This window comes from Pantoea sp. XY16, from assembly GCF_025153065.1.
In the GTDB taxonomy this organism is placed as follows: domain Bacteria; phylum Pseudomonadota; class Gammaproteobacteria; order Enterobacterales; family Enterobacteriaceae; genus Pantoea; species Pantoea alfalfae.
In genome coordinates this window covers 230,686-346,028 of record NZ_JANZNP010000006.1, presented here as the reverse complement: position 1 = coordinate 346,028, position 115,343 = coordinate 230,686, and the positions used below count along the sequence as shown (strand labels likewise).

The following is a 115,343-nucleotide window of genomic DNA, read 5'->3' as shown; positions in this document are numbered from 1 at the left end:
TCAAGACACTTAACGTAGGCGCAGAGTGCATCCGCCTGTTTCACAACGGCCTGCTCCTCTTCACTGTGCAGATGCTCATCAATCAGCGGGCGATAGATTGCCTGAAACTCTTCCGGCAGCATCTCAATCAGCTTCTGCTGGGCAATCTTCTCGATTTTCTTATATTCGTGGGCAATCTGTGCGTTGTAATACTTAACCGGAGTGGGTAAATCGCCGGTGAGCACTTCGCTGGCGTCATGATAAAGCGCCAGCATGGCGATGCGGTCGGCATTAAGCGAGCCGCCAAATTTAAGATTTTTGATGACGGCCAGCGCGTGCGCCACCATGGCGACCTGCAGACTGTGTTCAGAAACATTCTCGGTACGCACATTGCGCATCAGTGGCCAGCGGTTGATCAGCTTAAGACGGGAGAGGTGAGCAAAGAAGTGGCTTTGTGTCATGAGCGTTCCTGTTAGCAGGCAGGGGAGAGACAGGCTCTCCCCAAATAGCATCAGTATACGCGGGCGTGATTACTGGCGATAGCCTTGCAGGAAGCGACCAAATTTATTAATCGCCATCTCCAGATCATCCACACGAGGCAGCGTAACAATGCGCAGGTGATCGGGCCATGGCCAGTTGAACGCGCTACCCTGTACCAGCAGCACCTTCTCCTGAAGGAGAAAATCCAGCACCATTTTTTGATCGTCAAAGATATTAAATTTTTTGGCGTCAATTTTTGGGAACATGTAGAGCGCGCCCTGCGGCTTCACACAGCTGACGCCGGGAATATCGTTGATCAATTCCCAGGCACGCTGGCGCTGCTCATAAAGACGACCGCCAGGCATGATAAATTCGCTGATGCTCTGGTAGCCGCCGAGCGCTGTCTGGATGGCATGCTGGGCCGGTACGTTGGCACACAGGCGCATAGACGCCAGCATCTCCAGCCCTTCAATGTAGCCTTTCGCATGTTTCTTCGGCCCGTTGAGTACCATCCAGCCCTGACGGAAGCCGGCTACACGATAGGTTTTAGACAGGCCATTGAAGGTCACGGTCAGCAGATCCGGGGCCAGGGCAGCGATGCAGTGGTGCTGTGCCTCGTCGTAAAGGATCTTGTCGTAGATCTCATCAGCAAAGATGATCAGGTTATGCTGACGCGCAATTTCAACCACCTCTAACAGCAGTTCTTTGCTGTAGACCGCGCCGGTCGGGTTATTCGGGTTGATAATTACAATACCGCGGGTACGGGGTGTTATCTTGCTGCGGATATCATCCAGGTCAGGGAACCAGCCTGCTGACTCATCACACAGATAGTGCACCGCTTTTCCGCTGGAGAGGGAAACCGCAGCCGTCCACAACGGATAGTCAGGTGCTGGCACCAGCATTTCGTCGCCGCTGTTCAGTAACGCCTGCATCGCCTGGACAATGAGTTCTGAAACGCCGTTGCCAATGTAGATATCTTCTACCGTGACATCACGCATGTCGCGCGCCTGATAGTGCTGCATGATCGCTTTACGGGCGGAATAGAGCCCCTTGGAGTCGCAATAGCCCTGAGCGCTGGGAAGATTACGAATTACATCGACCAGAATCTCGTCCGGTGCTTCGAAACCGAACGGCGCCGGATTGCCGATGTTCAGTTTAAGAACTTTATTGCCTTCTTCTTCGAGGCGCTTCGCCTCTTTCAGGACCGGGCCACGGATGTCATAGCAGACGTTATCGAGTTTTCCGGATTTATCTATTTGAAAAGTCATTGTTACCGCCTTAACGGGCAGAATCCTTTTTGGCTGCCACTGAAATCGAACCAGCACAATGTACTCTCCTGCCGGTCACAAATGAAGGGTGCCGCCCCGTTTTGGCGGGTTCGACAACTTTTTAGACGGTGAGTAGCGTAAAAAAGATTTAACAAGGCGTGAGATGGTTGATAAAACCAAAAATGATGTATATGGAAATATTTTAAACTATCTAAAGGGGTGCTGAGACAACATAAGGCTCTGGTATTGTGAAATGAAATATGAACGTTATGTAAAGGACGCTTTTCTTTGCACCTGAAATATACACCCAGGTAAATAGTTAAAGGATATTTTATAAATGTTCACTTTGTGGACAATTTTATGACGCGTGCAACGTCTACGCCTTAACACTGCTTAAGAGTTGCCTGTTTAAGGCCTTGTGATCGCCGGAAAATTACCAAATGACGAGGCGTTTCTGGCACGCATTTATCAGGATTGTGAGCAGTACTTAACACTTCTTCACTAAATTTCGGAACGCTGAAGGCTTAAAAAGTGATCAATAATGTGGCATAAGGGTCCGGAAATGCCTTTAGCACAAAATTTACAGCGCTTTTCACAAAATCATTTCCATTTTGAAGTCAAAAATGATTAAGTATAATTTATTATTTAATGCACATGGCCGCTTCGTCTTACTGGCCTGAAAAGTGCGATTTTTATCCCGCCCGATTATTTCTGGTGGGAATAAGACAACTACGCAGCTTCCTGCATTTGCGCACCCCAGCGCCATCGGTTCAGAAGTTGTATCTGTCTTGAAAAGTACTATGGATTGAAAAGCGCTATGGCCCTTTCAGGGGAGTCAACAGTGCAGGATCCACATAAATTTTTTTTGTGTCAGTCTTCACACAGGACTGTCATTAAGCACCATTACTGCTTATCACTTTGATAAGCTTGTAATAACACCAGGGTAGTAGTTCGTAAAAATCTTATAAGTGAAGAAAAAACATGACTAATGCAAATCGTCCGATACTTAATCTCGACCTCGATCTGCTGAGAACTTTCGTTGCCGTTGCGGATTTGAATACCTTTGCAGCGGCCGCTGCAGCGGTCTGCAGAACGCAGTCAGCAGTCAGTCAGCAAATGCAGCGTCTGGAACAACTGGTAGGTAAAGAGCTGTTTGCCAGACATGGACGTAACAAGCTGTTAACAGAGCACGGTATCCAGCTTTTAGGCTATGCGAGAAAAATTCTTCGTTTTAACGACGAAGCCTGCACATCTCTGATGTACAGTAACATTCAGGGCGTCCTGACCATTGGTGCCTCTGATGATACCTCTGACACTATTCTGCCTTTCCTGTTAAACCGGGTAACCTCGGTTTATCCGAAACTGGCAATCGATGTGCGGGTTAAACGTAATCCATTTATGATGGAAATGCTCAATCAGGGTGAAGTGGACCTGGTCGTGACCACCTCCAGCCCGGGCAACTTTACCTATCAGGTCCTGCGTACCTCACCTACGTTGTGGTACTGCGCAGCGGATTATATTTTCCAGCGCGGCGAAGCCATTCCATTGGTGCTGCTGGATGAGCCAAGTCCTTATCGCGATATGGCAATTGATCATCTCAATGAAGCGGGTATCCCGTGGCGTATCTCTTATGTCGCTTCCACACTGGCTGCAGTTCGTGCCGCGGTGAAAGCGGGGCTGGGCGTAACTGCGCGTCCGGTAGAGATGATGAGCCCGGAACTGCGCGTGATGGGTGCGGCGGAAGGGCTGCCGGTTCTGCCAGATACGCAATATCTGCTGTGCCGCAATCCTGACAGCGATAATGAGCTGGCGCTGGCAATCTTCAACGCCATGCAGTCCACCAATGATCCTTATAACCTGAGCAACAATCCAGATGGTACATTGCTGCTGGATGACGAAGAGTAATTTCGCTAACGTGTTGTACTCAACACTGGCGTGATTGCCTTAACAAACGCTTATACATAGGCCTCTCTTTTCCTGAACAGAATGAGAGGCTTTTTTATTTCTGACACTCTTCAGACTTTTCCCACCTGCCACTCTGCCTGATGTAAAACCCTCACTACATTTCACTCACTAACGAACTGAAACTTGCCAACCGACTAAATGAACCATTTGTTCCGGATTGCAGCTTGAGGTGAAGAAATTTAACGCAAAAAGGGCAGAACTGTGTTCTGGATCAAGAAAATACCCCTGATAAGGGGAAGGAAAACAGAGTCATACCTGTCAAAATATGTTTGTTAAATGCACGATCCATGCATGTGAATACCCGCTACACTAAAATTAACCCTACAGACTGAAGCGATTTAGCTGGAAAGCGGGGCATCATTTGTTAATAATATGATGCAGGTGTGAAATAATGTTTGGATACTTTTGTCAAAGTTGACAAAAGGTTATAGAAAGGAGTAAAAACCCCATAAAATGGCTGCTTATTACCTGATAACAGCAACATTTAAAAGGTTTTTACCCTTCCCTTGAATCGATGTGGTCAGTTTGCTGCGGGAAACGCGTGCAGGATGCCAGCGCCACTTTTGATGAGTAAGCAATGAGTATGTCAACTACCACCGAAATCATCGCTCAGCACTGGGCGTTTATCGTATTTATCGTTATTGCCTTTGGCCTGTGTGCTTTCATGCTGACCGGAGGATGGCTGCTTGGCGGCAGAGCGCGCGCCCGCTACAAAGACACGCCATTCGAATCGGGCATCGAATCCGTTGGTGATACCCATATCCGCCTCTCGGCGAAATTTTATCTGGTTGCGATGTTTTTCGTCATTTTCGACGTCGAAGCCCTCTTTTTATACGCATGGGCGACTTCAATCCGTGAAAGCGGTTGGATCGGCTTTGTGGAAGCCGCAATTTTCATTTTGGTGCTCCTGGCGGGTCTGGTCTATCTGGTACGCATTGGCGCACTGGACTGGGCGCCAGCTCGCCGTCGCGTGGTGGTGAAAACCACTACGGTCAGCCACACCAATCCTCATAAGCAGTAAAAGAGAGGCAATAAGATGGACTATACGCTCACCCGCATAGACCCGAACGGTGGTGAGAACGACCGTTATCCTCTGCAAAAGCAGGAAATCGTCAGCGATCCGCTGGAGCAGCACGTTCATCGCAGCGTTTATATGGGCAAACTCGAAAATGCCCTGCATGACATGGTGAACTGGGGACGTAAAAACTCCCTCTGGCCTTATAACTTTGGCCTGTCATGTTGTTACGTAGAGATGACAACATCGTTTACCGCGGTCCACGACGTGGCGCGTTTTGGTGCTGAAGTTATGCGTGCCTCGCCACGTCAGGCGGATTTCATGGTTATTGCCGGTACGCCATTTACTAAAATGGCTCCGGTTATTCAGCGTTTATACGATCAGATGCTGGAACCAAAATGGGTGATCTCCATGGGTGCCTGCGCCAACTCGGGCGGTATGTATGACATCTATTCGGTGGTGCAGGGCGTCGATAAATTCCTGCCGGTCGATGTTTACATTCCTGGCTGCCCGCCACGTCCTGAAGCCTACATGCAGGCACTGCTGCTGCTGCAGGAATCGATCGGCAAAGAGCGCCGTCCGCTTTCATGGGTTGTCGGCGATCAGGGCGTTTACCGCGCCAATATGCCTTCAGAGCGTGAAAGAAAACGCGGCGAGCGCATCGCAGTCACAAATCTGCGCAGCCCGGACGAAGTTTAAAACCGTATGGATGGAAAACAGCGCCTGCAGCAGAACATCACAATTTAATGCATGGCCCCATCCTGACGCCTTCATTTGAGTGCCTGAGACCAGGCCGGAATGGTGAGTAACGTATGACAGATTTGACCACGCAAGATCTCGCTCAGCCTCTATGGCAAACCCGTGATCACCTTGATGACCCGGTGATCGGCGAGTTGCGTAACCGTTTTGGGCCGGATGCCTTCACTGTTCAGCCAACCCGTACCGGTATCCCGGTGGTGTGGGTGAAGCGTGAACAGATACTGGAAATTATCGAGTTCCTGCGTAAATTACCCAAGCCTTACGTCATGCTGTATGACCTGCATGGCGTGGATGAGCGTTTACGTACCCACCGTGCAGGCCTGCCTGCGGCGGATTTCTCCGTTTTCTACCACCTGCTGTCGATTGAACGCAACCGCGACATCATGCTCAAGGTGGCACTCTCAGAAAACGACATGCATCTGCCGACCATTACCCGTCTTTTCCCGAATGCCAACTGGTATGAGCGTGAAACCTGGGAAATGTTTGGTATCACCTTTGATGGCCACCCGCATCTGACGCGCATCATGATGCCGTCGACCTGGGAAGGTCATCCGCTGCGTAAAGATTACCCGGCGCGTGCCACTGAATTCGATCCTTTCACGCTGACCAGGCAGAAAGAAGATTTAGAGATGGAGGCGCTGACCTTTAAGCCTGAAGACTGGGGTATGAAACGTAGTACCACTAACGAAGACTTCATGTTCCTGAACCTCGGGCCTAACCACCCGTCGGCGCACGGTGCGTTCCGCATCATTCTGCAGCTGGATGGTGAAGAGATTGTCGACTGCGTGCCTGACATCGGTTATCACCACCGTGGTGCTGAAAAGATGGGCGAGCGTCAGTCGTGGCACAGCTACATTCCTTACACTGACCGCATCGAGTACCTCGGCGGCTGCGTAAACGAGATGCCGTACGTACTGGCGGTGGAAAAACTGGCCGGTATCGTGGTGCCCGATCGCGTTAACGTGATCCGCGTGATGCTCTCTGAGCTGTTCCGCATCAACAGCCACCTGCTTTATATCTCCACCTTTATTCAGGACGTCGGGGCCATGACGCCGGTGTTCTTTGCCTTTACCGACCGTCAGAAAATCTATGACGTGGTTGAGGCGATTACCGGTTTCCGTATGCACCCGGCGTGGTTCCGTATCGGTGGCGTCGCGCATGACCTGCCGCGAGGCTGGGAACGTCTGCTGCGTGACTTCCTCGACTGGATGCCAAAACGTCTTAAAGAGTATGACAAAGCGGCACTGCGCAACAGCGTACTTATTGGCCGCTCCAAAGGCGTTGCCGCTTACAACATGGAAGAGGCGCTGGCGTGGGGCACTACTGGTGCTGGTCTGCGTGCGACAGGTCTCGACTTTGACGTACGTAAATGGCGTCCATACTCCGGCTACGAAAACTTCGATTTTGAAATCCCGGTTGGCGACGGCGTCAGCGATGCTTACAGCCGCGTCATGCTGAAAATGGAAGAGATGTGGCAATCGCTGCGCATTCTTGAGCAGTGTCTCAACAACATGCCAGAGGGGCCGTTTAAAGCGGATCATCCGCTGACCACGCCGCCACCTAAAGAGCGCACGCTGCAGCACATTGAAACGCTGATCACACACTTCCTGCAGGTGTCGTGGGGGCCGGTTATGCCTGCCAATGAATCGTTCCAGATGATTGAAGCGACGAAAGGGATCAACAGCTACTACCTGACCAGCGATGGCAGCACCATGAGCTACCGCACCCGCGTGCGTACGCCGAGCTTCCCGCATCTGCAGCAGATTCCTTCCGTAATCCGTGGCAGCCTGGTATCCGACCTGATCGTATATCTGGGTAGTATCGATTTTGTTATGTCAGACGTGGACCGCTAATTATGCACGATCAACACATTGCCATTAAAACGATCGACCCTAACGAGGTCTTCGTGCTGAGCGCGGAAGAGCATCACGCTATTGAGCACGAAAAACACCATTACGAAGACGCGCGTGCAGCCTCAATTGAAGCGCTGAAGATCGTGCAGAAACAGCGTGGCTGGGTGCCGGACGGTGCAATCAACGCGATTGCCGAAGTCCTGGGTATCCCGGCAAGTGATGTTGAAGGTGTGGCGACATTTTACAGCCAGATTTTCCGTCAGCCGGTGGGTCGTCATGTGATCCGTTACTGTGACAGCGTGGTGTGTCATATCACCGGTTATCAGGGCATCCAGTCAGCACTGGAACAGCAACTGAATATCAAACCGGGTCAGACCACGGCTGATGGCCGCTTTACGCTGCTGCCAACCTGCTGTCTGGGCAACTGCGACAAGGGCCCAACGATGATGGTAGATGAAGACACGCATGTGCATCTGACGCCGGAAGGCATCCCTGGTTTACTGGAGCAGTATCAATGACAATTAAACAGATCATTCGTACTGCTGAAACCCATCCGCTGACCTGGCGGATGCGTGACGACAAGCAACCTGTCTGGCTTGATGAATACCGCAGCAAAAACGGCTATGCCGGTGCGGAAAAAGCGCTGAAAAGCATGTCGCAGGATGAAATCGTCGCAGCAGTGAAAGATTCCGGCCTGAAAGGGCGCGGCGGTGCAGGCTTCTCTACCGGTCTGAAGTGGAGCCTGATGCCGAAAGATGAGTCGATGAACATCCGCTACCTGCTGTGTAACGCTGATGAGATGGAGCCGGGCACCTATAAAGACCGCCTGCTGATGGAGCAGATGCCTCACCAGCTGGTGGAAGGAATGCTGATCAGCGCCTTTGCGCTGAAGGCTTACCGTGGCTATATCTTCTTACGTGGCGAATACATTGAAGCCGCGGTGCATCTGCGTCGTGCGATTGCTGAAGCGACGGAAGCGGGCTATATCGGTAAAAATATTCTGGGTACCGGCTTCGACTTTGAGCTGATTGTTCACACCGGCGCAGGTCGTTATATCTGCGGCGAAGAGACGGCACTGATTAACTCACTGGAAGGCCGTCGTGCTAACCCGCGTTCCAAGCCGCCATTTCCGGCGAGTGCGGGCGCGTGGGGCAAACCGACCTGCGTGAACAACGTGGAAACCCTCTCCAACGTCCCGGCGATTCTGGCCAATGGCGTCGAGTGGTACAAAAACATCTCTAAAAGCGAAGATGCCGGTACCAAAATGATGGGCTTCTCCGGACGGGTGAAAAATCCTGGCGTCTGGGAGCTGCCATTCGGTATCACCGCGCGTGAAATTCTTGAAGATTATGCGGGCGGCATGCGTGACGGGCTGAAGTTCAAAGCCTGGCAGCCTGGCGGCGCAGGAACCGACTTCCTGACCGACCAGCACCTGGATCTGCCGATGGAATTTGCCAGCATTGGTAAAGCGGGCAGCCGTCTGGGCACCGCACTGGCGATGGCGGTCGATCACGAAATCAATATGGTTTCGCTGGTGCGTAACCTGGAAGAGTTCTTTGCCCGTGAGTCGTGTGGCTGGTGTACGCCGTGTCGCGATGGCCTGCCGTGGAGCGTGAAAATTTTGCGTGCGCTGGAGCAGAAACAGGGTCAGCCAGGGGATATCGAAACCTTACTGCAACTCTGCCGTCAGCTTGGCCCGGGTAAAACCTTCTGCGCGCATGCGCCGGGTGCGGTTGAGCCGCTACAGAGTGCCATTAAATATTTCCGTGAAGAGTTTGAAGCTGGCATGGCACCGCAGGTGTTTGGCAATACCCGCGCTATTGGTGGGATCCAGCCAAACCTGCTGAAAGCGCGCTGGTAATTCACCGCATCACACGGAACAGGCCTGGTGCCGCCGCCCCGACAATGTCGTGCGTCGGGGCAAGAATATGATTAACGCTCGTCTCTGACGAGCCTTACGGAAGCATGTCACTATGGCTACAATTCATGTAGACGGTAAAGAGTATGATGTGAACGGAGCGGACAACCTGCTACAGGCGTGTCTCTCTCTGGGCCTTGATATTCCTTACTTTTGCTGGCATCCGGCGCTGGGAAGCGTTGGGGCCTGCCGCCAGTGTGCGGTAAAGCAATTCCAGAATGCCGAAGATACCCGCGGCCGTCTTGTCATGTCCTGCATGACGCCGGCCTCTGACGGCACATTCATCTCCATCGATGATGGCGAAGCGAAAGAGTTCCGCGAAAGCGTGGTGGAGTGGCTGATGACCAACCACCCGCACGACTGCCCGGTGTGTGAAGAGGGCGGTAACTGTCACCTGCAGGATATGACAGTGATGACCGGCCACAGCTTCCGTCGCTATCGCTTCACTAAGCGTACTCACCGTAATCAGGATCTCGGCCCGTTCATCTCTCATGAGATGAACCGCTGTATCGCCTGTTACCGCTGCGTGCGCTACTACAAAGATTATGCCGATGGCAAAGATCTGGGTGTCTACGGCGCGCACGACAACGTCTACTTCGGTCGCCCGGAAGATGGCACGCTGGAGAGCGAATTCTCCGGCAACCTGGTTGAAATTTGCCCGACCGGCGTCTTCACCGATAAAACGCACTCCGAACGCTATAACCGTAAATGGGATATGCAGTTTGCACCGAGCATCTGTCAGCAGTGCAGCGTCGGCTGTAACACCAGCCCGGGTGAGCGTTATGGTGAGTTACGCCGTATTGAAAACCGCTATAACGGTACCGTAAACCACTACTTCCTGTGTGACCGTGGCCGCTTTGGCTATGGCTACGTGAACCGCAAAGATCGCCCACGTCAGCCGATGCTGCTGCGCGGCAACGACTGGGTCACGCTGAACGCAGAGCAGGCGGTCAACGCCGGAGCAGATTTGCTGCGTCAGGCGAAGAAAGTGATCGGTATTGGCTCGCCGCGCGCCAGCATTGAAAGTAACTTCGCCCTTCGTGAACTGGTGGGTGCAGAGAACTTCTCAACCGGCATGCCAGCGGATGAGCAGGCCCGTCTTGAACTCATGCTGAAAGTCCTGCGCGAGGGCGGAATCTATACGCCATCGCTGCGTGAAATTGAAAGCTACGATGCGGTGCTGGTACTGGGTGAAGACCTGACACAGGTGGGTGCTCGTGTGGCACTCTCTGTGCGCCAGGCAGTAAAAGGCAAAGCGCGTGATATGGCCGCTGCGCAGAAAGTCGCAGACTGGCAGATCGCCGCCATCATGAACATCGGTCAGAACGCGAAACATCCGCTGTTTGTTACGCACGTTGATGAAACCCGTCTGGATGATATCGCGGCATGGAGCTATCGTGCACCGGTTGAAGATCAGGCGCGCCTCGGCTTCGCTATCGCCAGTGCGCTGGATGAATCTGCGCCTGCAGTCACCGATTTCGACAGCAAACTCAGCGGGAAAATGGATGTTGTCGTTCAGGCGCTGGCCGGCGCGAAAAAGCCATTAATTATCTCCGGAACTCACTCAGGCAGCAGCGCAGTCATTGAAGCCGCTGCTAACGTGGCGAAAGCCCTCAAGGCACGTGGTGCAGATGTCGGCATTACCCTGCTGGCGGGTCACGCGAACAGCATCGGGCTGGGCATGATTGGCGGCAATCCGCTGGAGCAGGCGCTGGAGCAGCTGAGCAACGGTGAAGCTGATGCCCTGGTAGTGCTGGAAAATGACCTTTATCGCCATGCGCCGAAAGCGCTGGTGGATGCGGCGCTGGCTCAGACCACTAACGTGATTGTGGTGGATCATCAGCGTACCCCAACGCTGGAGAAAGCGGGTCTGGTGCTCTCAACCGCCAGCTTCGCCGAAAGCGACGGTACCTCAATTAACCATGAAGGCCGCGCTCAGCGTTTCTTCCAGGTTTATGATCCTGCTTATTACGACAACAACATTGTGATGCTGGAGAGCTGGCGCTGGCTGCATTCACTGCACAGCACGCTGGAAAGCCGTCATGTGGACTGGACGCAGCTCGATCACGTGATCGATGCGGTAGTCACCCGTCTGCCACAGCTCGCGGGTATTAAAGAAGCCGCACCTGACGCCAGCTTCCGCATTCGCGGACAGAAACTGTCGCGTTCACCGCACCGTGCCAGTGGCCGTACCGCGGCGCGCGCGAATATCAGCGTGCACGAACCGCGTCAGCCGCAGGATCAGGACACGATGTTCGCCTTCTCAATGGAAGGGAACAATCAGCCAGGCGCACCGCGTTCACAGATTCCGTTTGCCTGGGCACCAGGCTGGAACTCACCACAGGCGTGGAACAAATTCCAGGCGGAAGTGGGCGGCAAACTGCGTCATGGCGATCCGGGCGTGCGCCTGTTTGAAGCCAGCTCGAGTGAGTTGCCGTGGTTTACGACCGTACCAAAAGCCTTTGTCAGTGATGCACAGTGGCGCGTGGCGCCTCTTCACCGGTTGTTCGGCAGCGAAGAGATGTCACAGCGTTCACCGGTCTTCCAGCAGCGTATGGCTGAGCCTGCGCTGGTGATAAACCCGGAGGATGCGGCGAAGCTGGGCGTCAACAATGGTGCGGCGGTGGAGTTCAGCTGTGCCGGAGAGACAGTGCGTCTGCCGGTCCGTTTCTCGGCGTCACTGCAGGCGGGACAGATTGGTCTGCCGCTGGGAATGCCGGGCGTTCCACCATTCCTGGCGAACGGTAAAATCGACACTCTGCAGGAGGCAGCGCAATGAGCTGGTTAACACCGGACGTGATCGACATTCTGCTGGCCATTGTTAAAGCCATCGTGATTCTGCTGGTGGTGGTGGCCTGCGGCGCGTTCATGAGCTTCGCTGAGCGTCGTCTGCTCGGCCTGTTCCAGAACCGTTATGGGCCAAACCGCGTAGGCTGGGGCGGTTCGCTCCAGCTGGTGGCGGACATGATCAAAATGTTCTTCAAAGAGGACTGGGTTCCGCCGTTTACCGACCGCTTTATCTTTACCCTTGCGCCGGTTATCGCCTTTGTTTCACTGCTACTGGCCTTTGCTATCGTGCCGGTTTCGCCAACCTGGATGGTAACAGACCTGAATATCGGTCTGCTGTTCTTCCTGATGATGGCGGGCCTTGCGGTCTACGCAGTGCTGTTTGCCGGCTGGTCGAGTAATAACAAATACTCGCTGCTGGGTGCGATGCGCGCCTCGGCACAGACCCTGAGCTATGAAGTGTTCCTGGGGCTGTCGCTGATGGGTGTGGTAGCGCAGGCGGGCTCGTTCAATATGAACGATATCGTCAACAGCCAGACGCATCTGTGGAACATCATTCCGCAGTTCTTCGGCTTCGTGACCTTCTGTATTGCGGGCGTGGCGGTGTGTCACCGTCATCCGTTTGACCAGCCAGAAGCGGAGCAGGAACTGGCGGACGGCTACCACATTGAATATGCCGGTATGAAGTTCGGTCTGTTCTTTGTTGGCGAATATGTGGCGATTACCACCGTTTCAGCGCTGATCGTAACGCTGTTCTTTGGTGGCTGGCACGGCCCATTCCTGCCGCCGTTCATCTGGTTCGCCCTGAAAACGGCGTTCTTTATGATGATGTTCATCCTGATTCGTGCTGCGCTTCCGCGTCCGCGCTACGACCAGGTGCTGTCATTCGGCTGGAAAGTGTGTCTGCCGTTGACGCTGTTGAACCTGCTGGCGACTGCCGCAGTGATTCTCTACACAGCGCCGTAAGGGGTTAACAAATGACTTTGAAAGATATTGTCGTAGGCTTTGGCACGACAGTTCGCAGTATCTGGCTGATCGGGCTGCACGCCTTCGCCAAACGTGAAACTCAGATGTATCCGGAAGAGCCGGTTTATCTGCCACCACGCTATCGTGGCCGTATCGTGTTAACCCGCGATCCGGATGGTCAGGAGCGTTGCGTCGCCTGTAACCTGTGTGCGGTTGCCTGTCCGGTTGGCTGTATCTCGCTGCAGAAAGCAGAAACCAAAGATGGCCGCTGGTACCCGGAGTTCTTCCGAATCAACTTCTCACGCTGCATCTTCTGCGGCATGTGTGAAGAAGCCTGTCCGACCACGGCGATTCAGCTGACTCCCGATTTCGAACTGGGTGAGTTTAAGCGTCAGGATCTGGTGTATGAGAAGGACGATCTGCTGATTTCGGGGCCGGGTAAATATCCGGAGTACAACTTCTACCGCATGGCAGGTATGGCGATTGACGGTAAAGATAAGGGCGAAGCAGAAAACGAAGCGAAGCCTATCGACGTCAAAGGCTTATTACCTTAAGGAGCAAGGCATGGAATTTGCGTTTTATCTTTGCGGACTGGTGGCGGTGCTGACGACGTTGCGCGTCATTACCCACACTAATCCGGTACATGCATTGCTGTACCTGATCGTTTCGCTGTTATCGATCGCGGGCGTCTTCTTCTCAATGGGAGCCTATTTTGCCGGTGCGCTGGAGATCATCGTTTACGCCGGGGCCATCATGGTGCTGTTCGTCTTCGTGGTCATGATGCTGAACCTGGGCAAACAGACTGAGAAGCAGGAGCGTGAGTGGCTCAGTCCGTCGCTGTGGATTGGTCCGGGCATCGTTTCGTTACTACTGCTGGTGGTAATGATCTACGCCATTCTGACGGCGAATGACCAGGGCATTGATGGCACCATCATCGACGCTAAAGCGGTCGGCATCAGCCTGTTTGGTCCTTACGTACTGGCGGTCGAACTGGCCTCTATGCTGCTGCTGGCGGGTCTGGTCGTGGCGTTCCATATCGGTCGTGAAGAGCGTCAGGGCGAAGTCCTGAGTAACCGCAATGCTGATGCCGCTCAGGTGAAAAAGGAGAACGCATGATCCCGTTACAACATGGATTGATTCTTGCTGCCGTGCTGTTTGTCCTTGGACTGACGTCGCTGGTGATACGCCGCAATCTGCTGTTTATGCTGATCGGCCTTGAAATCATGATCAACGCCGCCGCTTTAGCTCTGGTGGTTGCCGGGAGCTACTGGGGTCAGGCCGATGGACAGGTGATGTATATCCTGGCGATCAGCCTGGCGGCAGCGGAAGCCAGTATTGGTCTGGCACTGCTGCTTCAGCTCTATCGTCGTCGTCAGACGCTGAACATTGATACTGTGAGCGAGATGCGCGGATGAATCTTCTCTATTTAACTGTCTTGTTTCCGCTGATCGGCTTTCTGCTGTTAGCGTTTTCCCGCGGTCGCTGGTCTGAGAACCTGTCGGCCACGGTAGGTATGGGATCGGTGGGTCTGGCCGCACTGACGACGGCGTTGATCGGTTTCGAGTTCTTCGCCAGTGGTCAGCAAGCTTATACTCAGTCACTCTGGACCTGGATGCATGTCGGCAACTTCGACATGAAGGTGAACCTGACGCTGGATGGCCTGTCGCTGACCATGCTGTCGGTGGTGACCGGCGTCGGCTTCTTCATTCATATGTTTGCCTCCTGGTACATGCGTGGAGAAGAGGGCTACTCCCGCTTCTTCGCCTATACCAACCTGTTTATCGCCAGCATGGTTATTCTGGTGCTGGCCGATAACCTGATGCTGATGTATCTGGGCTGGGAAGGGGTAGGGCTCTGCTCTTATCTGCTGATCGGTTTCTACTACAGCAATCCGGAAAACGGCAAAGCGGCGATGAAAGCGTTCATCATCACCCGCGTGGGCGACGTCTTCCTGGCATTTGGCTTGTTCATTCTCTACAACGAGCTGGGCACGCTGAACTTCCGCGAGATGATGGAGCTGGCTCCTGCGCACTTTGCCGCAGATAACCATATGCTGCAGTGGGCAACGCTGATGCTGCTGGGTGGCGCGGTCGGTAAATCGGCACAGCTGCCGTTACAGACCTGGCTGGCAGATGCGATGGCCGGTCCGACACCGGTTTCAGCACTTATCCACGCCGCGACCATGGTGACGGCAGGTGTTTACCTGATTGCCCGCAGCCACGGTCTCTTCCTGCTGACGCCGGAAGTGCTGCATCTGGTCGGCATCATCGGGGCAATTACCCTGGTGCTGGCAGGCTTTGCCGCGCTGGTGCAGACCGACATCAAACGCGTTCTCGCTTACTCCACCATGAGCCAGATTGGCTATATGTTCCTGGCGCTGGGTGTTCAGGCGTGGGATGCGGCGATTTTCCATCTGATGACGCACGCCTTCTTTAAAGCGTTACTGTTCCTCTCTTCGGGTTCAGTGATTCTGGCCTGCCATCACGAACAGAACATCTTTAAAATGGGTGGCCTGCGTAAGAGCATTCCGCTGGTCTACACCTGCTTCCTGGTAGGCGGCGCGGCACTGGCGGCACTGCCGCTGATTACGGCGGGCTTCTACAGTAAAGATGAGATTCTGTTTGGCGCACTGGCTAACGGTCACATCAATCTGATGGTCGCGGGTCTGGTGGGGGCGTTCCTGACCTCTATCTATACCTTCCGCATGATCTTCATTGTGTTCCATGGCGAAGAGAAAATTCATGCGCACGCAGGTAAAGGCATTACCCATCATCTGCCGCTGATTGTGCTGCTGCTGCTCTCCACCTTTATTGGTGCGCTGATCACGCCACCGCTGGCAGGTGTACTGCCAGCCAGCGAGTTCGGTGAAGCGGGCAAAGTGGGACTGGAAATCACCTCGGGCGTGGTCGCGATCGTTGGCATTCTGATCGCTGCCGCGCTGTGGCTGGGCAAACGTGAGCTGGTTACCCGCATTGCAAACAGTGCGCCAGGCCGTTTCTTCGGCACCTGGTGGTTTGCGGCCTGGGGCTTTGACTGGCTCTACGATAAAGTGTTCGTCAAACCTTACCTGGGTATTGCGTGGCTGCTGAAGCGCGATCCACTGAATGGTCTGATGAACCTGCCTGCGCTGCTGTCACGCATTGCCAACAAAGGCCTGGTGGTCAGTGAGAATGGCTACCTGCGCTGGTACGTTGCGTCAATGAGCGTGGGTGCCGTGCTGGTGCTGGCTCTGCTGCTGGTGATTTAAAGATTGATGAGCGGGGCAGGTTAGCTAATCTGCCCATTGAGAATGTCAAAAATTGTCCTGAGCAAGGGCGTTATCGTCGCGGCCAGTTTGGCTACCGCCAGCGCACAGCAACCGGAGCATACCGAGGTATGTGAGGATTGCGAGCACTATCGGGAAGCAAAATGGCAAGTAAGATAGCCCGAACTAAGACAAAGAAAAGGGAAGTGTGCCGTGTTATTACCTTGGCTAATTATCATACCCTTCGTCGGTGGTCTGATCTGCTGGCTCACTGAGCGCCTTGGCGCGAAGGTGCCACGCTGGATCGCGCTGATCACCATGGGGCTGACGTTGGCGCTTTCACTGCAACTCTGGTTGCAGGGAGGCTATTCACTGACGCAGGCAGCGGGTATTCCGCAGTGGCAGTCAAGTTTCTCCGTTCCGTGGATCCCACGCTTCGGCATCAGCTTCCATTTAGCCATTGATGGCCTGTCACTGCTGATGGTAGTGCTGACCGGTCTGCTCGGTCTGATGGCGGTGCTCTGTTCCTGGAATGAGATCTCAAAGTATCAGGGCTTCTTCCATCTGAACCTGATGTGGATTCTGGGCGGCGTAATCGGTGTGTTCCTTTCCATCGACCTGTTCCTGTTCTTCTTCTTCTGGGAAATGATGCTGGTGCCGATGTACTTCCTCATCGCGCTCTGGGGTCATAAAGCATCGGACGGCAAAACCCGTATCTCCGCTGCGACCAAATTCTTCATCTATACCCAGGCTTCAGGTCTGGTGATGCTGATTGCGATTCTGGGCCTGGTATTTGTTCACTACAACGCGACCGGCGTCTGGACATTCAACTACGAACAACTGCTACAGACACCAATGTCGAGCGGTGTTGAATATCTGCTGATGCTGGGCTTCTTTATCGCCTTTGCGGTCAAGATGCCGGTGGTGCCTTTGCACGGCTGGCTGCCGGATGCACACAGTCAGGCGCCAACAGCCGGTTCTGTCGACCTGGCGGGTATCCTGCTGAAAACCGCGGCTTACGGCTTACTGCGTTTCAGCCTGCCGCTGTTCCCGAACGCGTCAGCCGAGTTTGCGCCCATCGCCATGTGGTTAGGCATCATCGGTATCTTCTACGGTGCCTGGATGGCCTTCTCGCAGACCGATATCAAACGTCTGATTGCGTACACCTCGATTTCGCACATGGGCTTTGTGCTAATTGCCATCTACACCGGCAGCCAGCTGGCGCTGCAGGGTGCGGTGATTCAGATGATTGCGCACGGTCTCTCCGCTGCTGCACTCTTCATTCTGTGTGGTCAGTTGTATGAGCGTCTGCATACCCGTGATATGCGTCAGATGGGTGGCCTGTGGTCGCGCATCAAATGGATTCCGGGTCTGTCGCTGTTCTTTGCTGTCGCCAACCTCGGTATGCCGGGCACCGGTAACTTCGTCGGTGAATTTATGATTCTGACCGGCAGCTTCCAGGTGGTGCCGATGATTATTATTATCGCGACCTTTGGTCTGGTGTTCGCCTCCGTATACTCGCTGGTGATGATGCAGCGCGCTTACTACGGCGAAGCGAAATCGAAAGATCCGCTGCCAGGCATGTCACCGCGTGAGTTTATGACCATCGGTGTTCTGGTGGTGCTGCTGGTGCTGCTGGGCGTCTATCCACAGCCGATTCTGGATACTTCGCACGCTGCCATGAGCAATATTCAGCAGTGGTTTACCGCTTCAATTTCAACTACAAGGCCGTAATTCGCCATGACAATAACTCCTCACCAATTGATTGCGTTGCTACCGCTGTTAATCGTCGGATTGACGGTGGTGGTTGTGATGCTGTCCATTGCCTGGCGACGCAACCACTTCGTTAACGCCACGCTAACGGTAGTTGGCCTGAACCTGGCGCTGCTCTCGCTTTACTTTGTCGGTCAGGTCGGGGCGATGGATGTCACGCCGCTGCTGCGCGTCGATGGCTATTCGATGTTCTACACCGCGCTGGTAATGCTGGCGAGTCTGGCAACCTGCACCTTTGCCTATCCGTGGCTGGCAGGCTATCCCGACAACAAAGATGAGTTCTATCTGCTGGTGCTGATTGCGGCGCTCGGTGGCATCGTACTGGCCAGCGCTAACCATCTGGCCTCGCTGTTCATCGGCATTGAACTGCTGTCACTGCCGTTGTTTGGTCTGATTGGCTACGCTTTCCGCCAGAAACGTTCGCTGGAAGCGGCGCTGAAATATACGATTCTTTCTGCGGCGGCCTCATCGTTCCTGCTGTTTGGTATTGCACTGATCTACGCTGATTCCGGTAACCTGAGCTTTGTGGCGCTGGGTCAGAGCCTGACAGACAGTATGATCCACGAGCCACTGCTGCTGGTGGGTCTGGGCATGATGATCATCGGTCTGGGCTTTAAGCTCTCACTGGTGCCGTTCCACCTCTGGACGCCCGATGTCTATCAGGGTGCGCCTGCGCCGGTTTCAACCTTCCTGGCCACTGCCAGCAAGATTGCCATCTTCGGTGTCATCATGCGTCTGTTCATGTATGCGCCGGTGACCGACAGCGAAGCGGTGCGCACGGTGCTGGCCATGATCGCCTTCGTGTCGATTCTGTTCGGTAACCTGATGGCGATTTCGCAGAGCAACATCAAGCGTCTGCTGGGCTACTCCTCTATCGCCCATCTCGGTTATCTGCTGGTCGCGCTGATTGCGGTGAAAGATCATCAGCTGTCGCTGGAAACCTCGGGTGTATACCTGGCGGGTTATCTGTTCAGCAGCCTGGGTGCCTTTGGTGTGGTGAGCCTGATGTCCAGCCCGTATCGTGGCCCGGATGCCGACTCGCTCTACTCCTATCGTGGTCTGTTCTGGCATCGTCCTATCCTGTCAGCCGTGATGACGGTGATGATGTTGTCGCTGGCGGGTATCCCGATGACGCTGGGCTTTATCGGTAAATTCTACGTTATCGCATCAGGTGTGAGTGCGCACCTGTGGTGGCTGACCGGAGCTGTGGTTGCGGGTAGTGCGATTGGCCTCTACTACTATCTGCGCGTGACGGTGAGTCTCTATCTCAGTCCGCCGGAACTGCATACCCGTGATACCCCGGCTAACTGGGCATTTACGGCTGGTGGTGTGGTCGTGCTGATCTCCGCCATTCTGGTGCTGCTGTTAGGGGTTTATCCGCAGCCGCTGATCAGACTGGTGCAGATGGCACAGCCACTGATGTAAGCAGCTGACTGCAAGTGATGAATCAGGCCTTCGGGCCTGATTTTTTTTGCCTGTCAGACGCCGTGACCAGCAGGTGCTGGCGACACCACACTGATGTAGAGTGTGTGGTTTAAAGGAGAGACGATGAACCTTGACTGGCAGGATAAACATCATAGTGAACTCACCGCCCCGGAACTCTATGCGCTGCTGGCGTTGCGCAGCGCCGTGTTCGTAGTCGAACAGCAGTGTGCTTACCTTGATGTGGATGGCAAAGATTTGGAGGCGGAAAACCGGCATCTGCTGGGCATGGCGGATGACCAGCTGGTGGCCTATGCGCGCCTTCTCTCTCCGATTGATGAAAACAGCCCGGTAAAAATTGGACGGGTAATTGTATCAGATCGGGTTCGCGGTGCGCGGCTGGGCAATCGTCTGATGGAGCAGGCGATCAGCAGCTGTCAGCAGCACTGGCCGGGTCGTGACATGTTTCTCTCCGCTCAGGCGCATCTGGAAAACTTCTATGAGCAGCATGGATTTGTGGCGAAAGGGGAGAGTTATCTGGAAGATGGTATCCCACACGTCGATATGCTGAAGAAGGCGCCGTAAAAACGCGAGGCCGGAGCCTCGTCTCATACAGCTGACAAACTCAAATCAGGGTGCAACTGGCAGCGATGGATTAGTTCAATACGCAGGGAATATGGTCAGAAGAGGAAAGCGTCCCGCGCCATGGACGGCGCAGGCCCAGCGAGGCAGGGATTGGCGTAAGCGACTTTCCGATCTGACCATGTTTCCTGCACTGGCTTGGTCTCACAGCTAACCGGGCCACACTTTGTCATTAATCTCAGGCGAGGCCTGAGCCTCGCCTGTTTACATCAACCCACCGTCATCTGGCGGTCATCAACATATTTGCGCTGATCCGGCGCAGGCGGGAAATACTGATAAAGCCAGGTTTCACTCAGCGTCTCATCCTTGCTGCGCAGGAACAGACGCATCTCAACCGGCTGGGTGGAATCGCTGTTCGGATACCAGTCAAACAGGATGCGGTAACCCTTGAGCGGATCGACATACAGAATTTCAACCTGCTTCACACTGCCCGATGAGACAGTAATCACCGGCTCAATGCCTTTCGGCGCAGCGGCCTGCAGATCACCACCAATAAAATCGATGGCGAAGCGACGGCACCAGGTTTCAGGGAAGTGCTCGCCAGGCGCCCAGCCTTCCGGGAAGCCACCGATACCGGTACGGGTAGCATCCACGCGCGCCAGACCGCTTCGTACTGGCGGCAGACCACTCCAGTAAAGCTTGTAGGAGAAGTTCAGCTCGCTGCCCGCTTTGACTGGTTCAGCCGGTTGCCAGAAGCAGACCACGTTATCCAGCGTTTCACCGGTTGTCGGGATCTCCATCAGGTTGATCGCGCCTTTGCCCCACTTGCCGACCGGCTCAACCCACAGGCTCGGACGTTTGTCATACCAGCCGATCACATCCTGATAATCTTTGAAGTCGTGATTCAGCTGCAGCAGGCCAAAGCCACGCGGATTCTCATCTTCATAGGCGTTGAACTGCAGACGCTGCGGATTATTCAGCGGGCGGGCAATCCATTCGCCTTTACCGGTCCACATCGCCAGACGGTCAGAGTCATGGATCTGCGGATGGTAGGTATTGCACATGCGACGCTCGTTGGTACCACAGCTGAACATGCTGGTCATCGGTGAGATGCCGATCTGACGGATCTCTTTACGGGCAAACAGGTGGTTTTCTACTTCCATCACCACACGTTTCTCTTCGCAGTGGATGATGAACTTATAGGCACCGGTAAGGCTGGCACCATCCAGCAGGGCGTAACAGGTGAAGGTGGTATCTTCCGCCTTTGGCGTTTCAAACCAGAAGGCAGTGAAGTCCGGAAACTCTTCCTGACCGTTGCTGAAAGTGTTAATCGCCACACCACGCGCCGAGAGACCGTACTGGAAGGTATCGTCCACGGCACGGAAGTAGCTTGCGCCGAGGAAAGAGACGATGTCGCGACGGGTCAGCTCCGGCTTTTTAAAGGCGCGGAAACCGGCGAAGCCGAGGTCAGTTTTGCCCTCCAGCTGCTTTGTATCAACGTGCGCATTGTTGTAGTTGAACAGCTCGGGGCGGAAATGAATCTCGCGTGCCTCGCGGCTTGCGCCATCAACAGAGAACATACGGATGCGACGCTTAAAGCCCATACCGACATGGAAGAACTGCACATCCAGATGACGGTCGGGCAGGTTATTCCACAGCGAGTGATTAGCGTCATACTGAATTTCGTTGTACGCCTGCGGGGTCAGTGTAGCCAGCGTCTCCGGCAACGCGCCTGGCGCACCGCCCCAGGGTTTTTTCGCCAGCGCGGCCGCATTTTTCTTCAGTACGTCAAAATCGAAGCGTACGGCGGTGCCGTCAGCAATGCCATCTTCTGCCCATGCTGATTGCGCAAACAGCGTTGACAGGCCGGTCATGCCGCTGACGGCGGAGAAGGCCATTGACGCTTTCATAAACATTCTTCGATTCATGCCAGAGATCATTCCTTAGCTGTTCGAGGGTGTCGTGACTGTCGTGCAAAATGCACTTTCATGGCCCGATAATCACAGGCAACAGAGGGGTACGACAGTAGGGTTACTGGAAAATTCAGTCCCGACAAAATTTATCAGATTAATCAAAGAAGCGAAGCGAAATTCGGTGGTTGCCGTGGCGTCTTACATTTCTTTGCGCAGCGAAACGGCGCACCGCCTGAACTGAGCAACTTTAGCAGATGAAAAATCAGGTGATTCCTGGAGCAGGAAAACAGCAGAGCGCCAGATTATGACTATAGTTAATGAACTGCTTTGCAATTCACACGGAGGAAATGATGGTAAATCAGACAAATCAATTCGAATCGGGCCTCGATGACGATATTGCGTTACTGACCGAAACCCTTGAAGAAGTGCTTAAGGCATCAGGCGATCCGGCCGATCAGAAGTATATTGAGCTAAAAAGCAAAGCTGAACAGGCGCTGAACGATGTGAAATCCCGTGTCAGCCAGGCGTCAGATAGTTACTACTATCGCGCTAAACAGGCGGCTTACCGCGCTGACGATTACGTGCATGAAAAACCGTGGCAGGGCGTCGGTATTGGTGCAACTGCCGGTCTGGTGCTTGGTCTGCTGCTGGCGCGTCGCTAATCGCGACCTGCTCACACAGTTGTAGCAGACAAACGTAGTAAAAAACGGCGGGGAAATCCCGCCGTTTTTGTGGGTCTCTCACTATCCTGAATACTCTCATCTGAGTCATACAATCCTGCTCCACCCTCTGACTTTCAGGCGCTACGTGCTGCCTCCGCCGCAACAATCATAATCGCGGGTAATGCCGATTGTGTTTCCCGGGTGGACTTCATACAGTAAAGCAAACGTGAAAAGGAGGATCCGATGTGATTAGAATAGAGATGCTGTCAACCGGGGATGAGGTGCTGCATGGCCAAATCGTCGACACCAATGCAGCCTGGCTGGCGGATACGTTGTTCCAGCAGGGTTTACCCATGACCAGTCGCACCACGGTAGGCGATTCACTCGAGTCGCTGATCGCCACGCTGCAGGCGCGCAGTCATGAGGCCGATGTGCTGATAGTCAATGGCGGCCTGGGGCCAACCAGTGACGATCTCAGCGCGCTGGCTGCCGCGCATGCCTGTGGCGTAGAACTGGCAATGCAGCAGGACTGGCTGGAACAGATGGAAGCCTGGTTCGCCAGTCGCGGACGGATAATGGCGGCCAGCAATCGCAAACAGGCTGAAATTCCGGCCAATGCGGAGCTGATTGATAATCCCGTCGGAACCGCCTGTGGTTTTGCCCTGCAACTTAATCGCTGCTGGATGTTCTTCACGCCTGGCGTGCCGTCTGAATTTAAAGTGATGGTGGAGCAGCAGATCATTCCCCGCCTGAAAGCCAAATTCTCGCCCCCCGAGCCGCCGGTTTGCCTGCGACTGACGACCTTTGGTCGCGGTGAAAGCGATATTGCCGCTGAACTGGAGCCGCTGGCGTTGCCGGAAGGCGTGGTGATGGGGTATCGCTCATCGATGCCGATTATTGAGATCAAACTTACCGGCCCGGCCAGTCAGCGGGTAGCGATGGAGCAGGTGTGGCAGCAGGTGCGTCTGCTGCTGGCGGAGTGCACCATTTTTGAAGGCACCGAAGGCCTGCCGGCCCTGCTGGCCCGCGAGCTGGAGCAGCGCGGTGAACAACTGGCGGTCAGCGAGCAATACACCGCCGGTCTGCTTTACTGGCAGCTGGCTACCGCCAGCGTGCCATTGCGTGGTGCTGACATTCTGCCACCACAGCAGGAGACGCTGGAGCAACAGGTGAACCGCACTCGTGATTTTGCCGCGCAGCAGCAGGCAGCGCTGGCACTCTCTGTTGGCAGCCTGGAGCAGGAGGAGATTTCGGTGGCGTTGCATACGCCGGATGGCAGCTTTGGTCAGCGCGTGAAGTTCAGTACCGGTCGCCATAATCTGGAGACGCGGCAGAAGGTGGTGGCAATGATGGCGATGAATATGCTGCGCCGCTGGTTGCACGGCAGTGAAGTCAGCACCGGTCACGGCTGGATTGATGTGGTTGAAACTGTCAGACAGTAATATCAGTGAAAATAAAACGGGCGCCTGAGGCGCCCGTCTTGTATGTGACTGCGGATTAACCCCATACAGCGTCATTCTCGCAGCAATAAATTAGCTCAAAGCGCAGGGAACACGGGCAGAGGAGGAAAGCGTCCCGCGCCTGGGACTAAAACGCCGGGAGCGTTTTTGAACAACGCAACGCGTTGGCCCGGCTACGGGCGCACCTCAGGGATGAGGTGCGTACTAAAAACGCCGGGAGCGTTTTTGAACAACGCAACGCGTTGGCCCGGCTACGGGCGCACCTCAGGGATGAGGTGCGTAATCGCGCGGGACGAGCTGTCAGGGATGACGCTTTTTGCGTCTTTCCGATCTGACCGTGTTCCCTAAGCTGACTCGATCTCACAGCAAATCAAGCCAGACTTATTCCACCTCAGTTATAACTCCAGCTCAATCTCGCCTTTGGCTTTGCAGCAGCAGGGCAGGATCTCATCCTGCTGCACAAAGGCCAGCGGCCGCTGTGGATAATGCACTTCGCCTTTCAGCAGCCGCATCCGGCAGGAGCCGCAGTAACCTTCGCGGCACTGAAACTCCACGCAGAGATTGTTGGCTTCCAGCAGCGTCAGCAGATTGGTATGCTCGTCTGTGCATTCCAGCCGGGTGCCGGAACTGCGCAGAATAACAACGTCACGGCTCATGATTAAAGCTGGAAGTCGTCGAAGTCGTTAGCGCCCACTTCAGAGTCGATCTGACCAACCAGGTAAGAGCTCACTTCCACTTCCTGCGGCGCGACCTGAACGTTATCAGACACCAGCCACGAGTTGATCCAGGGAATCGGGTTAGAGCGCGTCTGGAAGGGCAGGTCAAGACCCACCGCCTGCATACGGATATTGGTGATGTACTCAATATACTGGCAGAGAATGTCTTTGTTCAGGCCGATCATAGAGCCGCCGCTGAACAGATATTCTGCCCACTCTTTCTCCTGCAGCGCCGCCTTCTTAAACAGCTCGAAGCACTCTTCACGGCACTCTGCTGCAATCTCTTTCATCTCTGGATCGTCTTCACCGCTGCGCAGCAGGTTCAGCATATGCTGAGTGCCGGTCAGGTGCAGCGCTTCATCGCGAGCAATCAGTTTGATGATTTTGGCGTTACCTTCCATCAGCTCACGCTCAGCAAAAGCGAATGAACAGGCGAAGCTGACATAGAAACGGATTGCTTCCAGCGCATTGACGCTCATCAGGCAAATATAGAGCTGCTTCTTCAGGGCGCGCAGGCTGACCACAACCTGCTTGCCGTTGACCTGATGCGTGCCTTCGCCCAGCTGATGCCAGTAGTTAGTCATCTCAATCAGGTCGTCGTAATAACGTGAGATATCCTGGGCACGCGCCAGAATCTGTTCATTGGTAACGATATCGTCAAACACTACCGCCGGATCGTTAACGATGTTACGGATGATATGGGTGTATGAACGAGAGTGAATCGTCTCAGAGAACGCCCAGGTTTCAATCCAGGTTTCCAGCTCAGGAATTGAGATCAGCGGCAGCAGGGCAACGTTCGGGCTGCGACCCTGAATCGAATCCAGCAGCGTCTGATACTTCAGGTTGCTGATGAAGATATGCTTTTCGTGATCCGGCAGTGCCTGGTAGTCGATACGGTCGCGTGAGACATCCACCTCTTCCGGACGCCAGAAGAAGGAGAGCTGCTTTTCGATCAGCTTTTCAAAGATGTCATATTTCTGCTGATCGAAGCGCGCCACGTTGACGGACTGACCGAAAAACATCGGCTCTTTCAGCTGATCATTTTTGTTCTGTGAGAAAGTAGAGTAAGCCATAAAAGTTGTCCAAAAGTAGACGAAGCCAGGCCTCGTGAAATGAATGAGGCGGGAGAGTCTCCCGCCTGACCATTAGATCTTACAGGCGCCGCTCTCGCAGCCATCATCCTGGATAGAAGGTGCCAGGTCATCCTGCGCATCTTCCGCACCGTCACGGGTGTTCTGATAGTAGAGCGTTTTCACGCCGAACTTGTACGCCGTCAGCAGATCTTTCAGCAGCTGTTTCATCGGCACTTTACCGTTGGCAAAGCGTGACGGATCGTAGTTAGTGTTGGACGAAATGGCCTGGTCGATGAATTTCTGCATCAGACCCACCAGTTGCAGGTAGCCATCGTTGTTAGGCATTTCCCACAGCAGCTCGTACTGATCTTTCAGACGCTCGTACTCCGGCACCACCTGACGCAGGATGCCATCTTTTGATGCTTTGATGCTGATGTGGCCACGTGGCGGCTCAATGCCATTGGTGGCATTGGAGATCTGCGACGAGGTTTCAGACGGCATCAGCGCGGACAGGGTCGAGTTGCGCAGGCCGTGCGTCTTGATCTCTTCACGCAGGCTCTCCCAGTCGAGATGCAGCGGTTCGTTGCTGATCGCGTCCAGGTCTTTCTTATAGGTATCGATCGGCAGAATGCCCTGTGCATAGGTGGTTTCATTGAACCACGGGCAGGCACCTTGCTCTTTCGCCAGCTCGTTTGACGCTTTCAGCAGGTAGTACTGAATCGCTTCAAACGTTTTGTGGGTCAGGCCATTAGCGCTGCCATCGGAGTAGCGCACACCGTGCTTCGCCAGATAGTAAGCGTAGTTGATGACGCCAATGCCCAGGGTACGACGACCCATGGCACCACGCTGTGCAGCCGGAATCGGGTAATCCTGATAATCGAGCAGGGCATCAAGGGCACGCACCGCCAGGGTAGCCAGCTCTTCCAAATCGTCGAGGCTTTCAATGGCGCCAAGGTTGAACGCAGAGAGCGTACACAGGGCGATCTCACCGTTTTCGTCGTTAACATCTTCCAGCGGTTTGGTCGGCAGGGCGATTTCCAGGCAGAGGTTAGACTGGCGAACCGGCGCGATGCGCGGATCAAACGGGCTGTGAGTGTTGCAGTGATCGACGTTCTGAATGTAGATACGGCCAGTTGAAGCACGTTCCTGCATCATCAGCGAGAAGAGATCGACCGCTTTAACACGCTGCTGACGGATGCTCTTATCCTGCTCATATTTGGTGTAAAGGCGCTCAAACTCATCCTGATCGGCGAAGAACGCGTCATACAGGCCAGGCACGTCAGACGGGCTGAACAGGGTGATGTCTTCGCCTTTCAGCAGGCGCTGATACATCAGCTTGTTGAGCTGAACGCCATAGTCCATGTGACGCACGCGGTTACCTTCAACACCACGGTTGTTTTTCAGCACCAGCAGACTTTCGATTTCGAGATGCCACATCGGGTAGAACAGCGTCGCTGCGCCGCCACGTACGCCGCCCTGAGAACAGGACTTCACTGCGGTCTGGAAATGCTTATAGAACGGAATACAGCCGGTGTGGAACGCTTCACCGCCGCGAATCGGGCTGCCCAGCGCACGGATACGACCGGCGTTGATGCCGATACCGGCACGCTGAGAGACATATTTCACAATTGCACTGGAGGTGGCGTTGATGGAGTCCAGGCTGTCGCCGCACTCGATCAGCACACAGGAACTGAACTGACGCGTCGGGGTACGCACGCCCGACATGATTGGCGTCGGCAGTGAGATTTTAAACGTGGAGATCGCATCATAGAAACGCTTGATGTAATCCATACGCGTGTCGCGCGGATAGCCAGAGAAGAGGCAGGCAGCGACCAGAATGTAGAGGAACTGCGCGCTCTCGTAAATTTCACCCGAGACGCGGTTCTGGACCAGATATTTGCCTTCCAGCTGCTTTACCGCTGCGTAGGAGAAGTTCATGTCACGCCAGTGGTCGAGAAACTCGTCCATCTGCGCGAACTCTTCCTGGCTGTAATCTTCCAGCAGGTGGCGATCATATTTGCCCATGTCGACCATCTTAACGACCTGGTCATAAAGCTTCGGCGGCTCAAACTGACCATACGCTTTTTTACGCAGGTGGAAGATTGCCAGGCGGGCAGCCAGGTACTGATAGTCAGGGGCATCGCGAGAGATGAGGTCTGCTGCGGCCTTGATGATGGTCTCATGAATGTCAGAGGTTCTGATGCCATCATAGAACTGAATATGGGAGCGCAGCTCCACCTGTGACACTGAGACGTTGTTCAGCCCTTCAGCTGCCCAGTCCAGCACACGGTGAATTTTGTCGAGATCAATGCGCTCCTGGCGGCCATCGCGTTTAGTAACGAGCAGACTCTGGTTCATGTCGCGTTTTTACCTTTGCGTGAGTATCCAAAAATTAAAAGAAATCCCGGTTTATACACAGCCTATTCATTGTGAATAATGTGTGGATAAACACTACATCTAGGGGGTGATGAGAAAAGTCATAACTACATGGGGGCATATTTTAGTATTTTACGGCCGCTTAACAAGAGCAAAAAATGATGGCTGGAGGGGTTGTAATTCTTGCGAAATTTCTTAGCCCACGCCTTGTAAGGCCTGGCAACATGTCAACCAGATCACACTTTTTTTTCTAACTTTGATCGGACGCGTATTTCTTATTCAATCCTCCCTTTTCGGCCCTGCAGGGGAGGAAAAAAAGCGAAATGAGACTACGTGCATGGGCCGTTGCAAGATGACGCGGACTGAAATCTGAGGCAGAAGAGAGTGGGTGAGACGTAACCCACTGGCAGATAACACTATGCCTCTGTTGCGGTTGGTTCCGGGGGCAGCAGGCGATGAAAAGCAGCAAGGGAAGAACAAGCCCGCCCTGATTCAGGCGGGCCGATCACTTATACGGCGCGGTGCGTGTGCACCATATAATTCACGTCAGTGCCGGGGGCCAGTTTGAAGCGATTGGTCAGCGGATTGTAGTGCAGGCCGATAATGTTACGTTCACGCAGCGTCGTTTCATCCACCCAGCCCAGCAGTTCGGAAGGACGGATAAACTTCTTCACGTCATGGGTGCCGCGGGGCAGCATGCGGAGCACATATTCCGCGCCAAAGATCGCCAGTAGCCAGGCTTTGGGATTGCGGTTCAGCGTAGAGAAAAAGACTTCGCCGCCGGGTTTGACCAGTTTCGCACAGGCGTGAATCACCGAGCGGGGATCCGGCACGTGCTCCAGCATCTCCATGCAGGTCACCACATCATATTTCCCTGCGTTCTGCTCCGCATGCTCTTCAACGGTCTGCTGAACGTAGTCCAGCGTGACGCCGCTCTCCAGAGCATGCAGACGCGCCACGGCCAGTGGTTCGGCACCCATATCCAGACCGGTCACAACTGCGCCTTCACGCGCCATGCTTTCGGATAAAATGCCGCCGCCGCATCCAACGTCGAGCACGGTTTTACCGAACAGGCCATTGCTGTGCTGCGCGATGTAGCCCAGGCGCAGGGGGTTGATACGGTGCAACGGTTTAAATTCACCCTCCAGATCCCACCAGCGTGAGGCAACGGCCTCAAACTTGGCAATTTCCTGCGCATCGACGTTATGCTGATGATTCTGCGGTTGTGCATTCATTGAATCGTAACTCCTGACAAAATGTGCCCACAGTATAAACGCTTAACCGCAGTTGGCACACCTTTCAGGGGCAATGAAAAGCAGGGGAAATCGGTGGTTAACGTTCACCAGAGCATTGCAGTGTGATATACTTTCGCACCTTTAAAATCCGGGATTAAGTAGAGGGATAGCGGCTCCATGAGCGACCTTGCGAGAGAAATTACACCGGTCAATATCGAAGAAGAATTAAAGAATTCTTACCTCGGTTACGCCATGTCGGTCATCGTTGGCCGAGCTTTACCCGATGTGCGTGATGGCCTGAAGCCGGTTCACCGTCGCGTACTCTATGCGATGAGCGTACTGGGTAACGACTGGAACAAACCCTATAAAAAATCTGCCCGCGTCGTCGGTGACGTTATCGGTAAATATCACCCGCATGGTGATTCCGCCGTTTACGACACCATTGTACGTATGGCCCAGCCTTTCTCCCTGCGTTACATGCTGGTGGACGGACAAGGCAACTTCGGTTCCATCGACGGCGACTCCGCTGCAGCGATGCGTTATACCGAAATTCGCATGTCGAAAATCGCCCACGACCTGTTAGCTGACCTGGAAAAAGAGACCGTCGATTTCGTACCGAACTATGACGGCACTGAGCAGATCCCTGAAGTTCTGCCGACCAAAATCCCTAACCTGCTGGTGAACGGTTCTTCCGGTATCGCCGTGGGTATGGCAACCAACATTCCACCGCACAACCTGCGTGAAGTGATTAACGGCTGCCTGGCGTACATTGAAGATGAGAACATCAGCATTGAAGCGCTGATGGAGCACATTCCGGGGCCTGATTTCCCGACCGCCGCCATCATCAATGGTCGCCGTGGCATCGAAGAAGCGTACCGCACCGGACGCGGCAAGATTTACATTCGCGCACGTGGCGAAGTGGAAGCCGATGCGAAAACGGGCCGCGAGACCATCATCATTCACGAGCTGCCGTATCAGGTGAACAAAGCACGCCTGATTGAGAAGATTGCGGAGCTGGTGAAAGAGAAGCGTGTCGAAGGCATCAGCGCACTGCGCGATGAGTCTGATAAAGACGGCATGCGCATCGTGATTGAAATCAAGCGTGATGCGGTCGGCGAAGTGGTGCTGAATAATCTCTATTCACTGACCCAGTTGCAGACATCGTTTGGCATCAATATGGTGGCGCTGCATCAGGGCCAGCCGAAGATTATGGCGCTGAAGGAAATTCTGGATGCCTTTGTTCGCCATCGTCGTGAAGTCGTAACGCGTCGTACCATCTTTGAACTGCGTAAAGCCCGTGACCGCGCGCATATCCTGGAAGGTCTGGCGATTGCGCTGGCGAATATCGATCCAATTATCGAGCTGATTCGTCGTGCACCAAACCCGGCAGAAGCGAAAGCGGGTCTGATTGCACAGGCGTGGGATCTGGGTAACGTGTCAGCGATGCTGGAGCGTGCCGGTGATGACGCCGCGCGTCCCGAGTGGCTGGATCCGCAGTACGGCATCCGTGATGGTCAGTACTATCTGACCGAGCAGCAGGCTCAGGCGATTCTGGATCTGCGTCTGCAGAAACTGACCGGCCTTGAGCACGAGAAGCTGCTGGATGAGTATAAGGCACTGCTGGAGCAGATCGCTGAGTTGCTGCACATTCTGTCGAGCGCTGAGCGTCTGATGGAAGTGATCCGCGAAGAGCTGGAGCTGATGCGCGATCAGTTTGGCGACGATCGTCGTACAGAGATCACCGCAAATACCGCCGATATTAACATCGAAGACCTGATCAATCAGGAAGATGTTGTGGTGACATTGTCGCATCAGGGCTATGTGAAGTATCAGCCGCTGACCGACTATGAAGCGCAGCGTCGTGGTGGTAAAGGCAAGTCAGCCGCACGTATCAAAGAAGAGGACTTCATTGATCGTCTGCTGGTGGCGAATACCCATGACACGATTCTTTGCTTCTCAAGCCGTGGCCGTCTCTACTGGATGAAGGTTTATCAGCTGCCGGAAGCCAGTCGCGGCGCACGTGGACGTCCAATCGTCAATCTGCTGCCGCTGGAAGCCAACGAGCGCATTACGGCGATTCTGCCGGTACGTGAGTATACCGAAGGCTTCAATATCTTTATGGCGACCGCGCTGGGTACCGTGAAGAAGACTGCGCTGAAAGAGTTCAGTCGTCCGCGTAGCGCCGGCATTATTGCCGTGAATCTGCGTGATGACGATGAGCTGATCGGTGTGGCGCTGACCAACGGTAATGACGAAGCGATGCTGTTCTCAGCGGCCGGTAAAGTGGTGCGCTTCGCAGAAACCGCAGTTCGTGCCATGGGTCGTACCGCTTCTGGCGTGCGCGGCATCAGGCTGGCTGAAGGCGATCGTGTCGTGTCGTTGATTGTGCCGCGTGAAGAGGGTGCCATTATGACCGTAACGCAGAATGGTTACGGTAAGCGGACTGCCAACAGCGAATACCCGACCAAGTCGCGTGCGACGCAGGGTGTTATTTCAATCAAAGTGACTGAACGTAATGGTCCGGTAATTGGCGCGGTTCAGGTTGTCGATGGCGATCAGATTATGATGATCACCGATGCCGGTACGCTGGTGCGTACTCGCGTTTCAGAAGTGAGCGTCGTGGGTCGTAATACCCAGGGTGTGATCCTGATTCGTACCGCAGAGGATGAGAACGTAGTCGCTCTGCAGCGTGTTGCCGAGCCGGTTGAAGAAGAAGAGCTGGATTCAATCGACGGTAGCGTGGCGGAAGGCGAAGATGATATTGCGCCGGAAGCTGAGATTGACGATGAAGAGATTGCACCGGAAGCGGATGCAGAAGACGAAGACGACGCAGCTGAAGACGAAGAGTAATTTGTCTGACGTGAGCTGAGGTTCGTTGCAGAAACGGCAGGTCAGGGGAAACCCGGCCTGCCGTTTTTTTGTGTGTGATGGACAGATTGCAGGGGCAGAGAGTTTATGGCGGGTGGCTGGGAGCTGATGGCTGTGAGTCGGGAGCCGTCGCAATGCCTGCTGTGCCCGATCGCAAAGGATTCCCGCATCCCTGCGGATCGGCCACGCCATCCCTGCCGTGGACACGTTGCTCTTCGGGCACAGCAGGCCTTTTTTGTGGGGATTTGGGTGTCGCTTTGAGGGAATGGGCGTGGTGTTTGAGGGGTGAGATGTGGGGCGGGCACATGGCTGGTGGCTATGAGTCGGGAGCGGTCGCAATGCCCGATCGCAAAGGATTCCCGCCTCCCTGCGGATCGTCCACATCATCCGTGGCGTGGACGCTTTGCTCTTCGGGCACAGCAAGCCTTTCTTATTGGGGTTGTGGTGTTGCTTTGAGGAGATGCAGATGGTGCTTTGGCTGTCTTAAAAGATTCCCAAACCTTCCGCTAAGCCTGCGGCTGGCTGGCTTTTTTCGCCCGATAAAGCTAGTGTATGGGCATTAAAAATCGATGATGCGACTAACCTTGCCAACTGCGAGTTACCTTTGAAATATCCTGTCTCTTTCCGCACTACGCTTCGCATCTCGCGCTATCTTTTTCGCGCGCTGGCGCTGCTAATCTGGACGCTGGGTGCCGTTCTGACAGCGTTTTACATCATCAGCGTACTGCACAATAAAGAGACGCAGGTCCGGCAGGAGTTCGCCAGCAACTACGGCACGATACAGTGGTATGTGCGCCATTCGGCGGACATGATGCGTGAGCTGAAGTACATCACTGAAAACCGCTTAACCAACGCCAGCAGTGGTCTCGATGTGCTGACCGGCATGATGCCAGGTAAAGCCACCCAGCCGCAGTATACGCCGCTGTTCTCGGATGGCGACTGCACCTCAATGAGCAATACCTGGCGCAATTCGCTCGATTCACTCAGCTACTACATCAATTACTGGAAAAGTAACTTCGCCTCATCGTATGAACTGAATCGGGTGTTCTTTATCGGTGGCGAGAGCCAGTGTCTGGCCGACTTTACCATTGGCAGCAGTAATGCCGATCGGGAACGCAGCCTGAAATCGCTGCGTGAGAATGTGCTCCGCTATCGCAATAGCAGTGAGGAGGATCGCCGCAATCCGATGTACTGGATCAACAGCAGTGCTCAGCCCGGTGTCGGCACCTTCTATATGGTGGTGCCGGTTTACGTCGCCAACAAGTTACAGGCGCTGCTGGGTGTTGAGCAGAATATCCGCCTGGATGAGTTTATTCAGCCGGGTAGCCTGCCGGTCATTGCGTCCATTACCGATGAAAATTATCGTCCACTGCTTAACTCGCGGCGCGGCGGGCTGGGCTTCTCGCTCGATAATCTGCCGGATGATAAAACCTGGTTCGGTTATCTGAATGGGTATCGTCAGCTGGTGCTGAAGAAACCGCTGCCGCCGTCCGACCTTAATGTGGTCTGGTCGATACCCACCGATGTGATGGTGGATCAGCTCAAGCTGATGATCATTAATGCGCTGCTGCTCAATATTTTCAGTGCGGTGATCCTGTTTACGCTTGCCTGGGTATTTGAGCGGCGGATGTTCCTGCCGGCGGAGGAGAATGCGCACCGGCTGGAAGAGCATGAGCAGTTTAACCGTAAGATTGTTGCTTCTGCGCCGGTTGGGATCTGTATTTTACGCACCAGCGACGGCACCAATATTCTGAGTAACGAACTGGCGCATAACTATCTGACGTTGCTGACGCAGGAAGATCGTCTGAAGCTGAATGAGATAATCGGCGGACAGCAGGTCAATTTTGTCGATGTGCTGACCGGCAGTAATACCAACCTGCAAATCAGCTTTGTGCATTCGCGTTATCGTAATGAGAACGTGGCGATTTGCGTGCTGGTCGATGTCTCAGCGCGTGTGCGGATGGAGCAGTCTCTGCAGGAGATGGCTCACGCGGCAGAGCAGGCGAGCCAGTCAAAATCGATGTTCCTTGCTACCGTCAGTCACGAACTGCGCACGCCGCTGTATGGCATTATCGGTAACCTCGACCTGTTACAGACCAAAGAGCTGCCCAGCGGCATCGACTCGCTGGTGACGGCGATGAACAACTCCTCCAGCCTGCTGCTGAAGATCATCAGCGATATTCTCGACTTCTCGAAAATTGAGTCCGAGCAGTTGAAAATCGAGCCGCGTCCGTTTGCCCCACGTGAAATCGTGACCCACATCGTCGGCAACTATCTGTCGCTGGTGGTGAAGAAGCGGCTGACGCTCTACTGCTTCATCGAACATGACGTGCCACAGGTGCTGGACGGCGATCCGCTGCGTCTGCAGCAGGTGATCTCGAACCTGCTGAATAACGCGATTAAGTTTACGCACACCGGTTGTATTATCCTGCATGCCTGGGTTGCGGAGGGCTATCTGGCCTTCCGCGTCCGGGATACCGGGGTCGGCATCCCGGCGAAGGAGCTGCCGCGCCTGTTTGATCCCTTCTTCCAGGTGGGAAATGGCGTGCAGCGTAATTTCCAGGGCACGGGGCTGGGACTGGCGATCTGTGAAAAGCTGATCAACATGATGGATGGTGACATCGAGGTCGACTCAGAGCCGGGCATGGGCAGCCAGTTCATTGTCCGTATTCCGATCTACAAAGGACAGAAGCCGTCGCTGATGCTGCTGGAGGGTTTGCAGGATAAGAAAATCTGGCTGGCGATGCGCAATGACTATCTGGCGCAATTTGTTACCCGCCAGATTCAGCAGCAGGGCATTGAGGTTGCGGAGTATAACGGTAAGCCGGGTCACGACGATGTGGTGATGACCGATTACGAACTGGAAATCGACTTACCGCTGCGGGCGCTGATCACCTTTGACGGATCGCATGTGGATATGCCGCGTGAACGTCAGCCGGGGCGCTGGATCCACTCGACAGCCACGCTGCACGAGGTGCCGGCTCTTCTGGCGCGCATCTATCGTATTTCGCTGGGCCACGATACAGCGGATGCGTTGCTGCTTGCCGCGCCGGTCGAAGAGAAAGTGCATAACGATGACATCATGGTGCTGATTGTTGATGACCATCCGATTAACCGCATGCTGCTATCGGAACAGCTTGGCACGCTGGGCTATCAGGTCAAAACCGCGCAGGATGGCGTGGATGCGCTTAACGTGCTGAGTCGTAATGAAATCGACATCGTGCTGACGGACGTGAACATGCCAAACATGGATGGTTATCGCCTGACGCAGCGGTTGCGTCAGCTGGGCCATCTCTTCCCGGTGGTGGGCGTGACGGCGAATGCGCTGGCGGAAGAGAAACAGCGTTGTATGGATGCGGGTATGGATAACTGTCTGTCGAAACCGGTGACGCTGGATGTGCTGAAGGTGACGCTGGCAATCTATGCTGATCGGGTGCGTAAAACGCGGCCAGGATAAAGCAGGATAGGGCAGGAGAAGAGGCGGTGCAGACTGCACCGCCTCAGACGTAACTTAGTCTCTTTCGACCTGACTCTGGCTGACAGACGACAGGTAGTTCAGCAGCGCGATATCATTATCCACGCCCAGTTTCATCATTGCTGATTTCTTCTGGCTACTGATGGTTTTGATACTGCGGTTCAGTTTCTTGGCGATTTCGGTCACCAGGAAACCTTCTGCGAACAGACGCAGTACTTCGCTCTCTTTCGGTGACAGGCGTTTGTCGCCATAACCACCTGCGCTGATCTTCTCCAGCAGCTTCGCAACGCTTTCCGGCGTATATTTCTTGCCTTTCTGCAGTGCAGCCAGTGCTTTTGGTAAATCGGTAGGCGCGCCCTGTTTCAGGACAATCCCTTCGATATCGAGATCCAGTACAGAACTCAGAATCGCCGGGTTATTGTTCATGGTCAGAACAATAATCGACAGATCCGGATAGTGACGTTTAATATATTTAATCAGCGTAATGCCATCGCCATACTTCTCACCTGGCATAGAGAGGTCGGTGATCAGGACGTTAGCATCAAGCTTGGACAGATTGTTGATCAGTGCTGTTGAGTCTTCGAACTCACCTACAACGTTGACCCATTCAATTTGTTCCAGAGACTTTCGGATACCGAAAAGGACAATTGGATGGTCATCGGCAATAATTACGTTTAAGTTATTCATCTTATTGGTTACCTTGCTGCAGCAGTTGATTGACGTAAGCGTCAATATCACTGGTGGTATTTGTAATGTTTGAATCGTCACACGCTTTAATGTGGTGTTCTAACTCTTCACAAAGCTGTTTGCCGGGAGTCAGATTGAGCATGGCAAACACGCCCTTTAGGCGATGCGCTGTCTGAGCAAGCGAGGCGTAGTCCTTTTCCGCTGACTCAGTATACAGTCTCTTCACATCAACCGGTACTGTCTCCGTAAACAGCTGGAAATAGCCACCGCTCATCAATGGCGTGGCCGTGTCGTCTTCCATGTCATTATCCATCACATCATGCGACAGTTGCTTCTCAATCAGGGCCAGTAAGGCATCGAGCATCGCATTACTGAGATTGAAATTGACCCGATACTGCTGGTCGTTCAGTGCATGATGACCCAGCTCATCTTCCGCCAGCAGCAGTGCCCAGCCGCTAAGCTTTGCGGGATCGTCGGTCACCAGCACATCGTGATCCTGACCGGAAATGCGCTCATCGGGCGTCAGACAACGCGCGCCCCAGTTTTCCAGATGGCGGCAGACGATTTTATGTACGTCCTCCACGGTGATCTCCACCAGCGCGGTCACACCATCCAGAATCTTCTCCTCTTCTTCTTCGCGCTTCTCTTCCAGCACCAGCGGCAGCTGCATGTTGTAGCGCGTGCCGATATCCGCTTTTGCCACGATATCGAGACTGCCACCCATCTGCTTGCAAAGCTGCTTACACAGGAAGAACGCCATGCCGGAAGCCTGTCCGTAGCGATCCTGACTGGTATCGCCCAGGAACGGGAAGTCGACATTCGCCAGCTCATCCACCGTCAGACCCGCACCGGTGTCCACCAGTTCGATGATCACTCTATCGGCCTGTTTGTCCGCAGCCTTAACTTCCAGGGTGATTTTTCCCCAGCGGGTGGTGGTCAGAGCATAGTGCATCAGCGTGGTCAGCACTTTGCGCAGTGCGCGACGGTCGCCAAATCGCGTCTCGTCATTCGCCAGATGATTATTCACCACCAGCGACAGTCCTTTGCGACGCATCAGCGGCAGGCTTTCCAGTGCGATTTCGTCCAGCAGCTCCTGCAGGTTAAAGACGGTCGCATCCGGTGACCAGTCATGCGCCTCAAGCCGGTTGAGCAGCACGATATCATCTACCAGTCGCGCCAGTCCCTGGCTCTCATCGAGCAGGTCCAGCACGGTCTCATCGGCATCACGCTGGCTGAGCTGCACCAGCTGCGTCACCATCTTCTCCAGAGGCTGATTCAGTGCATGGCCCAGATTGTGCAGCAGCTGCTGACGCATCTGATGATTGCGATCCAGCACCTGCTGCGCTTTCTGCAGTTTCTTATTCACCAGCAGCTCACGATCCTGGTCACGCATCATAAACAGCTGAGTATGTGGCGACAGCACGCTGCGGGCGTGGCGAATCTCATACACTTCGTTATTGATAGTGGCCTGCAGCACGCCCTGATGCTGGTCGGACATATTAATAATCTTCTGCAGATTGAGATGCGGCAAAAGATGTTCAGCAATCTTATTGCTCAGCAGGGTGCGGTTGCTGGCAAAGTCATACACCAGCAGGCCGACCGGCAGGCTGGCCACAATCTCTTCATTCAGTACCCGTAGCGAATCAAGTTCAGCGCTCTGATTCTCGCTGGGACGCAGCGACTGCTGGCGCAGCAGCACAATACCCGCCAGCGACAGCAGGAACAGCAGCAGGTTGATCAGCAGCGGCCAGAGCAGGTTGTGCAGGCTGTCGATAATCAGGCGGGTAATCGGCACCTGATAGACCAGTTGCAGCGACGTACTGGGCAGGGTGGCCGTAATCTCAATATTGGGATTAACCAGCGTGATGCGGGTGTTTTCCACCTCCTGCTGATCGGCTGTCGTGGCAGGCATTGAGCTGTCCTGACGCAGCTGGAAGTTTTCCAGCGGCATGTTCTGCGGAACAATATCGTTAACCGGCAGATCAAAGGCGACCACCGTGGCCAGATGGCCCGGCTGATTGAAGGTGGTGCGCAGCGTGAAATAGTGGTCGTTCTGGAAGGCGAGATGGCGCAGCGGCGAGAAGCTCTCGCGTTCATCCAGCGCATTGGCCTGTTGCAGCATCTCCGCGCGGCGGCTATCTACCATTGAGCTGATAGCGCTCTCTTTATAGCGCGTCGCCATATCTTTCAGCGGCAGGGTCGAGATCATAATCAGGCTGTTGTCCTGACCATTTAAAAAGTACATCGACCAGGTGGGATTTTCTGCGCCCCACAGCGTGTCGAGATAGTTCGACATCCGCATGGTCATATCCAGCGTGCTGCTGTCGTGTGAGCCGAAAATCAGCGCCTCGGTTTTACGCCGGGTTTTTTCCAGGTAATAGACGTCAGGACGCAGCCGCGTCTCCTGCAGATTACTGCCGGGTGTTGCGCCTGCCGCACTGGTGGAGAGGTTTTCATAGATCTGCCAGGTGGCAAAGCGGTAGGCGTCGATGCGCTTCTGCACGTCACGCGCCAGATCGTCCATCGCATAGCGTTTACCAGTCAGCCAGGCATTGACCGAGTTATGCACCATAAAGCCCAGCGCCAGCAGCAGCACCAGATTGAAAACCACAAAAAAGCGGGTGACATTGCCGGAGGTCAGTGGAAACTTATACAACATAGCGTGTCAGGTACCTGAATTATCGCGCAACTTTTCGCGCACTGGCGGCTACCGCTAGCAGCAACAGCGCGATCATTAGAAATGCGCCGCTGAGGCTGATCCATTGCGAAATGAATCCGATTAAAGCCGGACCTGAGAGAATACCCGCATATCCCAGCGTTGTCATGGCAGAAATCGCCAGGTTCGCAGGCATATCCTGTTGATTCCCGGCAGCATTGAACAACATCGGCACCGTATTGGATAAACCAAAGCCAACCAGCAGGAATGCCAGCAGGGCGATCTCCGGCCACGGCAGCCAGACGGCCAGCGTCATGCCCGCTGCGGCGGTCAGTGCGCCCGTCAGCATCACCGGATAGCGGCCAAAACGCTGGATGATCTTATCGCCGCTAAAACGGCCCAGCGTCATCGCCACCGAAAAGACCGCATAGCCCAGACCGGCGTAAGCGGGTGACATCGCCGGGTTCTGCAGCAACAGCAGCGCACCCCAGTCCAGCACTGCCCCTTCCGCCAGGAACAGGATAAAGCAGAGCAGGCCAAGAAATGCGACCCAGCCACGTGGGATCACCAGCCAGGGCTGATCGGGCTGGTGCAGACGCTGGCTCATTAACACCGGCAGTCGCCACAACAGCAGTAACAGCATTACGGCCATCACTACCAGGGTCGCGTGCAGCGGCGTAAATGAGCGGCTCAGCAACAGGCTCACCGTACCCGCACCGAGAATCCCGCCCAGACTGAAGAAGCCATGAAAGCCAGACATCATCGGCTTATCAGCAGCCTGCTCAACCTGTACCGCCTGATAATTCATCGCCACATCCAGCATGCCCAGACCGGCACCAAACAGCATCAGCGCCGCGGCCATTACCAGATGAGAGTCAGCCGTGGCCAGCAGCGGCATCATAAGCAGCACTAACAGCGTCGAGAAACCCATCACCCGACGGCAGCCAAAACGTGCCACCAGCGTGCCGGTCACCGGCATCGCGGCCAGCGAACCAATTCCCAGGCAAAGCAGTAACGCGCCTAACGAGGCACCGCTGAGCTGCAGACGATCGCGGGCAAACGGCACCAGCGGTGCCCAGGCTGACATCCCCAAGCCATTAATCAGAAAGATAGTGCGCGTGCCCCAGTTCAGGCGGCTCTGATGCTTATGTTGTTGTGCAGCGTCCAGTGCAGTCATAGGTCAGATTCATCAAAGATAAAGCGGAAAAGTGTAGCTCTGGCCGCGAGTTCAGTGGCCGTTGCGCCTCTTATCAAAGTGGTGCAGCAACATCGTTTAAAGGGCAAAACCGGGAGTTTACCGACTTTTGCTGCGCCGCGAATTTTTTCCAGAACTTTCCTGGTATGACCACCACACTCGCGGCGTGACTTAAATCAAATTTCAAGACCAGTTTTCAACCACTTGCTGCCCAACAAGACGGAACAGGACCAGTCATAAATGATGGCTGAATCGCATAATTAACAAATTTATTTTTCCGGTCTCAGGTTTTCTAAAGGGTGGTTTTTTAACCGTTTTTTATCATTCATGGAAACAGTCAGCAATAAATTGACATAAAAAACAAGGGCAAAGCACATTTTTTGAAAACTGAACTTCATCTGTGGCTAATGTAATCAAGATTAAATCATAATGAAATCTGTACATTTACGTTGATTTTTATCGCGGTTACGCTAAAAATCACCCTGTCAGAACTGTTACATTTCGCGTCAGTCTGTACAGCTAAATCTAACAATAATACCGCCACGCTTCGCTTTTCCAGGGGCGTGTGACGCACTTTTGTTTTGCCGTTTCTATATGCACCAGGTTGAGACGCCTTCTGTTGTTCAGAAGGTGAAACTATGTGTGAAGGCTATAAGCATAAAATAATTTTATGTTTATAGATTCAGTATATTAGCCAATCTGGTGGAATAGAGGTTACAAATGGCAGAACTCACGCAAGGCCGTGTAGACATTATCTCGCGCGAAAACGGCACACTCCTCTCACAGACCGCTGGCGGTTCGTCACAATCCATTAACCTCACCGAACCCAGCGTTGTGCGCATCAGCGGCACGCGCGACATGGTGACGCAGTTCGAGCGCCAGGGTAACGATCTGGTGCTGAAAATGCGAGACGGTAGCACGGTACGCTATCAGAAATTCTTCCTCGACGACGCCGATGGTCAGCACAGCGAACTGGTGTTCGATGATGGGGTCAATCCACCGGAACATGCGCTCTTTCCGCAGACTGCCGAGGGTGCTGAACTCGCCTCCAGTTCGGTGACGCCCACCTATGAATCACTCGACAGCGTAGAGCCACTGCTCCTGGCGGATAACACCAACACCTCAATGGGCGTGATAACAGCGGGCGGTCTGGGTGTGCTCGGCTTAGCCGGGCTGGCCGTTGGCATCGGCGGCGGCGGTGGTGGTGGTGGTGGTGGCAACGATGGCGGCACCGATTCCGGTACACCGGTTACGCCAGGGACACCTGCTATCACTCTGAATACATTCGCTGGCGACGATGTACTGGATAACGCAGAAAAAGCCACCGACCAGGTGCTGAGCGGCACCACCAGCAATGTTGAAGCGGGACAGATTGTCACTGTTACGCTGGGCGGCCAGACCTACAACGCTACCGTAGGTGCGGACGGCAGCTGGAGCGTTACGATCCCGGCAGCGGCGCTGGCGGGACTGGCTGCAGGCACCACCACCATCGATGTCAGCGTCACTAACACAGCAGGCACGGCGGCCACCGGCAGCCTGCCGATTACCGTCACCGCTGCCGATCCTGGCACGCCTGCGACGCCAGCTATCAGCCTGAACCCGTTTGCGGGCGACAACCTGCTGGATAACAGCGAAAAAACCACGCCACAAACGGTATCCGGCTCCACCAGCAATGTTGAGGCAGGTCAGATTGTTACCGTCACGCTGGGTGGCCAGACTTACAATGGCACCGTGGGTGCGGATGGCAGCTGGAGCGTTGCGATTCCGGCTGCGGCACTGGCAGGACTCGCGGCAGGCACCACCACCATCGGCGTCAGCGTCACGAATGCCGCAGGCACGGCGGCCACCGGCAGCCTGCCGATTACCGTCGCCGCCGCCGATCCTGGCACGCCAGCGACGCCGGTCATCAGCCTGAACCCGTTTGCGGGCGACAACCTGCTGGACAACAGCGAAAAAACCACGCCACAAACGCTGTCTGGCTCCACCGGTAACGTCGAAGCAGGACAGATTGTTACCGTGATACTGGGCGGCCAGAGCTACAGCGGCAGCGTAGCAGGCGACGGCAGCTGGAGCATCACCGTGCCTGCCGATGCGCTGAGCGCGCTGGCCTCAGGCACCACCACCGTCACGGCAACGGTCACTAACCAGGCGGGAACCGCCGCCAGCGGCAGCCTGTCTCTTACCGTAGAGGCACCGCTGACGCAGCCGGGTACGCCGGTCATCACCATCGATCAGTTTGCCGGGGATGACATCCTCAGCAATGCTGAGAAAAGCGGTGACCAGCTGCTGAGCGGCTCGACCACCAACGTCGAAGCCGGCCAGATTGTCACTATTACGCTGGGCGACCAGACCTATAGCGCGCTGGTGGATGCGCAGGGCAACTGGAGCATCACGCTGTCGCCTGCACAGCTGAATGCGCTGGCCGCCGGAACGGTTGCCATTTCGGCGGTCGTCACCAATCAGGCTGGCACTGAAGCCAGCGAAAACCGCGCCATCACCGTCGATACGCCGGTGGTTACGGGCCCGCCAGCGGTCACAGTGGATGATTTTACCGGTGACAATCAGCTGAGTAATGCGGAGAAAGCCGCTGACCAGATCGTGACCGGCAGCACCAGTAACATCGAACCCGGCCAGCGGGTGACGGTGACGCTGGGCGGTCAGACTTACAGCGGCAGCGTGGATGCGCAGGGCAACTGGAGCATCACATTGCCATCAGCGGCCTTGAGCGTACTGGCTGCTGGTGAAACAACCCTGACGGTTTCGGTCAGCAATGCTGCCGGTAACACCGTGACCGGCAGCCTGCCGATCAGCGTGGAAGCGCCAGTCACGCAACCGGGCGAGCCGACCGTGACCATTGGTCAGTTTGCCGGGGATGACATTCTCAGCAACGATGAAAAAGGGACGGCACAGACCCTCTCCGGCACGACCACCAATATCGAAGCGGGCCAGACGGTAACCGTTACCCTGGGGGGGCAGACTTATCCCGGCACCGTCGGTGGCAGTGGAAACTGGAGTGTGATTATTCCGGCAGCCGCGCTGGGCAATCTGCCAGCGGGCTCGAATGCCATTGGCGTCACCGTCAGTAACGTCGCGGGCGTAACCACCAGCGAAACCCGCGATATTTCGGTGGATGTGCCGACAACAGAGCCAGGCGTACCCGCCCTGACCCTGAATGATTTCGCGGGCGATAACGCTCTGAGCAACGACGAAAAGGCGGTTGATCAGCTGGTCAGCGGCACCACCAGTAATGTTGAAGCCGGACAGCTGGTGACGGTTACCCTGGGCGGACAGACCTACAGCGCCAGCGTGCAGGGTGATGGTAGCTGGAGCGTCACCGTTCCGTCAGCTGCGCTCAACGCGCTGGCAGCCGGCACGACCACACTCACCGTTTCGGTCAGCAATGCGGCGGGCGATGTCGCCACAACCGCGCAGCCGATCACCGTCGAAGCCCCGGCAACGCAGCCGGGTCAGGCCACCGTGACCATCGACGCCTTTGCCGGGGATGACATCCTCAGCAACAGCGAGAAAGCCAGCGACCAGTTGCTGAGTGGCACTACCACCAATATCGCTGAGGGGCAGCAGGTTACTGTCACGCTGAACGGAGAAACCTTCACCGCCACGGTTGGCGCAGATGGCAGCTGGAGCGTCACGATTCCGGCCAGCTCGCTGGCCGCGCTGACAGCCGGAAGTGCGACCCTGAACGCTACGGTTAACAATCAGCCCGGCACCCCCGTCAGCGAAACCCGCGACTTCCTGGTGGAGTCATCGGGCACTGCGCCAGGTACCCCGACATTAACCATCAATGCCTTCGCTGACGACAACGTCCTGACCAACGATGAGAAGCTGGACGCTCAGGCGGTCTCCGGCAGCACCACCAATGTCGAAGCGGGACAGATTGTCACGGTGACGCTGGGCGGCCAGAACTACAGCGGCACGGTCGGCGCCGATGGCAGCTGGAATATCGCTATCCCTGCCGATGCACTCGGTGCGCTGGCGGCGGGCGCAGCCTCGCTGGTCGTGACGGTCAGCAATGCGGCTGGCACCACCGTCAGCGATACGCTGGGAATTACCGTGGAACCACCGGTTACTGAGCCGGGCCAGCCGGTGATCACGCTCGATCAGTTTGCCGGTGATGATGTCCTGAGTAACGACGAGAAAACCAGCGATCAGCTATTGAGCGGTACCACCACCAACGTTGAGGCGGGTCAGATTGTTACGGTCACGCTGGGTGATCAGACCTACAGCGCCACGGTTGGCGCGGATGGCAGCTGGAGCCTGAGCATTCCTGCCAGCGCGCTGACGGCCCTGGCGGCGGGCAGTGCCACCATCGCGGCCACGGTCACCAGTCAGGCAGGCGTAACGGTAAGCGAAGATCGGGTGATCGCGGTGGAAGCGCCTGCGGAGCCGGGCACGCCGACAGTCACGATCGCTCTGTTTGCCGGTGACGATCTGGTGGATAACAGCGAGAAGGCCGTCGATCAGACGCTGTCCGGCAGCACCAGCAACGTGGAGGCGGGCCAGACGGTCACCATTACCCTGGGGAGTCAGAATTACAGTGCGCTGGTCAACCCGGACGGCAGCTGGAGCACGCAGATCCCGTCTGCGGCGCTCAGTGCCCTGGCGGCAGGCACCACGGCCATCACGGTTAGCGTCACGTCGGTAGCCGGTGCTTTAGCCACTGACAGCCGTGACATCAACGTGGCGCCGGCAGCCGGTGAACCTGGCGTGGTCTCTATCAGTGAACCTGTCAGCGTTGATGGTTTCCTTAACCTGCAGGAATTGAGCAGCGATCTGATCATCGGCGGCTCGGCGGTGGGCGTCAATCCGGGCCAGGCGGTGCAGCTTAACTTCAACGGCAACACTTACAGTGCGGTGGTGGGCAGTAACGGCTTCTGGAGCGTTACCGTTCCGGCGGGCGATCTCAATGGTATCACCGACGGTGTGAAACTGATCTCCGTCACCGCAACCGACGCCAGTGGTGCGCTGCTGACCGACTCCGCTCAGCTGAATGTGGTCACCACCACACTGCCGCAAATCACGCTGAATGAAAGCGCGATTACCGATGGCATTCTCAATCAGACCGAAGCGGGCAGTGATCTGCTGATCGGTGGCAGCACCGGTAAAGCGGTGGCGGGCCAATTGGTCGAAGTACTACTCAACGGCAAAACCTACAGCACCACGGTCAATGACGACGGCAGCTGGGACCTGACGCTGCCTGCCGCCGATCTCGCCTTACTGTCGCAGGGCGCTAACAGCCTGACCATCACCGCGATTGATGAGGCGGGCAACCGCGTGGATGAGACGCAGAGCTTCAGTGTCGACACGCTGCCACCGAACCTGATTGTGGCGGAAGTCGCAGGCGGTGATGGTATCCTTAACAGCACGGAAGTAGCTGCAGGCGTGCCGGTCAGCGGTTCAGGTGCGCTGCCGGGCGAACGGGTAACGGTCTCGCTGAACAACGTCATTTACAGCGCAACCGTGGATGAGCAGGGCAACTGGACGGTGGATCTGCCGCCAGCGGCGCTGCAGGCCCTGTCAGATGGCAGCAGCTATACGCTGGTAGTTACACTGACTGATGCCAGTGGTAATACCACCACGCAGACGCAGCCCCTGACGGTCAGCACGCAGCCTCCGGTTGCGACTGTTACCGCACCGGGCGGTGATGGCGTCCTGACCAACAACGAACTCACTACGCCGCTGCAAATCAGCGGAACCGGCACACCGGGTGACAGCGTGACGGTGGAGTTAAACGGTAAGTCCTACACCGCCATTGTTGACGAAAACAGTAACTGGAGTGCATCCGTCCCGGTGGCCGATCTCGGCACGCTGACCAATCAGACCTATCCGGTGACCGTCACCGTGACCGATCCGGCCGGTAACATCAGCACTCAGAATACGGAACTGCGGGTGGCTACCGCGGTGCCCGCTCTGACGCTCAACGATCTCAGTGATGATGGCGTGATCAACGTCAGCGACGCGCAGCAGCCGCTAATCGTCAGCGGAACCGGCGACGAAGGTGACATCATTCGCGTCACGCTGAATAACCTGACCTACAGCGCCGTAGTGGCGCAGGATGGCAACTGGAGTGTAAACGTTCCGGCTGCCGATCTGGCGGGTGTGCCCAACGGTACTCAGCTGGTCTCGATCGTGGCGACGGACGCGGATGGCAATACCACGCCAGCCAGCAGCTCGCTGATTTTCGCGACCACGCCGCCACTGCTGGACGTCTCTACGCCGGGCAGTGATGGTTATATCAACATCGCTGAACACACGCAGGATCTCACCATCAACGGGCGCGGAGGGACGCAGGGCGACACGGTGGCAGTCAGTTTCAATGGCGAGACTTACACCGCCACGGTTGACACCAATGGCGCATGGAGCGTGACGGTACCCGCTGCCATCATCAGTCAGCTGGGAGACGCTCTCTACCCGGTTGACGTGGTCATCAGCGACGCTTATGGCAACAGCACGACCGTCGCTTCCAGTGTCACGGTGCTGGCGGCAACGTCACCGGCACTGACTATTGATCCTGTGACCGGCGATAACCAGGTCGACAGCGCGGAACAGCTCACGGACATTCTGGTCACCGGTAGCGTCACTGGCGTACCGGCCGGTCAGCCGGTATTACTGAGCATTAACGGTCAGTCTTATGATGGCGCAGTGCTGGGGAACGGAAGCTGGAGCGTGACTCTGCCCGCCGGATCGCTGGGTGCCGCAGGCGATAAAACCTTTACCGTGGCGATTACCGACGTGGCCGGAAATCCGGCACTGCCTGCCGAGGGGCAGTTCACCGTGATCGCCACCAACGTGCCGTCGCTGTCGATTGCCCCGATCAGTGATGACAACGCACTCAACGTGCTGGATGCGCAGAGCGATTTGATCCTCAGCGGCAGTTCCGCAAACCTGCCGGCGAACAGCCCAATCAGCGTGACGCTGGTGCCGGGCGGCACTCTGTACAGCACCACAACCGATGAAACCGGTAGCTGGACCCTGACCGTGCCCGCCGCCGACCTGGCGAACCTGGCGCAGGGTAACACCACCGTTACCGTCTCCTCAGGGGATGTACAGACCAGCCAGACGCTGCTGGTGGCAACGACGCCGCTGGCAGAACCCCAAATCAACACACCTTTCACTGACGGCATTCTCAACACTGAGGAAGCCAGCACAGCGCAGACGCTGACCGGCTCTGTCCAGCCTGGCCAGGCCGTCAGCGTGACCCTGGGTGGCATCAGCTATCCGGCAACGGTAGCGGCAAATGGTGACTGGAGCGTCACGCTGCCGCCCGATGCGCTACAGGCACTGGCGCAGGGCAGCAATCCCGTTACCGTAACGGTGAGCGATGTCGCGGGTAACAGCACCAGCATCATTGAACCGATAACGGTGGATACCGGGGTACCGGCGCTGACCGTTAATCCGATTGCCACCGATGGCATTATCAATGCGGCTGAAACAGTCACCGATCTGACCGTCAGCGGCACCGTCGCCCCGGGCAGCAGCGTCAGCTTTGTGCTGAATGGTGAGACCTACAGCGCCACGGTTGCCGCGGATGGCAGCTGGACCGCCACCGTACCCGCTGCCGATCTGCAGCAGCTGACTGATGGCCGTTACGATCTCAACGTGACCGTTACCAGCGTCAGTGGCAACGTTGCTACCACGCCATTGCCGGTCACCGTGGCTACCACCGCACCCGACTTTAGCATTAATGCGCCCGCTGGCGATGGCGTGCTGAACATCGCGGAGCAGGCTGCTGGCTTCAGCTTCAGCGGCGCAGGCAGTGATGGCGACCGCGTCAGTGTGACGCTGAATGGCGTCACCTATACCGGCACGGTTGATGCTGATGGAAACTGGGCACTGGCCGTACCGCCTGCTGCGCTTGCCGGTCTGACCAACGGCAGCAGCTATCCGGTGGTGGTCACCGTCACCGACGCGGCTGGCAACAGCAGCAGCCAGAACAGTGCGCTGACGGTTGCCACCACGCCGCCTCCGCTGGTGGTCGCCCCGGTCAGCGGTGACAACGCGCTGAGCACCGCTGAACTGGCGGAGCCGCTGGTCGTCAGCGGCAGCGGTCAGAACGGCGACATTGTCACGGTCCAGCTCAGTGACCAGCTCTACAGCACCACCGTCGGCGTAAATGGGCAGTGGACGCTGCAAATCGACGCGAGTGATCTGGCGGCGCTGCCTCAGGGCACGAATCCGCTCACCGTTACCGAAATCAATGCTAACGGGAATCAGAGCAGCCAGGTGGTTGAGCTGAATGTGGCAACCTCGCCGGACGTGCTGCCTGTGCTGACTGTCGATAGCAGCGCCTTTGCCGGCGACGGTATCGTCACGGCCGCCGAACAGTTACAGCCGATTACGGTGCGCGGCAGCAGCAGTAACGTCGAAGCGGGCCAGCAGGTCGTCATCACCCTGAACGGCACCGACTACAGCGGCGTGGTCGGGGCCAGCGGCAACTGGAGCATTACGCTGCCTGCGGGCGCACTGGCAGAGCTGGGCGAGGGCAGCCAGACGCTGAACGTCAGCGTGATCAACGTCGTCGGCAACAGTGCCAGCAGCTCGCTTAATTTCAGTGTGGACAACACGCTGCCATCGATCGCGCTGGCACCGATCAGCGACGACAACTACCTCAATGCCCAGGAGCTGGGCGGTGCCGTTGTGGTCAGCGGCAGCACCAGCGGCCTGCCTGATGGCAGCATTATTACCGTGCTTGCCAACGGCACCACAGCCAGCACCAGCGTGGCGGCCGATGGAAGCTGGAGCCTGACCTTACCGGCAGGCGCCTTTAACGGCGCGGCCGATGGCGCGCAGACGATTACCGCCACAGCCAGCGACGGCAGTGGACAACAGCTTGCCACCAGCGACGCTACCCTGACGGTGGTGGCCAGCACACTGCCGGTGGCCACCCCAGGCGTGGCCTTTGATGACGGCATTCTCAACGGCGAGGAAGCCCTCAGCGGCGGCGTGATCACCGGTAACACTGGCGTGCCCGGTGACGGCCAGACGGTTATCGTCACGCTGGGCGGCACTAACTACAGCGGCACGGTCGACGCAGCGGGTAACTGGCAGGTCGCGGTTCCGCCAGCGGCGCTCTCTGCGCTACCACAGGGCACCACGCCTTACACCGTAGTGGTCAGTGATGTGGCAGGCAACAGCAGCCAGGCTGACGGCAACCTGGTGGTGGATACCCTGCCACCGGTACTGAACTTCATCACCCCTTCCGATGGCATTATCAACGCCGCTGAGAGTCAGCAGCCGCTGACGCTGACCGGCAGCAGTGAAGCCAATGCACTGATTGTGGCCAGCTTCAACGGCACCAGCCTGAGCACCACCGCAGACGTCAACGGCAACTGGTCGCTGGATCTGCCCGCCACGGTTTATACCGGGCTGGGCAACGGCACCTATCCTCTGACCGTGACCGCCAGCGACGCAGCAGGTAATGCCAGCACCACCAGCCGCGATCTGGCGCTGAAAGTAGAGGCTGGCACGCTGCCGACCCTGACGCTGGATGCCTTTGCCGGTAATAATGTGGTCGATGGTGCGGAACGCCTCACCGATCAGCGTCTGACTGGCACCACGTCCAACGTCGAAGCGGGCCAGCTGGTCACCGTGACCCTTGATGGCACGGTCTACAGCGCCGCCGTGCAGGCGAGCGGAGCATGGAGCCTGATCGTGCCAGCCGGTGCGCTGGCGGCGATTGCGGAGGGCAGCGCCAGTTTCACCGTGGCGGTCAGCGACGTGGCGGGCAACACCACCACCACTAATCTTACCTTTGACATTAACAGCAATGCGTCTGGCCTGGCGATGGATGCCATCAGTCAGGACAACTATCTGAATGCACAGGAGCTGGGTCAGCCGCTGATTGTCACTGGCACCTCGGCGAATGTGCCTGAAGGCAGTCTGGTCACGCTGCTGTTTAACAACATCAGCTACACCGCGCAGGTCTCGGCCAGTGGTCGCTGGAGTGTGATCGTTCCGGCTGAGTCACTGACGGCGCTCGCCGACGGGCCTTACACCGTCGCGGTCACCGCGACGGACAGCGGCGGGGCGACCCTGAGCAGCGAAGCCGCGCTCAGCGTGCTGGCGACGCTGCCAGCACCGCAGATCGTCTCTGCTTTTGGCGATGGTCTGCTTAACAGCAGCGACATCACCACGTCACAAACCCTGAGCGGCACCACAGGTGTGACAGGTGACGGCCAGACGGTGAGCGTGCTTCTCAACGGCGTGACCTACAACGGCACGGTCGACAGCAATGGCAACTGGCAGGCCAGCGTGCCAGCCTCCGCGCTGGCCGTTCTGCCGGAAGAGACGCTTAACTACACCGTTAACGTACAGGATGCGGCGGGTAACACGGGCAGCAGCCAGGGCAGCGTCACGGTCGATCTGACGCCACCGACCCTGTCGCTTGATCCGGTTGCGGGCGACAACAGCGTCAATATCGCTGAAAGCACCGCGCCGATTGTGCTCAGCGGCAGCAGTAATGCCGAAGCCGGTCAGCAGGTCACTCTTACCCTTAACAACCAGATCTGGACCACCACCGTCACCCAGGATGGCGACTGGAGTCTGACGCTGCCCGCGGGTGCCCTGGCAGGGATTCCGGCCGGTGCGTATACCCTGACCGTGACGGTCAGTGATGCGGCGGGCAATCCGGTTACGGAGACGCGTGAAATCACCGTCGCAACCGGTGCCCTGTCGGTCAGCATTAATACACCATTTGGCGATGGCTATCTTAACCAGGCTGAAACGACGGTCAGTCAGACGCTGAGCGGCAGCACCGGCGTCGCGGGCGAGGGTCAGACCGTCAGCGTGACGCTGGGCGATAATGACTACCCTGCTGCAGTCGATGCGCAGGGCAACTGGACGCTGATCTTAACGCCAGCGCAGGTGCAGGCACTGGGTGAGGGCGTGACGACCCTGGTGGTCAACGCCAGCGATGCCGCCGGTAACAGCGGTTCACTGACCAGCGCCGTCACGGTCGATCTCACACCGCCTCCGTTAAGCATCAATCCTATCGGCAGCGACAACGTTATCAATTCAGTTGAGGTGCTGGAAGCAGTCGCGATCAGCGGAACCGCCTCAGTCGCGGATGCCGGACAGACGGTCACCGTCAGTTTCCAGAATACCGATTACACCACCCGGGTCCTCTCTGATGGCACATGGCAGGTGACTCTGCCTGCCGTTGTCGTACAGGGGCTGGCGGATGGCAGCTATCCGGTCGATGTGACAATCAGAGATGCGGCGGGTAACCTGACCACGGTGACCCAGACGCTGACGCGTGATGCTGACAGCCTGAATCTGCCGACCCTGACCATCGGGACAATCAGTGACGATAACTTCCTTAACCAGGCCGAGTCGCTGCAGGATCTGAGCATCGGCGGCACCAGCACCAATCTGTTGGAAGGCCAGCTGGTCACGGTAACGCTGAACGCCATTCAGTACAGCGGCACGGTGGCTGCGGATGGCAGCTGGACCGTAATCGTTCCGGCTGCCGATCTGGGCAATCTGCCGGATGGCGATCAACTGCTGGTTGTCGTCTCAGCGGATACGTCTGGCAATCCGGCCAGCGCCAGCGCCAGCCTGGTCGTGCTGGCCAGCGCGCTGGTTCAGCCAACGCTGACTCTGAACGTGGTGGCAGGCGATGATGTGATCAATGCGACTGAGGCCACCACGGATGTCGCGGTCAGCGGCAGCAGTACCCTGCTGGCGGCAGGAACGCCGGTGACCGTGTCGTTTAACGGTACTGATTACAGCACCACGATTGATACTGACGGCAACTGGACGGTGACGGTACCGTCTGCAGCCTTCATCAACGTTGCGCCGGGCAGCACGCAAACCTTTACCGTCACCGCCAGTGATGTTGCCGGTAACCCGGCCGTCGCCACGCAGGAGGTCAGTTTCAGCACCACACCGCCTGTACTGGCAGATATTACGGTCAGCGCGGGTAACACCCTTAATCTGGCGGAGTCGCTGCAGGATCTCACCATCAACGGCACCACCACGGGCGCCCTGCCGGTGACGGTAACGGTGACGATGAATAATGTCAGCTACACGGCCACGGCGGATGCTGACGGGAACTGGACCCTCACCATTCCCACAGCCGACGTGCAGCAACTGGCAGACGGCCCTAACGTCATCATCGTGTCGGTCACTGACGCGGCGGGCAATGTCACCACCGACACCACCACCACACTGGATGTGGCGTTTAATACCCTGCCAGCGCTGACCCTGAACACGCCGTTTGGCGATGCGCTGGTCAGTGCAGCCGATGCCGAAGGCGCGTTAACACTAAGTGGTGACAGTACTAATCTGCCGGAAGGCAGCGTAGTGAATATCACCGTCGGCACACAGACTTTCAGCACCACCACCGATGCCAGCGGTAACTGGACGCTGAACCTGGCTGCAGGCGCACTGACGGGCCTGGACGATGGACTGACACAGGTAGTCGTCACCGCCGCGGATGCGGCAGGAAATCCGGCGCAGGTTACCGCAGGCGTTGAGATCCTGCAGAGTGATCCTGTTTCAGCCGCCTTCGACACGACACTGTTCGGCGATAACATCATTAATATCAGCGAAGCCGGTTCCGTTCAGCTGGTAACCGGCACCTCCACCGTCGTGCCGGGCCAGACCCTGAGCGTCACGGTAGGCGATGACAATATCCCGCTGTCGGTGACGGTCGATGCCAATGGCAACTGGACTGCCAGCCTGCCCCCAGAGTTCATCGCCAATCTGGGAACCGGTGAACACACGCTGACCCTGATTACCACGGATCGGGCCGGTAATAGTATTGAAACGACCAAAACGTTCGTCGCCGCGATTACGCCGATTGCTAATCCAACGCTGGATACGCCATTTATCGATGGCCGTATCAATGCTGAAGAGGCCGCTGCAGGCGGATCCCTGACCGGTACGGTAAACATTGATAATGCCACCTCGGTTACGGTAGCCGTTAATGGCACGGTCTATTCCGCTACGCTCAGTGCGGATGGTTCGCGCTGGTCGCTGGATCTGCCGCCTTCTGTATTGCAGTCATTGCCGGATGGCAACTGGCCGGTGAGCGTGACCGTCACCGACGCGAACGGCAACAGTGCCAGTACCAGTGGCACTGTGCTGGTGGCCGTCAATGCGCTGCCGGACGTGACGCTGAACCTGCCGTTTGGTGACGGTGCGCTGAACGCCACCGAAGCGGGAACAGAGCAAATCCTCAGTGGCACTACCGGCATTACGGGTGCAGGACAGACGGTATCGGTGCTGATCGCCGGCTTTAATGGCGACCAGCCGCTGGCCGCCACGGTGCAGAACGATGGCAGCTGGTCGCTGACTCTGTCGCCGGCACAGTTAGCCACCTTCACCAGCGGCACGCATACCATTACCGTGACCGCCACCGATATTGCGGGTAACAGTGATGTGACGGCCCTGAGTGTGGTAACCGAAGTGGCTGTGCCTGTCCCAACCTTCAATACTGGCGCGTTTGGCGGCGATAACGTCCTGAATATCAGTGACGCCGCGGCAGGTATCACCCTGACCGGCACCACCGGCAGCGTGGGGGATAATCAGGCGGTCAGCATCACTGTTGATCTCAATGGCAGTCTTTATTCCGGCTCGGTGGATGGCAACGGCAACTGGACCGTTGACCTTCCTGGCAACGCGCTGAGTTCTCTGGGTAACGGGACGCAAATCCTGACGCTTAACGTCGTGGATGCGGCGGGTAACAGCGCATCAACACAGTTGCCGTTCACCTCCGATCTCAGCGCGCCGCAGCCTGCGGTCAATCCGGAATTCCTCGGCGGCTATGTGAATAGCGGCGATGTTGACACAGGCATTACGCTAAGCGGCACCACCGGTGAGGCGGGCGCGAATCAGACGGTGCAGTTAACGCTGGGCGGCACGACTTACCCTGCAACAGTGGATGCCAATGGCAACTGGACAGTGCCACTGACACAGGCGCAGCTTTCAGCGCTGCCGGATGCCACCTATCCGGTTACCGTGACGGCAACGGATGCAGCGGGCAACAGCACGACCATTAACAGTTCGCTGGTGCTCGATAAAACCCCGCCGGTGCTTAGCTTCACAGCCTTTACTGGCGACAACGCACTGAACTACGCCGAGAGCATTCAGCCGCAGATCCTCAGCGGCACCGCGTCAGGCGCTGAGACCGGTGCCGTCGTCACGGTGTCGCTGAATACCACAACCCTCGGCACGGCAATAGTTGACGGTAACGGCAACTGGAGCGTGACGCTGACGCCGGAGCAGATGGCCACCTTTACGCCATCGACCACCCTGGCGCTGGCCGTGACCGATCTGGCAGGCAATACCGCAACCAGCAGTGTCCCGCTGACGGTGGATCTGACGCCACCGCCAGGCCCGCTGGTCACGCTGGGTACAGTGTCAGGCGACAATATCATCAGTTCTCAGGATGTGGCGGGTGGCGTGGTGTTAAGCGGTACTTCGGCTAACCTCGGCACGAGTGGTTCAGTGACGGTCACTATTAACGGTCAGACCTATGCCACTACGCTGGATGCATCGGGCAACTGGTCAACGGCTGCGTTGCCGGTCACTGCCTTTGGCAATGCGGACGGCAGCGTCGCCATCACGGTAAATGCCACTGATGGCACGACCCCTGTCACCGTTAGCGGTAATGTGCTGATTGATCTGACACCACCGGCTCTGACGATTAATGCCTTTGCGGGTGATAATCAGGTCAATGGTAATGAAAACGCCACCAGCCAGGCAATTAGCGGCACCGCCGATGTCGGTGAAGCAGGCCGTACGGTGGTTGTGACCTTCAACAACCAGACTTACAGCGCCGTAGTGCAGAGTAACGGCACCTGGTCCACCACCGTTCCTGCCAGCGCGATGCAGGCACTGACCGATGGCAGCGCGCCGGTGATCACCGCGCAGTTGGCGGATGTCGCCGGTAACGTGACGACCGTGACACAGCAGGTGACGGTGGATACTGCCGCGCCGCTGGTGCAGGTTGACGCGCTGGCGGGTGATAACGTGCTTAACGCCGCTGATCTGGCCGTCAGTCAGGTACTGACAGGCAGCGCACAGGGCGCAGAAGGCCAGACCATCGGCCTCTACCTGGGCGATGCCGCGCCGATCGCTACCGCAACGGTGGGTGCAGATGGCCGCTGGAGCATCGATCTTGCACCGAATGTCCTGTCGGGCCTCACTGACGGCGCGCTGGTGTTTGGCGTGCGGGTGAATGATTTAGCCGGTAACCAGACCGACGCGACGCTGACGGTCAACAAAGTAGTTAACAGTGCGCTGACGCTGGTGGTTGATTCGGTATTCGGCGACGGCACGCTCAGTGCGCTGGATACCACGGTGGCGCAGACCATCTCGGGAACGGCGACGTCGGCAGGTGTCGGGGCCACGGTATCGGTGGTACTGGGCGGCACCACGCTCTCTGCTTCGGTGGGTCAGGATGGTAAATGGGCCATCGTGGTGCCACCTGCGGTGCTGGATCTGGTCACGGACGGCAATCTTGCGGTTAACGTCACCCTGACCGATGCGGCAGGCAACACCCGCACGGTGGGTGAAACCGTGACGGCGATTGTCGATGCGGTGCCGGTGGTGGGCGCGCTCACCGGGCTGTTTGGCGGCGATAACCTGCTGAACATTGCGGAAGCGGCTGCCGGACAGCTGGTGGGTGGCGTAATCAGTAATGCGGCTGCAGGTTCACAGGTGACGGTGACCTTTGGCAGTAAAACTTACAGCACGACAGTGCAGGCGGGCGGAGCATGGAGCGTTAGCCTGCCGGGCAGCGATCTCACCTCACTGCTTGATGGCAATCTGACGCTGGGCGTCAGCGTCCGGGATGCGGCGGGTAACGTCGCCTCGAACAGCGCGTCGATTGGCATCTTTACCCAGACACCCTCCATTTCCCTGACCTCTCTGTTTGGCGATGGCGTGCTGAATCTGGCTGATATCGCCACCGGCCAGGTCATCAGCGGGGTGGTGAACAACGTTGCGCAGGGCAGTGTGGTGACGCTTTCAGTGGGCAACAGCCAGCTGACCGCGACCGTGGGTGCGGGCGGCGCCTTCAGCGCCACGGTGACGCCGGATATCCTGGGCACCCTGGCGCAGGGCAATCTGACGGTCGGCGCGTCAGTAACGGATGCAGCGGGGAATACCGCCAGCACCAGCGCCGGTATTCGCGTCGATACGCTGCTGCCAACCATCACGGTAAATCCGCTGTTTGGTGATGGTCTGCTGAACGTAGCGGATGCGCTGGTAACCCAGGTGATTGGCGGCGTCGTCGGTGGTGCAGAAGCGGGATCGCGTGTTGTCGTATCGGTGGGTTCACAGCAGTTTGTGACGGCAACCGATGCCAGCGGCAACTTTAACGTCTCACTGACGCCTGCGCTGCTGCAGGGAATTGCGGATGGCAATCTGACCGTCGGCGTCAGCGTCACCGACAGCGCCGGTAACACCAGCAGCACCACTGCCGGCGCGCTGGTAGGTATTCACAATCTGCCGAAGGTTACGCTCAATCCGTTGTTTGGTGATGGCGTGCTGAACCTGGCGGAATCGCTGGTTACCCAGACCATCAGCGGCACGGTCTCCGGCGTGGCAGCGGGCAGCAGCGTCAGGCTGGCCATTGGCAACACAACAGCCACCGCGCTGGTCAACGCTGATGGCACCTTCTCCACCACCGTTTCGCCAGCTGTGCTCTCGACACTGCTGAACGGTAACTTCACCGTCAGCGCGGCGGTCACTGACCCGGTCGGCAACGTCAGCAGCACCAGTGCAGGCGTGTCACTGGGGCTGGTGCAGCCAACCCTGACGGTGAATACGGTGTTCGGCGATGGCGTCCTGAGTGCCGCCGATCTGGCCTCGAACCAGACGCTGAGCGGGACCTCCAGCCTGTCGGCCGGTTCGACCGTCAGCGCCACGCTGAACGGTCTGACCTATACCACCAAAGTGGTGAGTGGCGGCAACTGGAGCATCAGCGTGCCGAAAGCGGATCTTGCCGCGATCACTGACGGCAGTAAAACCGTGACGGTGACCGGCACAGATGCCTACGGTAACGTGGCGAACAGCAGCGGAACACTGAGTGTTATCAGTCAGTCAACGCCTGTGGTCGCCATTACCTCACTGTTTGGCGACAATGCGCTGAGTGCAGCCGATGTCAAAACCGCGCAGACTATTTCAGGCACCGCCAGCAACGCCGAAGGATCGGTAATACGCGTTACGCTGGGTGGCCAGACTTACAGCACCACGGTGAGCAGTAACGGCAACTGGAGCCTCTCTGTACCGGCGGCTAACCTCGCCGCCATTGCGGATGGTCTGCAGACCGTGACGGCCAGCGTCATCAACGGCGCGGGCAGCAACGGTTCCACCTCGGCGTCGCTGGGTGTGGTGAGTCACACCATGCCGACCGTCAGTGTGAACAGTTTCTTTGGTGGCGATGGTTATCTCAACATCGCGGAAGCCAATACGGCTGAAACCATCAGAGGAACCAGTACCAACGCGGCGGGCGGTACGGTAACGGTTAACGTGGCAGGCAATGTCCTTACCACGACCATCGGCGCGAATGGGGCATGGAGCATCAGCGTGCCGTCAGCGACGCTGAAAGGGATCGCAGATGGCAGCCATCCACTGACCGTGACGGTGACGGATATTGGGGGCAATACCGCGACCAGCACCAGCAGCTTTACTGCACTGTCCCATAATCAGCCGCTGGTCGGGGTTGATCCGGTGCTCAGCATCGTCGGTTCTCTGCTTACCGGTCTGGTCGTGCAGGGGGGATCGCTGAATGCAGCGCAGGGATCGAAAGTCAGCGTGACGCTGCTGCTTTCCAACGGCAGCAACGGGCCAACGCTGAACACCACCACCGATGCGCTGGGGCGTTACGCGGTCAACTTCTCACCCTCACTGCTGTCGGTGGGTGGCCTGCTGCTGTCGCTGAACACGCTGGCAAAAGTCTCCATCACTGACGTGGCCGGTAACAGCTACACCACCACCAACACTCTGTTGCTGGGTTCGCTGCTGCCGGCAACGCTGGCGGCAACCGAGTCGGTGGCACTCTTCTCGGTAGCGGACGACAGCGTTACCGTCGCCGGTGCCAGCGTGGAGACGCAGCATAGCAGCAGTACCAGCAGCGACGATAACAGCGCCCATGTAGCCGTGGCCTCGACGCTGATTACCGAAGCGGATACGGTGACGCCGGTCAGCAGCAGTGAAACCGTGGTAGCCAGTGACACCGCTGTGGCGGCGGCACCGGCAGAGGAGGTGGGCTACACCATTGGCGGCGTCGTGATTACGCTGGCCGATGGCAGTACGGCAGAGGGCGCTTCGGTGATCGGCAGCAGCGGTGCAGATACCGTGACGGTCAGCGATCTTAACTTTACCCATATTGATGGCGGCGCAGGCACCGATACTCTGGTGCTGAATGGTGAGTATCTCAATCTGGATCTCACCGCGCTGGGCCTGAAAGTTGAACACATTGAAGTGCTTGATTTGGGTAAAACCGGCACCAACTCCGTGAAACTCGATCTCAATGAGGCACTCAATATTACGGACAAACAGAGTGATGATTTGCTGATCAAAGGCGCAGAAGGCAGTCAGGTCACACTGGCGAACAGCAACGGCGGTATCTGGGAAGTGACCGGCGAGCGCACGGTGGAGGGCAGAGTCTTTGAGATCTACCACAACTCGGCGCTGAGCAGTGAAAACACCCTGGGTGATGTGCTGGTGCAGCAGAACCTGCAGGTCCACGTGGCGTAGTCACAGCAACGTCTGTCAGGTCGCTCTGAGAAGCGGGTGCGTAAGCACCCGCTTTTTTTATTTTAGTCACGTAATAATTTCACTTTCCAGATTATCGCCACTATCCATTAGCAGAATGAAAGATTAGGGTAAGCGCAGCAAACGGCGTTACGCCGTAAATCAGCATTCTGGCTCCATTTGTCGCTTTTATCAGCGTCCTCTTTCATCATCCCTGTTACCTGCGGGTAATCAGTTCCGACCAGCGAAAACGGGCAGCGTCAGCTGACCCACTACCTATCGACAGTCTTAACGTCCGGTTTATCCGGGCCCTTTGGTCTGCATTTCTGTTCTGAACTGAGGTTACCTATGTCAACACGCGATACGCTTCGTTCCGTCCGGTTCGAATCCATTTTCCAGACGGCGGTGAGCGACTTTGCCGTCGCCGACAGCGCGCTGCCTGCCATTGCGCCAGTCACAACGCAGAGTCTCTCTCTGCCTGTTACCCCTTTCTCTGCGGAGTCACCGCATAGCAGCCCACTCAACTACAGTGCCCTGGCTGTCAGCGCTGTTGAGAGCCCCCCTCCTGTTGCGCTACGCCCCTATGAACCTCTTGCTATGGATGGTGTTATTGCCGGCTGGGAGGCGCAAAAACCGGTACATCTGCGCGGCCGGGCGGAAGGCGAAGCAGGCTCAACGGTCACACTGACGTTCAACGACCAGAGCTGGCACAGCACCGTTAACAAGTGGGGCTACTGGAACGCTTCCATGCCGGTTGAGGCGCTAAAAGGTGTGCCGGATGGCAATCACTCGCTGACGCTGACCCTTACCGATAAAGCGGGCCACAGCACCACAACCGACGTCGATTTTGGTCTCTATGTTGACCGCACCATCAAACCGACACTGACAGTGGACACGATCAGTGGCGACAACGCGGTAAATATTGCTGAGAGCATTTACGGCGTTGAAATCAGCGGTAGCGCAACGCACCTGCCGGTGGGGTCGGTGCTGAAATTAACGTTGGGCACGCAAACGACCACCGCCGTCATGGGACGTGATGGCAAGTGGTATGGCTCTTTCCAGGAAAGTGATATGAAAGCGCTGGCGGATGGCGTCTACAGTCTGAAAGTCACGGCGACCGATCCCAATGGAAAAACCGCGACCGAATATCACGATCTGACGTTGATTACTCACCTGAGTAGCGTGCCCATCATCACCTTTGATAAGGTCACGTCGGACGACGTCATTAATCTGGCGGAAACCCAGCAGGATCTGCTGCTGAGCGGCACGCTCTCTACCGTGATGCCGGGTCACCGGCTGGTGATCACCGGTGCCAACCAGAAAGATTATGCCGCCACAATAGGCGAAGATGGACACTGGCAGGTGGTAATCCCGGCAGCGGATGTGCCCGCTTTTATCAACGTTGGAGAAATTCGTGCCTGGTCGATCGACGGGGCCAAAAACTACCTTGACGTCACGCATGAGCTGAATATCCACACCGGTTTTATTCCGATCTACACCGAAATGGATATCGACGGTGACATGACGCTTAACTATCAGGAGGCGCAGCACGATCTGAGCTTCTACGTTGAAGGTGCCAACACCCTGGAGATCAACGGTAAAACCTACCAGCCTGATGCCAAAGGTATGGTAACACTGACCTCCAGCGAGCTGCTGGCACTGCCGGATGGCCCGGTCGCCGCCATCTTTCACCGCTGGGATGAATATGGCAACAGCGACACCCAGACCAGCGATAAACTCTTTACCGTAGCCGTGCATCAGCGCCCGACGCTGACCCTGGATACGGCTTTTGGTGACAATAAAATTGATGCTGCCGATGTCAACAGCTGGCATCTGATCCAGGGTAGCTCCAGCCATCTGCAACCGGGCAGCCTGGTAGAATTAACGCTGGGCGATCAGCACTACAGCGCCAGCGTAAAAGCGGATGGTGGCTGGGCGCTGACTATTCTGGCCGGACAGCTGGCACCGCTGGATAATGGTGAGTACCAGATGACGGTCAGCGGCAAAGACAGCGCCGGTAATCTGGCCACGGCCAGTCAGACGGTGCAGGTGGCATCGCATACCGAAACGGCCAGCCTGATGGCGGACCAGACGGTGGATAATTTGCTTGAAACCGTCACTCTCACTCAGCAGGCAGAGACTGCGTACGTTGCGCACACCTCCACGGCTTCTGCTGTTCCGCAGGAGAGCCATCTCTTCTCCGATGTTCCTTATACCCTTGCCGACCATCTGCTGCAGCATCCTGCAGCACAGCCGATAGTCTGACGCCGACACATTAGTAAAAGCACTGCCTTCCGGACAGGTTTGTTAAGCCTGTCTGGATTGGCATGGACTTGTCTGATGGTTGTTTTTCGTCCGTTCAGGAGAAATATTAATGATTTCATCTATTTTTAGCAGGAATAAGCGCGGGATATGATCTAATAATGTTAAATGTCGTTTGGCGTCCCGCTAACAAACCATAAAAAAAATAAAGCAATAACGCTGTCTGGCTCTGAGACATACTCCTTTTAGCTCGCTTTGTTCACCAGGAAAAACACCATGATGATAAGAACCCCTGCTGGTATTGATGATGAACAAAGCGCGATTAACTTTTTTGTTGTGCGCCCTGAGTGGCGTGGCAGTGCACGCGGCCTTTGCCGCACCGTTACCTAAAGCCGAATTTAACTGGCGTGCTGCGCCGACCGAAGAACAGATTGCCAGCTTAACGCTGCGCGACGCCATTCTCCGGGCCTTCGCCCGCAATCCGAAAATCTCGGAAGCGGCGGCACAGATCCACGTCGGCAAGGGGGATATGGATGCCGCCCGCAGCGCCTGGTATCCGCAGATCTCACTGCAGGGTGCCGCGGGACGCTCTCACCAGACCGACTCCGCTGGCAGTCTGAACAATAATGGCTCCGGCGGTATCACACTCAGTCAACTGCTTTATGATTTTGGCCGCACCGGCAGCGCCATCGATGAACAGCATGCGCTGTCAGATGCCTATCGTTTCGGCTTGTTTGATTCGATGACTACCGTGGCGGAAGATACGCTGCAGGCCTACCTTGAAGTCAAACGCTATCAGGCGCTGTCTGAAACGGCGCACACCAATATCGCCTCGCTGCAGCGGGTACGGGATATTGCAAAACTGCGCGCCGATGCCGGACTCAACTCGCAGTCAGATGTTTTGCAGGCGGAAACCCGCATCGCCGCAATGCAGGCCACGCTTGAGCAATATCGTGCCCAGCACCGTTCCGCCACCGCGCAGCTGACTGTGCTGACCGGCGTGGTTCCCGCCACGCTGCCGGAACTGCCACAGGCGCTGCTTAAGCAGCAGATCACCCTCGACAAAATCGCCTATGAAAGCAGCGCGGCGGTGCGCAGCGCGCAGTCGAAACAGGAAGCCGCCCGTGAACGGGTGCGCCAGGCAGAGTCCGGTCACTGGCCGACGATTAAAGTGCAGGCGGGCCGGACCCGCTATGAAAACGATCGTGCGTCTTACTGGGATGATGAAGTGCAGCTGCAGGTGGAAGCGCCGCTTTATCAGGGCGGCATGGTCAATGCCAGAACCGCGTCAGCGGAGGGCGATCGTGAAGCGGCGCAGGCCGCAGTTCAGCAGGCCAAACTCGCCATTAATCAGAATGCCTCCACCGCCTATGCCGACATGATTGGCGCGCAGCAACGGCAGGCTGCCGGGGAAGTGCAGCTGGCCAGCGCCGACCATACCCGAAATGTCTACGCCGATGAATATCGCCTGAGCAAGCGCAGCCTGAACGATCTGCTGAGCGTGGAACAGGATGTGTTTCAGGCTGACAGCTCACGTATCACCGCGCTTTATGACGGCTGGGATGCCACCGTGCGCTATGCCGCCGCGGTAGACAATCTGCTCGATATCATGGGTATCGATCGCCAGCAAAGCAGCGGCGATCTCCTTCCTTCGCTGCAATAGCGATAAGGCATTAATAATGAGTACATCAACCCTGAATACCGATAACTGGATTGCCGCCATGCTGCGCGTCGCCGCGCGATTCGGTAAACCTGCCGATGGCAAAACCCTGCGTCAGCAGATGCGCTGGTTTGAACATCTGCCGGTGTCCCAGCAGCTGGAGCGGCTCTCCGGGCTGCTGGGATTGCATCTGACCATGGTGCCGCAGAACAAACTGCGCTGGCGTCAGGAGATCACTCCGGTAGTGCTGGTGCTGGAAAATGCCAGCGTGGCGGTGCTGGAGAGCATTGATGCCGACGGCAGCGCGCGCTACTGGCTCAGTGAAGGCGGCGATGTGGTGCGTGAAAGCGCCTTATCGGAACTGCTGGCACGTGCTCAGGGCGATGTCGGGGTGATAGGCGTAGCGGCGCGTGGCCGGGATGCGCGTATCGACGAATTCGTTCAGCCCTATGAGCCGCACTGGTTCTGGAAAAACTTTCGCGGCATGGGGCGCCGTATTACCGAGATCTCGCTGGCCTCAGTGATCAGCAACGTGCTGGCGCTGGCCGGTATTCTTTTTTCGATGCAGGTCTACGATCGGGTGATTCCGGCGCAGTCGCAATCCACGCTGTGGGTGCTGTTTGTCGGGGTGCTGATCGCCGCGGCCATTGAGTATGTGATCCGGCTGATGCGCACCCAGGTATCAGACCTGATGGGTAAACGCATCGACCTCAAAGTCTCGGCCATGCTGTTTGCCCGGGCGATGAGTATCCGAAATGAGGCGCGGCCAAAATCGACCGGCTCCTTTATCTCGCAGCTGCGTGAGATCGACCAGGTGCGCGAGTTGCTAACCTCAACTACGGTGGGTGCAGCAGCCGATCTGCCGTTTGTCATCCTGTTCCTGTTTATCATGTCATTTGTGGGGGGCTGGCTGGTGCTAATCCCGCTGGCGGCGATCCCGCTGATCGTCATTCCCGGCCTGCTGGTGCAGATTCCGATGGCGAAGCTGGCCAAAGAGGGGCTGCGCGAGGGCGCGCTGCGCAATGCAGTGCTGGTGGAGACCATCGAGGGGATTGAGGATATCAAGGCGCTACAGGCGGAACCCTATTTTCAGCGTCAATGGGAACAAACCCACGAAGTCAGCGCTTCAATCAGCAATCAGCAGCGGTTATGGGGCGCGCGTCTTACCGGCTGGGCGTCAACCGTGCAGCAGCTCACCTATGCCGGAATGCTGGTGTTTGGTGTCTATCTGGTGCTCGATTCTCAAATCACCACCGGTACGCTGGTCGCCTGTAGCCTGCTCTCATCCCGTACCATCGCCCCGTTAATGCAGCTGACGATGGTTTTCTCACGCTGGCAGCACGCCAAAATGGCGATGAAAGGGCTGGATGAGCTGCTGAAAAAGCCGCTCGATCAGCCTGAAGCCGCTACGCTGGCGCACTGTCCGACGCTTACCGGCCAGTACGATCTGCGCAATGTCCATTACAGCTATGACGAAGAGAATGAAAAGAATGTGCTCAACGTGCAGCAGCTGCAGATCAAGCCCGGCGAGAAGATTGCCATTCTGGGTAAAGTCGGGGCAGGGAAGTCGACGCTGCTGAAGATCCTGGCCGGTCAGGCGCAGGCCACTCAGGGCAAGGTGATTGTCGATGGCGTCGATATTGAGCGTATCGATCCTGTCGATTTACGCCGTCAACTCGGCTGGCTGTCGCATGACTCCCGTCTCTTCTTTGGCACGCTGCGGCAGAACCTGATGCTGGGTAATCCCCACGCCAGCGAACAGGAGATGCTGCAGGCGCTGCGCATCAGCGGCGCACTGTCGCTGGTCCAGCAGGATGCCGCCAGTCTGGATCGCATTATTAATGAAGGCGGACGCGGACTGTCAGGCGGGCAGCGTCAGATGGTGATGCTGAGTCGTATGATCCTGCGGCAGCCGCAGGTCGTCCTGCTGGATGAGCCGACTGCGGCCATGGATGAACAGCTGGAGGAGCATGTGATCCGTCAGCTACAGGGCTGGATCAGTGGCCGGACGCTGGTGCTGGTGACGCACCGGCCGGCGCTGCTGAAGATGGTCGACCGTATTGTGGTGATGGATAACGGCCGGATTGTGGCCGATGGTCCGCGTGACGAGATCCTGCGCCGTGCGACGACGCCAGCGACGCCAGGGAAAGGAGATGCTGCATGAGTCTGGTTATTGTTGATAAAGATCTTGCCCGTCATGAGCGCCGGACATCGGCGATTATCTGGCTCTGCACCGCCGCACTGGCAATTTTTCTCATCTGGGCGCACTTCGCCATTCTGGATGAGGTGACCGTCGGCATCGGCAAGGTAACACCTTCCAGCCGCGCGCAGGTGATCGACAGCCTGGACGGCGGCATCGTCAAACAGCTGAATGTGCATGAGGGCGATATTGTTGAGAAAGGGCAGGTGCTGGCCACGCTCGATCCGACGCGCTTCCAGTCCAACTTCGGCGAAGCACAGGCCAAAGTGCGCACGCTGCGTGCCTCATCCGAAAGGCTTGAGGCGGAGTTGTCAGGCACGCCGCTTACGTTCAGCGCCGAAACCCTGAAGGAGCCGAACCTGGTCACGCGCGAACGGCAGCTCTACGAGTCGCGTCGTCGTAATCTCACCGAAACCATCAGTAACCTGCAGCAGTCGCTGAGACTGGTACAGGATGAACTGCGGCTGACGGAACCGCTGGTGGCTAAGGGTGCGGCAGGGCAGGTCGAGGTGATTCGTTTGCGCCGTCAGGTCAGCGATCTGCGCGGTAAAATTGATGAGGCGCGTAACGACTATCTGGTGCGCGCCCATGAAGAGCAGGTGAAAAACAATGCCGAACTGGATGCACAACTGCAGGTTGCTGCGGGCAAAGAAGATCAGCTGACGCGTGCCACGCTCTACTCGCCGGTACGCGGCATCGTCAAAGATATTCAGGTCACCACGGTCGGAGGCGTACTGGAGCCGGGCGGTAAACTGATGGAGATTGTGCCGCTGGAGGATCAGCTGCTGATTGAGACGCGTATCAATCCACGTGATATCGCGTACATCCGCCCCGGTCTGGCCGCCACCGTAAAAGTGACCGCCTATGACTCTTCTATCTATGGTGATCTGCCCGGCGAAGTTGAAACGGTATCGCCCGATACCCTGCAGGATGAGGTAAAACGCGATCAATATTACTATCGTGTTTACGTTCGTACTCAGAAAGCAGAGCTGACCAACCGTGCCGGACGAAAATTTCCGATTGTGCCGGGTATGGTGGCTAACGTGGAGATTAAAACCGGTCAGAAATCGGTCATGGACTATCTGATTAAGCCGCTGAATAAAGTCAAAGAATCGCTGCGCGAGCGCTGAAAATCAGCACCATAACCACTCTCCGCCTGCTTAATTACGGTGATAAATTAACATGGCGGATATTTCATCATTCAGGGCGCAAAGCGTGCGAAATTTAGCACTCTGTGCGGAACTAGGGCAGGGTTAATTTAATCAGCTTAAGAAAGTTTACGCAGATATAACGGAACGGCAAATTTCAGGCAAAAAAATGCCGGACAACGTGTCCGGCGGGAAATAATAAGTTGTACATCTCATTCGGGGAGAATGAAGGTAATAATGGAATAAATGATGATAGCGGGGACTATTCTATTACCAGATGCCGTAAAAGTTTTATCATTCAGTGCTTCATAAAGCTCTGATGCAACCTGTTGATAACAAACAATACGAATTGAGATTAACGATTCGTGCGCTGATTTTTATCGATCTGTGCTGGTTATTAGTTCCCCGATATTTACATTAAGAAATAACTGTTTCGATCTATGAAACAGTTTTGGAAATTTAGTAGCATTTTCCTGGTGGATTATTGCCCGTTATATAACAACAATGGCCTGCCGGCTGAATTTTTAATCATTCAGTTCGCAGTGGCAAATAATAAAGGCACATAACAGAGGGTAATAAAATGAAACGTCGCGTTCTCTCCCTGGTGATCCCTGCATTGCTGGTTGCAGCAGGATCAGCAAACGCAGCTGAAATCTATAACAAAGACGGCAACAAATTAGACCTCTTCGGTAAAGTTGACGGTCTGCACTACTTCTCTGACAACGACAGCTCTGACGGCGACCAATCCTACGTGCGCTTCGGCTTCAAAGGCGAAACCGAAATCAGCGATCAACTGACCGGTTACGGTCAGTGGGAATATCAGGCTGCGCTGAACAACGCCGAGTCTGAAGGCACTGCTGATAGTTTCACGCGTGTCGGCTTTGCCGGGGTAAAATTTGGGGATGCGGGCTCGTTCGACTACGGTCGTAACTACGGCGTAGCTTACGATATCGGCGCATGGACCGACGTGCTGCCCGAGTTTGGTGGCGATACCTATGGCGCAGATAACTTTATGTATCAGCGTGGCAACGGCATGGCGACCTACCGCAATAATAACTTCTTTGGTCTGGTGGATGGCTGGAACTTCGCCGTGCAGTATCAGGGCAAGAATGGCAACAACACCGAATCTGCAAATGGCCGTGACGTACTGGGTCAGAATGGCGACGGCTGGGGTCTGAGCACCACGTATGATCTGGGTCAGGGCTTTGGCATTGGTGCCGCGGCTTTCCAGTCTGACCGTACCAACGATCAGAACAGCGCGACATCAGGTATTCTTGGCCGCGGCGATAAAGCGGAAGTGTACACGGGCGGTCTGAAATATGACGCAAACAATGTCTATCTGGCCGCGATGTACTCGCGTGCTTACAATGCGACCCGCTTTGGTGACAGCAGTGACGCCTCTTCAGCTTACGGCTATGCGGATAAAGCGGATAACTGGGAACTGGTTGCACAGTATCAGTTCGACTTCGGCCTGCGTCCATCCCTGGCCTATGTCACCTCACGCGGCACCGATGTTCAGAACTGGGGCAAACAGAATCTGAAAAAATATATTGATGTTGGCGCGACCTACTACTTCAACAAAAACATGTCTACCTATGTTGATTACCAGATCAACCTGCTGGACGACAACGCGTTCACCGACGCAGCCGGTATCAATACCGACGACGTGGTGGCACTGGGTCTGGTTTACCAGTTCTAAACGTTCTGAGTTGTCAGGGAGCGCAGTTACCGCTGCGCTCCTGCATCGCCTTCCGGGCTGAGCGCTTCAGCCTTTTGCCACTTCGTGGGTTCCGGTGCTGTCGTTACCGACGACACAACACTGCCGAATCGCGCACCTTCAAATGCGACACCTGCCAGCGTAAAGGCTGAAAAGCTCAGCCAGTGATGCCATGCCGACGGCCACTTCTGTGAATTTTTCATTCTGCACCTCTCAGAGATAAACACTGTTTCAACAGTGCAGAATTCATGCCAGCTTTACCGCTCTCACAGCCACAGATGGCGCGCCCGTTTTGATACACTTGCCGCACGCATCAGAGAGGCATTGCCCCAATCAGGTGCAGTCAGGCTTGTTAATGGCGCGGCCGTGAAGGTGTCATATGACGATGACGACGCTGTTCGACCACTTTATAACTTCCGTAAATAAACAGGCCCAGGGCCATAACGAGAATCGCATAAATCATCTGTAGCTCCTTACTTTGAAATAATGTTTATCGCCTGTCGGGAGGCGGGATCAGGATAGATGACCAGTGAATGTTCTCGTGATTCAGAAAAATATTCAACGCTATTTAAGCTAATTTACCCGAAGTTTATGCTTTGTAGCAGAGACTAATAAAGTGTTACATGCGAGGAAGGATGCGTTCTCAGATTAATCTGCTGTTTATAGTGACGTTAGTACTGATGTTAGCAGCCTGCGATAAGCCAGCAGCAACAACCGCACTGGTACTGGAAGGAAAAACGATGGGAACCGTCTGGCGTGTGAGCCTGGCGGGTGTGGAGATCGAACGTAAAGCGGAGCTGCAGCAGCGCATCCAGCGGCAGCTGGATGCGGACGATGCTGAACTCTCAACCTGGAAAGCCGATTCCGTGTTATCACGCTTCAATCAGAGCCGGGATCTGTCACCGTGGGCAGTAAGTGAAAACATGGCGGATATTGTCACCACCTCACTGCGAATTGGCCGTAAAACCGGCGGGGCGATGGATATTACTGTCGGGCCACTGGTTAACTTATGGGGTTTTGGCCCGACCAGACAGCCAGCTCATACGCCGGATGCTGCACAGATCGCCACCGCCCGGGCGCAGACCGGGTTGCAGCATCTGCGGGTGGTGCAGGGTGCAGACGCGCAGTGGCTGCAGAAAGATCTGCCTGACCTTTATGTCGATCTCTCAACAGTGGGCGAGGGCTTCGCAACCGATCATCTGGCGCGCCTGATGGAGCAACTCGGCATCAACAACTATCTGGTGTCGGTCGGGGGCGCGGTGCTGAGTCGTGGTCTGAATGCGCAGCAGCAGCCGTGGCGCGTAGCGATTCAGAAACCGACCGATCGCGAAAATGCGGTTCAGGCGCGCGTTGATCTGCAGGGACACGGTATCAGCACATCCGGCAGCTATCGCAACTATTATGAACTGGATGGCAAGCGCATTTCTCATGTGATCGATCCCGTTACCGGACGGCCCATTGAGCATAAACTGGTTTCCGCCACGGTGATCGCCACTACGGCACTGGAAGCCGACGGCTGGGATACCGGATTGATGGTACTCGGTACCGAAAAAGCCAAAGCGCTGGCGATAAAAGAGCATCTGGCGGTCTATCTGATCAGTAAGCAGGGCGATAAATTTGTCAGCTGGATGTCGCCGCAGTTTGCTGCTTTCCTGATCCCCGACAAATCCGGAGAACCCTGATGTTAGATCTTTTTAGTGAAGAGCACCCCTGGCAGGAGCCGCTGGCTGAAGGTGCCATGATCCTGCGGCGTCGCGCGCGCGAAGATGCAGAAGCGCTTTATCAACAGATCCTGACAATTGCGGAACAGAACCCGTTTGCCCATCGCATTACGCCCGGCGGTCATCGCATGTCGGTGGCGATGACCAATTGCGGCGATTTTGGCTGGTCGGTGGATTCACGTGGCTACAATTATCAGCAGCAGGACAACCTCAACGGACGTAAATGGCCACCAATGCCGCCGCTGTTTCGTACTCTGGCACAGCAGGCAGCATCAGAGGCAGGATTTGCTGATTTTAATCCGGATGCCTGCCTGCTTAATCGCTATGAACCGGGCGCGAAGCTGACACTGCATCAGGATAAAGATGAGAAAGATTTGCGCCAGCCTATCGTTTCGGTGTCGCTGGGCTTGCCTGCGGTTTTCCAGTTTGGTGGCTTCGAGCGTGGTGACACAACTCAGCGTGTGCTGCTGGAACACGGTGATATTGTGGTATGGGGCGGGCCGTCGCGCCTGCGCTACCACGGCATTCTGCCGCTGAAGCCAGGCGTTCATCCGCTGGCCGGTCCCTGGCGTTATAACCTGACGTTTCGCCGCGCCTTTTGACCCGTTACGCCGGTCACGGCGTGGTGAGAATAACTATTGCTATCATTTGGCATCCCATTACACTGCAGGCTATTTTTAGCTGATGGATTGCCTGCATGACGTTGTTAAGCGTTGTTTTTCGCCAGTTCCGCTGGCCTTTTATCGGGGTGATTGCGCTGACGTTGTTAAGCGCCGTGCTGGGTATCGGCATGATCGCCTTTATCAACCGCGAAATGATTGTCGCCATTAACACCTCTTTTGCGGTGTTGCCGCAGTTTCTGTTGCAGCTGGTGGTGCTGATGGCGGTGACGCTGGCCTCGCAGCTGGCGCTGACGATGCTCGGCCATCAGTTTGTCTGGCGACTACGCGGCGAATTTATTAAGCGTATCCTCGATTCCCGGGTTGAACGTATCGAGCAACTTGGCAGCGCGCAGTTGCTGGCAGGACTGACCAGCGATGTGCGGGCGATTACGCTGGCCTTTGTGCGCCTGCCGGAGCTGTTTCAGGGCGTCATCATTACGCTTGGCTCGGCACTTTATCTCGCCTGGCTGTCCCCGAAAATGTTGCTGGTGACCAGTCTCTGGCTGGGTGTCACGCTGGTGGGCGGCTGGATGCTGGTTTCACGCGTCTACCAGCACATGGCAAAGCTGCGGGAAATCGAAGACAACCTTTATCGCGATTACCAGACGGTGATTGAAGGGCGCAAAGAGCTGCAGCTTAACCGCTCCCGTGCACAGCAGGTCTATGACACCGTGTATCAGGAGGATGCCCGTGCCTGGCGTCACCATATTGTACGCGCAGATACATACCATCTCAGTGCGGTTAACTGGTCGAATATCATGACGTTAGGCGCTATCGGCATGGTCTTTTTTATGGCCAACAGCCTGGGCTGGGCTAATACCGCCGTCGCCGCTACCTTTTCCCTGACGCTGCTGTTCTTACGCACGCCGCTGCTCTCGGCGGTGGGTGCGTTACCGACGTTGCTCAGTGCCCAGGTCGCATTCCGTAAGCTCAACGCCTTTGACCTCGCCCCCTATCAGCCCGGGTTTCACGCGCCATCTCCCGTCTCTGACTGGCAGACACTGGAGCTGCGCGACGTCTCTTTCCATTATGGTGATAACGGTTTTCAGGTCGGGCCGATTAACCTGACGTTGCGCCGGGGGGAACTGGTGTTCCTGATTGGCGGCAACGGCAGCGGTAAATCGACGCTGGCGATGTTGCTGACCGGGCTGTATCAGCCGCAGTCCGGCACGCTGCTGCTGGATGGTAAAGCGATCACGGCAGAGGAGCTGGATGTGTGGCGCAGTCAGTTTTCGGCGGTCTTCACCGACCTGCATCTGTTTGACCGGTTGATCGGGCGGGAAGGCGTGGCAGCCAATCCGGCGCTGGTGCAGCAGTGGCTGGAGCGGCTGAAGATGCAGGACAAACTGAAGATTGAAGGCAACAAAGTGCTGAACCTGCGGCTATCTAAAGGGCAGAGTAAACGACTGGCACTGCTGCTGGCGGTGGCGGAAGAGCGCGATGTGCTGTTACTGGATGAATGGGCGGCAGATCAGGATCCCCATTTTCGCCGCATCTTTTATCGTGAGCTGCTGCCGTGGTTGCAGCAGGCGGGTAAAACGGTGTTTGCCATCAGTCATGACGATCACTACTTCATTCATGCCGATCGGCTGCTGGAGATGCGCGAAGGTCAGTTAACGGAGCTGACCGGTAATGAGCGCGATCTCGCCACACTCGACTCGGTAAAGCGCACCGACACCGGACTTTGACGGCAACTGGCAAAACTTAGCAGAAAAGCGCACTGGCGTGCTGCGCGTCAGACAGGCTACTTTAGCAATCATCAGAAACGTCAGTTTCTGCCATCCTGAAACGTCTTCTTTCGTCTGTGTTTACCCCGGCTAAATACCCTTGTTTAGCCGGTTTTTTTTAAAGCCGATGCGAGACCAGGGTGATCACCTGATTTTCCTGCCACATAAAGTCCGCTTCCAGTAACGTACCCCTCACAAAACGCTCGCCGAAGTGCTGAGTCAGGCGCAGCGTGGCACTTTGCTGCGCGAAATCTACGGACACCAGTGCCGCATCCAGAAAGTCCATCGGCTGATGCAGTTGTGGCCATAGTGCTTTATATACGCTCTCTTTGAGTGAGAAGAGCAGGGTAGCGGCCGCACTGAAGGAGACGGGCAGTGTCTGCAACAGCTGCTGTTCCTGCTCATTCATCAGCAGGCTGGCCGTTTCCTGCGCGGTGGTCACCGACATGAGCTGCTCGACGTCGACCCCGATAGCGCAGGGCTGACGCGTAGCCGCCACCACGACGACACCACTACTGTGAGACAGTGAGGCCTGAATGCCAGCGGGCCAGCAGGGAGATCGGTCAGGCGCGTTGGTCAGAATGAAATCATCAATGCCCAGTTCTGCCATTACTGACCGGGCAAGTAATCGGCTGGCGAGATATTCCGCACGTCTTTTATTGACCGCCTGCTGCAGTCGGGCAGGCAGCGGAATACGCCATTCGACAGCCAGCGCGTCATGATATTTTTGTGGGTCAAAGTGACTCACCGCCAGCAAAGGATCGCTGTGGTTAAGATGACAGGAAAGGATAAAGCCGCCTGCAACAGGCGGCAGCGGCAGGTCGGGATAGCGCATGCGAAACCATCATCAGAACCTAAAAAGGCATTTAATCAGGCGCGATGGTTCTGGGCAAGCAGCCCGCCGCAATCAGTCGTTGGGAGGAATGGCAAAACTCTTGAGAGAAACAACGAAATGGTGGTGACCCCTGCTGATGCGTGCACCCCGGTTGCACCAGTGGCTCGCCAGACGAAAGAAATCGTCGCTGCCAATGTCATACGCCAGTTCCACTTTGCTAATGCCTGAATGAAGTAACGCTTCTGCATCTTTCAGGCTTTTCGCTTTGATCGCCATAAAAATTATCCGTCAATTTCTGGGAAGTTCAGGGTAGTTATTTTCTGTGACATTTTTGTTTCAGTTTGATGAAAAAGCGCAGCGGGCGACTACTTTTGTGAAGCGGGTCAGGCTTTTTTGCAAGCGATAACCTGATGATTTCATGAAGAATGCTAACCCCGTTCGGGATTAATCTGAATGTTAAGCCATGGGAAGTCGTGACAGAGAGAGGCCGCGTCAGACGCGGCCTCGTGGGTTACTTTTCGTCTGGCGGAGAAGGTTGCTTATCGCCAGACTCGGGTGCTTCTGTTGGATCGTCTTTTTCGATGAATGTCATGAACTCTCCTCTTGTTACCCACATGCTTTTAAGTATAGATCGGATTGCGGAAGGTGCGAGGAAAGTGAAGGTCTGATGACAGAAACGCAAAAAGCAGCCTTTTGGGCTGCTTTTCGGGGAATTTGGTCGGCACGAGAGGATTTGAACCTCCGACCCCGGACACCCCATGACCGTGCGCTACCAGGCTGCGCTACGTGCCGAACTCTGGAGGATTAGTCTACTGGTTATCACCATTAATGCAAGATACCTGCAAACTATTTGCCTGATAATTAATCAGTTAGCGATAAACCGCTTCTCCTCGGTGAGTACCTGCAACAGCAGCGCCAGTTCTGGCTTGTGATCTTTCAGCGCGTTGCCCTGCGCATCATAAGCGCGATAGCTGCCGTTGTTGTTGAGTACCAGCGTCACCTGCGGCGTGGTAATGACCAGTTTATTCTCTTCACTGCTGGCGACCCAGTCATGGCGACGACGCGCTGCAAACAGATCTTCACCCTGCGAGTAATTCACCGGATTGGTGCGCACATGCAGCAGGCGCTGCATCAGCGTCGCCATCACATCCTGATGATCAGAAAGGCGATCAACAGTCTGCGCGGGGGTATCAGGCCAGTGAATCACTAACGGCACCTGCAATGTCTGGCGGTTTCCGGCACTGTCAGGATTGCCGTCCAGCGCCAGGCCACGCTGCGCGGTGATCACCACGACGGTGTTCTTCAGTAAATCACGCGCCTGCAGGCTGTTAAGTACCGCCTGAATCTGTTCATCAACAGCCGGAGCCTGACGCAGGTAGCTGCGCTGACGGGCTTTAGCACTGTCGCCGGTCACATCAGGGCCGTTCAGGGCAATCCATGAGAACCAGGGTGCCTGTGAACCGTTCTGTTTCTCCAGCCAGTTCTGCCATTGCGCCACCGTGCTGGCGTTGGGCTGACTGTTGGTCGCAGGCAGTGAATAATCGGTCAGTAGTGCCTGCCGGTAGAGCGGCGGATTAAAGCCTTCGGAGGAGAACAGGCCAAACTGATAACCCTGGGTACTCAATGCACCCAGCAGCGCAGACGGCGTCCGGGAGGCCAGAATTCCGTTCATATAGCTGGAGGAGATACCGTAGAACAGGCCAAATAAGCCTTTCTCCGGCGTATCACCCGCGCTGTAGTGCTGCGTGAAACGCACGTTTTCGCTGGCGAACTGATTGAGTTGCGGTAGCGCTTTGGCCAGCGTAGCGTTGTTCAGACCATCAACCGTCAGCACCAGCAGATTGTTACGCGTGCCGGCATCACGGAACGTAATATCGCTCAGCGGATACTCCACCGCCACCGCTTCCGGGTCGCCTTGCTGAATCAGCCGACGCTGATACTCCTGCGCATCGAGCAAGCCGTGACGTTCCAGGAAGCGGCGGGCGGTCATCGGATAGGAGAGGGGCAGATTGGCACGCTGCATGGTAATCGGGCGATAGAAGTTGGCATCAGCCCAGATATACATCAGGTGGCTGGCAAAGAAGGCGCTGATAAACAGGGCGGCGACAGGCTTGCCAAATGAACGGCGATTCAGGCTGCGTAGCTTTTGCCAGCTCCAGGTCGCAAACAGCATCTCGACCAGGAAAATCAGCGGCACGCTGATAAACATCAGCTGCCAGTCGCGCGCCATCTCGCTCTGATCGGGGTTAATGACCAGCTCCCACACCACCGGATTCAGGTGCAGGTGGAAACGGCTGAATACCGCACTGTCGACCATCACCAGCGTCAGCCCGGCGGTAGCGACCACCGCGGACAACACCCGCATCAGCCGTTGCGACATCACTACAAAGGTCAGCGGGAAGATAATCAGCAGATAGGCGGCAAACACGACAAAACTGAAATGACCAACCCAGCTGGTATAGGCGTAGATACGCCCCGCCAGCGAAGAAGGCCAGTCGGCGACCAACAGGTAGCGACTGCCTAAAATCAGCGCGAATAAGATATTAAACAGAGCAAACCAGTGCCCCCAACTGATCATCTGGGAGACTTTTTCGCGGTAGCGCTGCCGGTTGGTTACCATATTATGAAGTCAAATCAGCCAATTAATGGGCGTTGTCGTCGCGCACAGATGCCTGAAGGGCATCGGCGAAAGATCGTGCCAGTGAACGACGTTGCGCCGGAGCGACATCGCTGTTAATTAAGTTGGTCACCATATTTCCCAGTACCATCAGGGAGAGATCGGTGGGGGCTTTGTCCTTGTGCAGGATTTGGGCCATTTCCGCGAGGAGTTGTTCCACGCGTTCGTCACTGTAGCGTGATGATTGTGCCATATCGTCGTCTAAGCTCATTTCAAAAGGCGATATATTACCGGAAGAGCGCACTTTTTACCGCAATTTTATCGAAAGCACCGCGTTCGCTTTCAGCATGGAGTTGAAAGCCGATGCTGGCGGTGTTTGAATACGCGCCTGTGCTAAAAGGAGAGTCTACCATGAGTCTGGATATCGACCAGATTGCCCTGCATCAGTTAATTAAACGCGATGAAAACCAGCTTGAACTGGCGCTGCGCGATTCGCTGCTGCCTGCCACCAACACGGTCAACGCGATGGTGGAGGAGTTACACCGGGTTTATAGCGCAAAAAGCAAAGCCTATGGCCTGTTCAACACTGAGAGTGAACTGGCAGAAGCGCTGCGTAATTGCCGTAAGGGCAACGATGATTTTCTCGCTTTTAGCCGTGCCGCGACCGGTCGTCTGCGCGACGAGCTGGCAAAATATCCGTTTGCGGAAGGCGGCGTGGTGCTGTTTATTCACTATCGCTATCTGGCGGTGGAGTACCTGCTGATTGCGGTGCTGAACAGCCAGTCCAGCATGCGCGTCAATGAGCAGCTGGATATCAGCAGCACGCATTATCTCGATATTAATCATGCGGACATCGTGGCGCGTATCGACTTAACCGAATGGGAAACCAACCCGGAATCGACCCGTTACCTGACTTTCCTGCGCGGCCGCGTTGGTCGTAAGGTCGCTGACTTCTTTATGGACTTCCTCGGTGCCGAAGTGGGATTAGACACTAAGGCGCAGAACCGCGGTCTGTTGCAGGCGGTCGATGACTACTGCAATGAATCGGAACTGGATAAGCAGGAGCGGCAGAACTATCGCCAGCAGGTCTACAGCTACTGCAATGAGCAGTTACAGGCGGGCGAGGAGATTGCGCTGGAAGATCTGTCGAGCGAACTGCCTCCGCTGGGCGAAAAAACCTTCCAGGCCTTTACCCAGGAGCAGGGCTATGAGCTGGAAGAGAGTTTTCCTGCGGATCGCAGCACGCTGCGCCAGCTGACAAAGTTTGCCGGAAGCGGCGGGGGACTGACCCTGAATTTCGATGCGATGTTGCTGGGCGAACGCATTTTCTGGGATCCGGCCACGGACACCCTGACGATTAAGGGCACACCGCCTAATCTGCGCGATCAGCTTCAGCGCCGTACCAGCAGCAAATAAAAAAGCCGGGCTTAGCCCGGCTTTCATTTCCTGCCCGCAACGATAATCTTCACCTGGCAGCGACAAAATAAAAGGGCCGGTTTTTCAACCGGCCCTTCTACTTTTCAACATAATTCGCGATTAAGCGCGAACGAAGTCGATGTGGAACAGTTTTGGCTTGAACGGGTGACGCTGAACAGCCTGAACTTTCACTTTAGTTTCTTTGCCGTCAACTGACAGGGTCAGCACTTCGTCGTAGAAACCTGGCTTAGCTTGCAGGTTCATTACGGAGTCGTGATCCAGGTCGATGGCAACAGCCGCTTCAGAACCACCGTAGATGATGGCCGGGAAACGGTTTGCTGTACGCAGGCGGCGGCTCGCACCCTTACCCTGCTCTTTACGTTCTACTGCATTGATAGTGAGCATTAATATCTCTCTTTATTTAATCCTGCTACAGGCGACCCAGTAACAGGCAGGTTATTCAATCCCGCTGATGCACATGCAAAAGCGGGCGGCAGTATAGCCGTTATGCCGGGTGGTAGCAAACGATATACCCGCCCGCCGGGTTCCGGATTGCCTGTGTCGTCCATTAACGCAGCTCATTGGCGCGGCGATAACGACCCTGATAATCGAACATTTTCTCGCGGATTTGCCAGAACTGGCCTTTGGCGCGCGCCACGACAAAGTCAGGATGACGCAGCAATGGCTGCAACGCCAGCACGTCAGCGGCGGTCTGCCAGCCCAGCGGTACGCCGGGCGCGCGCTGATGCGGGCGCATAAAGAGCTGTTCAAACGCCTTACGCTGGGCGGGTGTCTGCAGACGAAACCGTTCGCTGACGCTGGTACCTTCCTCATCAAAATAGGTTGCCTTCAGCCATTCACCTTTGGCGTCGCGGCCCTGTTCCAGCGTCATGCCGCCACAGCGCAGCACCAGCGCATCCTTCAGTTTCAGGGCAGCTTTAAGCATATCGTCCGGGTCGACCAGAATTTTGTCGCACTGATGACAACGCCGGGCGGCAATATCATTCTCTGCGCCGCAGTCGGGGCAACTTTTAAAGCGGAAGCGGAAATCACACTGTTCGCGCTCACCCTCATCATCTTCCAGCACGCCCTGACAGCGTCGGCCAAAATGCTCAATCACCATGCCATCAGCGGTCGCCTTGCCCCAGAAGGTATTGGCGAAACCGCAGGCGGGACAGAAAACCTGAACCGGCTGATTGTCGCTGGCCCCTTTAGGCGCGCCGACTTCGGGCGTAAAGAGGTCATGCGGATTACCGGCGTAATCGAGGATCAGACAGTCGGTTTTACCGGGCGAGAGCCGCAGCCCGCGGCCGACGATCTGCTGATAGAGGCTGACCGACTCTGTCGGGCGCAGGATCGCAATCAGATCCACGTGCGGGGCATCAAACCCGGTGGTCAGCACCGCCACGTTCACCAGGAATTTCAGCTGCTGCGCTTTAAACGCCAGAATCAGGGCATCACGCTCTCGGGGGGGCGTCTCAGCGGAGACCAGCGCGCTGTTTTCAGGCAGCAGCTGCAGAATTTCACGCGCATGTTCCACCGTTGAGGCGAAAATCATCACCCCTAGCCGATCTTGGGCGAACGCCTCAATCTGACGGATGATATGGGGCGTCACGCGCTGCTGCTGTTTCAGTTCGCGATTCAGATCGGCTTCGCTGAACAGGCCATTAGACTGTGCTGTCAGGCGGCTGAAATCATACTGCACTACTGGCATATCCAGCCGCTCCGGCGGCACCAGAAACTGATGCTTGATCATATAGCGCAGCGGCAGTTCATAGATACAGTCGCGGAACAGCGACTTTTCGTCGCCACGCACCATGCCGTGATAGTGGAACTGATAAATCCAGCCTTTACCCAGACGGAAGGGCGTGGCGGTCAGGCCGAGTAAACGGAGCTGAGGATTGTGCTGACGCAGATGATTGAAGATCTGCTGATACTGGCTCTCTTTGTCATCGCCGATGCGGTGACACTCGTCGACGATCACCAGCGAGAAGACGCTGTCGAACAGGTCGAGGTTGCGCGCCACCGACTGTACGCTGCCAAACACCACTTTGCGCTGGCTCTCTTTGCGCTGCAGTCCGGCGGCAAAGATATCCGCCTCCAGCCCGTAGGCCTGATATTTACTGTGGTTCTGCGCCACCAGCTCTTTGACGTGCGCCAGCACCAGCACCCGGCCACGCGCCAGCCGTGCCAGCTCGGCAATCACCAGACTTTTTCCGGCACCGGTTGGCAGCACAATGACGGCAGGCTCCTGATGGCGACGGAAATGCGCCACGGTGGCATTCACCGCATCCTGTTGATAGGGACGTAAGGTAAAAGACATGTTGCTCACTTTTATAAAACTGGTGGTAATTATGCCATGAAAGGGCGGTAAACGCGCTGTCAGGCTGGCGCGGATCACGTTATACTTCCCGCACATTTTCAACGGTTAACCAGGCCGTTTCAGATTCCCTCCGCAGTAACAGGCAAAACGAATTCATGCGACTCGACAAATTCATCTCTCAGCAACTGGAAATCAGCCGCGCTATCGCTCATCGCGAGATCCGTGGCCAGCGTGTCACCGTCAACGGTGAAGTGGTGCGCGACACCGCGTTTAAACTGCTGCCCGATCACGAAGTCGCCTACGACGGCAACGTGCTGCAGATGCTCACCGGCCCACGCTACTTTATGCTGAACAAACCGCAGGGCTACGTCTGCTCAACCGACGATCCCGATCATCCGACTATCCTCTATTTCATCGAAGAGCCAATGTCATTCAAACTGCACGCGGCAGGGCGTCTTGATATTGACACCACCGGGCTGGTGCTGCTGACAGATGATGGCCAGTGGTCACACCGCATTACTTCGCCACGTCATCACTGCGAGAAAACCTATCGCGTCACCCTGGAATCGCCGATCGGTGACGACACGGCCGCGCAGTTTACCGCGGGCGTGCAGCTCCACAATGAGAAGAGCCTGACGAAACCGGCACAGCTGGAGGTGATTACCCCCACAGACGTGCGGCTGACCCTGAGCGAAGGCCGTTATCACCAGGTGAAACGGATGTTTGCCGCCGTCGGTAACCGGGTCATTGAGCTGCATCGCGAACGTATCGGTGACATTGCGCTGGACGACGATCTGGAACCGGGCGAATACCGGGCGCTGACGGAAGACGAGATCGCCAGCATCGGTCTGCCAAAAGAGCTGAAGGCAAAATAATCGGGCGGGCCAGGCGGCTCGTACCTGATTCATTCGTGCAGGAGAGGGTGTGCGTAAGGAAAAGAATTCACCAACAGGACTGGTGGTTATCCTTGGTTTGTTAGCCATGCTGATGCCACTGTCGATCGACATGTATCTGCCTGCGATGCCCCAGATAGCAAGAGAATTTGGCGTTTCAGCCGGTAGCGTGCAGATGTCGCTCAACCTCTATATTCTTGGCTTCGCGATTGGCCAGCTTATTTATGGGCCACTGGCAGACAGCTATGGGCGCAAGCCAGTGATTGCACTCGGGACTCTGATCTTTGCCTGTGCCGCCGCGGCCTGTGCGCTGTCGCAGAGTATCGACCAGCTGATTCTGATGCGCTTCCTTCACGGGCTGTCGGCTGCCGCAGCCAGTGTGGTGATCAATGCCTTGATGCGTGACAGTTACTCGAAAGAGGACTTCTCCCGCATGATGTCCTTTGTGATGCTGATTACCACCATTGCGCCGCTGCTGGCTCCGATCATCGGCGGCTGGCTGCTGGTGCTCTGGAGCTGGCACGCTATCTTTTGGGCGCTCGCGGGTGCGGCACTGGTGACGACCGTGTTGGTGACCACGCAGATCCGCGAAACCCTGAAGCCGGAGCAGCGACAGCGGTTTCACCTGCGCACTACGCTGGGTAATTTCGTGACGCTGTTCCGCCACAAGCGGGCGTTCAGTTACATGCTGGCGAGCGGCTTCTCCTTTGCCGGACTCTTTACCTTTCTCAATGCCGGTCCCTTTGTCTACATCGAGCTTAATCACGTCTCACCGCAAAACTTTGGCTACTATTTTGGCCTCAACGTGGTGTTTCTGTTTCTGCTGACGCTGATTAACAGCCGCGCCGTACGCCGCTTTGGTCCGGTGGCGATGTTCCGTCTGGGCCTGCTGATACAATTCTGCATGGGGATCTGGCTGCTGATTGTCAGCGCCTTCAGCCTCGGCTTCCTGCCGCTGGTGATGGGGATCGCGCTGTTTATCGGTTGCGTGTCGATGGTCTCATCGAATGCGATGGCGGTGATTCTGGATGAGTTTCCCCACATGGCGGGTACGGCCTCGTCCCTGGCGGGTACGCTGCGTTTTGGCGTTGGTGCTTTTGTGGGGGCGTTGCTGTCGCTGGTAAGTTTTAACAGCGCCTGGCCGATGGTCGGTACTATCGCGCTCTGCGCAACAATCTCACTACTGCTCTTTTTCTACGCTTCGCGTTCCCGCCCTGCGGCCCGTTAATCGGGCGCAGTGGTTTTCCCGCCTTTATCCGCAGTGATGCACATCTCGCCGGTTTTGTTTCTTTATTGTGAAAACTTTTAGTTAAAAAAGTAACCACAATGCAGCTAAAATGATTGTTAACGTCGTGTGAACGCGGTACATATAGGCTGAAGTGCGATGTAAGTCGCAAAAATGCGCTTCTGCAATCCGCCTAGACGGGCCTGCCATCCCTGTCCTGACTCTGCGGGGATCAACCCGTTTTCAGCCGGGAAGGTCGGTGTTGCGACATAAACTCATCCGGGAGAGTAACCTATGCTGCAACTTTCAATTGTGCATCGTCTGCCACAGCGTTTTCGCTGGGCCAGCGATCACCATAGTGCCATTGAATCCGATGACACGACGCTGGATGAGCAGGAGTTCGTGGCGCTGCGACTGATCAGCCATGACGGCATTCCGGCATGGGAGATTCTGCAGCAGCTGAAAGAGGTGCTGGCGGATATTCAGGTCGACTGCAAAGTGGCCGAATGTGAAGGGCAGCCCTGCCTGTTTATTCAGCGTCGCGACGAAAGCGCCACTAACTGCTGCCTGAAAAATCAGGGCGTGGCGATTGCGGAAACCTTTATCGCAGGCTGAGTTGCGCCGACTGCAGCAGCTCGCGAGTATAAACAGTTGTCGGTGACGCAAACAACGTTTCACACTCTCCCTGTTCAACCACCTCCCCCTGACGCAGCACGATAAGCTGATGACACAGGGCGCGAACCACATCCAGGTCGTGACTGATAAACAGATAGCTGAGCTGACGCTGCTGCTGTAAGCGGCGTAATAGTGTCAGAATCTGCTTCTGCACCGTGCGATCCAGCGATGAGGTGGGTTCATCCAGTATCAGCAGCTCTGGCTCCAGAATCAGTGCCCGCGCAATAGCAATCCGCTGTCGCTGACCGCCAGAGAATTCGGCCGGATAACGATGGCGACTTTCTGCTTCAAGCCCGACTTCCTCCATCACCGCAATCACGCGCTGCGCCTGCTGCGCACTGTTGAGTTCAGGCTGATGCACCGCCAGACCTTCAGCAATAATCTGCTGCACCGTCATACGCGGATTGAGAGAAGAATTCGGGTCCTGAAACACTACCTGAATGCGCTGACGCAGTGGCAGAAGTTGCCTGCGCGACAGCTGATGCAGCGGCTGGCCGTCAAACCAGATTTCGCCACGTGAGGCAATCAGCCGCAACAGCGCCAGGCCGGTGGTGCTTTTACCCGAGCCGGACTCGCCCACCAGACCCAGACTTTCGCCACGCCGCAGGCTGAAACTTAGTCCGGACAGTACCTGCTTTTCACTGGCCTGCCGCCGGAACAGTCCGCGCCGCTGCGCAAAACTGACCTGAAGCTGCCCGACCCGAAGAATGACAGGCGCATCTGCAGGGAGCGGTAGCGCTTTTCCTTCCGGCTCGGCAGCCAGCAACTGCTGGCTGTAAGGATGTTGCGGCTGGTTCAGCAGAATCTGGCAGCGATTCTGTTCCACGATGTGACCCTGACGCATCACGCTGACGTTATCCGCCAGCTGACGCACGATATTCAGGTTATGGGTGATAAACAGCATGCCCATATTCAGCTCCCGCTGCAGTTCACGCAGCAGCGCCAGAATCTGCGCCTGCACCGTCACATCCAGTGCAGTGGTGGGCTCATCGGCAATCAGCAACTGCGGCTCGGTCAGCAGCGCCATAGCGATCATCACTCGCTGGCGTTCCCCGCCGGAAAGCTGGTGGGGGAAATCGTTGAGCCGGGCGGCAGGCTGACGGATACCGACCCGATCGAGCACGCTGATAATCTCACCGCGTGCCGCCTGACGACGCAGCCCACGATGCAGCGACAGCACTTCATACAGCTGCTTCTCTACGGTGTGTAGCGGATTCAACGATACCATCGGCTCCTGAAAAATCATCGCAATCTGGTTGCCACGAATAGCACGCAGACGCTGTTCGCGGGCACGCAGCAGATCTTCACCGTTAAACAGAATCTCTCCGCGGGGATAAACCACCGCTGCCTCATGCAGCAGTCGCATTACCGACAGCGCCGTGACGCTTTTGCCGGAACCCGACTCGCCCACCAGCGCCAGCGTTTCGCCCGCGTCGATGTGCAGTGAAACGTCATCCACGACCTGACGAAGCTGCTCGCCCTGACGAAAGGCGACCGAGAGATGATTGATGGCAAGCAGTGGCGTCGTCATTCAGGCTCCTTTGCCCGGATCAAAGGCGTCGCGCACCGCTTCGCCAATAAAAATCAACAGCGAAAGCAGGATCGCCAGGGTGAAAAAGCCCGCCAGGCCCAGCCAGGGTGCCTGCAGATTATTTTTGCCCTGCAGCAGCAACTCACCCAGCGAGGGTGAACCCAGCGGCAGACCGAAACCGAGAAAGTCGAGGGAGGTGAGCGTGGTGATCGAACCGCACAAAATAAATGGCAGAAAGGTCAGGGTAGCCACCATCGCGTTAGGCAGCATGTGACGCAGCATGATCCGGGCATCGCTGACCCCCAGCGCCTGTGCTGCGCGGATGTAGTCAAAGTTTCGGGTACGCAAAAACTCGGCCCGGACCACGCTTACCAGGCTCATCCAGCCGAATGCGACGGTGACCAGCAGCAGCCACCAGAAACCGGGCTGAATGACGCTGGAAAGGAGGATCAGCAGAAACAACGACGGCATACCAGACCAGACTTCAATCATCCGCTGCCCAATCAGATCAATTCTGCCGCCGAAATAACCCTGCACCGCGCCAACCACAATTCCGATGACGCTGGAGATAAGTGTCAGCAGTACGCCGAACAGCAGGGAGATGCGCGTGCCATAGAGCAGCCGTGCCAGTACGTCGCCACCGTTGGCGTCTGTGCCGAGCCAGTTCTGCGCCGAGGGCGGAGAGGGGAACGGCACCTCGGTGGCAAAATTGATGGTGCTGTCGCTGAAGTGAACCGGAGCCCATAAGGCCCAGCCGTTCTGTGCGATGCGCTGCCGCAGCCAGGGATCCTGATAATCCGCCGCTGTCGCCAGTACGCCGCCATAGTCGGTTTCGCTGTAGTCAAACAGCAGCGGCACCATCCAGCGCTGCTGATAATGCACCAGCAGTGGCTTGTCATTGGCGATCAGTTCGGCACAGAGTGACAGCAGAAAAATAACCAGAAAGATCCACAGCGACCAGTAGCCGCGCCGGTTATGGCGAAAGCGCTGCCAGCGCTGTTGATTGAGTGGAGAGCGCGTCATGAGCGGCTCCCGAAATCGATGCGCGGATCGACCAGCGTATAAGTCAGATCGCTGAGAATATTCATCAGCAAACCGATCAGCGTGAAAATATAGAGCGTGCCAAACATCACCGGATAGTCACGTTGCAGCGTCGCGTCATAGCCGAGCAGGCCGAGTCCGTTGAGCGAGAACATCACTTCGATCAGCACCGAACTGGTAAAAAACATGCTGATAAACGTAGCGGGGAAGCTGGCGATGACCAGCAGCATCGCATTGCGAAACACATGGTGATAAAGAATTCGGCGTTCCGGCACCCCTTTGGCGCGCGCGGTGACGACATAGAGCTTGCGGATCTCATCCAGAAAGGCGTTTTTCGTCAGCATGGTCAGTGTGGCAAAGCCGCCAATCACCGTTGCCAGTACCGGCAGGGCGATATGCCAGAAGTAATCCAGTACTTTGCCATACCAGGGCAGCGTGTCGTGCTGCGCAGAGGTGAGCCCGCGCAGCGGGAACCAGTCAAGGTAGCTGCCACCGGCAAACAGTACGATCAGCATGATGCCGAACAGAAAAGCCGGAATGGAGTAGCCAATGATAATAAACGCGCTGCTCCAGACATCAAAGGCGCTGCCGTTGCGCACCGCTTTGCGGATCCCCAGTGGGATCGACACCAGATAGATGATCAGCGTGCTCCATAATCCCAGACTGATCGAGACCGGCAGGCTCTCCTTAATCAACCCGATTACCGAGGCGCTACGAAACAGGCTGTCGCCAAAGTCAAAACGCAGGTAGTTCCACAGCATCTCGCCGTAGCGCTGCCATAGCGGTTTATCGAAGCCGTAACGCTTTTTAATCTCCGCAATCACTTCGGGATCCAGCCCGCGCGCGCCACGGTACTGATTATCAGCAGGATTAATATGACTGATGCTGGCGCGTGAACTGGCGCTCTCCGCGCCGCTGCCGGGCAGGCCAGTTGTCTGACCAAACTCAATATTTGCCAGCGCCTGGTCGACCGGTCCGCCGGGCGCGATTTGTACAATAAAGAAGTTGAGCGTGATGATCGCCCATAAGGTCGGGATAATCAGCAGCAATCTGCGCAGAAAGTATGCGGCCAACGGTCATCTCCTTAGCGTTTGCTGGCCGGCAGGCGTCCGGCTTTGTTAGTGTCGTACCACCAGTTTTCCAGCCCGGTGCTGTAGGCAGGCTTGCGGACAGGGTGAGAAAACTTATCCCAGTACGCCAGCCGCTGTTCAGCGTTGTACCACATCGGGATCATATACGCATTCCACAGCAGTACCCGATCCAGCGCCTGTGCCAGCGGCCGCAACGCGGCAGGGTCGCCCTGATGCGAGACAATCTGTTTCACAAAGTGATCGACGATAGGATCGTTGACCCGTGCGGTATTCCACGACGAGGTGATGTAGTCGGACTGCCAGAGGATCTGCAGACTGGAGGTCGGGATCGGCATCGCCCCGTAAACGGTGGCAATCATGTCATAGTCGCCTTCACGCCAGCGCCGCAGGTACTGTGAGCTGTCGATCTGCCGCAGGTTCAGCGTAATGCCAAGCCGCGCAAGGTTGTGCTGCAACGGTAGTGCCCATTCGGTACTGGTGCCACCGCGCAGCAGCAGTTCGACCGTAAACGGCTGACCGGTTTTATTGTTAACCAGTCGGCGATTTTTGATCTGCCAGCCCGCCTGTTTCAGGAGCTCAAACGCGTTTAACAGACTGGCGCGATCATAGCCGCTGCCATCGGTTTTGTGTGGCAGGTAAGGCTGGCTGAACAGCGCAGGAGGCAGCTGCGCGCGCCAGGGTTCGAGCAGCGCCCGTTGCTGTGCATCCGGCACCCCGTGGGCAGCATACTCTGTATTCTGGAAATAGCTGCTGGCACGCTGCCAGGCACCGTAATAGAGCGCTTTATTCATCCACTCGAAATCGAACATCAGTGACAACGCCTGGCGCACCCGGCGATCGTGGAACAGCGGTTTTTCGTTGTTGAATGCCAGCCAGCGGGTATCGATAGCGGCTTCATTGGGCGTGGTTTCTTTTACAATGCTGCCATCGTCGAAATTGCGGCCACGATACTGGGTCGCCCATTTCTTCGCCGATGTCTCTTCACGCAGATCGTAGCCACCCGCTTTAAAGGCTTCGAACGCAACATTGTCATCCAGATAGTAGTCATAGCGCATGCGATCAAAATTAAAGCGTCCACGATTCACCGGCAGATCGGCAGCCCAGTAATCTTTTACCCGGCTGAACTCAATAAACTGGCCCAGCTTCCAGCGCGTGATGCGATAAGGCCCACTGGAAAGCGGCGGTGCGCTTAACGGCTCGTTAAACTTCTTATCGCGCCAGAACGACTCGGGGATAACCGGTAGCGTCAGTAATCCAAGCAGCAGATCTTTATCCGGTTTCTGTGCCTCGATGCGGACCGTGATATCGTCCAGCGCCCTGACGGTCACGCCACGATAGGCGACGCGGAACTGAGGCACGCCCTCGGTCATAAACTTCTGAAAAGTGAACGCTACGTCGCGGGCGGTGACTGGCGTGCCGTCATGAAACCGGGCGCGGGGATTCAGGCGGATCTCAATCCAGGTAAAATCGCTGGCGTAGCGTGCTGATTCAGCAATCAGCGGATAATAACTGCCCGGTTCATCGTCTGAGCTGGTGTAAAGCCCGTCATAAAGCGTGCCGGTGTTAATGCCCGGATTGCCGCGCGAGGCGTAACGGTTAAAGTTGTCATAAGTGCCCACTACCGCCATAGTGATGCTACCGCCTTTAGGCGCGCGGGGATCGGCGTAATCGTAATGGCTGAAGCCGGGCGGATATTTCGCTTCGCCCGCCTGGGTGAAGGCGAACGTTTGCAGGACCGTGGCCGCCAGCAGTGGGGCGCTGAACAGGCCGCACAGCAGCAGAAATCCTAAGCGAAAAAGCATGCTCTCTCCTGTTAAATATCCGGCGCGATTTGGGCCAGAGAGTCTCAGGCGTTATGACGCCGGAAATAGTCTATCAGTGTTTCTGGTCGCAGCGGACGGCTGAAGATATAACCCTGCAGATGGGTTACACCTCGATGGATCAGCCAGGCGGCCTGTTCGCCGGTTTCTACCCCTTCCGCCACACTTTTCAGATTCAGCTTCTTCGCCAGTTGCAGCACGGTGTCCAGCACCGGCGAGGTCAGGGTTTCTGTGCCGATGCGCTGGACAAAGCCACGATCGATTTTCAGGTAATCAAACGCATAACGTTCCAGATAGATCAGCGCACTGTGGCCGGTACCAAAATCATCAATAGCAATGTTGATATGCTGCTGATGCAGCCAGTCAAACAGTTCTCCGACGTTTTCATCTCGCACCATGGCGCGCTCGGTAATCTCAAACACGTAATTAAAGTGAGCCGCAGGCATGGTATCAAGCCAGCGCAGCACATCCTGCCGGAAACCGCTGTCAGCCAGATGCAACGCAGAGATGTTAAGGCTGAGGCAGGCATGACGGGGAATGGTATGACACAGTTGGTGAGCATCACGTGAAACCAGCTGAAACAGATGCCGGGTCAGAGGAATAATAAGGTTCTGCGACTCGGCATACTGAATAAACACATCGGGCGGGATCGGGCCTTCGGTCGGATGGGTCCAGCGCAGTAACGCTTCCATACCATAAGGCTGACCATCATGGGAAGTAACCAGCGGCTGATATTCAACATGAAACTCGCCGCGCTTCATGCCCCGAATCAGCTCTTTCCCCGGACGCTGATAAACAGATAACAGCAGCCAGCAGCCGCCGGAAACCAGCAGTGACAGCAGCAGGCTGCACAGCAGGATATTCTGATAATCACTGAACGCCAGAACCGAACCGAACAACACAAACTCCAGCGGATAGCCTGTCAGCGCCTGCTGATACAGCGGCGGCGGCAGACTTTTATTTTTCATCACGCCAGGCTGCCAGCTGGTTAAGGCACTCTTTTGCGCCATCAGCGCCATACCAGTAATTTCCGGATGCCCGGAGATCTGCAGCTGGTAGGGAGCCAGGCTGATATTCAGCGTCGCGAAAACACCTGACTGCTGACGGCCAGGATTTTTAATCCACAATCCCAGCGCCGGTTTATTTGGCTGAAGCGGCGTGCCTGACATGAGCTGCAGATCAATATCGCGTGAGGTATCACTATTGGGTGCGATAACATTAAGCGGCAGACTAAAACTGCCGGTGGCCGACGAGCAAAAGGCATTGCCATTGTTAACCAGCAGGATGGCGCGGAGATTACCGGCAAACGCGGCGCGCGAGGTCAGTTCACGATTAATGGTATGACAGGCAGTGTGGGTGAACGGAAGCAGAGGACTGAGGGTGCTGATGAGCAGACTGGAGAGTGTTTGCTGTAGTGCTGTTCGGCTGTTCTCCAGCAGTTGCTGGTGCTGTCGTTCGCGCTTCTGCCAGGTCTGGTGAAATGACAGGGCGGCAAACAGAAGAAAGAATACGCCACCGACCATCGCGCTACTCCATGCGATTCGGCGAGGATAGGTGGCATGGCGCCTTAGCGCCCCCGACAGTGGCATGAGGAACTTCCCCTGATCAAATTATTATTATGTTATTGCACACGACTGCTTCGGTTTAAGCGACCGAGAATATAACGAGAGTGTCCGAAATGTCTCGTTATTAATCTGAAATACAATGCTTTTATCTTATATAGCGGCTGGTGCTAAGAATAAGGCACGAAAAAAAACGCTGCGTAAGCAGCGTTTCATGTTCTCTGGCTGAGAGAAGATCGAAAGTGATAATCAGGTCGGGTTACGACTTAATACACGGCGTCCTTCACGGTAACGCTTTTTCCAGTAGTCATCATTGAGACTGGAGATCATGACGCCACTGCTGGTGGAGGCATGAACAAAATTGTCGTTACCCAGATAAATACCCACATGACGGCCTGTTGAGCCGGCACGGAACATTACCAGATCGCCAGGACGCAGTTTACTGCGGGTAATCTCTTTACCGGTGTCCTGCTGCTCAGAGGTCGAGCGCGGTAATTCTAAGCCAAACTGATCGCGGAAGGTGCGTTGTACAAAGGCGGAACAATCGATTCCGCGTTTGGTATCGCCACCGAGGCGATAGCGCACACCTTTCCAGACGGCGTATTGTTCCATGATGCGCGACTTAACGTCGACGTTACGCACCATTTCTTCAAACTCATCCTGAGACGCCTGAAGTAAAAAACCATTGTGGTTGTTAACTTCATGATTCTCGTTATTCGCGTTTTGACTGCTATGGGTACTGCTACAAGCTGAGAGGAGTGTGGCCAGCGCAAGTGCGGGCACGATCCGCAAAATATATCTCAGTATTGGTTGAGACTTGACCATTATTCGGGTTTTCCTTCGATTTCCTTACGACAAAATTGTCGCCAGCCAGATGACAAAACAGGGAGATTAATAAGCGAAACAGCCTAAGACAAATCCTTAATTACTAAAATGTGTTAATGGACACATTTTTACGGTAAAAAATCCGAATTTTCTGCCGCTGTAGCCTCACTGCGACTGAGGTTAACTGATTACAGACGCCGTGGCGAGTGCTTTTAATCAATTTTATATAGGTTTTTTTGATGTGAAATCAAACCGTAACACCCTGACTACTTTAGCAACAATTGTGGTGAAATGATGATGAGAACAGGCAGCGAAAGGGGCGTCAATTCAGGGCATAGCTTCTGTTTTTAGCGTTTTCTTTATTGACAGAGAATATTGGTGACTGTTTAACCAGCCAGCAGGGTCATAACCTTTTCTTTTCGTCAATTTAATTAGCAGGCTAATAGTGGTGGGCTGTTTTTTATAAGCGCGGACGGTCAGGACCAGGCCGATTAAATCGTCCGCGCTTAACATTTACGTCACGGGCTTATATTTACCCGGTAATTTGCGATAAAACCAGTTTACCAGCACGTCACTGGCTGGCGTTAATAGCCACCAGCTCAGACCCACTAATATCACTGACATTGAACCGACGGCAATATCGGTAAACCAGTGTGCACCCGCCATGACGCGCGGCAGTGAAAATATCACCACAATAGCCGTGGCAATTAAGAAGCGGCTAAAACCAAAATAACGCCAGATAAAGCAGGCGAAAATAATCAGCATCATACCGTGGTCGCCAGGGAAGCTGTCTTTCGAGGCATCTTTAGCGGGAATACCGGTGAGTTCGCTGACGCGATGCACATTCTCGAAGAACAGCGTCGGACTGGAGTGCTTCACCGGCAACAGGTGGCCCAGCTGATTAAGTACTACAGCGGTAAGCAGCATAGTGATACCGATAGCCAGCATCCGCCGCCGCGCGTGTGGCGTTTCACGTCGCCAGATCGACAGATAAAGCAGGCCCATTGCCAGCAATGATACCGCATCAAATCCACGAAAATTGGTGATAGCGACGATCAGTGCGAACAGCGGATGGCTCACCATCTGATTGTTGAAGCCATAGAATATAGATTTATCGACGCCGAACCAGAAGCCATGTTCTGGCGGCAGATACCATGACAGAAATAGCATCATGCCCAGTGCATTAAACAGCAGGATAGTAATAAGGCGAGTTACGCGCATAGTTAAACTCATTATTATTAAAAATAACCGCCGACAATACCTCTGTCAGCGTAAACGGCACTTCAACAATGCCGATTGTAGTCGATTCCAGTCAGCCTGTTGAAAATGAATGATCTCAATGCGGCTATCGGATGGCGGTGAGGGGAGTGTTTCACTCTGCAGCTCATTTGCCTGACGATTGATACGCAGAGTGCCTTCTTTCGTGCGCATCACACCTTTAATACGATCAACCGGTGCCTGGCGTACCCATTCCAGCAGCGCACTGCTGTCAAACCGCGTATCAGCATCAAAAATCCAGCCGCAGGCGCTGTAACCCTGACCGTGGTTCAGCGCCCGGCGCCAGCGCGCTTCGCCGTCCAGTCGTAACGCCGCGAGGTCGCTGGTCGGGTTAGACGGATGATGATGATGCGGCAGGGGAAGATCGCGTGGCTGATAAGGCGTATCAAGCAGGGAAAGGGGGATCTGACCAAATTCTGTCTGTATTAATGGACGCAGAGGCTGCATCTGCTGCTGCCAGTCAGCCAGGCGCTGACGGTCCTCCTCACCCCAGCAATCGCGCTTGTTGGCGATAATCATATCGGCAGCAGCGAGCTGATCGCGGAAGTTTTCATTGGCAAGGATGCGAGGATCGGACAGCTGACGGGCATCCAGCAGCGTCAGGGTCGCATTAAGTTGCAGCCACGCCTGATAAACCGGCGCACTTAACATCTGCAACACCTGACGCGGATGACCCAGGCCGGTTGGCTCAATCAGCAGCCGATCCGGTTTGCTCTTCAGCAAAATATTCAGCCCGACCTGCATCGGCAGGCCATTAACGCAACAGAGACAGCCGCCGGGGATCTCTTTCAGGGTGGCACCGCGATCGGCCAGCAGTGCACCGTCGATCCCAATCTCGCCAAACTCATTGACCAGCACCGCCCACTTCTCTTCGGGCGGTCTGGCTGCCAGCAGATGGCAGAGCAGCGTAGTTTTGCCGCTGCCCAGAAAACCGGTAATCAGATTAACGCGCGTCATGGGGCCTGCTCCTGCCTGAGAATAGCGTGGTAATGTAATACTATAACACTATCACGACTGGCAGCAGTTGAGTGGTTAGTCTGCACGGCCCATGTAGCGGCGTTCAGCAATATGAATGCGGATGCGATCACCGTTGCTGAGGTATTCCGGCACCTGGATAGAGAGACCCGTGCTCATACCGGCCGGTTTCGTTCGGGCGCTGGCGGAAGCGCCTTTAATGCCGGGTGAGGTATCCACGATTTCCATGTCTACGGTTTGTGGCAGTTCCAGCGCCAGCACCTGACCTTCCATCGTCAGTACGTGAATGCCTGGGATGCCGCCTTCAGGGATAAACAGGAGCTCTTCTTCAATCTGCTCCTGTTTAAAGGAGTAAGGGGTGTAATCCTCATCATCCATAAAGATGTATTCGTCACCATCTATATAAGAGAAGGTCACGCTGCGGCGGCTGAGCGAAATCGCATCAATAATCTCGTCGCCCTTGAAGCGCTCTTCGACTTTTAAACCGGTGCGGACATCGGTAAAGCGCATTTTATACAGGGTGGCGGCACCGCGTGCGCTGGGGCTCTGGACATCAATATCCTTAACCAGCAGCAGTTTACCGTTGTGCGTGACGGCCATCCCTTTTTTAATTTCGTTGGCTTTTGGCATTGCTGTTCTCGCTATCTTGAGAGTGAAGTGCGCGCAACGTTACTCGCGCCGGTGAAAACTGGCAATATCGTGGATGCGAAATTTTGTGTCAGACCGCGGCTTTCATGGCAATTAGTGTGGTGGACTGCTATTGTCGCCGCGACTTTCTCTGCCGGAGCACAGCATGCAATGCCGTAGCCAGTGCGGTGCCTGTTGCACAGCACCTTCGATCTCCTCGCCGATTCCTGGCATGCCTGACGGCAAGCCCGCCAACACGCCCTGTGTTCAGCTTGACGACACACTTCGCTGCAAACTGTTTGGCTCACCACTGCGTCCAGCCGTCTGCGCAGGTCTGCAACCTGCACACAGCATGTGCGGCGATTCGCGCCATCAGGCGATGACCTATCTGCTGCAACTCGAAGCAGATACCGCGCCCTGAGGCGCTGACGCTGCTGAACTTTCTGGTCCACTCATCTCTGGTTTACAGCATCTGCGTCAGCCTGTTCACTTTTTATTCCCCTTAACCACCCCGAAATGTGCGTAACGTCAAAAATCTGTTACGCCATTTGCGCATTTTCTTGCCTCGGGAAAGTTGCTGTACCACAATCCCTGAAACGTTTCAGCGGTGACTGCGCCACCTGTTTTCAACAGCATGGCGTAAAAAAATCCCCACTGGCTGAAACGATTCAATCTCAGCAAGCGAGGAGAATTATGTTCCAGCTCGAATTGCAGGCCATCCATACCGGAGCCAGCGCCCAGAACAAAGAAGAGGCCATTCGTCAGGTTGCTGCCGCGTTAACCGCGGCTGGCAATGTGACGGAAGGCTACGTCAACGGCATGCTGGCGCGCGAACAGCAGACCTCCACCTTCCTTGGCAACGGCATCGCTATCCCGCATGGCACCACCGATACCCGCGATCTGGTGCTGAAAACCGGTGTTCAGGTGTTCCAGTTCCCGCAGGGCATTGCCTGGGGCGACGATCAGACCGCCTATGTCGCTATCGGTATTGCTGCTAAGTCAGATGAACATCTGGCGCTGCTGCGTCAGCTGACGCACGTTCTGAGCGATGACTCCATTGCCGAACAGCTTAAAACTGCCTCTGCTGAAGACCTTCGTGCGTTGCTGATGGGCGAGAAACAAGCCGCTGAATTCAGCTTCGACACTTCATTAATTACGCTCAACGTCGCCGCCAGCGATCTGATCACCCTCCAGGCGATGAACGCCGGTCGGCTGCAGTCCGCGGGCGTAGTGGATGCCAGCTACGTCGCAGACGTGGTCTCAACGACGCCGCTGAACCTGGGACAGGGCATCTGGCTCAGCGACAGCAGCCTCGGCAACCTGCGCAGTGGCGTGGCCATCAGCCGCGCTGAACATGCCTTCGAGCATCAGGGCGAACAGGCTGCGCTGCTAATCAGCGTGTCGGCAACCGATGAGCGTCCTCTGGAAGTGCTGGGTTACCTCAGCGCATTACTACAGCAGGGCAAAGCCGATCGTCTGCTGAAAGCCGATGCGGCAGGCGTCTACGCGCTGCTGACCAGCGAAGTCGATGAGCAGGCTGAGGTACTGACCGCCGAATACACCATCCGTAACGAACATGGCCTGCATGCCCGTCCGGGTACCGCACTGGTTAGCGTAATCAAGCAGTTCAACAGCGACATCACTGTGACCAACCTCGACGGCAGCGGTAAACCTGCCAATGGCCGCAGCCTGATGAAAGTGGTTGCGCTGGGCGTGAAAAAAGGCCATCGCCTGCGCTTCACCGCCAGCGGTGACGATGCACAGCAGGCGCTGAACGCGATTGAAGAAGCGATCACCAGCGGTCTGGGTGAGGGGGCATCATGAGCAGACGCGTCGCCACCATCACGCTGAATCCGGCATATGATCTGGTGGGATATACCCCTGAAATTGAACGCGGTGAAGTCAACCTGGTGAAAACCACCGGGCTGCATGCTGCGGGCAAGGGCATCAACGTTGCGAAGGTCCTGAAAGATCTGGGTATCGATGTCACCGTGGGTGGCTTCCTGGGTAAAGAGAATCAGGATGGCTTCCAGCAACTGTTCAGCGAGCTGGGCATTGCTAACCGTTTCCAGGTGGTGCCAGGCCGTACCCGTATCAACGTTAAACTCACTGAACAGACCGGCGACGTGACCGATCTGAATTTCTCCGGTTTTCAGGTCACCGCTCAGGACTGGGATCGTTTTACGAGCGACTCGCTGACCTGGCTGGGCCAGTTCGATATGGTCTGCGTCAGCGGCAGCCTGCCGGAAGGTGTCGATCACGATGCCTTTACCCGCTGGATGACCGAACTGCGCACCCACTGCCCATGCATCATCTTTGACAGCAGCCGCGAGGCGCTGGTGGCAGGCCTGAAAGCCGCACCGTGGCTGGTTAAACCTAACCGTCGTGAGCTGGAAATCTGGGCCGGTCGCAAACTGCCAACGCTGCAGGATGTGATTGGTGCAGCGCACGAACTGCGCGAGCAGGGCATCGCCCATGTGGTGATTTCGCTGGGCGCAGAAGGTGCGCTGTGGGTCAACGCCTCTGGTGAATGGATTGCTAAACCGCCGGTGTGTGAAGTCGTCAGCACCGTGGGTGCAGGTGATTCCATGGTTGGCGGCCTGATTTATGGCCTGCTGATGCGCGAATCCAGCGAACACACGCTGCGTCTTGCGACGGCCGTGGCGGCGATGGCCGTCAGCCAGAGCAATGTTGGCGTTTCCGATCGTACTCAGTTGGCCGCAATGATGGCGCGCGTCGACTTACAACCCGTTAACTGACAGCAGGAGAGCGATAATGAAAACGCTGCTGATTAAAGACCCTGTACTGGGACTGGCTTCCGCTTATATGGCGCAACAACGTCTGGCTGCTGCCGCACCTGCTGCGGGCCTGACTCTGACTGATAACCCTGCCGACGCGGAACTGGCGATCGTGCTGGGCAAAAACGTGCCGGACGATGCGGCGCTGAACGGCAAAGCGGTCTGGCTGGGCGATATCCAGCTGGCAGTTCGCGAGCCGGAAACTTTCCTGAACCGGGCGAAAGCCGAAGCCAAAACCTGGCAGGCAACCGCTGCGGTGGCCACACCGGCTGGCGCATCGGCTGCGGCACCGGCTCAGAATGGCGCGCCGAAACGCGTGGTTGCCGTTACCGCCTGTCCGACCGGTGTGGCACACACCTTTATGGCTGCCGAAGCCATTCAGGCTGAAGCGACCCGTCGCGGCTGGTGGGTGAAAGTTGAAACGCGCGGTTCCGTGGGTGCCGGTAATGCGATTACCCCGGAAGAAGTGGCGGCTGCCGATCTGGTGATCGTCGCTGCTGATATCGAAGTCGATCTGGCGAAATTTGCCGGTAAGCCAATGTACCGCACCTCAACCGGTCTGGCGCTGAAGAAAACCGCGCAGGAACTGGATAAAGCGGTAGCAGAAGCGAAGCCGTACAAAGCGGCAGCGGCCGGGCAGAGCAATAGCAGTGAAGAAGAGAAGAAAGGCGGCGCAGGGGCTTATCGTCACCTGCTGACCGGTGTTTCTTACATGCTGCCGATGGTGGTCGCGGGTGGTCTGAGCATCGCCCTGTCGTTCGCTTTTGGTATCACAGCCTTTAAAGAGCAGGGCACCCTTGCCGCTGCACTGATGCAAATCGGTGGTGGCAGCGCCTTCGCCCTGATGGTTCCGGTGCTGGCCGGCTTTATCGCCTTCTCCATCGCTGACCGTCCGGGTCTGACGCCTGGTCTGATTGGCGGTATGATCGCCACCAGCATCAATGCGGGCTTCTTAGGCGGTATCATCGCGGGCTTCATTGCAGGTTATGCGGCGAAGCTGATCAGCGGCAAAGTTAAACTGCCGCAGAGTATGGAAGCGCTGAAACCGATACTGATTATTCCGCTGTTCGCCAGCCTGATCACCGGCCTGCTGATGATCTACGTAGTGGGCAAACCGGTTGCGGGCATCATGAATGGCCTGACGCACTGGCTGGCCAACATGGGTACGGCGAATGCAGTCCTGCTGGGTGCCATTCTGGGCGGCATGATGTGTACCGATATGGGTGGGCCGGTGAACAAGGTGGCTTACGCATTTGGTGTCGGCTTACTGAGTTCGCAGACGTATGCACCGATGGCCGCCATCATGGCCGCCGGTATGGTGCCACCGCTGGCGATGGGTCTGGCTACGCTGGTTGCCCGTCGTAAATTCAACAAAGGTCAGCAGGAAGGCGGTAAAGCGGCACTGGTTCTGGGTCTCTGCTTTATCTCTGAAGGTGCGATTCCGTTCGCTGCCCGTGACCCGATGCGCGTACTGCCTTGCTGCATCGTCGGCGGCGCGGTTACCGGCGCGATCTCCATGGCGATTGGCGCAAAACTGATGGCACCGCACGGTGGACTGTTCGTCCTGCTGATCCCTGGCGCAATTACGCCGGTTATCGGTTATCTGATGGCGATTATCATCGGCACCGCGATTGCAGGTCTGAGCTATGCGGTTCTGAAACGTCCGGAAGAGCAGCTGGCGAAAGCCTGATGTGCTGAAGTGCATAATCTGCTGAAGTAAAAATAACAGGGAGCCGGATGGCTCCCTGTTTGTTTTTACAGACGGTTCCCGAAATTAAAGCGACGGGAGCATACGACTGGAGTAAAGCATCGCGGGCCAGGGAGCCAGCTGGCTTCCTCAGACTACTCACAAATTCTTATCAGGGTGCATCTGGCAGCGATGAATTAGCTCAAAACTCAGGGAACACGGTCAGAGGAGGAAAGCGTCCCGCCGCCCGGATAAAAACGCCGGGAGCGTTTTTGAACAACGCAACGCGTTGGCCCGGCAACGGGCGCACCTCAGGGATGAGGTGCGTAATCGCGCGGGCCGAGCGTGTCATGGATGACGGATTTTGCGTCTTTCCGGTCTGACCGTGTTCCCTGTGCAAGCTCAGTCTTACAGCAACCAGGCCAGACTCTGTCAAAAATCTCAGGGAGCCAGCTGGCTCCCTTTTTCTATCCCTGCTGTTCGGCTTTCAGCCAGGCAATCTCATCTTTCCAGATATCAGGGTTAATGGTTTCCAGAATCAATGGGATACCATCAAACCGCGGATCTTTCATCAGCCAGCTAAACGCCGTTTTACCGATATTCCCTTCACCCAGACTGTGATGGCGGTCAACGCGACTGTCAAAGGCGCTTTTGGCATCGTTCAGGTGCATGCCGCGCAGATAGTTAAAGCCGACAATACGCTCAAACTCTGCAAAGGTCGCTTCGCAGTCCGCTTCGGTGCGCAGGTCATAACCGCCGGCAAACGCATGGCAGGTATCAATGCAGACGCCAACGCGCGACTTATCTTCGACATGCTCAATAATGGTGGCGAGATGCTCGAAGCGGAACCCCAGGTTACTGCCCTGACCCGCGGTATTCTCAATGACGGCAGTCACGTTCTGCGTCTGATTGAGCGCGATGTTGATCGACTCCGCAATCCGCTTCAGGCACGCTTCTTCATCAATCTGATGCAGATGGCTGCCGGGATGGAAGTTCAGCAGTGTCAGGCCGAGCTGGTCACAACGTTGCAGTTCATCAATAAAGGCCGCGCGGGATTTCTCCAGCGCCTCTTCGACCGGGTGACCGAGGTTAATCAGAAAACTGTCGTGCGGCAGGATTTGCTGCGAACTGAATTTGTACGTCTCGCAGGCGGCGCGAAAAGCATCAATCACCTCTGTGGAGAGCGGGGCGGCCTTCCACTGACGCTGATTTTTAGTAAAGAGGGCGAAGGCGGTGGCTTCTATTTCATGGGCGCGGATCACGGCCTGATCCACACCACCTGCCGCACTCACGTGTGCGCCAATATATTTCATGCCTTTCTCCTGGGGCTATGCACGGGTGAAACGGCATGATACCCGATGCCGCTAGCCCATGAAATGTTGCACCAGCAGATTGATGGTGCCGCCGCCCGCAATCAACCAGACAAACACCAGCGCGCCCAGCAATAGCGGTTTAACGCCCGCCTCACGCAGTGCGCCAAAACGGGTGGTTAAGCCCAGCGCGGCCATCGCCATCGCCAGCAGCAGACCCGCCAGCTCATTCAGCGTGGCCACCAACGCCGCAGGCAACAGCTGCAGCGAGTTAAACAGCGCGACCGCGATAAACAGCAGGGCGAACCAGGGAAAGGTCACTGGCTGACGCGCTTTGCTCGCGTTGCGTTTGCCGCGGATTACCGCACTCAGGCAGAGCAGGAACGGCGCCAGCATCATTACCCGCAGCATTTTGGCAATCACGGCGCTGTTCTCAGCCTCCGGGCTGATGCTGTGTCCGGCGGCTACCACCTGCGCGACTTCATGAATAGTGGAACCGGTGAAGACCCCAAACTGCGCGGCACTCAGCCCCGGAAACAGGTGATGCGCCAGCGGCCACATCAGCGGATAGATAAAGATGGCCAGGGTGCCGAACAGCACCACGGTCGCGATAGCCACGGCAACTTTTGACGACGCCGCTTTCACCACCGGCTCGGTCGCCAGTACGGCCGCAGCCCCACAGATACTGCTGCCTGCGCCAATCAGCCAGACGGTATCGCGATCCAGCTTCAGCAGCCGGATGCCCAGCAGGCAGGTCACAAAAAAGGTGCTGCTCAGCGTCAGCGCATCAATCAGGATGCCGCTTAAACCGACGTCAGCAATCTGTTGTAAGGTAATGCGGAAGCCAAACAGGATGATCCCCAGTCGCAGCAGCTTCTGTTTAGCCAGCACCACGCCACTGTCGCAGCGCGACGCCAGCGGTGTATAGACGCTGTTGCCAACCAGAATCCCCAGCATAATCGCCAGGGTCAGTGAACCCAGCCCTGCTGCTGCAATCGCCGGTTGCTGCGCCAGCCAGCTGGCTGCCCCGGCAATCGCAGCCGTCAGCAGCAGACCAGGGAACCAGAGCGTAACGGGATGATGCGTTTTAGGGATGCTCAGTTCGGTCATGATGGTCACTCCTCGTCGTTGAGTCATGATCATGAGGGCGACTGGCTTAAAAGTGAAATTGATAATATATTTATAATTGACCAGAATAAACGATAAGGCAGTGATCATGATAGTTTCGCGTCTGCGCCGCTGGGCGACGCTGATCAAAAGAGATGTGTTAGTGCTGTGGTTCGCCTTTCGCGATCCGCGCACACCCTGGTGGAACAAGCTGGGCATGCTGGGACTGGTTGCTTATGGGGTCAGCCCGATCGATCTCATCCCGGATGTGATCCCGTTTGTTGGTCTGCTGGATGACGCGGTGATTATTCCCACGGGCGTCATGATTCTGTTGCGGCTGCTGCCACAAGAGGTGCGCATCAGCAGCAGCGAACGCGCACAGTCTCAGCGTTCGCGCGGCAAAAAGATGGCAGGCTGGCTGGTCGTGGTTGGGCTGATCTGGCTGGCGTTAATTATTTACCTTGTCAGGCATTCACTGAGTTAAGAGGCGACGATGCACATTACGCTACGGCAAATCGAAGTGTTTACCGAAGTGCTGAAAAGCGGTTCCACTACTCAGGCGTCGCAACTGCTGGCGCTGTCACAGTCGGCGGTCAGCGCGGCGCTGGCCGATCTGGAAAGTCAGCTCGGGGTGCAGTTGTTTGATCGGGTCGGCAAACGGCTGGTGCTGAATGAGCATGGGCGACTGCTCTATCCGCGTGCGGTCGGGCTGCTGGAGCAGGCGGGCGAAATTGAGCAGCTGTTTAAAGAGGATAACGGCGCGATCCGCATCTTCGCCAGCAGCACCATCGGTAATTATCTGCTACCGGGTATGATGGCGGCCTATCGTCGCGATTTTCCCGGTCTGCCGCTGGAGCTGAGCGTCGGCAACAGTCAGGATGTGATTCAGGCGGTTTCCGATTTTCGCGTGGATGTCGGCCTGATTGAAGGGCCGTGCCATATGACCGAACTGGTCAGCGAACCCTGGCTGGAAGATGAGCTGGTGGTGTTTGCCGCGCCCGATGCCGCCATTCTGCAACAGCCGGTGACGCTGAAAACCCTGGCAGAAGCGCCGTGGATCCTGCGTGAACGCGGATCCGGCACCCGGGAAATCGTCGATTATCTGCTGCTGTCACACCTGCCGAGTTTTCAGCTGGGTATGGAGCTCGGCAACTCAGAAGCGATCAAGCATGCAGTGCGGCACGGCATGGGGATCAGCTGCCTGTCGCGCCGGGTAATTGCCGATCTGCTGGAGGCGGGCACGCTGACAGAACTGACGATTCCGTTGCCGCGTCTGACCCGGACGCTCTATCGCATCCATCACCGGCAGAAGCATATTTCAAAGGCACTGACGCGCTTTTTGTCCTATTGCCGTGAGTGATTGCTAATAATTCGGGCGCGATCATGAACTTAACTTATAACAGCATGGCATCAGCTATACAGAGGCGGTCTGGCTGCTACAATCGCGCCTCATTTTTACCCAGCGTAGCGTTAACACATGCATAATGACTCAAAAACAACACAACAACCTGCATTACGACGTGCGTTAAAAGCCCGTCATCTTACGATGATCGCCATCGGCGGCTCCATCGGTACCGGCCTGTTTGTCGCTTCCGGCGCAACGATTGCTCAGGCTGGTCCTGGCGGGGCACTGCTCTCCTACATGCTGATCGGCCTGATGGTCTACTTCCTGATGACCAGTCTCGGTGAGCTGGCTGCCTTCATGCCCGTATCCGGTTCTTTCGCCACCTACGGCGCAAAATATGTCGAGGAGGGCTTTGGTTTCGCACTCGGCTGGAACTACTGGTACAACTGGGCGGTGACCATCGCGGTTGACCTGGTGGCGTCGCAGCTGGTGATGACCTACTGGTTCCCCGACACGCCGGGCTGGATCTGGAGCGCGCTGTTCCTGGGACTGATATTCCTGCTCAACTACATCTCAGTAAAAGGCTTTGGCGAGGCGGAGTACTGGTTCTCGCTGATCAAAGTGGCCACCGTCATTATCTTTATCATCGTGGGTGTGCTGATGATCACGGGCATCATGCGCGGTGCAGAGCATGCGGGCTGGCAGAACTGGCAGGTGGGCGATGCGCCGTTTGCGGGCGGCTTTGCGGCGATGATCGGCGTGGCGATGATTGTGGGATTCTCCTTCCAGGGCACCGAGCTGATCGGTATCGCGGCGGGCGAATCTGAAGACCCGGCAAAAAATATCCCGCGCGCCGTGCGGCAGATTTTCTGGCGTATCCTGCTGTTCTATGTGTTCGCCATTCTCATTATCAGTCTGATCCTGCCGTACACCGATCCGCAATTACTGCATAACGACATTGATGATATCAGCGTCAGCCCGTTCACCCTGGTGTTCCGCAACGCCGGTCTGCTCTCTGCGGCAGCAGTGATGAATGCGGTTATCCTGACGGCGGTGCTGTCTGCCGGTAACTCCGGTATGTATGCCTCAACGCGCATGCTGTACAACCTGGCCTCTGAAGGCAAAGCGCCGCGCATTTTCGCGAAGCTCTCTAAGGGCGGCGTGCCGCGCAATGCCTTATGGGCGACGACCGTCGTGGCCGGGCTGTGCTTCCTGACCTCAAAATTTGGCAACCAGGAGGTTTATCTGTGGCTGCTGAACACCTCAGGCATGACCGGTTTTATCGCCTGGCTGGGTATTGCCATCAGTCACTATCGCTTCCGTCGCGGCTATGTCGCCCAGGGCCGTGATCTGAACGATCTGCCATACCGTTCCGGCTTCTTCCCGCTGGGACCGATTTTTGCCTTTGTGCTCTGCCTGATCATTACGCTGGGTCAGAACTATCAGGCCTTCCTCAACGACAGCATCGACTGGTATGGCGTAGCGGCAACCTATATTGGTCTTCCGCTGTTCCTGATTATCTGGTTCGGCTACAAACTGACGCGCGGCAGCCGTTTAGTGAAGTACAGCGAGATGGAGTTCCCGGTTCATAAAGATTAGTTCTGTGCGCTTGCTCTGTTGAGTCAGGTGCCTGACACAGCGCGTTGAGGCTGCAGATGGGGCACATGCTCAGGGAGCATACGTCTTTCGCAAAGACGCAAAAACGCCATCCCTGGCAAGCTCAGCGCGGGCCATCCCTGGCCCGCGATGCTTTGCTCCAGACGTATGCTCCCATCGCTTTAAGTCCGGGAACAGCCTCAACGCGCTGTGTCTGCCGGTATCCTGCCCATAACAACACCGTTTTTTACCCTTTTTTCACGTCTCGCTTATCTTCACGAATTGATAATTATTATCACCTGCACTATTGTGGCTGCGTTTTCTGACGTGATAGCCACACAGGGTTCAAACATGACTACTGAAACTTCGCTGCTGGCGGGGGAAGAGACGCTTCACCACACCATGCAAAACTACCATCAGGTGCTGCGCCGCCGCCTGATCTGGATTGGCGTATTACTGGTGGCTATTGTCGCCTCGCTGATCCTCGACTTCACGCTGGGTCCGGCCGGACTCTCACTTGATACGCTGTGGAATACGCTGCTCAGCCCCGACAGCGTCGATGCCGGCACCCGCGTGATTGTCTGGGACATTCGTCTGCCCTATGCGCTGATGGCGCTGGTGGTAGGGCTGTCGCTGGGTCTGGCAGGTGCAGAGATGCAGACCATCCTGAATAACCCGCTGGCCAGCCCGTTTACACTCGGTGTCTCCTCGGCGGCAGCGTTTGGTGCCGCGCTGGCGATCATTCTCGGCATCGGTATTCCCGGCATTCCTGATCAGTGGTTAATCTCTGCCAATGCCTTTGTCTTTGCGCTGTTTGCCGCGCTGATGCTGGATGCCGTGACCCGCTGGACGCAGGTTTCGTCGGCGGGCGTGGTGCTGTTCGGTATCGCACTGGTCTTCACCTTTAACGCGTTGGTTTCAATGATGCAGTTCATCGCCAGTGAAGACACCCTGCAGGGTCTGGTGTTCTGGACCATGGGCAGCCTGGCGCGTGCTTCCTGGGAAAAGCTGGGTGTACTGACCGTAGCGCTGGCCATTCTGGTGCCGTTCTCAATGATGAGCAGCTGGAAGCTGACGGCGCTGCGTCTGGGTGAAGATCGCGCGGTGAGCTTTGGTATTGATGTACGTCGTCTGCGCCTGACCACCCTGCTGCGTATCAGTATTCTCTCGGCGCTGGCGGTGGCGTTTGTTGGCCCGATCGGCTTCATCGGGCTGGTCGCGCCGCATATTGCCCGCATGATGTTTGGTGAAGATCACCGCTTCTATCTGCCCGCCAGTGCGCTGGTTGGCGCGCTGGTGCTGTCGCTGGCATCAGTCGCCTCGAAAAACCTGCTCCCCGGCGTGATCATCCCTGTCGGCATCGTCACCTCACTGATTGGCGTGCCGTTCTTCCTGAGTATTATTCTGCGTCATCGGGGGACGGTATGATGGAACAGGGTCTGACGTTACGCGGCTTCAGTGCCGGTTATCCCAAACATAAAGTCATTGAAAATCTCAACGTGGCACCGCTGCCACGCGGTGAGATCACCGTGCTGCTCGGGCCGAATGGCTGTGGTAAATCGACGCTGCTGCGTGCACTGGCCGGGCTGAATAAAGGTCAGGGTGAGATGTGGCTCAACGGTGAAGATCTGATGACTCAGCCGTTTGCCCGCCGCGCGAAGAACGTGGTCTATCTGCCGCAGTCGTTGCCTGCGGGCGTGCATCTGCACGTGCTGGAGTCGATCATTGTGGCGCAGCGTGCCTCTGGTGGACTGCACAGCGCCAGCAGCGAAGCCGAAATCATGCATCTGCTTGAACAACTGGGGATAGCGCATCTCGCGATGCGTTACCTCGATCAGCTCTCCGGCGGTCAGAAGCAGCTGGTCGGGCTGGCGCAGTCCCTGATCCGTCGCCCTAAGCTGCTGCTGCTGGATGAACCGCTGAGCGCGCTCGATCTCAACTATCAGTTCCACGTGATGGATCTGGTACGCCGCGAAACAGCCCAGCGCAACATCGTGACGGTGGTGGTGGTGCATGACATCAATATCGCGCTGCGTCATGCGCAACACGCGCTGATGCTGAAGCAGGGCGCACTGGTAGCGGAAGGGCAACCGGATAAGGTGATTACGCCGACTACGCTGGCAAAAGTGTATGGCGTGAATGGCCGTATCGAACACTGCTCACGCGGCATTCCGCAGGTAATGATCGACGGGCTGACCGGACCGGCACTGGTCTGAAAGTCGGGCAGGCCTGGCCTTGAGCCAGCGTTTGCGGCAGTAGCAGTACAGGATGCAGAAAAGTTCAGGGCCGCAATTGCGGCCCTGATGTTTTACGTTAGCAGATGTTGTGCATGGAAGCGCAGATGATCTTCCACAAAGCTGGCTATAAAGAAGTAGCTATGGTCATAACCCGGCTGAATACGCAGCGTCAGCGGGAAACCGACTGCTTTAGCAATCTCTTCTAACCGCTCCGGTTGCAGCTGATCGGCCAGGAACTGATCGCTGTCGCCCTGATCGATCAGGACTGGCAGACGATGCGACACCTCTGCCATCAGCTGGCAGCTGTCATATTCCCGCCACGCCGCCTGGTCGTCGCCCAGATAGGCCTTAAACGCTTTCTGGCCCCACGGCACCTGCATAGGGTTTACAATCGGCGCAAACGCAGACGCTGAGGCAAAGCGGTTACCCAGACGCAGCGCCAGCATCAGCGCGCCGTGTCCGCCCATGGAGTGACCCATAATCGACTGACGTTCACTGACTTTGAAGTTATCCGCAATCAGGGCGGGCAGCTCGCTGCTCAAATAGTCGAACATGCGGAAATGAGTGGCCCAGGGGTGCTGAGTGGCATTGAGATAAAATCCCGCGCCCTGACCCAGATCGTAGCCCTCATCGTTGGCAACGCCTTCACCGCGCGGGCTGGTATCCGGCATAATCATTACCAGACCCAGTTCCGCCGCCACGCGCTGCGCGCCCGCTTTGGTGGTGAAGTTCTCATCGTTGCAGGTCAGCCCGGCCAGAAACCAGACCACTGGCGGCGGCGCATCACCGTGCGGTTCAGGCAGGTAGATGCTGAAGGTCATCGGGCAGTTCAGCACGGCCGACTGATGACGCCAGCGCTGCTGCCAGCCGCCAAAAATGCGGTGTTCTTCCAGTAGCTCCAGAGTGGATGCCATAACGCCTCCTGATTACTTGTTAAAGTGCACGACCGAGCGAATCGATTTTCCTTCGTGCATCAAATCAAAGGCGTCGTTGATCTCTTCCAGCGGCATGGTGTGGGTGATGAAGTCGTTCAGGGCAAACTTACCATCAAGGTAATCCTGCACAATGCCCGGCAGCTGTGAGCGGCCTTTCACGCCACCAAAGGCGGAACCGCGCCAGACGCGACCAGTTACCAGCTGGAACGGACGGGTAGAGATCTCTTCACCGGCACCGGCGACGCCGATAATCACAGACTCACCCCAGCCTTTGTGGCAGCACTCCAGCGCGGAACGCATCACGTTGACGTTACCGATACACTCAAATGAGAAGTCCACACCGCCGTCGGTCAGCTCGACAATCACATCCTGAATCGGCTTATCGTAATCTTTCGGATTAATCAGATCGGTGGCACCCAGTTTGCGCGCCAGATCGAATTTGCTGGTGTTGAGGTCGATTGCGATGATGCGGCCAGCCTTCGCCATTTTTGCGCCGATAACCGCAGAAAGACCGATACCGCCGAGACCGAAAATCGCGACGGTGTCGCCTTCTTTTACTTTAGCGGTGTTCATTACCGCGCCCATGCCGGTAGTCACGCCACAACCCAGCAGACAAACTTCTTCCAGCGGCGCTTCTTTACTGATTTTCGCCAGCGAGATTTCCGGGATCACGGTGTATTCAGAGAAGGTCGACGTGCCCATATAGTGGAAAATCGGTTTGCCATCTTTAAAGAAGCGCGTGGTGCCGTCCGGCATCAGGCCTTTGCCCTGAGTGGCACGGATCGCCTGGCAGAGGTTAGTTTTGCCCGACAGGCAGAACTTACATTTGCCACACTCCGGGGTGTAAAGCGGAATGACATGGTCACCTACTTCCACACTGGTCACGCCTTCGCCCACGGCTTCTACGATGCCGCCGCCTTCATGGCCGAGAATCGCCGGGAAAACGCCTTCCGGATCGGTGCCGGAGAGGGTGTAGGCGTCGGTATGACAGACGCCAGTCGCGACGATGCGCACCAGCACTTCGCCTTTCTGCGGTGGCATCAAATCCACTTCTTCGATTTTCAGCGGTTCGCCAGCGGCCCAGGCAACAGCGGCACGGGTTTTGATCATGTTCATGCAATCCCTCTTCCAGTCAGATTGTGACGCACGATGGCGTCGTGTGGTTATGGTTTAAACATAGCGTGGAACGCTTATTGCGCCGCCTGTAATGGATAGATCAACTCATCGTTGAGCGGACGATCGTCAAACTGTTCAATAATCAGATACTTCAGCGCTTCAACATTCGGAGTAAAAGCATCGCGTCGCCACATTAGCCAGGTGGCGGTATCGCGATAAGCCGCAGGTAAGGTATGCGCCTGCACCCGCGACCGATCCGCCATCTGCTTCAGCACCGAAGCCGGGATCATCGCGACACCCGCACCGCCCGCCACGCAGGCCAGCATGGCGTGATAGGACTGAATCTCCATCACATTGTCGGGCGCGGTCTGGCTGTCGCGATACCAGCTCTCCAGCTTCACCCGGTAAGAGCAGCTATTGCGGAAGGCAAACAGGGTGTCGTCCTGCACATCGCGCGCTGTGGTGATAGGCGCGTGATCCAGCCCGGTGATCAGCACCATCTCCTCACGAAAGGCGATGCAGCCATTCAGATCGTCATGGGAAACCGGGCCATCCACCAGCGCGGCGGCCAGAGTGCCTTCGCGAACCCGATCGATGATTTCGCCCGAGGTGCCGGTAATCAGCGACAGCGCCACTTTAGGGAAGCGCTGGTGATAGGCGGCGAGCAGACCAGGCAGGCGGGTCGCTGCGGTACTCTCCATTGAGCCCAGCGCAAAGTTGCCTGCCGGTTCACCAGTGCGGGTCATGCTCATCGCTTCTTCACTTAATGCCAGAATACGCTGCGCATAATTCAGGAAATTATGGCCCATCGGTGACAGGCGAATGCGCTGCTTCTCACGAATAAAGAGATCCACACCTAATTCTTCTTCCAGCTGACGCAGCCGCGTGGTGAGATTAGAGGGAACGCGATGCAGCTGTTCGGCTGCGCGCGCCAGGGAGCCCGTTTCGGCAACGGAACAGAACATACGCAGCTGAACTAAATCCATATCTTCTTTTCCCGTAAACAAGTTGGTTAATATTATTCACTTTCCGTGAGTTTAATCATCCTGCATGCTGTTAGCAAGTCAGAAGAGATCGCAAGGCAGAACAACAGGAGTTCAGCAATGGCGTTACGCGTCGCGCTCAGCGCGTTTTTAACCTTATTTGTGGCGATGGGCATTGGGCGATTCGCCTTTACGCCGCAGGTGCCGCTGATGATTCAGGCGCACCAGCTGACGCTCACCAGTGCCAGCCTGGTCGCTGCGCTCAACTATCTTGGCTATCTGTGTGGCTCATTCGATGCCATGCGCGCGCACCGGCGGGTGGAGCTGCGTTTGCAGGCGGGCGTATGGGGTGCAGTGATCCTGACGCTGCTCTCTGCACTGGCAACCGGACCGTGGCTGCACGGTGCGATCCGCTTTCTGATTGGCTGGGCCAGTGGATGGGCGATGGTGCTGGTGGCGGCCTGGAGCAACGAACAACTGCATCGCCACGGCCGGGCAGGGCTGTCGGCGGCCGTGTTTGCCGGGCCGGGCTGCGGTATTTTTGTCAGCGGTCTGCTGGGGGTGGCGCTGCATACTCTACAGGTCTCTGCCGGTCTGGCCTGGGCCGCTTACGGTACGCTGGCACTGCTGCTGATTGCGCTGATTACCCGTAATCTGCCGCGTCGGGGCGAACTGCATCGCCCGGATCAGGCACCTGAGCCGCTGGTGCTGGATCGCAACCTGAAACGTCTGGTGCTGAGTTACAGTCTGGCGGGCTTTGGTTATATCCTGCCCGCCACCTTTTTATCGCAGATGGCCGCTACGCGTTTTCCTGACGGCATCTTCGCGCAGTTTGTCTGGCCGATATTTGGCGGTGCGGCGATGGTCGGCATCCTGCTGGGCATCCTGACGCGGCGCTGGGGGCATAGTCACGTCCGCCTGGCGGTAGTGCTCTGGGCTCAGGCGCTGGGCGTTTTTGCTGCGGCACTGCTGCCCGGCTTTAGTGGCCTGCTGGCCGGGGCGCTGCTGGTGGGCGGCGGCTTCCTCAGCGTGGTACAGCTGTCGCTGCTTTGCGCCCGTGAACTGGCACCCCATCATCTGCGTTACATGGCCGGCCTCCTGACCACCGGCTATGCGGTCGGACAGCTGGTTGGTCCGCTGCTCTCTTTTCTCTCAACGGCTCTGTTACATCGGCTGGAGCCTGCCCTGTGGGTGGCCGGGATCAGCCTGGTGTGGGCGGGCCTGCTGGTCTGGCGAAAAATTGAATGAAAAGCTTTCATCACCAATCTGATTGATTGCTGGATTCCCCGCAAAGAAAGTTTCACAATACGCGCCTGATTACAGGGCCTGCAGGCAAAAGCTTGCGGGCGCAACACCAGCCGGAGAAGAGTAAATGAGCACCCTAAGTCAGGAAGCTGCCCTGGTTCACGAAGCGCTGCTGGCGCGTGGACTGGAAACGCCGTTACGTGCACCGACGCGCGACATTGATGACGAAACGCGTAAGAGCCTGATTGCCGGGCACATGACCGAGATTATGCAGCTGCTGAATCTGGATCTTGAAGATGACAGCCTGATGGAAACGCCGCATCGCATCGCCAAAATGTATGTGGATGAGGTCTTTTCCGGTCTCGATTATGCCAACTTCCCGAAAATCACCGTCATTGAGAATAAAATGAAGGTCGATGAGATGGTGACCGTGCGTGATATCACCCTGACCAGCACCTGTGAACATCACTTTGTGATCATTGATGGCAAAGCCACGGTTGCCTATATTCCCAAGGAAAAGGTGATTGGCCTGTCGAAAATCAACCGCATCGTGCAGTTCTTCGCCCAGCGCCCGCAGGTGCAGGAGCGCCTGACACAGCAGGTTCTGGTGGCCTTGCAGACGCTGCTGGGCACCAACAACGTTGCTGTCTCGATTGATGCGGTACATTACTGTGTGAAAGCGCGTGGCGTCAAAGATGCGACCAGCGCCACCACCACGACCTCTCTGGGCGGCCTGTTCAAGTCCAGTCAGAATACCCGCCAGGAATTCTTGCGCGCGGTACGCCATAGTTGAGTTAACGGCGGGCGCATAATGCTGCCCGCCTCAATGGGGCAGGGTGCCGCATGCAACGCTATCACGTGCTGGATTTCATTCGAGGCTGTGCCATTCTCGGCATCCTGCTGCTCAATATTGTGGGCTTCGGCCTGCCTTCTGCTGCTTACCTGAATCCGGCCTGGCAGGGCAGTGTCAGTCTCTCCGACGTCTGGACCTGGGCACTCTCTGACGCCTTTGCTCAGCTCAAATTCCTCACCCTGTTTGCACTGCTGTTTGGCGCAGGTCTGCAAATGCAGTTGCCGCGCGGCAGTCGCTGGCTGACTGCCCGGCTTTCCATTCTGGTACTCATCGGTTTTCTGCATGGTGTCTTTCTCTGGGAAGGCGATATCCTGCTGGATTACGGCATCATCGGGCTGGTGGTCTGGCGGGTGCTGCGTGACGTCCCGTCAACCCGCAGCCTGATGAATACCGGCATTCTGCTTTATCTGGTGGGCTGCGGCGTGCTGCTGGTGTTTGGGTCGATCTCCGATCCCGAACCGACGCGATCCTGGCTGCCGGGTGCTGCCGATCTGCAATATGAGCAGTACTGGAAACTGAGCGGCGGCTGGGAAGCGATACAGAACCGGCTGGATCATCTCTCATCAGGGCTGATGGCGCTGGCGGCTCAATATGGCTGGCAGCTGGCGGGCTTAATGATGATGGGTGGCGCAATGCTGCGCAGCGGCTGGCTGACTGGAGAATTTTCCCTCCGCCACTATCGTCAGGCGGCGGCCCTGCTGCTGACAATGGGCTTCTCCATTGCGGTAGCCGGTGTAGCCGCGCAATGGCTGTTACATTGGGAATTCCGCTGGGCGGCTTTTTACCTGCAGGCCCCGCGCGATCTTGCCAGCCCGCTGATTAGCCTGGGCTATGCCGCGCTCTGTCTGGCCTACTGGCCACAAATTTCTCACTGGCATATCAGCCACGCCATCCAGTGCGTGGGCCGTATGGCGCTGACCAACTACCTGCTGCAAACGCTCATCTGCACCACGCTGTTCTATCGCTTTGGCTTCTACATGCATTTCACCCGGCTGGAACTGGTGCTGATGGTGCCTGCGATATGGCTCATCAATATCCTGTTTTCACTCATCTGGTTACATTTCTTCGCACAGGGTCCGCTGGAATGGCTGTGGCGGCGGTTTACGCTGCTCTCAGCCGGCAAATCACGCATTACCGACAACGCCAGATAATGACCGCCATCACAAAGGTTACAGAATTGTATGTAACCGTTTTCATTGATGTGACGCAATTCACGCTGCACGCCTCCCGCCCCTGACAGAATAGCGCCGGTGTATAACCCGGCGTGAAGCCCTATTTTTCCCTTCTGGAACTGCTGCATGATAACTATTCGTGATGTTGCCCGTCAGGCTGGCGTGTCAGTGGCGACCGTGTCGCGTGTTCTCAATCAGAGCAACGCCGTGACCTCTGACACCCGCGACGCCGTGTTACAGGCGGTTGAAGCGCTGGGGTATCGCCCTAACGCCAACGCCCAGGCGCTGGCGACGCAGGTCAGCGATACGATCGGGGTAGTGGTGATGGATGTCTCTGATCCCTTCTTCGGGGCGCTGGTTAAAGCAGTGGATACCGTGGCGCAGCGCGTGCACAAGCATGTGTTAATCAGCAACTCCTGGCATCAGGAAGAGAAAGAGCGTCATGCTATCGAGGTGCTGATCAGGCAGCGCTGCAGCGCCCTGGTGGTCCACGCAAAAACGCTGCCGGACGCGGAGCTGGCGGACTTTATGCAGCACGTGCCCGGCATGGTAGTGATTAACCGCATCGTCCCTGGATTTGAACACCGCAGCGTCAGTCTGGATAACGTCACGGGTGCACTGATGGCCTCAAGAACCCTGCTGCAACAGGGGCATAGCCGCATTGGCTATCTTTGCTCCAGTCATCCCATTGAGGATGTGGCGCAGCGCCGTGAAGGGTGGATGCAGGCGATGGCCGAACAGGGCATCCGGCCGCAGGAGAGCTGGATCGCCAGCGCAGAGCCAGATATGCAGGGGGGCGAAGCGGCGATGGTGGAGCTGCTGGGGCGCAATCTCAACCTTACAGCAGTGTTTGCTTATAACGACGGCATGGCGGCTGGCGCACTTACTGCGCTGAAAGACAACGGCATTCAGGTGCCACAGCATTTTTCTGTCATTGGCTTTGATGATATCCCGATTTCCCGTTATACCGATCCGCAGTTGACCACTGTGCGCTATCCCATTGTATCTATGGCAAAAATTGCCACTGAGCTGGCACTGCAGGGCGCAGCCGGACTGCTTGATGACACGGCAACGCATATCTTTATGCCAACCCTGGTGCGGCGTCATTCTGTGGCGCAGCGGCAAAATGTGGAGTCCGTCACTAATTCAGGCGATTCAGGCATGTAACCGTTTTCAATCTGTGATTGTATTCACAGTTAATTAACATTGCCCTCACTATGATGGCAGCGTCTTACCGGACTGAAACATTATGTAACGCCAGTGTAACGGCATCAGTTGTGGTCTCAGTAGCCGGTTAAAGGGTTCATACCCTCTTCATGGAAGCGTTCTGGCACAGGGAAGTCAGGTTTTAGACGGCGTCTGATGGCTTAACAGCCTCATTACGTTAACCAACGCGCCGATCTGTTTTACCAATTGCTCTTCCGCACATTTTGCGGCAGCGCTAAAAAGACCCTGCATAATAAAACCGGAGATACCATGAATAAGAAGGTTTTCACGCTTACAGCACTGGTTGCCAGCATGATGTTTGGTGCAACCGCTCACGCAGCTGACACCCGTATCGGCGTGACCATTTACAAATATGATGACAACTTCATGTCAATGGTGCGCAAAGACATCGAGAAAGAAGCGAAAACGATCGGTGGCGTACAGCTGCTGATGAATGACTCGCAGAACGACCAGTCCAAACAGAACGATCAGGTGGACGTGCTGATGGCAAAAGGCGTGAAAGCGCTGGCGATTAACCTGGTTGACCCGGCTGCCGCTGCCGTCATCGTAGACAAAGCACGTGCCAACGACGTGCCGGTTGTCTTCTTTAACAAAGAACCGAACGCTAAAGTCCTGGCCGGCTATGACAAAGCTTACTATGTGGGTACCGACTCCAAAGAGTCCGGCATCATCCAGGGTCAGCTGATTGAGAAGCACTGGAAAGCGACCCCAGCCTGGGATCTGAACAAAGATGGCACCATTCAGTTCGTCCTGCTGAAAGGCGAGCCAGGCCATCCAGATGCTGAAGCCCGTACTAAATATGTTATCGACACCCTGAACAAAGATGGTCTGAAGACGCAGCAGTTAGCGATGGATACGGCGATGTGGGACACCGCACAGGCCAAAGATAAGATGGATGCGTGGCTGTCAGGCCCGAACGCGAAGAAAATTGAAGTTGTGATTGCCAATAACGATGCGATGGCGATGGGTGCCGTTGAAGCGCTGAAAGCGCACAACATGACTTCTATCCCGGTCTTCGGCGTCGATGCCCTGCCAGAAGCGATGGCACTGGTGAAATCCGGTGCGCTGGCCGGTACCGTGCTGAACGATGCGGAAAACCAGGCGAAAGCGACGCTGGATATTGCCAACAACCTGGCGAACGGCAAAGCGGCAACCGATGGAACAAACTTCAAGATGGTCGATAAGATCGTCCGTGTTCCTTACGTTCCGGTTGATAAAGAAAATCTGTCTCAGTTCTCGAAGTAAGATTGATTACGGGCGCGACAGCTGTCGCGCCTTTTTTATGTCACCACCGTTTTTTAGCCAGGTAAAATATGGCCAGTGATAACACGACCGCGCAGCGAGAATATTTGCTGGAAATGACGAATGTTTCAAAATCATTTCCCGGCGTTAAAGCGTTAGATAATGTGAATTTGAAAGTGCGGCCTCACTCTGTTCATGCATTAATGGGCGAGAACGGTGCCGGGAAATCCACCTTATTAAAATGCCTGTTTGGTATTTATAAAAAAGATACCGGCAGTATCCTGTTTCAGGGTAAAGAGATCGACTATAAAAGCTCCAAAGAAGCGCTGGAAAATGGCGTGTCGATGGTGCATCAGGAATTAAACCTGGTTCTTCAGCGTACCGTGATGGATAACATGTGGCTGGGGCGTTATCCGCGCAAAGGCTTCTTTGTCGATCAGGATAAGATGTACCAGGACACTAAGGCGATTTTTGACGAGCTGGATATCGATATCGATCCACGCGACAAAGTTGCCAATCTTTCTGTGTCACAGATGCAGATGATTGAAATTGCTAAAGCGTTCTCCTACGACGCGAAAATAGTGATTATGGATGAGCCGACTTCCTCGTTAACCGAGAAAGAGGTGAATCACCTGTTCACGATTATTCGTAAGCTGAAAGATCGCGGCTGTGGCATTGTTTATATTTCGCACAAGATGGAAGAGATTTTCCAGTTGTGTGATGAGATCACGATTCTGCGTGATGGTCAGTGGATCACCTCTCAGCCGCTGGACGGGCTGGATATGGATAAGATCATCGCCATGATGGTCGGCCGTTCACTGAACCAGCGTTTCCCTGACCGTACCAACGTGCCAGGCGAGACAATTCTTGAAGTTCGCAACCTGACGTCACTGCGTCAGCCGTCTATTCGCGATATCTCATTTGATTTGCGTAAAGGGGAGATACTCGGCATTGCCGGGCTGGTGGGCGCCAAACGTACCGATATCGTCGAAACGCTGTTTGGCATTCGCGAAAAATCGGGCGGCACCATCAAACTGCATGGCAAACCGATTAATAATCACAGCGCCAATGAAGCGATTAACCACGGTTTTGCGCTGGTGACTGAAGAGCGTCGTTCGACTGGTATTTATGCTTACCTGGATATTGGTTTTAACTCGCTTATTTCCAATATTAAAAAATATAAAAACAGTATGGGACTGCTGGATAATAAACGCATGAAGAGTGATACCCAATGGGTTATCGATTCAATGCGTGTTAAAACCCCAGGGCATCATACACAAATTGGTTCGCTTTCGGGCGGTAACCAGCAAAAAGTGATTATTGGCCGCTGGTTATTGACCCAGCCTGAAATCCTGATGCTTGATGAACCAACACGCGGTATTGATGTTGGTGCGAAATTCGAAATTTACCAGCTGATTGCTGAACTGGCGAAAAGAGAAAAGGGCATCATTATTATCTCATCCGAAATGCCGGAGCTGTTAGGCATTACCGATCGTATTCTGGTAATGAGTAATGGTCTGGTAGCAGGCATAGTTGATACCAAAACGACCACGCAGAACGAAATATTGCGTTTAGCGTCATTACACCTTTAATGAAGCAAGGGCTG

General features: G+C 56.1%; 79 protein-coding genes and 1 tRNA gene (1 of these 80 running past the window's edge). 47 read left to right on the top strand and 33 right to left on the bottom strand.

All coding sequences use genetic code 11. From position 1 onward, the window contains the following. Together yfbR and N1689_RS11435 are read right to left on the bottom strand one after the other, a co-directional pair. Positions 1–440: the 5' portion of a 5'-deoxynucleotidase gene (yfbR, locus tag N1689_RS11440; RefSeq protein WP_260058919.1), read on the bottom strand. The gene continues 160 nt to the left of window position 1, outside the view; 440 of the gene's 600 nt are visible here — the first part of the coding sequence; its start codon is at positions 438–440; the stop codon falls past the left edge of the window. Positions 441–509: 69 nt separating this feature from the next. After that, positions 510–1,727: a pyridoxal phosphate-dependent aminotransferase gene (locus N1689_RS11435; protein ID WP_033733369.1), complete on the bottom strand. Its 1,218-nt coding sequence runs from the start codon at positions 1,725–1,727 to the stop codon at positions 510–512. Positions 1,728–2,708: 981 nt separating this feature from the next. On the opposite strand from N1689_RS11435, the gene lrhA reads away from it, so the two are divergent. The 15 genes from lrhA (at position 2,709) to N1689_RS11360 (ending at position 20,014) form a co-directional block, all read left to right on the top strand. Further along, positions 2,709–3,632 carry a transcriptional regulator LrhA gene (lrhA, locus tag N1689_RS11430; protein ID WP_013358575.1) on the top strand — a complete coding sequence of 308 codons (924 nt, stop codon included), beginning with the start codon at positions 2,709–2,711 and terminating at the stop codon, positions 3,630–3,632. Positions 3,633–4,269: 637 nt separating this feature from the next. After that, positions 4,270–4,713, top strand: coding sequence for an NADH-quinone oxidoreductase subunit A (locus tag N1689_RS11425; RefSeq protein WP_010258058.1), 444 nt, complete (start codon positions 4,270–4,272; stop codon positions 4,711–4,713). 15 nt (positions 4,714–4,728) lie between these two features. Then, entirely contained in the window at positions 4,729–5,406 is a 678-nt protein-coding gene (locus N1689_RS11420; RefSeq protein ID WP_003854245.1) for an NADH-quinone oxidoreductase subunit B family protein, read from the top strand. Positions 5,407–5,519: 113 nt separating this feature from the next. Next, on the top strand, positions 5,520–7,319 hold the full coding sequence (gene nuoC, locus N1689_RS11415; protein ID WP_161733368.1) for an NADH-quinone oxidoreductase subunit C/D: 1,800 nt from the start codon (positions 5,520–5,522) through the stop codon (positions 7,317–7,319). 2 nt (positions 7,320–7,321) lie between these two features. Then, entirely contained in the window at positions 7,322–7,837 is a 516-nt protein-coding gene (gene nuoE / locus N1689_RS11410; protein ID WP_010258066.1) for an NADH-quinone oxidoreductase subunit NuoE, read from the top strand. A 2-nt stretch (positions 7,838–7,839) separates the two neighbouring features. After that, positions 7,840–9,180 (top strand): NADH-quinone oxidoreductase subunit NuoF, encoded by a 1,341-nt coding sequence (nuoF, locus tag N1689_RS11405; protein WP_029519446.1) that lies wholly within the window; start codon positions 7,840–7,842, stop codon positions 9,178–9,180. Between the two features lie 112 nt (positions 9,181–9,292). Next, complete coding sequence (gene nuoG, locus N1689_RS11400) at positions 9,293–12,016, top strand: NADH-quinone oxidoreductase subunit NuoG (protein WP_161733366.1); 2,724 nt, start codon at positions 9,293–9,295, stop codon at positions 12,014–12,016. Continuing rightward, positions 12,013–12,990 carry an NADH-quinone oxidoreductase subunit NuoH gene (nuoH, locus tag N1689_RS11395; RefSeq protein WP_003854240.1) on the top strand — a complete coding sequence of 326 codons (978 nt, stop codon included), beginning with the start codon at positions 12,013–12,015 and terminating at the stop codon, positions 12,988–12,990. Before nuoG ends, nuoH begins: the two co-directional genes overlap by 4 nt. Positions 12,991–13,001: 11 nt before the next feature. After that, entirely contained in the window at positions 13,002–13,544 is a 543-nt protein-coding gene (gene nuoI / locus N1689_RS11390) for an NADH-quinone oxidoreductase subunit NuoI (RefSeq protein ID WP_003854239.1), read from the top strand. Between the two features lie 10 nt (positions 13,545–13,554). Next, positions 13,555–14,106 (top strand): NADH-quinone oxidoreductase subunit J, encoded by a 552-nt coding sequence (gene nuoJ / locus N1689_RS11385; protein WP_003854237.1) that lies wholly within the window; start codon positions 13,555–13,557, stop codon positions 14,104–14,106. Beyond that, the gene (gene nuoK, locus N1689_RS11380; RefSeq protein ID WP_003854236.1) at positions 14,103–14,405 is read left to right on the top strand and encodes an NADH-quinone oxidoreductase subunit NuoK; all 303 of its coding nucleotides are present in this window, start codon (positions 14,103–14,105) and stop codon (positions 14,403–14,405) included. The genes nuoJ and nuoK overlap by 4 nt, the downstream gene beginning before the upstream one ends. Next, positions 14,402–16,237, top strand: a complete 1,836-nt coding sequence (gene nuoL, locus N1689_RS11375) for an NADH-quinone oxidoreductase subunit L (RefSeq protein ID WP_161733364.1) — start codon at positions 14,402–14,404, stop codon at positions 16,235–16,237. The genes nuoK and nuoL overlap by 4 nt, the downstream gene beginning before the upstream one ends. 210 nt (positions 16,238–16,447) lie before the next feature. Continuing rightward, the gene (gene nuoM / locus N1689_RS11370) at positions 16,448–17,968 is read left to right on the top strand and encodes an NADH-quinone oxidoreductase subunit M (protein WP_161733362.1); all 1,521 of its coding nucleotides are present in this window, start codon (positions 16,448–16,450) and stop codon (positions 17,966–17,968) included. A 6-nt stretch (positions 17,969–17,974) separates the two neighbouring features. Next, positions 17,975–19,432: an NADH-quinone oxidoreductase subunit NuoN gene (gene nuoN, locus N1689_RS11365; protein ID WP_003854230.1), complete on the top strand. Its 1,458-nt coding sequence runs from the start codon at positions 17,975–17,977 to the stop codon at positions 19,430–19,432. A 123-nt stretch (positions 19,433–19,555) separates the two neighbouring features. Then, the gene (locus tag N1689_RS11360) at positions 19,556–20,014 is read left to right on the top strand and encodes a GNAT family N-acetyltransferase (protein WP_260058915.1); all 459 of its coding nucleotides are present in this window, start codon (positions 19,556–19,558) and stop codon (positions 20,012–20,014) included. Between the two features lie 266 nt (positions 20,015–20,280). Here N1689_RS11360 and N1689_RS11355 read toward each other — a convergent pair whose 3' ends face one another. Beyond that, positions 20,281–21,939 carry a glucan biosynthesis protein D gene (locus N1689_RS11355; protein WP_260058914.1) on the bottom strand — a complete coding sequence of 553 codons (1,659 nt, stop codon included), beginning with the start codon at positions 21,937–21,939 and terminating at the stop codon, positions 20,281–20,283. 335 nt (positions 21,940–22,274) lie between these two features. Here N1689_RS11355 and elaB point away from each other — a divergent pair, with 335 nt between their 5' ends. Next, on the top strand, positions 22,275–22,586 hold the full coding sequence (gene elaB, locus N1689_RS11350; RefSeq protein WP_003854223.1) for a stress response protein ElaB: 312 nt from the start codon (positions 22,275–22,277) through the stop codon (positions 22,584–22,586). Positions 22,587–22,831: 245 nt separating this feature from the next. Beyond that, a complete protein-coding gene (locus N1689_RS11345) occupies positions 22,832–24,028 on the top strand; it encodes a nicotinamide mononucleotide deamidase-related protein YfaY (RefSeq protein WP_222925196.1) in 1,197 nt (398 codons plus the stop codon). 413 nt (positions 24,029–24,441) lie between these two features. On the opposite strand, the gene yfaE is transcribed toward N1689_RS11345, so the two are convergent. From yfaE to ubiG, 4 genes are all read right to left on the bottom strand, one after another. Continuing rightward, entirely contained in the window at positions 24,442–24,702 is a 261-nt protein-coding gene (yfaE, locus tag N1689_RS11340; protein ID WP_010258095.1) for a class I ribonucleotide reductase maintenance protein YfaE, read from the bottom strand. Between the two features lie 2 nt (positions 24,703–24,704). Then, the gene (gene nrdB, locus N1689_RS11335; RefSeq protein ID WP_161733354.1) at positions 24,705–25,835 is read right to left on the bottom strand and encodes a class Ia ribonucleoside-diphosphate reductase subunit beta; all 1,131 of its coding nucleotides are present in this window, start codon (positions 25,833–25,835) and stop codon (positions 24,705–24,707) included. 72 nt (positions 25,836–25,907) lie between these two features. Beyond that, positions 25,908–28,193, bottom strand: coding sequence for a class 1a ribonucleoside-diphosphate reductase subunit alpha (nrdA, locus tag N1689_RS11330; RefSeq protein ID WP_013358562.1), 2,286 nt, complete (start codon positions 28,191–28,193; stop codon positions 25,908–25,910). Positions 28,194–28,720: 527 nt separating this feature from the next. Then, positions 28,721–29,446: a bifunctional 2-polyprenyl-6-hydroxyphenol methylase/3-demethylubiquinol 3-O-methyltransferase UbiG gene (ubiG, locus tag N1689_RS11325; RefSeq protein ID WP_090959232.1), complete on the bottom strand. Its 726-nt coding sequence runs from the start codon at positions 29,444–29,446 to the stop codon at positions 28,721–28,723. Positions 29,447–29,623: 177 nt separating this feature from the next. On the opposite strand from ubiG, the gene gyrA reads away from it, so the two are divergent. After that, on the top strand, positions 29,624–32,296 hold the full coding sequence (gyrA, locus tag N1689_RS11320) for a DNA topoisomerase (ATP-hydrolyzing) subunit A (RefSeq protein ID WP_161733352.1): 2,673 nt from the start codon (positions 29,624–29,626) through the stop codon (positions 32,294–32,296). Positions 32,297–32,918: 622 nt separating this feature from the next. Continuing rightward, entirely contained in the window at positions 32,919–35,771 is a 2,853-nt protein-coding gene (gene rcsC / locus N1689_RS11315; protein WP_161733350.1) for a two-component system sensor histidine kinase RcsC, read from the top strand. A gap of 54 nt (positions 35,772–35,825) precedes the next feature. On the opposite strand, the gene rcsB is transcribed toward rcsC, so the two are convergent. From rcsB to N1689_RS11300, 3 genes are read right to left on the bottom strand one after another with little or no spacing between them, the layout of a single operon-like run. Further along, on the bottom strand, positions 35,826–36,476 hold the full coding sequence (rcsB, locus tag N1689_RS11310) for a response regulator transcription factor RcsB (RefSeq protein WP_003854204.1): 651 nt from the start codon (positions 36,474–36,476) through the stop codon (positions 35,826–35,828). 1 nt (position 36,477) lies between these two features. Beyond that, positions 36,478–39,135 carry a phosphotransferase RcsD gene (rcsD, locus tag N1689_RS11305; protein WP_161733348.1) on the bottom strand — a complete coding sequence of 886 codons (2,658 nt, stop codon included), beginning with the start codon at positions 39,133–39,135 and terminating at the stop codon, positions 36,478–36,480. A 19-nt stretch (positions 39,136–39,154) separates the two neighbouring features. Further along, the gene (locus N1689_RS11300) at positions 39,155–40,309 is read right to left on the bottom strand and encodes an MFS transporter (RefSeq protein WP_150010514.1); all 1,155 of its coding nucleotides are present in this window, start codon (positions 40,307–40,309) and stop codon (positions 39,155–39,157) included. Between the two features lie 738 nt (positions 40,310–41,047). Here N1689_RS11300 and N1689_RS11295 point away from each other — a divergent pair. From N1689_RS11295 to ompC, 6 genes are all read left to right on the top strand, one after another. Beyond that, positions 41,048–59,056 (top strand): Ig-like domain-containing protein, encoded by an 18,009-nt coding sequence (locus tag N1689_RS11295; protein ID WP_260058906.1) that lies wholly within the window; start codon positions 41,048–41,050, stop codon positions 59,054–59,056. A gap of 345 nt (positions 59,057–59,401) precedes the next feature. Then, positions 59,402–61,318: an Ig-like domain-containing protein gene (locus tag N1689_RS11290; RefSeq protein ID WP_260058904.1), complete on the top strand. Its 1,917-nt coding sequence runs from the start codon at positions 59,402–59,404 to the stop codon at positions 61,316–61,318. A gap of 304 nt (positions 61,319–61,622) precedes the next feature. Continuing rightward, complete coding sequence (locus N1689_RS11285) at positions 61,623–62,978, top strand: TolC family outer membrane protein (RefSeq protein ID WP_222925462.1); 1,356 nt, start codon at positions 61,623–61,625, stop codon at positions 62,976–62,978. Between the two features lie 16 nt (positions 62,979–62,994). Further along, positions 62,995–65,139 carry a type I secretion system permease/ATPase gene (locus tag N1689_RS11280; protein WP_222925200.1) on the top strand — a complete coding sequence of 715 codons (2,145 nt, stop codon included), beginning with the start codon at positions 62,995–62,997 and terminating at the stop codon, positions 65,137–65,139. Beyond that, entirely contained in the window at positions 65,136–66,305 is a 1,170-nt protein-coding gene (locus tag N1689_RS11275; RefSeq protein ID WP_161732172.1) for an HlyD family efflux transporter periplasmic adaptor subunit, read from the top strand. The genes N1689_RS11280 and N1689_RS11275 overlap by 4 nt, the downstream gene beginning before the upstream one ends. Positions 66,306–66,903: 598 nt before the next feature. Beyond that, positions 66,904–68,022, top strand: a complete 1,119-nt coding sequence (gene ompC / locus N1689_RS11270; protein ID WP_161732173.1) for a porin OmpC — start codon at positions 66,904–66,906, stop codon at positions 68,020–68,022. 26 nt (positions 68,023–68,048) lie between these two features. Here the strand turns inward: ompC and N1689_RS11265 are convergent, their stop codons facing one another. Beyond that, complete coding sequence (locus N1689_RS11265) at positions 68,049–68,243, bottom strand: hypothetical protein (protein ID WP_150010500.1); 195 nt, start codon at positions 68,241–68,243, stop codon at positions 68,049–68,051. Positions 68,244–68,392: 149 nt separating this feature from the next. Then, on the bottom strand, positions 68,393–68,503 hold the full coding sequence (locus tag N1689_RS11260; RefSeq protein ID WP_202604857.1) for a response regulator: 111 nt from the start codon (positions 68,501–68,503) through the stop codon (positions 68,393–68,395). Between the two features lie 172 nt (positions 68,504–68,675). Here N1689_RS11260 and apbE point away from each other — a divergent pair, with 172 nt between their 5' ends. From apbE to N1689_RS11245, 3 genes are all read left to right on the top strand, one after another. Then, positions 68,676–69,722 (top strand): FAD:protein FMN transferase ApbE, encoded by a 1,047-nt coding sequence (gene apbE / locus N1689_RS11255; RefSeq protein WP_260058902.1) that lies wholly within the window; start codon positions 68,676–68,678, stop codon positions 69,720–69,722. Beyond that, the gene (alkB, locus tag N1689_RS11250; RefSeq protein ID WP_222925202.1) at positions 69,722–70,363 is read left to right on the top strand and encodes a DNA oxidative demethylase AlkB; all 642 of its coding nucleotides are present in this window, start codon (positions 69,722–69,724) and stop codon (positions 70,361–70,363) included. Before apbE ends, alkB begins: the two co-directional genes overlap by 1 nt. A 95-nt stretch (positions 70,364–70,458) precedes the next feature. Then, a complete protein-coding gene (locus N1689_RS11245; RefSeq protein WP_161732176.1) occupies positions 70,459–72,111 on the top strand; it encodes a multidrug ABC transporter permease/ATP-binding protein in 1,653 nt (550 codons plus the stop codon). Positions 72,112–72,268: 157 nt separating this feature from the next. Here the strand turns inward: N1689_RS11245 and N1689_RS11240 are convergent, their stop codons facing one another. The 5 genes from N1689_RS11240 to N1689_RS11215 all read right to left on the bottom strand — a co-directional run bounded on the left by N1689_RS11240 (position 72,269) and on the right by N1689_RS11215 (position 75,855). Continuing rightward, positions 72,269–72,985: a 4'-phosphopantetheinyl transferase gene (locus N1689_RS11240; RefSeq protein ID WP_161732177.1), complete on the bottom strand. Its 717-nt coding sequence runs from the start codon at positions 72,983–72,985 to the stop codon at positions 72,269–72,271. A gap of 72 nt (positions 72,986–73,057) precedes the next feature. Continuing rightward, a complete protein-coding gene (locus N1689_RS11235) occupies positions 73,058–73,261 on the bottom strand; it encodes a hypothetical protein (protein ID WP_161732178.1) in 204 nt (67 codons plus the stop codon). 439 nt (positions 73,262–73,700) lie between these two features. Then, positions 73,701–73,777 (bottom strand) — tRNA-Pro (locus N1689_RS11225). A gap of 73 nt (positions 73,778–73,850) precedes the next feature. Continuing rightward, positions 73,851–75,605 carry an LPS biosynthesis-modulating metalloenzyme YejM gene (gene yejM / locus N1689_RS11220; protein WP_161732179.1) on the bottom strand — a complete coding sequence of 585 codons (1,755 nt, stop codon included), beginning with the start codon at positions 75,603–75,605 and terminating at the stop codon, positions 73,851–73,853. A gap of 22 nt (positions 75,606–75,627) precedes the next feature. Then, positions 75,628–75,855 carry a YejL family protein gene (locus N1689_RS11215; RefSeq protein ID WP_010248348.1) on the bottom strand — a complete coding sequence of 76 codons (228 nt, stop codon included), beginning with the start codon at positions 75,853–75,855 and terminating at the stop codon, positions 75,628–75,630. A gap of 158 nt (positions 75,856–76,013) precedes the next feature. On the opposite strand from N1689_RS11215, the gene yejK reads away from it, so the two are divergent. Continuing rightward, a complete protein-coding gene (gene yejK, locus N1689_RS11210; RefSeq protein WP_161732180.1) occupies positions 76,014–77,018 on the top strand; it encodes a nucleoid-associated protein YejK in 1,005 nt (334 codons plus the stop codon). A gap of 120 nt (positions 77,019–77,138) precedes the next feature. Here yejK and rplY read toward each other — a convergent pair whose 3' ends face one another. Continuing rightward, positions 77,139–77,423 (bottom strand): 50S ribosomal protein L25, encoded by a 285-nt coding sequence (rplY, locus tag N1689_RS11205; protein WP_013358540.1) that lies wholly within the window; start codon positions 77,421–77,423, stop codon positions 77,139–77,141. A gap of 163 nt (positions 77,424–77,586) precedes the next feature. Continuing rightward, the gene (locus N1689_RS11200; protein ID WP_260058899.1) at positions 77,587–79,341 is read right to left on the bottom strand and encodes a DEAD/DEAH box helicase; all 1,755 of its coding nucleotides are present in this window, start codon (positions 79,339–79,341) and stop codon (positions 77,587–77,589) included. Between the two features lie 155 nt (positions 79,342–79,496). Here N1689_RS11200 and rsuA point away from each other — a divergent pair, with 155 nt between their 5' ends. The 3 genes from rsuA (at position 79,497) to N1689_RS11185 (ending at position 82,074) form a co-directional block, all read left to right on the top strand. Next, entirely contained in the window at positions 79,497–80,216 is a 720-nt protein-coding gene (rsuA, locus tag N1689_RS11195) for a 16S rRNA pseudouridine(516) synthase RsuA (protein ID WP_260058898.1), read from the top strand. 49 nt (positions 80,217–80,265) lie between these two features. Then, positions 80,266–81,462, top strand: a complete 1,197-nt coding sequence (locus N1689_RS11190) for a Bcr/CflA family multidrug efflux MFS transporter (RefSeq protein ID WP_161732183.1) — start codon at positions 80,266–80,268, stop codon at positions 81,460–81,462. Positions 81,463–81,753: 291 nt separating this feature from the next. Continuing rightward, positions 81,754–82,074 (top strand): hypothetical protein, encoded by a 321-nt coding sequence (locus N1689_RS11185; RefSeq protein ID WP_098052788.1) that lies wholly within the window; start codon positions 81,754–81,756, stop codon positions 82,072–82,074. On the opposite strand, the gene yejF is transcribed toward N1689_RS11185, so the two are convergent. The 9 genes from yejF to yeiP all read right to left on the bottom strand — a co-directional run bounded on the left by yejF (position 82,061) and on the right by yeiP (position 92,887). Beyond that, positions 82,061–83,665 carry a microcin C ABC transporter ATP-binding protein YejF gene (gene yejF, locus N1689_RS11180; protein WP_222925204.1) on the bottom strand — a complete coding sequence of 535 codons (1,605 nt, stop codon included), beginning with the start codon at positions 83,663–83,665 and terminating at the stop codon, positions 82,061–82,063. The two genes, N1689_RS11185 and yejF, sit on opposite strands and share 14 nt — an antisense overlap. Beyond that, a complete protein-coding gene (locus N1689_RS11175; protein WP_161732188.1) occupies positions 83,666–84,688 on the bottom strand; it encodes an ABC transporter permease in 1,023 nt (340 codons plus the stop codon). Next, positions 84,685–85,779: a microcin C ABC transporter permease YejB gene (locus N1689_RS11170; RefSeq protein WP_253419354.1), complete on the bottom strand. Its 1,095-nt coding sequence runs from the start codon at positions 85,777–85,779 to the stop codon at positions 84,685–84,687. Before N1689_RS11170 ends, N1689_RS11175 begins: the two co-directional genes overlap by 4 nt. 11 nt (positions 85,780–85,790) lie before the next feature. Continuing rightward, positions 85,791–87,599: an extracellular solute-binding protein gene (locus N1689_RS11165; RefSeq protein WP_260058896.1), complete on the bottom strand. Its 1,809-nt coding sequence runs from the start codon at positions 87,597–87,599 to the stop codon at positions 85,791–85,793. 44 nt (positions 87,600–87,643) lie between these two features. Then, a complete protein-coding gene (locus N1689_RS11160; protein WP_222925208.1) occupies positions 87,644–89,206 on the bottom strand; it encodes a cyclic di-GMP phosphodiesterase in 1,563 nt (520 codons plus the stop codon). Positions 89,207–89,428: 222 nt separating this feature from the next. Continuing rightward, entirely contained in the window at positions 89,429–90,004 is a 576-nt protein-coding gene (mepS, locus tag N1689_RS11155) for a bifunctional murein DD-endopeptidase/murein LD-carboxypeptidase (RefSeq protein WP_013358530.1), read from the bottom strand. Between the two features lie 513 nt (positions 90,005–90,517). Continuing rightward, positions 90,518–91,225 (bottom strand): phosphatase PAP2 family protein, encoded by a 708-nt coding sequence (locus N1689_RS11150; protein WP_260058895.1) that lies wholly within the window; start codon positions 91,223–91,225, stop codon positions 90,518–90,520. 45 nt (positions 91,226–91,270) lie between these two features. Then, complete coding sequence (locus N1689_RS11145; protein WP_260058894.1) at positions 91,271–92,239, bottom strand: GTP-binding protein; 969 nt, start codon at positions 92,237–92,239, stop codon at positions 91,271–91,273. Between the two features lie 75 nt (positions 92,240–92,314). Beyond that, positions 92,315–92,887: an elongation factor P-like protein YeiP gene (yeiP, locus tag N1689_RS11140; protein ID WP_003854146.1), complete on the bottom strand. Its 573-nt coding sequence runs from the start codon at positions 92,885–92,887 to the stop codon at positions 92,315–92,317. Positions 92,888–93,050: 163 nt separating this feature from the next. Between yeiP and N1689_RS11135 the strand changes: the two genes are divergently transcribed. The 4 genes from N1689_RS11135 (at position 93,051) to fruA (ending at position 97,372) form a co-directional block, all read left to right on the top strand. Continuing rightward, the gene (locus N1689_RS11135; RefSeq protein WP_090959387.1) at positions 93,051–93,305 is read left to right on the top strand and encodes a YkgJ family cysteine cluster protein; all 255 of its coding nucleotides are present in this window, start codon (positions 93,051–93,053) and stop codon (positions 93,303–93,305) included. A gap of 272 nt (positions 93,306–93,577) precedes the next feature. Continuing rightward, positions 93,578–94,708 (top strand): fused PTS fructose transporter subunit IIA/HPr protein, encoded by a 1,131-nt coding sequence (gene fruB / locus N1689_RS11130; RefSeq protein ID WP_222925210.1) that lies wholly within the window; start codon positions 93,578–93,580, stop codon positions 94,706–94,708. Further along, complete coding sequence (fruK, locus tag N1689_RS11125) at positions 94,705–95,643, top strand: 1-phosphofructokinase (RefSeq protein WP_161732200.1); 939 nt, start codon at positions 94,705–94,707, stop codon at positions 95,641–95,643. Before fruB ends, fruK begins: the two co-directional genes overlap by 4 nt. A 16-nt stretch (positions 95,644–95,659) precedes the next feature. After that, a complete protein-coding gene (fruA, locus tag N1689_RS11120) occupies positions 95,660–97,372 on the top strand; it encodes a PTS fructose transporter subunit IIBC (RefSeq protein WP_260058893.1) in 1,713 nt (570 codons plus the stop codon). A 464-nt stretch (positions 97,373–97,836) separates the two neighbouring features. On the opposite strand, the gene nfo is transcribed toward fruA, so the two are convergent. Further along, complete coding sequence (nfo, locus tag N1689_RS11115; protein WP_222925212.1) at positions 97,837–98,682, bottom strand: deoxyribonuclease IV; 846 nt, start codon at positions 98,680–98,682, stop codon at positions 97,837–97,839. 51 nt (positions 98,683–98,733) lie between these two features. After that, a complete protein-coding gene (locus N1689_RS11110) occupies positions 98,734–99,789 on the bottom strand; it encodes a YeiH family protein (protein WP_161732206.1) in 1,056 nt (351 codons plus the stop codon). Positions 99,790–99,895: 106 nt separating this feature from the next. On the opposite strand from N1689_RS11110, the gene N1689_RS11105 reads away from it, so the two are divergent. The 5 genes from N1689_RS11105 to N1689_RS11085 all read left to right on the top strand — a co-directional run bounded on the left by N1689_RS11105 (position 99,896) and on the right by N1689_RS11085 (position 104,943). Next, positions 99,896–100,270: a YkvA family protein gene (locus N1689_RS11105; protein WP_260058892.1), complete on the top strand. Its 375-nt coding sequence runs from the start codon at positions 99,896–99,898 to the stop codon at positions 100,268–100,270. A gap of 9 nt (positions 100,271–100,279) precedes the next feature. After that, positions 100,280–101,146: a DNA-binding transcriptional regulator YeiE gene (gene yieE, locus N1689_RS11100; RefSeq protein ID WP_003854133.1), complete on the top strand. Its 867-nt coding sequence runs from the start codon at positions 100,280–100,282 to the stop codon at positions 101,144–101,146. Positions 101,147–101,263: 117 nt separating this feature from the next. Then, positions 101,264–102,730, top strand: coding sequence for an amino acid permease (locus N1689_RS11095; RefSeq protein ID WP_260058891.1), 1,467 nt, complete (start codon positions 101,264–101,266; stop codon positions 102,728–102,730). Between the two features lie 348 nt (positions 102,731–103,078). After that, positions 103,079–104,155, top strand: a complete 1,077-nt coding sequence (locus N1689_RS11090; RefSeq protein WP_222925217.1) for an iron ABC transporter permease — start codon at positions 103,079–103,081, stop codon at positions 104,153–104,155. Next, on the top strand, positions 104,155–104,943 hold the full coding sequence (locus tag N1689_RS11085; protein ID WP_161732321.1) for an ABC transporter ATP-binding protein: 789 nt from the start codon (positions 104,155–104,157) through the stop codon (positions 104,941–104,943). Before N1689_RS11090 ends, N1689_RS11085 begins: the two co-directional genes overlap by 1 nt. A gap of 92 nt (positions 104,944–105,035) precedes the next feature. Here N1689_RS11085 and fghA read toward each other — a convergent pair whose 3' ends face one another. The 3 genes from fghA to N1689_RS11070 form a co-directional block, all read right to left on the bottom strand. Continuing rightward, the gene (fghA, locus tag N1689_RS11080) at positions 105,036–105,878 is read right to left on the bottom strand and encodes an S-formylglutathione hydrolase (RefSeq protein ID WP_161732212.1); all 843 of its coding nucleotides are present in this window, start codon (positions 105,876–105,878) and stop codon (positions 105,036–105,038) included. 12 nt (positions 105,879–105,890) lie between these two features. Continuing rightward, positions 105,891–107,015 (bottom strand): S-(hydroxymethyl)glutathione dehydrogenase/class III alcohol dehydrogenase, encoded by a 1,125-nt coding sequence (locus N1689_RS11075; protein ID WP_161732214.1) that lies wholly within the window; start codon positions 107,013–107,015, stop codon positions 105,891–105,893. A gap of 74 nt (positions 107,016–107,089) precedes the next feature. Beyond that, complete coding sequence (locus tag N1689_RS11070) at positions 107,090–108,001, bottom strand: putrescine utilization regulator PtrR (protein ID WP_161732216.1); 912 nt, start codon at positions 107,999–108,001, stop codon at positions 107,090–107,092. A gap of 117 nt (positions 108,002–108,118) precedes the next feature. Here N1689_RS11070 and N1689_RS11065 point away from each other — a divergent pair, with 117 nt between their 5' ends. The 6 genes from N1689_RS11065 (at position 108,119) to mglA (ending at position 115,329) form a co-directional block, all read left to right on the top strand. After that, complete coding sequence (locus tag N1689_RS11065) at positions 108,119–109,246, top strand: YbfB/YjiJ family MFS transporter (protein WP_222925219.1); 1,128 nt, start codon at positions 108,119–108,121, stop codon at positions 109,244–109,246. A gap of 124 nt (positions 109,247–109,370) precedes the next feature. Beyond that, entirely contained in the window at positions 109,371–110,036 is a 666-nt protein-coding gene (folE, locus tag N1689_RS11060) for a GTP cyclohydrolase I FolE (protein ID WP_061062924.1), read from the top strand. A gap of 50 nt (positions 110,037–110,086) precedes the next feature. Then, complete coding sequence (gene yeiB, locus N1689_RS11055; RefSeq protein ID WP_161732220.1) at positions 110,087–111,247, top strand: DUF418 domain-containing protein YeiB; 1,161 nt, start codon at positions 110,087–110,089, stop codon at positions 111,245–111,247. Between the two features lie 147 nt (positions 111,248–111,394). Further along, positions 111,395–112,435: an HTH-type transcriptional regulator GalS gene (gene galS / locus N1689_RS11050; protein WP_013358509.1), complete on the top strand. Its 1,041-nt coding sequence runs from the start codon at positions 111,395–111,397 to the stop codon at positions 112,433–112,435. 309 nt (positions 112,436–112,744) lie between these two features. Then, complete coding sequence (gene mglB, locus N1689_RS11045) at positions 112,745–113,740, top strand: galactose/glucose ABC transporter substrate-binding protein MglB (RefSeq protein WP_222925220.1); 996 nt, start codon at positions 112,745–112,747, stop codon at positions 113,738–113,740. A 68-nt stretch (positions 113,741–113,808) separates the two neighbouring features. After that, the gene (mglA, locus tag N1689_RS11040; protein ID WP_161732224.1) at positions 113,809–115,329 is read left to right on the top strand and encodes a galactose/methyl galactoside ABC transporter ATP-binding protein MglA; all 1,521 of its coding nucleotides are present in this window, start codon (positions 113,809–113,811) and stop codon (positions 115,327–115,329) included. The last annotated feature ends 14 nt before the right edge of the window (positions 115,330–115,343 follow it).

Coding starts and splice junctions, on each gene's coding strand:
- N1689_RS11435 (WP_033733369.1), bottom strand. CDS start 1,727: ATGACTTTTCAAATAGATAAATCCGGAAAACTCGATAACGTCTGCTAT.
- lrhA (WP_013358575.1), top strand. CDS start 2,709: ATGACTAATGCAAATCGTCCGATACTTAATCTCGACCTCGATCTGCTG.
- N1689_RS11425 (WP_010258058.1), top strand. CDS start 4,270: ATGAGTATGTCAACTACCACCGAAATCATCGCTCAGCACTGGGCGTTT.
- N1689_RS11420 (WP_003854245.1), top strand. CDS start 4,729: ATGGACTATACGCTCACCCGCATAGACCCGAACGGTGGTGAGAACGAC.
- nuoC (WP_161733368.1), top strand. CDS start 5,520: ATGACAGATTTGACCACGCAAGATCTCGCTCAGCCTCTATGGCAAACC.
- nuoE (WP_010258066.1), top strand. CDS start 7,322: ATGCACGATCAACACATTGCCATTAAAACGATCGACCCTAACGAGGTC.
- nuoG (WP_161733366.1), top strand. CDS start 9,293: ATGGCTACAATTCATGTAGACGGTAAAGAGTATGATGTGAACGGAGCG.
- nuoH (WP_003854240.1), top strand. CDS start 12,013: ATGAGCTGGTTAACACCGGACGTGATCGACATTCTGCTGGCCATTGTT.
- nuoI (WP_003854239.1), top strand. CDS start 13,002: ATGACTTTGAAAGATATTGTCGTAGGCTTTGGCACGACAGTTCGCAGT.
- nuoJ (WP_003854237.1), top strand. CDS start 13,555: ATGGAATTTGCGTTTTATCTTTGCGGACTGGTGGCGGTGCTGACGACG.
- nuoK (WP_003854236.1), top strand. CDS start 14,103: ATGATCCCGTTACAACATGGATTGATTCTTGCTGCCGTGCTGTTTGTC.
- nuoL (WP_161733364.1), top strand. CDS start 14,402: ATGAATCTTCTCTATTTAACTGTCTTGTTTCCGCTGATCGGCTTTCTG.
- nuoN (WP_003854230.1), top strand. CDS start 17,975: ATGACAATAACTCCTCACCAATTGATTGCGTTGCTACCGCTGTTAATC.
- N1689_RS11360 (WP_260058915.1), top strand. CDS start 19,556: ATGAACCTTGACTGGCAGGATAAACATCATAGTGAACTCACCGCCCCG.
- N1689_RS11355 (WP_260058914.1), bottom strand. CDS start 21,939: ATGAATCGAAGAATGTTTATGAAAGCGTCAATGGCCTTCTCCGCCGTC.
- elaB (WP_003854223.1), top strand. CDS start 22,275: ATGGTAAATCAGACAAATCAATTCGAATCGGGCCTCGATGACGATATT.
- yfaE (WP_010258095.1), bottom strand. CDS start 24,702: ATGAGCCGTGACGTTGTTATTCTGCGCAGTTCCGGCACCCGGCTGGAA.
- nrdB (WP_161733354.1), bottom strand. CDS start 25,835: ATGGCTTACTCTACTTTCTCACAGAACAAAAATGATCAGCTGAAAGAG.
- nrdA (WP_013358562.1), bottom strand. CDS start 28,193: ATGAACCAGAGTCTGCTCGTTACTAAACGCGATGGCCGCCAGGAGCGC.
- ubiG (WP_090959232.1), bottom strand. CDS start 29,446: ATGAATGCACAACCGCAGAATCATCAGCATAACGTCGATGCGCAGGAA.
- gyrA (WP_161733352.1), top strand. CDS start 29,624: ATGAGCGACCTTGCGAGAGAAATTACACCGGTCAATATCGAAGAAGAA.
- rcsB (WP_003854204.1), bottom strand. CDS start 36,476: ATGAATAACTTAAACGTAATTATTGCCGATGACCATCCAATTGTCCTT.
- rcsD (WP_161733348.1), bottom strand. CDS start 39,135: ATGTTGTATAAGTTTCCACTGACCTCCGGCAATGTCACCCGCTTTTTT.
- N1689_RS11300 (WP_150010514.1), bottom strand. CDS start 40,309: ATGACTGCACTGGACGCTGCACAACAACATAAGCATCAGAGCCGCCTG.
- N1689_RS11295 (WP_260058906.1), top strand. CDS start 41,048: ATGGCAGAACTCACGCAAGGCCGTGTAGACATTATCTCGCGCGAAAAC.
- N1689_RS11290 (WP_260058904.1), top strand. CDS start 59,402: ATGTCAACACGCGATACGCTTCGTTCCGTCCGGTTCGAATCCATTTTC.
- N1689_RS11285 (WP_222925462.1), top strand. CDS start 61,623: ATGAACAAAGCGCGATTAACTTTTTTGTTGTGCGCCCTGAGTGGCGTG.
- N1689_RS11280 (WP_222925200.1), top strand. CDS start 62,995: ATGAGTACATCAACCCTGAATACCGATAACTGGATTGCCGCCATGCTG.
- N1689_RS11275 (WP_161732172.1), top strand. CDS start 65,136: ATGAGTCTGGTTATTGTTGATAAAGATCTTGCCCGTCATGAGCGCCGG.
- ompC (WP_161732173.1), top strand. CDS start 66,904: ATGAAACGTCGCGTTCTCTCCCTGGTGATCCCTGCATTGCTGGTTGCA.
- N1689_RS11265 (WP_150010500.1), bottom strand. CDS start 68,243: ATGAAAAATTCACAGAAGTGGCCGTCGGCATGGCATCACTGGCTGAGC.
- N1689_RS11260 (WP_202604857.1), bottom strand. CDS start 68,503: ATGATTTATGCGATTCTCGTTATGGCCCTGGGCCTGTTTATTTACGGA.
- apbE (WP_260058902.1), top strand. CDS start 68,676: ATGCGTTCTCAGATTAATCTGCTGTTTATAGTGACGTTAGTACTGATG.
- alkB (WP_222925202.1), top strand. CDS start 69,722: ATGTTAGATCTTTTTAGTGAAGAGCACCCCTGGCAGGAGCCGCTGGCT.
- N1689_RS11245 (WP_161732176.1), top strand. CDS start 70,459: ATGACGTTGTTAAGCGTTGTTTTTCGCCAGTTCCGCTGGCCTTTTATC.
- N1689_RS11240 (WP_161732177.1), bottom strand. CDS start 72,985: ATGCGCTATCCCGACCTGCCGCTGCCGCCTGTTGCAGGCGGCTTTATC.
- N1689_RS11235 (WP_161732178.1), bottom strand. CDS start 73,261: ATGGCGATCAAAGCGAAAAGCCTGAAAGATGCAGAAGCGTTACTTCAT.
- yejM (WP_161732179.1), bottom strand. CDS start 75,605: ATGGTAACCAACCGGCAGCGCTACCGCGAAAAAGTCTCCCAGATGATC.
- N1689_RS11215 (WP_010248348.1), bottom strand. CDS start 75,855: ATGGCACAATCATCACGCTACAGTGACGAACGCGTGGAACAACTCCTC.
- yejK (WP_161732180.1), top strand. CDS start 76,014: ATGAGTCTGGATATCGACCAGATTGCCCTGCATCAGTTAATTAAACGC.
- rplY (WP_013358540.1), bottom strand. CDS start 77,423: ATGCTCACTATCAATGCAGTAGAACGTAAAGAGCAGGGTAAGGGTGCG.
- N1689_RS11200 (WP_260058899.1), bottom strand. CDS start 79,341: ATGTCTTTTACCTTACGTCCCTATCAACAGGATGCGGTGAATGCCACC.
- rsuA (WP_260058898.1), top strand. CDS start 79,497: ATGCGACTCGACAAATTCATCTCTCAGCAACTGGAAATCAGCCGCGCT.
- N1689_RS11185 (WP_098052788.1), top strand. CDS start 81,754: ATGCTGCAACTTTCAATTGTGCATCGTCTGCCACAGCGTTTTCGCTGG.
- yejF (WP_222925204.1), bottom strand. CDS start 83,665: ATGACGACGCCACTGCTTGCCATCAATCATCTCTCGGTCGCCTTTCGT.
- N1689_RS11175 (WP_161732188.1), bottom strand. CDS start 84,688: ATGACGCGCTCTCCACTCAATCAACAGCGCTGGCAGCGCTTTCGCCAT.
- N1689_RS11165 (WP_260058896.1), bottom strand. CDS start 87,599: ATGCTTTTTCGCTTAGGATTTCTGCTGCTGTGCGGCCTGTTCAGCGCC.
- N1689_RS11160 (WP_222925208.1), bottom strand. CDS start 89,206: ATGCCACTGTCGGGGGCGCTAAGGCGCCATGCCACCTATCCTCGCCGA.
- mepS (WP_013358530.1), bottom strand. CDS start 90,004: ATGGTCAAGTCTCAACCAATACTGAGATATATTTTGCGGATCGTGCCC.
- N1689_RS11150 (WP_260058895.1), bottom strand. CDS start 91,225: ATGCGCGTAACTCGCCTTATTACTATCCTGCTGTTTAATGCACTGGGC.
- N1689_RS11145 (WP_260058894.1), bottom strand. CDS start 92,239: ATGACGCGCGTTAATCTGATTACCGGTTTTCTGGGCAGCGGCAAAACT.
- yeiP (WP_003854146.1), bottom strand. CDS start 92,887: ATGCCAAAAGCCAACGAAATTAAAAAAGGGATGGCCGTCACGCACAAC.
- N1689_RS11135 (WP_090959387.1), top strand. CDS start 93,051: ATGCAATGCCGTAGCCAGTGCGGTGCCTGTTGCACAGCACCTTCGATC.
- fruB (WP_222925210.1), top strand. CDS start 93,578: ATGTTCCAGCTCGAATTGCAGGCCATCCATACCGGAGCCAGCGCCCAG.
- fruK (WP_161732200.1), top strand. CDS start 94,705: ATGAGCAGACGCGTCGCCACCATCACGCTGAATCCGGCATATGATCTG.
- fruA (WP_260058893.1), top strand. CDS start 95,660: ATGAAAACGCTGCTGATTAAAGACCCTGTACTGGGACTGGCTTCCGCT.
- nfo (WP_222925212.1), bottom strand. CDS start 98,682: ATGAAATATATTGGCGCACACGTGAGTGCGGCAGGTGGTGTGGATCAG.
- N1689_RS11110 (WP_161732206.1), bottom strand. CDS start 99,789: ATGACCGAACTGAGCATCCCTAAAACGCATCATCCCGTTACGCTCTGG.
- N1689_RS11105 (WP_260058892.1), top strand. CDS start 99,896: ATGATAGTTTCGCGTCTGCGCCGCTGGGCGACGCTGATCAAAAGAGAT.
- yieE (WP_003854133.1), top strand. CDS start 100,280: ATGCACATTACGCTACGGCAAATCGAAGTGTTTACCGAAGTGCTGAAA.
- N1689_RS11095 (WP_260058891.1), top strand. CDS start 101,264: ATGCATAATGACTCAAAAACAACACAACAACCTGCATTACGACGTGCG.
- N1689_RS11090 (WP_222925217.1), top strand. CDS start 103,079: ATGACTACTGAAACTTCGCTGCTGGCGGGGGAAGAGACGCTTCACCAC.
- N1689_RS11085 (WP_161732321.1), top strand. CDS start 104,155: ATGGAACAGGGTCTGACGTTACGCGGCTTCAGTGCCGGTTATCCCAAA.
- fghA (WP_161732212.1), bottom strand. CDS start 105,878: ATGGCATCCACTCTGGAGCTACTGGAAGAACACCGCATTTTTGGCGGC.
- N1689_RS11075 (WP_161732214.1), bottom strand. CDS start 107,015: ATGAACATGATCAAAACCCGTGCCGCTGTTGCCTGGGCCGCTGGCGAA.
- N1689_RS11070 (WP_161732216.1), bottom strand. CDS start 108,001: ATGGATTTAGTTCAGCTGCGTATGTTCTGTTCCGTTGCCGAAACGGGC.
- N1689_RS11065 (WP_222925219.1), top strand. CDS start 108,119: ATGGCGTTACGCGTCGCGCTCAGCGCGTTTTTAACCTTATTTGTGGCG.
- folE (WP_061062924.1), top strand. CDS start 109,371: ATGAGCACCCTAAGTCAGGAAGCTGCCCTGGTTCACGAAGCGCTGCTG.
- yeiB (WP_161732220.1), top strand. CDS start 110,087: ATGCAACGCTATCACGTGCTGGATTTCATTCGAGGCTGTGCCATTCTC.
- galS (WP_013358509.1), top strand. CDS start 111,395: ATGATAACTATTCGTGATGTTGCCCGTCAGGCTGGCGTGTCAGTGGCG.
- mglB (WP_222925220.1), top strand. CDS start 112,745: ATGAATAAGAAGGTTTTCACGCTTACAGCACTGGTTGCCAGCATGATG.
- mglA (WP_161732224.1), top strand. CDS start 113,809: ATGGCCAGTGATAACACGACCGCGCAGCGAGAATATTTGCTGGAAATG.